This is a genomic window from Leyella stercorea (assembly GCF_021531655.1).
This window is the reverse complement of record NZ_JADYUF010000010.1, coordinates 1-84,543: the sequence shown is the minus strand read 5'-3', so window position 1 is coordinate 84,543 and position 84,543 is coordinate 1. Positions and strand designations below refer to the sequence as shown.

Below are 84,543 nucleotides of genomic sequence, written 5' to 3'. Positions count from 1 at the left end.
TGCGTTAGTTCAGTTGGTTAGAATACATGCCTGTCACGCATGGGGTCACGAGTTCGAGTCTCGTACGCACCGCTGATTAGATGAGGAGCTTTTAATTAAGCCCCTCATTTTTTGTATATATACATTTGCCAAAGAACTTATTGGCTTATGCCGACGAGAGCCTTATCGGGTGAGCCGAAATAGCCTCCCACATCTTCATTCCTTAACGATACATTTATCTTGTTAGATTACACCAGACATTTTGCGGATTTCTGAAGGAGAATACACTTTTTCGATGATAAAAACCAACAAGAACAACACCTCATCACTCGTATAGCCCACCAATCCGAAGAGGGCGATAATCATCGTCACGATGCCTGCTACGAGGATTCCGTTGCGGAAATTCAGTTGTGAAATCGAAACTATCGCAACATTATCATAATCATATCCAAGATTGAGTCCCAACATCATTTGATATTGACATTAGACACGGCCGTCAAATATTTGGACAAAGAATTTCACACCCTCATTTTTACTTTTCATCATTATCGAGGTCAAATAGATGTAACAGATAGAAGTTGAGGCTATGACGATAAACGACAATGATATAATAAAAACACTGAACGCAAGCCGGGAGACAGGCATCAGGATGCTGCTGAGCAAGTATCAGGAGCCTCTCTACTGGCACATCCGCCGACTTGTGGTGTCGCACGATGATGCCCAGGATGCCACACAAGAGACGTTTGTAAGGATGTTCCTGTCGCTCGAACAGTTTCGTGGCGACAGCTCATTGCGCACTTGGCTATACCGCATTGCTACCAACGAAGCGTTGCGACTCATCGGTAAGCGTCGTCAGGAGACAATTTCGCTCGACTCGGTTACGACAGGTGTTGACATTATAGCTTCTGATAATTATGTTGACTATGCCGACAAGCTTGCGGTGAAGTTGCAAAAGGCGATTCTAACACTTCCACCCAAGCAGCAGCTGGCTTTCAACCTACGCTACTATGACGAACTCGGTTTTGACGAGATAGCCAAGATAGCCGACTCTACTGCTACAAGCATCAAGGCAAGCTATCATATTGCTAAAGATAAAATTATAAAGTATATGAACTCAAATGATTAAGGATATGGACAAGAATTTCGATTTCAATCAAGTGGGCAAACGCATGCCATACTCTACTCCCGACGATTTCTTCGCCAAGATGCAGAGCAACATCCTTGATGCCGTACAGGATATGCCACAGAAGAATACGAAGATTAAGACGAATCGACGTACTGTCCGCAAGTGGCTTTGGCCTGTATCGTTGTCTGCAGCAGCTGCTGTTGTAGCAATGTTTGTCATCAACATACATTTCTTAGCTCCCAATACGCCAACGGCTTCAAGCGATATTCAGGATGTAGAGCAAGCCTTCGCACAACTATCCGAGTGCGACCAGGCTTATATCGTGGATGTGTATCAGGATGATGTGTTCATCAACAATTAAGGCAAATATATATATAACATAAACTAAAAAACACTGATTATGAAAAAGATTTTCAACGTAATGATGCTGGTCATCGCAATGACGATGTTCACCGTCAATTCTTTCGCTCAGGCTCCCAACAATAAGCAGCGCCTCACACGCGAGCAACTCTCAGAAAAGCAGGCTAAGTATATTGCCAATAACCTTGCTCTTGATGACGAGACTACAGCCAAGTTCATTAACACCTATACACAATGCCAGAAGGAGATTTGGGCTCTTGGTCCGCGTTCTTGTCGCAATGGCAATAACAATGGTCGCAATGGCAATAACAATGAGGAGCAAATTGGGCAGAATATCAAGAAGCGCTTCGAAATGAGCGAGAAGATTCTCGACATCCGACAGAAGTATTATAAGGAATACTCGAAGTTTATGACGCAGAAGCAGATTCAGCGTGTATACGAAATCGAGAAGAACATGATGAAGCGATTCGCTCAGCGTAAGGGCAAGAACGGACAACGCCTTATGCGCGGTCAACATGAACAACGCTTAATGAATAAGAACTCTACAAAATAAAAAATAGTAGGTTGGTCGTTGATTTGAAACTAATTTTGTACCTTTGCATTCGCTTACTCACGAGTAAGCATGTGCAAAGGTCCCGTAGCTTAGCTGAATAGAGCGTCAGATTCCGGTTCTGAAGGTCTTGGGTTTGAATCCCAACGGGATCACATAATATTAAGGAGAGTCACTTGTTGGCTCTCCTTTTGTGTTTAATGAGCAGCAAGATCTGGTTGAGAAAAAGTTCTGAAGGTCTTGGGTTTGAATCCCAACGGGATCACATATTAAGGTGTGGCTTTTAAAGAGCTGCACCTTTTTGCTTATAAAGAGCAGAAAGACCTGGTTGAGAAAAAGTTCTGAAGGTCTTGGGTTTGAATCCCAACGGGATCACATAATATTAAGGAGAGTCACTTGATAGCTCTCCTTTTGGGTTTAATAAGGGTTAACTGTAGGAGGCTATGGCGTCCTCGCCATGACCTGAGCAAGCAGCGATGCAAATACTAACTGCTCAGACATGGAGTCAGTGATGTTCGAAATCCAAGTATATTAATAATAAACGCCCAAGTATATTAATAATACATGCCTAAGTATATTAATGATACTTGTCCAAGTATATTAATGATACTTGTCCAAGTATATTTATATTAAAAAAAGTGGACCGGCAATCTGTTGCCAGTCCACTTTTTTAATGATATGTATTCATACCTTGAAGGGTATCATTCTGCTTTAATACCACTGCACAGCGTTGCTGTATCCCGAGCGTTTGTCATATTTGAGAGCGTCGGTCAGAGTAGCAGCGTTGCATCTGAACGAGAAGTTGTAGCTTGTGTACGGAGCGAGCACCACCGAGCACGACATGTTGAAGCAGTGCAGGTCGCGTTGCAGCGACGCTGTAGTCATTGACATCTTGTGCTGGTCGAAGTCGTAGCCAGACGAGAACGAGATGTTCCATCCGTCACTCAATCGTACGTTGCCGCTCACGTTAAGGTTTTGCGAGAACTTGTATGGATAGCGCATTGTCTTGGTATTGAATTTGCCACCGGTGTTCTCTCGCATTGTGATACCATAGCCGAACGTCAGCGACCACGGCATATTGAAGCGCATATATCCATCGGCATCAGTCTCCGCCTTGCCTACGCCACTCTTCTTTGCACCGCGCTGGCCTTCAATCATAGTGTCGTCCACATTCGATTCTATGTCGGTATCGATGCCGTCCTCGTCGTCCTTATTGCTTTTTTTCTTGTCCTCGGTATCGTCGCCACCACCAAACCATTTCTTTATCTTCTCTGGTGTAAGCGTGAATGAGAAGTTCTGCGATGTACCCTGGAATCGTCCGAACTTGCCCATTCCCCACAATGTTCGGTTGCCTACGTATGGTCTGCCGTTATTGTCCAGCTCATAGGCATACGAAGCGAATACTGCAGTCATATTGAACGTGTAGTTCTTCCACCATTTCAGTCGCACGCGCATTGTCAAGTCCGACAGCGGATGATAGTCGGTGGCAAGATTATAGCTCATGGCCAAACCGAGTTCGTCGATGATTGAGAGTTTCTTGATGCCCGTGCTGTCCTTGTCGCTCTTGATTTTCATCTCGACATTGTTCGATAGGTCGAACGATATATTGCCCGTCTTGCCCTTGCCCGGCACTCCGTACAGCTGACCCTGATAGGGCGAATACTCTACGAGTTCAACCGAACCGTCGGCATTGGTCTTCTGATAGGTCTTGTAATAGCCGTACCTTCCCTGTCCGAAGTCGGGCGCATAGCTGAAGCTTACGCTTGGAGTGATGACGTGACGAATGGCCTGTATCTTGTCGCCGAATATCTTGCGGTTCGGAGTGAAGAATCCGTAGAGCTTGGTCGACGCACTGATAGACATGTTATAGTTGTACACGTTGTTGAATCCGTATATCGTGTCGCACGCCTCTTTTTGTGCGGTCTCGTCCCACGAGCGCATAATCTTGTGCGTGTACATGCGGTCCTGGAAGTTGAACGAGGGCGAGATGTTGATATAGTTGAACAGTGTGAAGTTGCCGCTAATAGGAATAGAGTGGTTCCAACCGTTGCGCCAGTCCTTTATGAGGTTCGACTTGAGGAATCGCTCCTCCTTGGTGTTGATGCTGTTCGAAATCTGTCCGGTGTACGACATTGAAATCTTCTCATACCAGCGTTCGTTGCCCACGACGTGCTTGCGCTTGAACGGATAGAAGCGCGAGAGCGAGATGTTGAGGTCGGGCAGCGTCACCGACATTGAAGAGTCGCGCATGTTCTGCGAGAGGTTGGCTGTAGAGCTGAGCGACAGACCTATGCTTGAGAACGTAGTGCTCCACGACACAGACGATGTACGTGTCGACTGCGACAGCGTCTGAGGATTGTACAGCGAGTTGAGGTTGTTGCGTTCGTAGCTCGATGTAGCGAAATTGACGCTCGCCGAGAGCGAACTGTATGGATTTGCTTTTGAATCCTGGCGATGACTCCACTGCACTTTGAACGATTTCTGCTCCGAATAGTCGGGCATGTTCTTGTCGCCGGTCTTGGTATTCTGATAACTCAGGAAGAAGCTGCCCGAATAGCGGTAGCGCTTGTTGTAGTTGCTGGCTGCCGACAGTCCCCATGAGCCTTTGGTGTATATCTCGCCGAGGAGCTTGAGGTCCCACTTGTCGTTGATGGCAAAGTAGTATCCGCCGTCGCGCAGATAGAATCCGCGGTCGTTCTCGTCGCCGTATGTAGGCATGATGAATCCCGACGAATAGCTCTTGGTGAACGGGAAGAAGCCGTAAGGAATAGCCAGTGGCAATGGCACATCAGCCACAACGAGATAAGCCGGACCGAAGGTTACGTCCTTGCCCGGGCGCACCTTGCCTCGCGACAGCGCTATGTAGAAGTCGGGATGTTTCTTGTCGCACGTGGTGTAGCGTCCGTGTTGCAGATAGATGTCGCCGTTGTCGTTGCGCTTGGATATTTCGCTTTGCAGGAAACCGTCTTCCTGCTGGGTGTATACTTTTGAGATAAGGCCCTTCTTGGTCTTGAAGTTGAACGCCATAGTGTCGCTCTCATACTTGTCCTGACCCATGCTGAACACAGGCGTGCCCATAAGCGTCTGTCCCGTTGAGTCGGTAGTGTCGCGTGTTCCGGTGGCGTGTACGAGCGACGAGTCGATGCTCATGTATATCTTCTCGGCAGCGAGATCCATGTTCTCGTATTTCACAGTCGACTGTCCGTAGAGTTTCGCCGTCTTTGTCTTGGCGTCGTACACGAGCGAGTCGGAAGCCGAATAGTTTACGGGCGAGTTGATGCCATTGGCTCGTTGTCGGTTGATTGAGTCGAGACGAATGGAGTCGTCGATAGCGCGGTTGTGGTGATATATTGCAAGTTGCAGTGAGTCCATCTTTGTTGTGTCCACAATCTCGCGTCCCAGCGAGTCGCGCAGTATGGTGGCAATGCTGTCCTTAATGGAGTCGGCAGCCACGGCAGTGGTGTCGGCAGGTGCAGTCTTGCGCACTTTCTTGCGTTGCGAGTAGGGCATATCGGCTGCTGCCATCACGAAAATGACGGCACACAAAAGAAGGGCTATGACGGTCTTGGTTCTCAATTTTGCTGTTTATTATTATGTATGATTACAAATTCGGCTCAAACAAACGTTTCATATCGCGGAAGCGGGCGAGAGTTTCGCCTCCGAATTTGCTTAGACTTTTCTCTGCCTGCTCTATGGTTTTCTCGCGGTCGAGATGTGTCTTCGAGAAGAACTTGTCGGCATAGCAGATGAGTTTCTCCTCGATAGTCTCTGGCTGGAGGTCGTGATGTGGCAGAGGGAGGTTTTGCGACACGATGTCATTGAGCGTCAGTCCGGCTCCGGTGTGTCTCTCGCACACACGTGCATAGCTTTCTGGCAGACCTTCGGCGCGCAGCATTTCGGCTCCGCACACGCCGTGTCGTATATACGGTTCGGTGCCATGGCACTCGATACCGGGTGCGTCGACACGTACTATTCCTATGTCGTGCAACATGGCTGCGTTGCGAACAAAGTCGGTGTCGATGTTTAGTTCGGGGTGCATAGCAGCTATCCGTAGCGCACGTTGCGCTACAGACTGGCTATGAGTAAGGAGGATGTGGCGCAGCGCACCGCATCCTCCATAGTATTTGTCAATAATCTGTTGGTACATATTACGATTTTACTCGTGCTCGCGCTCGATGTAAGCGATGACGTCGCCCTTCGAAACCTTAGAGCCACGCTTGGCGTTTATCTCTACGATCTTGCCGCCCAAGGCTGCCGGAACCTCAACGAATTCGCCCCAAGGAGCCTGGATGTAGCAGAGTACGTCGCCCTCATTGTATTCCTTACCGATGAAAGGCTCGACTGTAGGAGCGCACTCGCCTTCGCCGGAGAATTCCCAGTAGATGTCGCCCTTGACCGGAGCAACGATGGCATCGGCCTTGGCGTGCTTGTAGGCGCTAAGCTGTTCGGGTGAGAGGTTGGCACCGAGCTTGGCATCCTTGAGCTTCTGCAGGTCGGCAAGGAAGTTCTTCTTGGCCTGTCCGCTCTTGAAGTTGCGATACTGTTCGGGGTGCATTGCAAGCTCGAACAGCTCCTCGTCGTCCTGACCATACTCCCATCCGTTCTCGTCCATTTCCTTGCGGAAGTCGTCGAGGGCGTCGGTGAGGAGTGTGTGGGCGTCAACATCGGTGAATTCGCGGCCCTGCTTCTTTGCAAGCTCAACGAGTTCAGGATCGATAGTGCCAGGAATCTTGCCCGACTTGCCGAGAATCATACCCCACATCGACTCGTCCATCATCACGAAGCGGCCCTTGCCCTGCTCGATAGTGAGAAGGTTCATCAGCGCAATGTTCTTGACATACTGCGAGAATGGTGTCACCAGTGGAGGATAGCCTACGCGCGGCCATACATACTCCACCTCGTCGAAGAGCTTGATGAGCAGGTCGTCCATGGAGAGTTCGTCCTCGCCCTTCTTCTTGCGTACGTTGTTGATAGTGGTGCGCATGCCGCCGAGGTCGGCCATCATCGATCCCATCATACCGCCAGGGAGTCCGCAACCGAGCAGAAGCGACGACATAATCTTGTTGCCGGGGTTGATGAAGTAGCCCAACCAGTCGTCGATGAACTCCTGGGTGAGTGCACGGGCCTTCATATATGCCGACATATTGATTTCGGGAACCTCGAAGCCTTCGTTCTTCAACATGCTTATTACAGAGATTACGTCCGGATGAACCTTACCCCATGACAACGGCTCGATGGCAGTATCGATGATGTCGGCACCGTTGTTGCATACCTCAAGGATTGAAGCCATTGACAGACCCGGACCTGAGTGGCCGTGATACTGTATGATGATTTCGGGATACTTGTCCTTTATCATCTTGGTCAGCTTGCCGAGGAATGCGGGCTGGCCGATACCAGCCATATCCTTCAAGCAGATTTCCTCTGCACCGGCAGCGATAACCTGATCGGCTATGTTCATGTAATACTCCAAAGTGTGAACCGGAGAGTTTGTGATACACAGCGCACACTGCGGTGTCATGCCACCTTCCTTAGCCCACTTGATGCTGGGGATGATATTGCGAACGTCGTTCAGTCCGTCGAAGATACGTGTGATGTTGGTACCCTGCTTTGCCTTAACCTTATACATAAGGGCGCGAACGTCGTCGGGCACAGGATACATACGCAAAGCGTTGAGACCACGGTCGAGCATGTGGGTCTTGATGCCTGCCTCGTTGAAGGGCTTGCAGAAGGCGCGCACAGCATCGTTAGGATTCTCGCCGGCGAGAAGGTTTACCTGCTCAAAGGCACCGCCGTTGGTTTCAACACGGGCGAAGCAACCCATCTCGATGATAACGGGAGCGATGCGCTCCAACTGGTCTTTGCGTGGCTGGAACTTGCCAGAAGACTGCCACATATCTCGATAGACGAGACTGAACTGGATTTTCTTTTTCATATCTATTATTTGTATTATTATAGATTTTTCGTTGATTACCTTATTCTATATGCTAAAGCCATGCCCTGACAGGCGCACGATAAACGGCTGTGCTACATAGGCATAATCTTTCAAATGTGCAAAATTAGGGAAAAAAATCCAAATCATAGGTATTACGGGGCAATTTTTAGTAATGTTAAGGGTTAAATGTTAGCAGCGTGATAATTGAGAGGTGGGGAGAGACTGAGGGAATGGGATAAGTAATAGTTCAGTTATCTTTATATATATGGAAGGAAGTCAAAATTCATATCTCAAAAAAAGGAGTCCTTTTGCACTTCAAAAGGGGTCCTTTTAGGAGGCCAAAGGAGTCCTTTTGGGAGGCAAAAGGGCTACATTTGCAATGCAAAAGGACTCCTTTTTTTGCAGGACTTTGTAAATGTCTGATTTTCAAGGGTGTTTTATTGGAAATCAGCTCATCTCGGCTCACTTACTTAGTATTTAACAAACCGAAACTGTTCGAACGATATTAGTAAACATCATTTGTTAAAATATTTCTTTAAATTAGGTTTGCTTATGTGTGGAAAAATAGGTGTTATTGTTGCATTGTGTTATGATTTCTTCATAAAACTTTAATTATTGATATTCTTATTGTTCGATTTGTAAGGTGTATTTATACAAAATACGTATTTTTTGCATTTTGTTAAACATTTGCTTGTTTCGTATTTACATTATCACTATATTTGCGAAATAAAATCGAAATATTTGTAAATCAATCCTAAATACTTACATATACTAACTGAATCCTCATTATTAATACTAATTTATAGAGAGAGAGCTTATGGAAAAAAGATTAGCATTTTTAATTCTTTGCTTCGCCAGCTTATTGTTTGGGGGGGGTAAAGCGATGGCTCAATCCGTTATTACGGGTACAGTACTTTCAATTGAAGACGAGACTCCTGTCGTAGGTGCGTCTGTTAAAGTTCAAGGCACCAATGATGGGGCTGTTACCGACATGTATGGTCGGTTCAGTCTTAAGAATGTTAAGTCAGGTACAAAACTTGTAATTTCATACATCGGTATGAAGTCAAGAACTGTTATGGCTCGCCAGAACATGCGTGTAATACTTGAAAATGACTCTAAGGCTCTTGATGAAGTGTTGGTGCAGGTGGCATATGGTGCTGCCAAGAAGTCGACACTTACCGGTGCCGTTTCGCAGGTAGACAGCAAGCAGATTGAGGTTCGACCAGTGTCGAGCGTTACTTCTGCTCTTGAGGGTTCTACTTCGGGTGTGCAGATTAACAGTACATACGGTCAGCCAGGTTCAGAGGCTACAATCCGTATTCGTGGATTTGGTACCGTCAACGGTTCTTCAAGTCCTCTCTATGTGCTCGACGGTGTACCTTTCGGTGGTAACATTTCCGACCTTAACTCAAGTGATATTGAGAGTATCACAGTGTTGAAGGACGCTGCTTCGTGCGCCCTCTACGGCAACCGTGCTTCTAACGGTGTTATTCTTATCACCTCTAAGCGTGGTAAGGGCGACCGTATGAGCTTCAACCTGAAGATTAATCAGGGTACATACTCACGTGGTATCAAGGAGTATGACTTGCTCAATGCCAACGAATTTATGGAGACCAACTGGCTGAATATGCGCAATGCACGTATTACTGCTGGCGACGATATGGCTACAGCTAATGCTTATGCCACTAACAACCTTATCAAGGAAAGACTTTATCTCAACATCTACAACAAGGCTAACGACCAATTGTTCGATGCCAATGGTAAGCTTGTTTCTGATGCACGCATACTTGACGGCTATGCCGAAGATCTTGATTGGTATGACGAGGCTGTGCGCAGTGGCTATCGTCAGGAGTACAGCTTCAGTGGAAGCCATGCCTCTTCTAAGAGCGACTATTACTTCTCTGTAGGCTATCTTGACGAGAAGGGTTATGTAACCAATTCTGACTTCAACCGTCTTACAGGTCGTGCTGCTTTGAATTTCCGTCCGAGAAATTGGTTCAATACAGGCTTTACAATTTCGGGTAGCCACCAGAAGACAAATTCTACAAGTGGTGATGATGCAAATTCTTTCACCAACGTATTTATGTATTGCCGCAATATTTCGCCTATCTATCCTGTACACTTGCACAATGCTGACGGTACTTATCGTCTGGACGCATCGGGCAACCGTCAGTTTGACCCCGGACAGTACACAGCTGAGGACGGCTCTGTAATACAGACACGTAACCAGTATGCCGACCGCCATGTGATTTGGGAGAACCTCTTGAACAAGAGCCGTACATTCCGCAACACTCTTCAGAGTTCAGCATACATGGACTTCAAGTTCCTCAACGACTTCACATTTACTGTTAAGGGCGAGGTGAACGTGCGCAATCAGGAGTATCGCTCATACGACAATGCCATTATCGGTAACGGTAAGGGTAACAATGGTCGTTCGTCACGAAGCATTTATCGCTACAAGAACTGGACTTTCCAGCAGCAGCTCAACTGGAACCACAAGTTTGGCGACCACAACGTAAGCGTATTGCTCGGTCATGAGAACTACAGCTACTTCTATGACTATACATATATTTATAAGACCAATCAGACATTTGAGGGTAAGGACAACCTGAGCAATTTCAACAACCTGACATCGGGCGACGGCTACAGCGACCGTTATCGCACAGAGAGCTATCTGGGTCGTGTACGCTATGACTATAAGGAGAAGTACAATCTTGAGGCTTCGTTCCGTCGCGACGGTTCGTCACGCTTCCATAAGGACAGCCGCTGGGGTAACTTCGGCAGTATCGGTGCCAACTGGGTTATTTCTAAGGAGGAATTCATGAAGCCAATAGAATGGGTCGACAACTTGAAGATACGTGCCGACTACGGTTTGGTAGGTAATGACGCAGGTGCTGGCTACTACTCTTATTTGGCACTCTATGCAGCCGATCAGAACCACAACAGCGGTGCATATTATCTTACACAGCTTGCTAATTCCGAACTTAAGTGGGAGACTGGACAGTCGTTTGGTTTTGGTATTGATGCACGTCTTTTCAACCGTTGGAACATCAGTGTTGAATACTTCGACAAGCGCAACAAGGACCTTCTCTTCGATGTATATCTGCCTCTATCAGCAGGTGCTACATCTTCAAGTTCGGCAGAATCGACTATCACCAAGAACTTGGGCGTGATTTCTAACCGAGGAATCGAGATCAATACCGATGTAGATATTTACAAGAGTCGTGATTGGACTGTTAACTTCGCAACCAATGCTTCGTTCATCAAGAATAAGATTATAGAGTTGCCAGAGCAGAACAAGGATGGTATCATCTCTGGAGCACAGAAGATTGTTGAGGGCAAGAGCCGTTACGAGTTCTTTACTTACACATACGTAGGTGTCGACCAGATGACAGGTAACTCTCTGTACAAGGCAAACCTTGAGGACTACTGCGTTAAGGCAGCCGACGGAACAGTAATCGGCAACCCCAAAGGCAGTGACATCACCTCGAAGACCGTTCATATCGGCGATAAGTACTATGTGAACAACACTACATATGCCATTAAGGAATTCCAAGGCTCAGCCATTCCTAAGGTATACGGCAGTTTCACACCGTCTGTAAGATTCCGCGACCTTACCCTGTCGGCTATGTTCACTTATTCATTGGGTGGCAAGATATATGATGGTGTATATGCAGGACTTATGGCTACAGGTACTTCAGCCTATAACAACCACAAGGATATCCTTAACTCTTGGAATGGTGTTCCTGAAGGCATGACTGAAGATTCGCCCAACCGTATATGGTATGGTGGCATTCCGCAGGTCAACAGTACTACAAGCTCTGACAACAACGGAACATCTTCAAGATGGATTACCAGTGCCAACTATATTGTATTGAAGAACATCAATATGAGCTACTCATTGCCAAAGGCATGGGTTAAAGCTCTTACCCTTGAGTCGGTACGCTTCAACTTCGCTTGCGAGAATGCTTTCACCAGCACCAAGCGTAGAGGTCTCAATCCGCAGCAGGGATTCAGCGGTTTCCAGTACAACTATCTTGTGACACCACGCGTGTTCACAGTAGGTCTGGATGTTAAGTTCTAATTTTTTTCACTGACATTAAAATCTTGCAACAATGAAAAAAGCATTATATATATTATCGGCTTGTGCATTGATGTTCACAGCTTCATGTAGTAGCGATTATCTTGAACTACAGCCGAACTCATCAGCCAGTACGGGTACTATCTTCGAAACTACCGACAATGTAAAGTTGGCTGTCAATGGTCTGTCAAAGCTTATGACCAAACAGTATCTGGGCCAGCAGGGATGTAATGGTGAGGGTACAATACGTACATGGTATGGCAACTATCCTGGCAACGACTACCAGAAGAGCAATCTTACAGGATGGTCGTCTATCATCAATAGCCTGTTTCTGGAGCGTTCAACTTCTTTGTACGACTATTATCCTTGGTTCTATTATTACAAGGTGATTGGCAATGCCAATTCTGTAATCTGTCGTACTGACGATGCTGCTGGCACTGACGCAGAGAAAGCATTCTTGAAGGCTCAGGCACTTACTTTCCGTGCCTATTGTTATTCGCAGTTGCTGCAGCTGTACTCTAAGCGATGGATGGACAGCAACAATGGCAGTTCGCGTGGTGTAATATTGCGTATTGACGAGTCGAAGGATGAGATGCCTGCATCTACTCAGGCTCAGTGCTATGAGCAGATATATAAGGATCTTGACGAAGCGATAAAGTACTTCAACGAATGCGGAATAAAACGCGGTAAGGACGAGAAGCATCTGCCTGATGTTAATGCAGCCTATGCTGTGTATGCTTATGCAGCCCTCCATCGTGAGGATTGGCCTACTGCAGCCAAGTATGCCAAGATGGCGCGCGAGGGTCATCCGCTCTTATCTGGTAAAGATTATCCTGAAAGCGGATTCAGTGCTGACAACGACGAGTGGATATGGAATGTGTATAGCAATGAGGAGGAGACTCTTTATTTCTACCAGTTCTTTGCTTTTGAGTCGTCTAACTCAAGTGCCAATATTTGCCGTAACTATCCGGTAGCAATCAGCAAGGAATTGTACGATCAGATTCCAGAAACTGATGTTCGTCGCGGTATGTTCCTCGCTCCTAAGGATGGTGAAAGCTACGATCCTGCTACTGGATTGGCAGGTACAGCTATGGCTAAACGTGCAAGAAAGGATTTTGCAGGCAAGTTGTATGGTACAACTAAGGTATTTGCCTATATGTCGTTCAAGCATCTTGTACAGGCACAGCCTGGTGTAGGCGAGTTTGCTCTTTTCCGCGCTTCCGAAATGTATCTTATTGAGGCTGAGGCTTACTGCCATATGCCTGGTAAGGAAAGCGAAGCACAGGGATTGTTGTGTAACCTCAACCACGATTCGGGTCGTGATCCAAATTATGTTTGTACAAAGACTGGTCAGGACTTGCTCGACGAGGTACGTCTCTATTACCGTATAGAGATGTTCGGCGAGGGTCGCGACTGGTTCAACTACAAGCGTTGGGGATTGCCTATCGTGCGCCACGATGCGTCTCATGGTGGTAGCTTCCATAAACAGTTTGCTGTTACCATCAATCCTCAGGACAGCAATGGTTGGACATGGGTGATTCCTAACAAGGAGATTGACTATAATACAGCTATCTCAAGCCCGTTGGAGTAATGGGCAATTGGTGAATTTATAATTTAATTAGAACCCGTGGGGGCGTGTCGTGGTGGCACTCCCCCTTTTCTCGTAAATAATAACTAATGATAACATGAAAAGAAAATTGTTGACTCTTGGCCTGTGTCTGGCTACTTGCTTAATGGCATATGCCCAAAAAAAGCCGTTGGACCATACGGTGTACGACGGATGGAAAAGTATTGCCAACACACAGATGACTTCCGACGGACGATACCTTCTGTACGAAGTGAATCCGCAGGAGGGCAACGGTCAGCTGGTGGTGCGACGACTGAGCGATGGAAGCGAGCTCCTGTTGCCACGTGGCTATAAGGCCAACATCGCTACAAACAACCGCACTGCGTGCGTACTGATAAAGGCTCCATATGCCGAGATACGCAATGCCAGAAAACGCAAGGTGAAGAAGGACAAGATGCCGAAGGATTCGCTCGCCATAATCAATTTCGACGAGTGGACCATCAGCAAGTACGAGCGCATCAAGTCGTACAAGACGGGCATTGACAACAATGATGTGGTGGCTTACATCCATTCGCGCAAGCCCAATAAGAACAAGAAGAAGGCTGCGCGCGAACGCCTCGACGGTGATGTGCTTGTTGTGGTGAATACACTCACTGGCAAGCAGACCGAGGTGAAGAATGTGTCGGAATATGCTATCAATGCCGACGCAAGCAGCATGACGGTACTGGTGAATCCCGACAAGAAGAACAAGAAACTCAAGTCGTCGGCAACTGTCTACGACTTGCCTACAATGACCATGTCGGTGCTCTCGCAGGGAAAGAAGTACTACGGCGGTGCTCGATACAGCGTTGACGGCAGTAAGATAGTGTTCCTTGCTTCTACCGACACCATTACGACTGGCAACAAGCATTGCTCGCTCTTTTATGTGAGCAACGGGCTGTCGAGCGAGATTATACCGCAAGGCTACAGTCGTAATCTGCCAAGCGGATGGGGACTCAACGAGAACAGTGCTCCCGAGTTCTCGCAAGACGGACGTCGTGTGTTTATAGGTGTGGCACCATATATCGCGCCAAATGATTCGAGTATCATTGATGTTGAGACTGCGCAGGTGGACATTTGGAACTATAAGGACTATCAGATACAGCCGCAGCAGAAGGTGAATGTAGCCAATGCCAAGCGCAAGACTTATCTTAGCGTAATCAATCTGTCGGATCCCAATCAAATTGTTCCGCTCACAACAGCCATGTGGGACAGAGTGACTGTGATGAATCAAGGCAATTCGGAGTGGGCATTGTCGCAAGACAAGACCAAATACTACATACAGTCGCAGTGGGACGACGATGAGTTCAAGGACATCTCGTTGGTGAATGTCAACACTGGCAAGCGCATCAGTATTGCTGAGAAGGTTAATGCAATGGCTATGTCGTCGCCCGATGGCAAGTATGTCCTTTGGTACAACTTGAGCGATTCGGCTTATTACTGCTATAATGTGACAAGTGGAAAGACGGTGAATCTGACTCGTCAGACAGGCGTAAACTTCTACGACGAGACCGACGACCATCCTAACTTCCCGCCACCGTATGATACCGACCCCTTATGGACCAATGCCGACCAGAGCGTGCTTATCAGCGACCGCTACGATGTGTGGAAATTCAATCCTGATGGCAATGGATTCCAGAACCTTACCAATGGCAATGGACGCAAGTCGAACATCCAGCTTCGCCATCGTGTATACGACCGCCATGCTCCACGACTCTCAAAGTTGTGGACCGATAAGAATGTTGTCGACGAGAATGCACTGCTCTACATGACAGCCTTCGACGAGACTACGAAGAAGAACGGATTTGCCACGGTGCGTGTCAACGACAACAACTCATACCGTCTGAATGTGCTTGACACCTTCAGTTACGTAAACGTGTATAAGGCAGGGGCTGCCGATGTGGTGGCTTATCAGAAAGGCAACTTCAGCAATGCCTATAACATGCACGTGAGCGATGCCGCTTTTGCATATGAGAAGTGTGTGAGCGATATCAATCCGCAGATGAAGCAATACTTATGGGGTCATGCCCAGCTGGTACACTGGAAGGCTTACGACGGAACTCCGCTCGACGGACTGCTCTATGTGCCCGAAGGCATTGAGCCGGGAACCAAGTTACCAATGATGATTTACTTCTACGAGAAACGTTCGGAGACGCTTTACAATCATATCGACCCGCGTCCGAGTCGCTCAACGGTCAACCTTGCCTTCTATTGCAGTCGCGGGTACGTAGTGTTCGTTCCGGACATAGTATATAAGGTGGGTCATCCGGGCGAGAGTGCATACAACTGTATCGTGTCGGGTGCCAAGGCTATGTGCAGCCAGTTCAACTTCATCGACAGCACACGAATGGCTATTCAGGGACAAAGCTGGGGAGGCTATCAGACTGCCTATCTCGTTACACGCACCAATATGTTTTGCGCAGCCGGAGCTGGAGCGCCCGTGAGCAATATGACATCAGCCTATGGCGGTATACGTTGGGGTTCGGGTGTGTGTCGACAGATGCAGTACGAGCACGGACAGAGCCGCATTGGAGCAACCCTTTGGGACAAGGGCGGACTCGACCTGTATCTTGAAAACTCACCGCTGTTCGGTGCCAACCGTGTGGAGACACCGTTGCTCATCATGCACAACGACAACGACGGTGCCGTGCCATGGTATCAGGGCATTGAGTACTTCATGGCGTTGCGTCGATTGGGCAAGCCTGTGTGGATGTTGCAGTACAACCGCGAGGAGCACAATCTTGTGGAGCGTCGCAACTGCAAGGACTTGAGCATACGTTTGCAGCAGTTCTTCGACTACTATATGAAGGGTGCGCCCGAGCCAGCATGGATGAAGTATGGAGTGCCGGCTACACGCAAGGGACAGTATCTTGGCACCGAACTCACCGAATAAAACGGCAAGTTGACGTTTGAAATAAGTTTTTTTGTGTACCTTTGCCTATACATATACACATAAAACAGAAGACATATGAAGACAATAAACACACGTCTCAGCATACGCCGTTATGCCGACCGACCCGTAGACGACCAACTGTTGCGCCGATTGCTGGCTGAGGCTGAGCGCACGCAGACCATGGGCAACCTGCAGTTCTACAGTGTTGTGGTGACTCGCAGCGACGAGATGAAGCGCCGTCTGGCTCCTGCTCATTTCAATCAGCCTATGGTCACCGAGGCACCTGTAGTGTTGACGTTCTGCGCCGACACTCGCCGCACCACCGTATGGTGTGAAAACCGCGATGCACAGCCGGGTTATGACAATATGCTTTCGTATCAGAATGCAGCCACCGATGCTCTGCTCTTCTGCCAGACATTCTGCAATCTGGTTGAGGAGGAGGGATTGGGATGCTGCTTCCTTGGCACTACGGTCTACATGCCGCAGATGATTATCGACACATTGCAGCTGCCCGAGCTCGTGGTGCCGGTTGCAACGATTACGTTGGGATGGCCCGACGAGCAACCCGAACTGACCGACCGCCTTCCGCTTGACGCTATCATGCACAGCGAGACCTATCACGACTATACGCCCGAGAGCATCAACCGGTTCTATGCCGAGAAGGAAGCGCTTGAGGAGAGCAAAGAGTTCTGTCGCATCAACAACAAGCAGACGCTCGCCCAGGTGTTTACCGATTGTCGCTACACCAAGAAGGACAATGAGGCTATGTCGGCAGGACTGATGGACGTGTTGCGCCGTCAGGGATTTCTGAAGTAATGATAACAACTATCGAATGACTAAGACATTATCCCTATACGAACTCAACTCTATCGTGGCTTCGGTCATTGACATCGACATGCAGGGCGATTATTGGGTGGTGGCAGAGATTTCCGAACTGCGGGAGGTGCGTGGCCATTGCTACATGGAGCTTGTCGAGAAGGACGAACTCTCAAATACGCCCATTGCAAAAGCCTCTGCCAAGTGCTGGGCTTCACGATGGTGCATGCTCCGACCTATGTTCGAGCGCATCACCGGACAACGCCTGCATGCCGGAATGAAGGTGATGCTGAGCGTGCATGCGCAGTTTCATGCTGCCTACGGGTTCTCATGGATAGTCAGCGACATCAATCCCGAATATACAATGGGCGACCTTGCCCGTCGTCGTCAGCAGATAGTGGCGCAGCTCAAGGCCGAAGGAGTGTTCGACCTTCAGCGTGAGCTCACTCTTCCATTGTTCGCCCAGCGCATTGCAGTGGTGTCGAGCGATGGGGCTGCAGGCTATGGCGACTTCTGCCGTCAGCTACACGACAATAGCGCACATTATATATATAAGGTGGAATTGTTTGCTGCCACAATGCAGGGCGAGGCTGTTGAGCATAGCGTTATAGCCGCTCTCAATCGCATTTACAGCCGTCACGACAGTTTCGACGTTGTGGTGATAATACGTGGTGGTGGCGCTACGAGCGACCTTTCGGGTTTCGACACGCTCGCATTGGCTGAGAATGTGGCCAACTTTCCGCTTCCCGTCATAACGGGCATCGGACACGACCGCGACGAGAGCATTCTCGACATGGTGGCGCATACACGTGTCAAGACTCCTACAGCGGCTGCACAGTTGCTCGTCGACAACCTTGTTCGCACCGAATCTATGATTGATGCGGCACGCCAGAGCATCGTCGACAGCACGCAGCGACGCATGCAGCGCGAGCGTGTCAGGGTGGAGTCGCTGTCGGCTCGCATCCCCATGATGTTCTCGTTGGTGAAGACCAAGGAGGAAGCTCGTGTCGATATGTTGGCGCGACGCATTGAGACTGCCACACAGCGACGCATTGCTACGGCATTGATGCAGATAGACAGCTTGCAGGCGAAGCTTCAGTCGGCTGTCAACAGGCAACTTGTAGATGCCCGTCATCGTCTGCAACTTATAGAGCAGCGTGTTGAGGCTGTCAATCCTGAGCGACTTCTGCAGCGCGGCTACAGCATCACTACATACAACGGACGTGCCGTGCGCAATGCCACGGAACTGCCCGAAGGGGCTGTTGTGGAAACGCGTGTGGAAAAAGGAAAATTCACTTCGGTAGTAACCAAAAACAAATGATTATGGCAAGAGAAATGAAATACGAAACGGCAATGAACCAATTGCAGTCCATTGCCGATAAGATGGAGAACGGTGAGCTTGACATTGACTCGCTCTGCGAGCAACTGAAGACTGCGCAGAAACTTATAAAGCTGTGCAAGGACAAGCTCACTAAGACCGATGCCGAGATAAAGGCTGTGCTTGAGGAGAAATAATCATCGGCTCATCCGACATTTCTCACAATAATTCGTGACAAAGACCACGCAATCGTTTTGTCACGAATTACCATAAATTATTCACGAATTATGGATGTCATATATTAATGTATCACTTGATTTCATTGCGAATTCATGATAATTTGTGACAAAGACCACGCAATTGTTTTGTCACGAATTACCATAAATTATTCACGAATTAAGGATGTCATATATTAATGTATCACTTGAATTCATGGTGAATTCATGATAATTCGTGACAAAGACCATGCAATCGTTTTGTCACGAATTATTGTGAGAGATGTTAAGTGTTGAATGTTAATTGTTTGATTCGAAATTGAATAATTCACAATCGCAGGCGTAGCCGAGAACAATTCAAAACTCAAAACTCAAAATTCAAAACTCCTAAACACGCCAAAGCTTCTCGCCACGTATTGTGAGTGGCATCTCAATGTTGTCGGTGAATAGCATACCGGTGCCCAATCCTTGTGGCATACTGATGTTGGGCCCATATACGTCGGCTGCCAATTGTGCCACGGCGTTGAGTCCGACATTGCTCTCAAGCGCACTCGTTATCCACGAGCCGATGCCACGTTGGTGCGCCATGTCTATCCATTCGCGTGTGCCGCTTATTCCGCCGTGCAGCGACGGTTTAAGTATTATGTATTGCGGACGAATGGTGTCTAGCAGTTCCTTCTTCATTCCGGGCATGTTCACGCCTATAAGTTCCTCGTCGAGGGCAATGGGTATCGGCGACGAAGCACACAGTTGAGCCATACGCGCCCATTGATGCTGGCGTATGGGTTGTTCAATGGAGTGTATGTCGTAGCGAGCCAGTTGTTCGAGTCGGCTCGGAGCGTCCTCGAATGTGAATCCGCCGTTGGCGTCGACACGCAATTCTATCTGTTCCTTTGTGAAAGCCTGGCGTATGTGACGTATCAGGTCGAGCTCGCTATCGAATTCGATAGCACCGATTTTCAGCTTCACACAGTGGAATCCTGCTTCCATTTTCGATTCCAGTCGGGCAAGCATCTCGTCATGACTGCCCATCCATACCAGTCCGTTTATTGTTATACCTTCCTCGCCACGTGTGAATGGAGTGTCGAAGAGCATGCCCTTTCCGCCGTTCTGCAGGTCGGTCATGGCTGTCTCTATACCAAAAAGTATGGAAGGATAGGGGCGCAGCATGTCGTAGTTGACGTTGCCAGTCAGTTCTATCATACGGCAGATTGACTCCAGAGTCTTCTCGTATTCGGGGCGCGCGTCGCAACTGAGGTCGGGCAGAGGAGCACATTCGCCCACGCCCTTGCATCCCGGACGCTCGCTGTCCTCAATCTCTACAAACCACGACTTGCGTGTATTGTACACTCCGCGCGATGTTCCGGCAGGTTGCTTGAAGTGCAGCGTGCGCGGCGTGATGCTTATCTTGTATCTCATTGTTATTATAGTTGGTTGATGAGTGGGGCGTGTCAGTCTTCAGTTCTTCCAATAGTCATAATGCTTATCGTCACATCCTCAAGCTTCGCTATTTCCGTTGCGCATGCTGTCAGCGTCGCGCCGGTAGTGATGATGTCGTCGATGAGCAGTATGTGCATACCGCTTGGATGCTGTCCTTGTTTCAGTGCGAAGGCACCGCTTACGTTAGTTGAGCGTGATGTAGCTTTGGTCTGCGTCTGGCTTTGGGTGTAACGCACGCGCTCAACGATGTCCTCACGCACTGGTATATGAGTCAGTTCGCTTATGCCGCGTGCCACCTCACAGCTCTGGTTGTATCCACGTTCGCGTCGGCGCTTTTTGTGTAGCGGCATAGGCACAATTGCATCAATGCCGTCGAAGAATCCCGACGGCATATAGTCGGCAGCCATCATTCGTCCTATTTCCTCACCAATGTCTTCGCGTCCGCCATACTTCAGTCGGTAGATGAGGGTTGCGAAGGGTGTGTGAGGATGATATTTCACGAACGATGCACACCGCTCCACCGGCACAAGTCCCCACAACCGCCGTGCAGTGTGGTTGTCGTAGGGCGACGAGGCGTCGTCGGTGCGTGGCAGCAGAGCGTTGCATGTGGTGCAGATGAGCCTCTCGTTGATGCCAAGTCGGGTGCCGCACATCTCGCAAGCACGTGGTGCTATCAGGTCGATGAGGCTGCGCCATAGCGTGAGCAGCCGCTTCGTTATAGCTGTCTTGCTTTTCATTAAGGCAGTTTGGGATACTTGCTGAAGTCGGGCTTGCGCTTTTCGAGGAATGCCTTGCCTCCTTCTTGAGCCTCGTCGAGCATATAGTAGAGCATGGTAGCGTCGCCTGCCAGCTCCTGTATGCCCGCCTGACCGTCGAGTTCGGCGTTGAGTCCTGCCTTAATCATGCGCAGTGCCAACGGCGAACGTTCCATCATGATCTGTGCCCATTCTACGCAAGTGTCCTCAAGCTGGTCGAACGGCACCACCTTGTTGACCATTCCCATACGCTCGGCTTCAATGGCTGAGTACTGACGGCACAAGAACCATATCTCGCGAGCCTTCTTCTGACCCACGATACGAGCCAGATAGCTGGCACCAAAACCAGCGTCGAACGAACCAACCTTAGGTCCTGTCTGTCCGAAGATGGCGTTGTCGCTGGCAATAGTGAGGTCGCACATGAGGTGAAGCACGTGTCCGCCACCGATGGCGTATCCGTTTACCATTGCTATTACGGGCTTTGGCAGTGATCGTATCTGCTTCTGCACATCGAGAACGTTGAGGCGTGGCACACCGTCATCGCCTACATATCCGCCACGACCCTTAACGTGCATGTCGCCACCCGAGCAGAATGCCTTGTCGCCGGCACCCGTAAGGATGACCACACTGATGTGCTGAGCCTCGCGACACCATGCAAATGCCTGCGACATCTCCCACGTTGTGCGAGGTGTGAAGGCGTTGCGATAGCGCGGACGGTTAATTGTTATCTTGGCGATACCGTTGTATTCGTCAAACAATATTTCTTTGAAGTCGAAGCCTTCGATCTTCTTCCATTCTCTATTTTCCATTGTTCTTATTTGGGTTTATTGAATATTTACATTACAATCCTTTACAGCTTGAAGTATTTTTCAAGCGCCTTTACGTCGTCGTTGCTGTCGGTGAACACTTCGAGCAGCATCGGTCGTTCGCTCTCGCGTGTAAGCAATGTCACGATGCCAATCTGCATTTCGTCCATGTTTTTTGCCGACATGTAGCCTATATCGTTTTGGGTGCAGATGCCTTGAGCCGTGTTTTCGTGACTCGCCATGACCAGATCGTCGGCAGCCGGACTGTCGCTGAGTCCTGGCAGTTGTCTGAATATGCCGCCACCGCGATTGTTGAGCAGTATGATACGAAGATTGCCGCGCAGGTTGGAGTTCCAAAGGGCGTTCTGGTCGTAGAAGAAGCTCAGGTCGCCTATCACACAAACAGTCATGTCGTGCGTTGCGAGCGAGAATCCGGCAGCCGTCGACAGCGAACCTTCAATGCCGTTGACGCCACGGTTGCACCATACATAATGCTGTGCGTAGATGCACGCCAAGCGTACGGCTGAGCTGTTGGCGTAGTGAACGCATATATCTATGTCGAGGTCGGCAAGCTGCTCTTCAAAGTATTTTACAGTTGCCATCTGCGAGTATTCGGGTGCGTAGGCATCGGCATGGGCTGCACATGCGTCGAGGAACGACTGCCAGCGGTCGTGGAATCGGCATCGTTCGTCGGTGTCGGGAGTCTCGCACAGACTTGCAAGCAATGCGTTAATACTGTCGGTGTCGCATTCTACGATGTCGGTCAGCGTCATAAGCGGGTCGTGAATGTCTGCCGCATCGGGTGTGATGAGGCACGACGGAGCCTTTGCATTGCGCAGAAAGCGGCGTGCGGGTTTGCTTACGAGCGTGTCGCCTACGTAGATGACGTAGTCTGGATAGTATGCCGTCTTGTCGTCTTCGTCGTCGTTGATGCTACTGTTGTCGCTGACTATATATCTGATGGCTTCGTCGAAGTGAATTGTCATGTACGAAGGGTTTGACAGCGGTTCGCTCATTACCACATACCTCTCGCTCAGCGAGCGTATTGTTTCGTGCGAGATGGTGCCGTGAGCCAGTTGTCCAATCACAATCATGGGGCGCTTTGCCTCATGGAAAGCGTCGGGCATATCCATCGAAGCGTCCTTGATTACAGCACGCTTGATGTTGTTGAAGCGGCTGAGTTGGGGCAGTTGCTCGGTGCTGAATTCAAACAGCGGTTCGCTGATGGGCACGTTGATGTGTACGGGTGCATCCTGTCGGCACGTAGCAAGGTGCATGGCTTCGTTGACAAGTCGACGGCACAGCCATCGTTCTTCGTCGTTATGAGGTTCGGGCAGTTGCACAGCCTTGCGCACAAAGCGCCCGAGAGCGTCTGATTGTGGAATGGTCTGACCGTCGAGCTGGTCAATCCATTGCTGCGGACGGTCGGCAGAAATGACTACAAGCGGAACATGCTGATAGGCTGCTTCAGCCACAGCCGGCATCACGTTGAGCAATGCTGAGCCTGACGTTACGCACACTACGGTAGGGCGTCGGGTGGCTATAGCCAGTCCGAGAGCGTAGAAAGCCGCCGAACGTTCGTCGGTAACGGGTCGGCAGCGTATTGCCTCACACACGCTGAGGTTGTGCACGATGGGTGCGTTGCGGCTGCCTGGGCACACCACAGCGTCGCTGACACCATATTCAAGGAGCAGCGAAGTGAGTATGTTGACGTTTTCCTTATTGCTGTACATAGTCGAATAGTTTTCTTATAGTATTCATCTTGGCTTCAGTCTCGTTCCATTCGTCCTGCTCGGTGCTGTCTGCCAGCAGTCCGCCTCCGGCAAAGAGCCGGTACACGGCAGAGTCTTCCGCCTCGCTCTCGATGTGCATACATCTGAGCGTTACGAACAGGTGGGTGTCGCCATTCGGATTGAATGGTCCGGCAAAACCGCTGTAGTAGCCACGCGGTTGCGACTCGTTGTCGATGATGAAGCGTCGTGTCGCGTCCTTCGGAATGCCGCATACGGCAGGTGTAGGATGCAGAGCGTCCACCACATTGCCTATGAGCGCAGTGTCGTTCATGCTGAAACGTATGTCGGAGCGCAGGTGTTGCAGGTCGGCAGCATACGTAGTGTATGGTCCTTCGACGTTGATGTCGTCCGAGAATTGCCTTACACATTCGGTGATATACGTTTCTACATATTTCTGTTCACGCTTGTTCTTGTCGCTCCATTCGCCCGTTCCAGGTCGCATAGTGCCCGCCAGAGCCATGGTGTGCATCTGTCCGCAATGTCCGCCAATCAGAGTCTCGGGCGTAGCGACAAGCCATGTGCCGCTGCGCTTGGTTGAATAGAGTGCTATGAACATGCGCGGATAGAGCTGGCAGGCTCGTGCGAACAGTGTCAGTGCGCTTATGCGTGCTGTAGCTGTGAGACGGGTGCTGCGTGCCAATACGATTTTGGCGAAGCGTCCTGCCATCAGTTCGGCGTGAAAGCGGTTGAAGTCGGCGTTGTATTGCGTGCGTTCGGCAGTGCTGTCGCAGCTGTTCAGCGTGGTCGACATTTGTGTGTTGCCAGTGGCTGAGACAAGAGTGTGCAGCTGCGATGGCTCAATCGTTTCCCATTGGGTTGGTACAAGCAGTATGGGCATGTCGGTCGACGGAGCGAAAGGTGCAATGACAAATCCGCTTCGTCCGTTCAGTTCGGCTGCCGTTGACAATTCTTCAGGCTCGTCGTTCAGTTTGTTGTGAACGACGAGTGTGGTGTTGGGCAGTCGGAAATATACAAAACTCATATTGTCTTATTGTGGGTGCTATTCTTTTTGGGGCTTGCCCACATCCTTGCCTTTCATTACAAAGTTGGTGATCTCTACCGACGATATGAGTTCGCCGGCTCCGTTACATATTTCGATGTGCCACTGGTGCAGGGTTTTCCCCTTGTGCAGTATGCGTGCTGTGGCTGTGACGGTGTCGCCTTCGCGCACCGCCTTGACGTGGCTTCCGCTGACGTTGATGCCCACGCAGATGTTGTTGGGGCACAAAGTCATTGAGCCTACACCTGCCAGATTCTCTGCTAGCGCCAGTGTGGCGCCACCGCTGAGAAATCCGAATACCTGACGGTTGCGGCTGTCAACCTTCATTCGTGCCTGACAGGTGTCGGGGTCGGGTGTCGACAGAAACTCCATGCCGAGCGTGTTCGACAGTCCGTCTTGTTTCAGTCGTATCTCTTTAATTCTTTCTATGTCCATATCTTGTTTTTTATAATTGATGCTCTATCCTTCGCGGAAGAAGTCGAGAGCCTCCTTTATTTCTTCTTCGTTAGCAGTCTGGTTGATGCGTATGTCGCCGACATTGCCCAGAAGTGTGAAGTTGATGATGCCCGACGTGTTCTTCTTGTCGTGGCGCATCAGTTCGATGAGTGTCGGGTAGTCGTCGCATGTGATGTTGAATGTGCCGTAGTTTTCGCGTATGAAGCGTACGGTCTGGTGCATGCGGTCGGTGGGGAAAGCCGTCTTGCGTGCGCTCATATACAGTTCGCTGATGAGTCCGTACGCCACTGCGTATCCGTGCAGTATCGGTGTGCCGCGTCGCATGGCAAACGATTCGAAGGCATGTCCCATAGTATGGCCCAGGTTCAGTGCCTTGCGTATGCCGTGCTCGTGTGGGTCGGCTTCGACGATGCGCTCTTTCACCTTGATGGATTCTGCCACCATGTGTTGCAGCTGGCTGAGGTCGGGTGTGTCAAGATCGAATGTCACCAGTTCTGCCCATGTGTGTTCGTCGGAGATGAGTCCGTGCTTGAGCATCTCGGCATAGCCCGAGCAGATGTTGTCGTGGTCGAGTGTGTCAAGGAATTGTGTGTTGATGATGACGAAGCGGCTGTCGGAGAACACGCCGATTTCGTTCTTCAGTCCGCCGAAGTTGATGCCTGTCTTGCCTCCCACTGAAGCGTCGACCATTGCCAGGAGCGTTGTGGGTATGTTGATGAAGTCGATGCCTCGCTTGAATGTGCTTGCCGCAAAGCCTCCGAGGTCGGTCACCATTCCGCCGCCGAGATTTATCATCAGCGAGTGGCGTGTGGCTCCGCCGTTGCTCAGCGCCTGCCACACCTGCGAGAGTGTGTCGAGGTTTTTGTGAGTGTCGGTGGCTTTGATGATTATTGGGGTGCTGTTTTTGAGTGCTTTGAAGTTCTTGATTTTGGGCCAGCACAATTGTTGTGTTGTTTCGTCGGTGAGTACGAAAATGCGGTCGTGCTCACATTCTGATATGGCGTTTACAAGGTCGCGCTCGAGGTTTCCCGAAATTACTACTTTCTGTTTCATAAGGCTCAACGTGTTTATTCTTATGCTGTTTATTCACCTACAAATTTAACTAAAAATCCGCAAATTGCACTCATATCATCATCAAATATAATGGGGTATAAAAAAAAGTAGCCCTTTTGACTTGCAAAAGGACTACTTTTACTATCCAAAAGGACTCCTTTTGCCTGTCAAAAGGGCTCCTTTTGCAACTCAAAAGGACTCCTTTTCGAGAGGGTTGGAATCTCTTGGTGAAATTGGTTGTTATTACATCATCGGTCTGCCCATGCGCATCATCGGCATGCGTCCGCCACCCATTGGTGGGCGTCCATATCCTGGTCGGCGGTTGCTTGGTCCGTATTGTCCGCCGCGTCGTGCTTGCTTGCCTCCGAAGAGATTGAGTCGGTAGATGACGTGCAGCATTGCGTAGCTGTTGATGGAGTTGTACTCTACGTCGCTGCGGCTTGTTGCCGACACAGTACGCGAGAAGTTGCTCTGATTCTTGAGTATGTCGTAGAACTGGAGTGATATTGTCAATGCACGTCCGCGCATAAAACCTTGCGACAGCTGTGCGTTCCAAATCAGCTCGTTGGTGTTCATCGACTTGTCGGAATAGCCTCGGCGTGAGTTCTGGTGTATGTCGGTCGATAGGCTTGTACCCCACGGTGCGGTGAGGTTGATGGTTCCGCCGTAGGCAAACTGCCATGTGTCGAGATTGCTCTGCGGCTGCAGGTTGTTGCGGGCGTGCATATAGTCCATCGAGCCGTCAAGCTCTACCTCAAGCCATGAGTTGCGGAAGCTCATAGCGAGGCGTTCGCTTACGCTTGTCGACTTTGTCACGTTGCGCTGCGAGTCGGCGTTGCGGTTGAGCGACAGATAGCCCACACGGTTCTGGTAGTCGACGTTGGTGAATGTGTTGATGTTCCAGTAGCCCGTGGTGTCGATGGCCATATTGAATATGAACATGCCCGAAGCGTTCCAGTTGCCGTTGATGTTCTCTGGTCGGCTTATGCGTCCGCCGGTCTTCTCGTCGTACGTCACCTTGTAGCCGATGGAGTTGCGCGTGTTGGAGTAGTTGACGCTTGTCATTATCGACATCTGGTGTTTCTCGATGTAGTTGTTGTATTCGGCGCGCAGATTGTTGGTGAACGATGGCTTCAATCCGGGATTACCCTTGCTGATGTTGAGCGGATCGCTGTCGTCGGTGATGTCGAGCAGGTCGGTCATTGAGGGTTGCGACGTTGAGCCTCGATAGTTGATGCGCAGCTGGCTCACCTTCGAGAAGCGGTAGCGTAAGTCGAGTGTCGGCGTGATGTTGGTCACGGTGCGCACGGTGTCGACGTATTTGCCCTGATAGTCCTGTATGAACTTGGATGTCTGCGGCTGTACTTTCACACCGAAGTTGAGCTGATACTTCTGTCGGAGCATGCGGAACATCAGGTCGATGTCGTGCGTATAGTTCTTATATTCAGAGTAGCGGCTCAGCGACTTGTCCTCATATTCGGTGTAGGGCTTGTCGAGCAGACTGAGATAGCTGTCCCATTGGCGGTATTGCGGAGTGAGAGTGCCGAAGAAGTCTTCGCCCAGATTGGAGAAATTGTATGTGGCACGGTCGCTCTTGCTGTACGAATACTTGAACTGATAGCTCATCTGCAGGAACGTAGCCTTCCACAACGGCTCGCTGTATGTAGTCTGTACGCTGTAGCTGTACGTCTTGGTCGGCGTCACGTTGTAGCGGTTTGTCTGGTAGGTAGAGTCGGCGAGAGGATTGTCCTTCATCTTTATCTGATACAGATGGACGTTGTTGGTGGATAACGATTTGCTGTCGCCGTCCTTATAGTTGAAGTCGCCGCGCAGTGTGACGTTGCGTCCGCGGTTGCCAAGCTTGCGGTTTAATTGCAGCATTCCGCCAAACTGTTTGCTGTCGCTGTAGCTTATCGAGTTTGACTTCGAGGTGTTCACCATCTTGTCGGCTTCTGCCATTGTGCTGATGCCTTTGTCCGACAGCGGGTCGTCGGTGTACGAGTAGGGGTCGTCGTTGAACTGTGCAGAGGTGGAAGCCGAGCGTCCGTCGCTTGACGACAGGCTCATCGACGGGCGGAACATGATGTTGGTCATCGTGTCGGGTTTCCACTCGAATCGCATCTGGGCATTCCATGAGTTGCTGCGTGTGAACTGTTTGTTGAGCGAATTGGCAAACGATTTCGACGAACTCACGAAGTTCTCGGATGACGACTTCGACTGTGTGTTGCCGTTACTATGATTCCATCTCACCGAACCGTCCCACGAAAATGTCTTGCCATTGTCGTAGTTGAAGTTGGTGCCCACCATCTTTGATGTGTTCAGACCGTTGCGTCCGCCTCCGAACGAGCCGCGTCCGAATCCCATGTCGTTGGTATTGTTGAGCGAGCCGAATCCCATTACGCGTATCTTCGAGTTGAAGTAGGCACCCATAAGGCGTTCGGCAAATCGGTCGTGTGTTCCGTATGCAAGGTCGGCGTTGGAGAACATACCCTTGTTCATGCCCGGTTTCAGTCCGAAGTCGAGCACGGTCTGCTCGTTTCCGTCGTCAATGCCGGTGACACGTGAGAGGTCGCTCTTCTCATCGTAAGCCTTGATACGGTTTACGATGTTGGTAGGCAGGTTCTTCATGGCAGTCTTGGTGTCGCCCACCATGAATTCCTTTCCGTCCACCTTAATCTTCTTCACCTCCTTGCCGTTGATGGTAATCTTGCCGTCGTCGCCCACTTGCGCACCCGGCAGACGCTTCACCAGTTCCTCAATGGTAGAACCTTCTGGAGTGCGGAAAGCAGTAGCATTGTATATGAAGGTGTCCTTCTTGAGCGTCACCTTGGCAGCATTGGCTGTCACGGTGGTTCCCTTCAGGGCTATAGCCGACGATGCGAATACGATGTTTCCAACGTTCACGTTGTTGTCGTTGCTTACATTCACGTTGCGGTAGAGGGTCTTGTATCCCACGTTGGAGAACTTCAGTATGTACTTTCCGTTGTTTGGAGCGGTGATGCTGAATGCTCCATTGGCATCGGTCACGCTGCCTTTGACATACGAACTGTCCTGACGCAGCAGTTGTACGGCTGCCTGCTCCATACGCTCGTGAGTGTCTTTGTCGGTCAGCGTACCCGTGATTTTGCGGTCTTGGGCTGCCGCTCCCAATGCGCAGAGCATAAGTAGGAGCAAGAAGACGATCTTTTTCATTCTGTTGTTATTTTCTTGTTTGTGTATTTGTTATTTTCTTATTTATGTATTCTTTGTTTTCTTGTCAATAAAAAGGCAAATGCCAATTTACGTTTTTTATGACGTTTGTATGGCTTTGTGGTTTAATTATATAGAAACAAAAAAATGTAGAAAGTAAAAACGGAAGAAACAAAAAACAGCAAAAACAACATTGTTATACATAAATGATGATGCATATCAATGTTGTTTTTGCTGTTATATCCTTGTTTGTAGGAGTTTGCTTTATTTGTAGAGATATCGCTTGATACTCTTCTTAGGTGTCTTCTCAAACTCTTCCTTCACAATCTCTATTGCCGACAGACGGCAGTAGGGTGGTTGTACGGCGTTGAGTTCCTGACGGTTCTGCTCCATTATCTTCTCAAGATCGGCATCGTTGAGGCGCATAGTGTCGGCTTCGTCGAAGTCGGGATATACAAGACCGACGAGTTTCTCGCCGCGCTGCACTACAACCGACTCGTTCACCATAGCCAATGAGTTGAGTTTGTCCTCGATTTCCTCCGGATATATGTTCTGACCCGAAGCTCCGAGCAGCATATTCTTCGAACGTCCCTTGATGAATACGTTGCCGTCAGCGTCCATAAGTCCGAGGTCGCCGGTGTGATACCATCCCTCTGCATCGAGAGTTGAGGCTGTTGCTTCCTCGTTTTTGTAGTAGCCCAGCATGACGTTGAGTCCGCGTGCCAGGATTTCTCCGGGTACATTGGCTGGATCAGGACTGTCAATCTTCACCTCCATGTGTACTACTGGCTTGCCGCATGAACCTTGTACAAAGTCGTTGTGGTCGGCATAGCAGATTATAGGGGCACACTCAGTAGCGCCGTAGCCTACGGTGTAGGGGAATCCGATGCGCTTGAGGAACTGCTCTACTTCCTGATTGAAGGCTGCACCGCCTACAATGATTTCGTAGAAGTTGCCACCGAATGCCTTGACAACCTGCTCCTTTATCTTCTCGTTCACCTTCTTGCTCACGATAGGCATGTTCAGCAGGATGCGCATGCGGTTGTTCTGTATCTTGGGGAATACCTTCTTGCGGATGATCTTCTCGATAATGAGAGGCACAGCGATGATGATAGCAGGCTTCACCTCGGCAAATGCGGCTGCGATGATGGCTGGCGACGGTATGCGTGTGAGGTAGAACACGTGGCATCCGAACAAGAATTCAAATAAGAACTCAAATGCCATGCCGTACATGTGTGCCATAGGCAGGATGCTGATGATGTTGTCCCCCTTCTTGATAATCTTGCCCAAAACCGAGATAGCGAAGTCGTAGTTGCTCCACAAAGCACGATATGGAATCATAACGCCCTTCGAGAAGCCGGTGGTTCCACTGGTGTAGTTGATGAGAGCCAGCTCGTCAGGACTCTGCTCCTTGTAGTAGTGTACGTGTTCCTTGCGGAAATACTTAGGATATTTCTTTCCGAACATCTCGTTGAGGTGTTCGCGTGCATAGGTGAGTTTGTCGGTGCGCGACACTACGAGCGAGTAGTCGGGTATGTAGATGATGCCTTCGAGGTCGGGCATCTTTGTCTGGTCGATGATTGTAGCCACATAGTCGCCTACGAAGAGCAGCTTGGCTTCGCTGTGATTGACGATGTTGTGAATCTGGTCAGCAGTAAATTCGTGCAATATAGGTACTGCAACGGCTCCGTAGGTGAGTGTAGCAAGGAATGCAACAGCCCAGTTTGAACTGTTACGTCCGCATAAAGCGATCTTGTCGCCTTTAACTACACCACTGCTTTCGAACATGATGTGCAGTTTCTCTATTTTGCGTGCCACGTCGTGATATTGCAGAGTGGCCCCCTTAAAGTCGGTCAGGGCATCCTTGTCCCAATTGGTAATGATGCTCTGTTCGATAAGAGCGTTAAAACTCGGTATTTCCATTTTTTGTTTGTTTATCATTGTGAGGTGTTTTAGGATTTATTTGTAGAGGTATCGCTTGATGCTCTTTTTGGCAGTTTTCTGGAATTCCTCTTTCTGTATTTCTATTGCCGCTATCTTGCAGAAAGGCGGCAGCTGGTTGTTGAGGGTCTTAAGGTTTTCGTCCATTATTCCCTTTATGTCGTCGTCGTCGAAATCCATTGCTTCCTTGTCTTCCAATTCCGGATGTACGAGAGCAACGAGTTTGGTGTCGCGCTGTATTATTATGCTTTCGCCGACGAGCGGCATATTATTGAGCTTGTCCTCGATTTCCTCCGGATAGACGTTCTGTCCGTTGGCTCCGAGGAGCATGTTCTTGATACGTCCTTTGATATATATGTGTCCGCTTGGTTCCATTGTGGCGAGATCTCCGGTGTGAAACCATCCGTCTTTGTCAATAACTGCGTTTGTGGCTTCCTCGTTTTTGTAGTAGCCGAGCATCACGTTCATGCCCTTGGCGATGAGTTCGCCAGGCACGTTGGCTGGATCCGGGCTTACAACCTTCGCCTCCATGTGGTCAACAACTGGTCCGCACGACGCTATTTTGTATTTGTCGTAGTTGGCAAAGGTGATGAGCGGTGCGGTCTCGGTGGTGCCGTAGCCGATGGTGACGGGCACTCCCACGCTGTTGAGGAATTCCTCGATGCCCTGATTGAGCGGTGCTCCACCTACGATTATTTCGAATGCGTTGCCTCCGAAGGCCTCCATTATGCGGTCGCGGATGTGCTGCTTTATCTTTTTATTGATAACGGGCATGTTCAAGAGTAGCTTCATGCGGTTGGTCTGCACCTCTGCCAGCACCTTGCGACGTATGATTTTCTCTATTACGAGTGGCACAGCCACGATGAGTCGGGGCTTCACCTCGGCAAATGCTTCGGCTATAAGCGACGGCGACGGCATTCGGTTGAGGAAGTACAGGTGGCATCCGTTGATGAATCCGAAGAGGAATTCTACTGCCAGTCCGTACATGTGTGCCATTGGCAGAATGCTTACGAGATTAGAACCGGGCTTTACGTTGGGTGCAAGACACTTCAACACGTAGTCGATATTGCCCCACAGTGCGCGGTAAGGCAGCATTACGCCCTTTGAGAATCCCGTAGTGCCGCTGGTGTAGTTGATCATAGCCAGTTCTTCGGGGCTTTGCTCCTTATAGTAACTGATGTGTTCCTTGCGGAAGTATTTCGGATATCGCTTGCCGAATATCTCGTTCAGGTGTTCGCGTGCAAACGTAAGTTGCTCGCTGCGTGATATGACGATGGAGAAGTCGGGCAGGTATACGATGCCTTCGAGAGCCGGCATCATGTCTGGGTTGACTTGTGTGCACACCACGTCGCCTACAAACAGGAGTTTCGACTCGCTGTGATTGACTATGTTGTGTATCTGTTCGGGTGTGAACTCGTTTTGCACCGGTACGGCAATAGCGCCGTATGTCAGTGTGGCGAGGAATGCCACAGCCCAGTGGCTGCTGTTGCGTCCGCACAGGGCTATCTTGTCGCCGCGCTTCACACCGCTGTTTTCGAACATGATGTGGAGTTTTTCGATTTTCCGTGCTACATCGTGGAATTGCAGTGTTGCGCCTTTGTAGTCGGTGAATGCGTCCTTATCCCAAAACTTTATTACGCTGTCCTCTATATATTGGTTAAAACTTGGTATTTGCTCCATTGCACAATCTTCAAAATTTTGTGCAAAGGTACGTCATTATTTGCACATTCCCAAAACTTTTGTGCTGTAATTGGTGTTTGATAGTAATAATTGTATTCAAAAACGCCTCCTTACCTTATTATATAGTAAGGAGGCGTATATTTTGTTTATTCGTATCGCATTGATTTTGCAGGATGTATGTGCGAGACAAGATAGCTGGGTGCTATGAGCACGAATAGTGCTATGAGCATGGTGGCTATATTGAGCGCTACGATGAGCGTCCAGTCCAGTTCTACCGGTACCACGTCGACATAGTAGGTCTGAGGGTCGAGTTTGGCAAATCCGGTGAGTTTCTGTAGCAGTATGAGAACCAGTGCCAGCGCGTCGCCGATGAGCAGTCCCTTGCCTATGATGAATGCTGCAAACCACAGGAACGTGTGCCTTACTGTAGAATTGCGTGCGCCCAATGCCTTGAGCACTCCAATCATCGTGGTGCGTTCGAGAATGATGATGAGCAGTCCGCTTATCATTGTCACCACAGCCACGGCAGTCATTATGGCGAGTATTATCCACACGTTGAGGTCGAGAAGGTCGAGCCATGAGAATATCTGCGGGCTCAGCTCGCGTATGGTTTTCGACGAGAACGTGTTGCCATACTGGTCTTGTGTGCGGTTGACACGATTGATGATGTCGTTGGCGGTGGTGCCGAGTTGCTTGAAGTCGTTCACGGTCAGTTCGGCACCTGTCACCATATCGTCTGTCCAAGCGTTCAGTTTGCGTGCCGTGTATAGGTCGCAGAAGCACGTGGTCTTGTCGTATTGAGCCAGATTGGTCTGATAGACGCCGCTGATTGTGAAGCGTCGGGTGCGCACTCCGCCCTCGCCTATGAAGTAGGCGAATATCCGGTCGCCCGCCTTGACGCGCAGTTTGCTTGCCATATCCTTCGATATGAGTATGCGGTTGGTGCTCTGCTGGTCGGAGAAGTGGGGGATGCTGCCCTCCACCATACTCTTGTGTATGAAGGTGGAGTCGAATTCTGGTCCCACGCCCTTGAACATCACGCCCAGGAAGTCGTTGTCGGTCTTCAGTATGCCTTGCTTCATGGCGAAGCGTTGCACGTGCTTCACGCCGTCAGTTCTTTTCAGTACGTTCATCATCGAGTCGCCTATGGCTATAGGCTGGTCGATGGCTGACGACTGCAGGGTGTAGAAGTTGGCCACTTGTATATGGCTTCCGAACCCTACTACTTTATCGCGTATGGTGTGCTTGAATCCCAGCACCACGCACACGCTTATTATCATCACCGCCAGTCCGATAGCCACGCCAGCCACGGCAATGCGTATTGCTGGTTTCGACACCTTCTGTTGGTCGCCTATATGGTCGGAGTATATGCGGCGGGCAATAAAAAGAGGAAAGTTCATTACTTTAGTGTTTAATTATTAATGATTAATGTTTAGTTGGTGTTTAAGTATAAATGTTTAATGTTTAATTAGCGTTTGTCTTATTCATTAAACCTTACTCATTAAACATCAAACATTAATAATTAAACACTAAACATTACTCATTAGCAACAACTCTTCCCGGATAAGCCTCCAGAGCCTTGCGCAGCACGATGAGTGCGCGTCCCAGATCCTCCTTCTTCAGCACGTAGGCTATGCGCACCTCGTCGCGTCCTACGCCGGGAGTGGTGTAGAATCCGGCTGCAGGAGCCATCATCACGGTCTCGCCTTCGTAGTCGAACTCCTCCAGACACCAGCGGCAGAACTTCTCGGAGTCGTCAACGGGCAGCTTTGCCACCGTGTAGAATGCGCCCATAGGTATCGGCGAGTAGACTCCAGGGATGCGGTTGAGTCCGTCGATGAGGCATTTGCGGCGCTCGACATACTCCTCGTACACGTCGCGGTAGTAGTCTTCGGGTGCGTCGAGCGAAGCCTCGGCTACAATCTGACCCAGCAGAGGAGGCGAGAGTCGTGCCTGGCACAGCTTCATTACGGCAGCGCGCACCTCAGCGTTCTTGGTTATGAGTGCGCCGATGCGAATGCCGCACTCCGAATAGCGCTTCGATACGGAGTCGATGAGTATGACGTTCTGCTCGATGCCCTCCAGATGGCATGCCGAGATGTAAGGCGAGCCGGTGTAGATATATTCGCGGTAGACCTCGTCGGAGAAGAGGTACAGGTCGTACTTCTTCACCAAGTCGCGTATCTGGTTCATCTCGCGTCGTGTGTACAGATAGCCTGTAGGGTTGTTGGGGTTGCAGATGAGTATGGCACGTGTGTGCTCGTTGATGAGTTCCTCAAACTTCTCCACCTTAGGCAGCGAGAATCCCTCCTCAATGGTAGTGGCTATGGTGCGTATCTTGGCACCAGCCGAGATGGCGAACGCCATATAGTTGGCGTAGGCAGGTTCGGGGATGATGATTTCGTCGCCCGGATTGAGGCACGACATGAATGCGAAGAGCACGGCTTCGGAGCCTCCCGACGTGATGATGATGTCGTCGGCGGTGACGTTGATGTTAAACCGCTTGTAGTATCCTGTGAGTTTCTGGCGATACGAGAGGTATCCTGCCGAAGGCGAATACTCCAGGACTTTGCGGTCGATGTGCTTCAGGGCATCAAGTCCAACTTGCGGTGTGGGCAGGTCGGGTTGGCCGATATTGAGGTGGTAGACTTTAACACCGCGCTCTTTGGCAGATGCAGCCAATGGGGCCAATTTGCGTATTGGCGATTCGGGCATTTCAAGTCCGCGTACTGAGATTTCTGGCATTTCTGTACTCTTATTTAATGATTAAGTTTTAAGCGCATTCTTATGCGCCTTGTTAAATGCAAAGTTACGATAAATTTCGATAAATAACAGCTTTTCCTTATTATCTTTTTGATAATTGTGTAATATTATCCAATAATGTAGGTTTATTGTATGTCATATTGTTAGTATTTGCAGGTCGATAAAACGGTATTATAACCGGTGCTTTTCAAAAGGACTCCTTTTGCCCTCCAAAAGGACTCGTTTTGCTCATCAAAAGGACTCCTTTTGCACCTCAAAAGGACTCGTTTTGCAAGCCAAAAGGACTCCTTTTGAAAATCCGATGGATTTGCTTCATCTGGCATTTGGGGTGACCATATTTGAAGTTCAAGTTTCATAGTGGATTGGCAATGCAAATAGTAGGAGGCTATGGCGTCCCCGCCGTAGCCTGAGCAGACTGCCGACACTTTCTTATTGTTGATTTTTCACATAGCTGCTTGCTCAGGTTATGGCGAGGACGCCATAACCTCCTACAGTCAGGTCTTCATTGAAAACAGTCGTAACACTCCATATTTCGGATGAATCTTAATTATAGAAATATGGCGAATGATTTCGTATGGTTTTGTCAATATATATAATATAATAAGGTGTAGAGCCTATACGAGCTTGCAGACTGAAAGATTTATACATCTTTTTATGTGAATTTAATAGAATAACGTATAAGTTATGTTATATTGTGTAATTAATTTTGTAATTTTGAACGTGTCAAACCTCTGATTCTATTATTTCAAATTATTAATGCGATTTATGTCAAGTTATTAATGATAGCCAATCAGATTATTGTTTGAAAACTCTTTGAATACGAACCATAAACGATTTCTTGCCTATGAACGACAAAGTATTGATGTGTATCGTGGCGTCTTTGTTGGCTGCACCGGTTGGTGTTTCGGCTAATAAAGTGGCAAACGATGAGCTCGCTGTGCAGAAAGCGCAACAGACGATTTACCAAATCAAGGGTATGGTGACTGATAGTAATGGCGACCCGTTGCCGGGCGTTACAGTGTCGGTGAAGTCGATTGACAGAATATGCCTTACCGACATCAACGGCAGATATGCGCTGCCCGTACCCAAAAACGGAGTGTACGAACTGGAATTCCGCATGATTGGTATGCGTATGGTGTCGTATCGTATCACCGTTCATGGCTCTACGCAGATGAAGACCATACAGCTCGACGACGACATCTCGGAACTTAACGAAGTTGTTGTGACCGGTTATGGCAACATCAAGAAGGGTGCCTACACGGGTTCGGCATCGGTAATGAGTGTCGAGAAGCAGAAAGACCTGCCCGTAATCTCGCTTGCGCAGATGATGGAAGGCAACCTCTCGGGCGTTGCCATCAGCACAGGCAACGGAACGCCGGGCGCCAATTCTACCATGCGCATACGCGGTATAGGTTCGCTCTCGGCTTCCAACGAGCCGCTTTATGTGCTCGACGGCGTGCCCATCATGTCGGGCAACTTCTCGTCGAACGGCATGAACTCGGGCGGCTTCGGCATACTCAGCACCCTCAATCCGTCGGACATAGAGAACGTGACAATCCTTAAGGATGCAGCTTCAGCCTCGCTCTACGGTGCACGTGGCGCCAACGGCGTTGTGCTCATCACCACCAAGAAGGCCGCGCAGGGCAAGACCACATACAATCTCAAGGCAAGCTTCGGCATAAGCGACATGGCTTATCGCTACCGCCCGACAATGGGAGGCGAGGAGCGACGCAACCTGGTGCTCGAGGGTTTTGTCAATGCCAATATCGATGCGGGTCAGACTGTGGAGTGGGCTGAGGAACATGCCGAGGAGATAATCGACAATTACGCCCCGCGTCCGGCTGGAGGCTATGCCGACTGGCAGAAGGCTCTGTTCAGAAAAGCGTTGCAGCAGAACTACGACTTCTCCGTAATGAGCGGCCGCGAGAACACACGTTTCGCCGCATCGGTCAACTATACCAATCAGGAGAGTGTGGCACGCAACTCGGGTTTTGAACGATACAGCGGCCATCTCAACGTCAACAACAAATACAAGAACTTCGACCTCGCTCTGAGCGGCATCTTCTCGCTCACCAAGGAGAAGCCGCTGCCCGGAGCACAGTACTACAGCAACCCTATGCATGCGCTCAAGTTTGCGCTCACGCCGTCGGTGCCCATATACAACGAGGACGGATCGTACAACAAAAGCGTCAAGGAACTCAACTACATGAACCTTGTTGAAGAGAACGAGATAAATACCCACCGCAGCCGAATAGCACGCACCTTCGCATCGGCTGAGGCTGGCTACACCATATTGAAGGGTTTGCGACTGTCTACAGTATTCAATGTGGACTATATCAACACCAACGAGTTCCGCTACTTCTCGCCCGAAAGTTCCGACGGCAGAAGCCCCAACGGACAGGGCGACTTCTATCGTGTGGAGAACCTTACCTACAACAGCAACACCCGACTCAACTACGCCGCCAAGTTCGGTGAGCACTCTGTCGACGTGCTTGCAGCCTACGAAATACACAGCTGGGACAAGGACTACGCCTTTGCCGAGGCAAAGAACTACGCCACCGACAAGAAGAATGTGCTCAACGTGGCATCTACGCCGGTAGAGATTGGCAACTACATTTCGGGCGACGCTATGCTCTCGTATGTGTTCCGTGCCAATTACGACTACAAGACACGCTACTATCTCTCGGCAAGTTTCCGTCGCGACGGTTCGTCACGTCTGCATCCCGACAACCGATGGGAGAACTTCTGGGCTATATCTGGCTCATGGCGCTTCTCGCATGAGAAGTTCCTCAAGTCGTGCGAGAACTGGCTCACCGACGGCAAGATACGACTCAGCTACGGCGTCAACGGCAATATCCCGTCGTCGCTCTATTCGTACAACGGAATGTATGACGTAACCTACAAGTACAACGACCTTCCGGCTATGGTGGAAAGCACGCTCAGCAACGACAAGCTCAGCTGGGAAAAGAACTACGCACTCAACGTTGGTCTCGACCTCACATTGTTCCGCCGGCTCAACATCACATTCGACTGGTATACCCGCGACACCCGCGACCTGCTCATGAGCAAGATGGTCGACCCGATAACAGGCTTCGGCTCTATCATGGACAACATCGGACGCATGCGCAATACGGGATTCGAGCTTGAGGTACGCTCTACCAATATCGACAACAAGGACTTCACATGGACCTCGACGTTCATGATGACGCACAACAAGAACAAGGTGCTCAAGCTCGCCGATGTGCCGCAATACTTCACCGGCAACTACTACGTCGTGAAGGAAGGCTACTCGCTCGGCACCATCTGTCTGCGCGAATATGCCGGCGTTGACCCCGAAAACGGTCTGCCTATGTACTATTCCAATGTCGAGAAGGACGGAGTGCGCTCGCGCGAAAAGGTGTACGACCCCAACGATGCGGTAATGGTGCCGCTGGAGAACATCTATCCCACCGTAAGCGGAAGCATCGGCAACACGTTCCGCTACAAGTATTTCGACCTTATGTTCAATCTAACCTATTCGCTCGGAGGCCACAGCTACGACGACGCAATGTGGGCACTTCAGGACGACGGCAAGTCCGCCACAGCGCCAAAGAGTATCGAGCTGCGCCGCCGCTGGCAGAAGCCGGGCGACCAGACCGACATTCCGCGCTATGTCTACGGACAGAACTACGGCGGATGGTGGCACTCGTCGCGTGGCATACACAGCACCGACCATCTGCGACTGAAGAGCCTCGTACTCGGAGTCAACGCTCCCGACTCGTGGATAAAGAAGCTCGGACTGAGCCGTGCACGCGTATACTTCTCGGGCAGCAACCTCCTTACATGGGCCAAGTACACACAGTACGACCCCGAACTCATGGGTACTGTGGGATTTGAAATCCCGCCTCTCAAGACATTCTCATTCGGTTTGGAAATTGGACTTTAAAAACGCAACACTATGAAGAAAAAAATATTTGCCGCATTGCTGGTGGCTCTGTTTATGTCATCATGCACAGGCGACTTCCTCGATAAGTCACCGTCTGACCAGGTAACAACCAAGGAGGCTATAACAACGTTGTCTGACGTGAAGAACGCCGTCAACGGATTGTACTCGCTCATGGCGTCGGTCTACTACTACGATTTGTCGATGTTCCTCTATGGCGACATCAAGGGCGACTGCATGCAGCCCACATCGTGGTCGGGAGGACGTCAGGGCTACTCCTTCTACTTCTTCGATCACACGGCTTCGGTGCCCAACAACGGCGGACTGTGGGGCCGTCCATACTACATCGTGCGCAACGCCTTCAACGTCATCAAGGCCATCGATGACGGCAAGGTGAACGCTACGCAAGCCGAACTTGCCAACTATCGTGGCGAGGCGCTTGCCGCAATAGCCCTCTGCTATTTCGACCTTACGCGACTGTATGGCTATCCTTATGCCAAGGACAACGGCGCTTCGCCCGGCGTGCCGTTGCTCGATCACGCCATAGGCTATGGCGAAACGTCGACTCGCAGCAGCGTGGCAGAGTGCTACGAATATATCATCAACAAGCTGAAGGAGGCGATTCCGCTGCTCTCAAATTCACGCAACGACGGACATCTCAATTCCTATGCAGCACGCGCATTGCTCGCCCGCACCTATCTGTATTGCGGAATGAACAAGGAAGCGTTCGGCACTGCCGACATGCTCATCAACGACTTGAAGTCGACGGGATTGTACTATCTTGTTGACAACGCCCACTATGCCGACATGTATGCATGGGGCAACAAGTTCGGAGCAGAGGCTTTGTTCCAGGTTTCTAACACTGCAACATCCAATCCAGGTCGCGACGGACTGTCGTATATGCTGCACTGGTGGGGATATGCAGCCGTTGTGCTGACCGACGATTTCGCACAGAAACTCAAGAGCGACCCTGCCGACGTGCGCAACCAGCTCGTTGCAACATATCAGGACGGTGGCGACCACCAGTACTATAATCTACTGCTGAAGTATCCGGGCGAGAACGGCTACAACTCTCCGTCGTTCGACAACAACTATACTGTAATACGTCTGTCGGAGGTGTACCTCATTGCTGCCGAGGCAGGACTGAAGGCAGGTGGCGAACTGCGCCAGCCGGCACTCGATTACCTCAACGATATAGTGCGAAGAGCCAATCCTGACGCTTCCGTAAGCGACGCTGAGTTCACGCTCGACCGTGTTCTCGACGAGCGCGCCAAGGAACTCGTTGGCGAGGGACATCGCTATTTCGACCTTCTGCGCAATGGCAAGAAGATAGTACGCCGAGGCGGTAAGCACCTGCCCAACGCTCCCGAAGAAATCGACTGGAACTACTATAAGTGCGTATTGCCTATAAGTCGTGATGAGTTTACGTTCAATCCTGACATGGAGCAGAACGAAGGTTACACTAAAGAATAAGTAAGGTTATGGAAAAGACAAGATTCAAGAGCTTGTGCTCGTACGTGTGGCTGGTGGTGATGCTGGCGTGTGTGGCGAGCTGTTCGGACGACGACGGGCTGCAACCGCAGCAAACCGACTTCGTGACGTATAAGATAAAGGGCTACGAAAATGCCAAGACTACAATCGATGCCGCTACGCATACCATTACCGTCAGGCTGTCCGACGACGTGACGGACGGCTCGGCGCTTGTGCCGGAGTTTACCGTCTCGGACGGTGCGCAGGCTTCTATCAACCGCGTCGTGCAGCAAAGCGGTGCCAATACGTTGAACTTCAACGACATGGTATTGTACACCGTGTCTAATGCCGACTATACGGTCAAGACACGTTGGCACGTTGTGGTGACCAACAACGACTACACAGCCCGGTATGGTATGGGCAATTTTCTGAGCTATTGGTGGTCGAACAACGGCACTTCCGACCAAGGCTATTATCTGCAACAGCAGCATACAGGACCTTATTCCGACGTGAATTGCGGTCCGGCATGCGCAACGATGGCGATGAAGTGGCGCAATCCGCAATTTACGGGCACCGTAGAGGACACTCGCAACAGTGCCGTGCATAGCGAAATAGACGGTGGCACGTGGTGGTATCCGCGCGATATTGTCAATTACTTGCAGCGTAATGGCGTTGACGCATACTACTGGAACTTCGATGGAGCTACCACTGAAGGCTTTATAAATAAGGTGCGCCAGCTCCTGGAGCAGAACAATCTGTGCATAGTATGCCTCAACAGCGCCAACCTCAGCGTTCAGACAGCCGTGTCGAAGGAGTATCACACACATAAATATTATAGTGACGGCTCGGGCCATTTCCTCCTTATCAAGGGCTATCGTGTAGTGAACGGCAAGACATGGTTTGAGATTCACGACCCGTGGGGACTCGACAAGAAGTATTCGGATGGCACCTACTGCGGAGCCAACCGCTACTATGCCGGCGAAGAAGTGGCAACATGTATCAAGTGGAACATTTGGACTGTCGTGGTGCCATACTCTTGATAAAGACAATCAGTGTAAAAAAATAGGAGGCTACGGCGTCCTCGTCGTAGCCTGAGCAGTTGGTTGGCATTTCAAATGTTAGGATGTTACTCCCTCATTTGGTTTGCGCTGTTTTATTGCTCAGGCTACGACGAGGACGCCGTAGCCTCCTATTTTTTTACACTGATTGTCTTTATCAAGAGTATGGCACCACGACAGTCCAAATGTTCCACTTGATACATGTTGCCACTTCTTCGCCGGCATAGTAGCGGTTGGCTCCGCAGTAGGTGCCATCCGAATACTTCTTGTCGAGTCCCCACGGGTCGTGAATCTCAAACCATGTCTTGCCGTTCACTACACGATAGCCCTTGATAAGGAGGAAATGGCCCGAGCCGTCACTATAATATTTATGTGTGTGATACTCCTTCGACACGGCTGTCTGAACGCTGAGGTTGGCGCTGTTGAGGCATACTATGCACAGATTGTTCTGCTCCAGGAGCTGGCGCACCTTATTTATAAAGCCTTCAGTGGTAGCTCCATCGAAGTTCCAGTAGTATGCGTCAACGCCATTACGCTGCAAGTAATTGACAATATCGCGCGGATACCACCACGTGCCACCGTCTATTTCGCTATGCACGGCACTGTTGCGAGTGTCCTCTACGGTGCCCGTAAATTGCGGATTGCGCCACTTCATCGCCATCGTTGCGCATGCCGGACCGCAATTCACGTCGGAATAAGGTCCTGTATGCTGCTGTTGCAGATAATAGCCTTGGTCGGAAGTGCCGTTGTTCGACCACCAATAGCTCAGAAAATTGCCCATACCATACCGGGCTGTGTAGTCGTTGTTGGTCACCACAACGTGCCAACGTGTCTTGACCGTATAGTCGGCATTAGACACGGTGTACAATACCATGTCGTTGAAGTTCAACGTATTGGCACCGCTTTGCTGCACGACGCGGTTGATAGAAGCCTGCGCACCGTCCGAGACGGTAAACTCCGGCACAAGCGCCGAGCCGTCCGTCACGTCGTCGGACAGCCTGACGGTAATGGTATGCGTAGCGGCATCGATTGTAGTCTTGGCATTTTCGTAGCCCTTTATCTTATACGTCACGAAGTCGGTTTGCTGCGGTTGCAGCCCGTCGTCGTCCGAACAGCTCGCCACACACGCCAGCATCACCACCAGCCACACGTACGAGCACAAGCTCTTGAATCTTGTCTTTTCCATAACCTTACTTATTCTTTAGTGTAACCTTCGTTCTGCTCCATGTCAGGATTGAACGTAAACTCATCACGACTTATAGGCAATACGCACTTATAGTAGTTCCAGTCGATTTCTTCGGGAGCGTTGGGCAGGTGCTTACCGCCTCGGCGTACTATCTTCTTGCCATTGCGCAGAAGGTCGAAATAGCGATGTCCCTCGCCAACGAGTTCCTTGGCGCGCTCGTCGAGAACACGGTCGAGCGTGAACTCAGCGTCGCTTACGGAAGCGTCAGGATTGGCTCTTCGCACTATATCGTTGAGGTAATCGAGTGCCGGCTGGCGCAGTTCGCCACCTGCCTTCAGTCCTGCCTCGGCAGCAATGAGGTACACCTCCGACAGACGTATTACAGTATAGTTGTTGTCGAACGACGGAGAGTTGTAGCCGTTCTCGCCCGGATACTTCAGCAGTAGATTATAGTACTGGTGGTCGCCACCGTCCTGATATGTTGCAACGAGCTGGTTGCGCACGTCGGCAGGGTCGCTCTTGAGTTTCTGTGCGAAATCGTCGGTCAGCACAACGGCTGCATATCCCCACCAGTGCAGCATATACGACAGTCCGTCGCGACCTGGATTGGATGTTGCAGTGTTAGAAACCTGGAACAAAGCCTCTGCTCCGAACTTGTTGCCCCATGCATACATGTCGGCATAGTGGGCGTTGTCAACAAGATAGTACAATCCCGTCGACTTCAAGTCGTTGATGAGCATGTCGGCAGTGCCGAACGCTTCCTTGTTCATTCCGCAATACAGATAGGTGCGGGCGAGCAATGCGCGTGCTGCATAGGAATTGAGATGTCCGTCGTTGCGTGAATTTGAGAGCAGCGGAATCGCCTCCTTCAGCTTGTTGATGATATATTCGTAGCACTCTGCCACGCTGCTGCGAGTCGACGTTTCGCCATAGCCTATGGCGTGATCGAGCAACGGCACGCCGGGCGAAGCGCCGTTGTCCTTGGCATAAGGATAGCCATACAGTCGCGTAAGGTCGAAATAGCAGAGGGCTATTGCGGCAAGCGCCTCGCCACGATAGTTGGCAAGTTCGGCTTGCGTAGCGTTCACCTTGCCGTCATCGATGGCCTTGATGACGTTGAAGGCGTTGCGCACGATGTAGTATGGACGGCCCCACAGTCCGCCGTTGTTGGGCACCGAAGCCGTGTGATCGAAGAAGTAGAAGGAGTAGCCCTGACGTCCTCCCGACCACGATGTGGGCTGCATGCAGTCGCCCTTGATGTCGCCATAGAGGAACATCGACAAATCGTAGTAGTAGACCGACGCCATGAGCGAGTACAATCCGTTGACGGCGTTCTTCACGTCAGACAACGTTGTTATAGCCTCCTTGGTTGTTACCTGGTCAGACGGTGACTTATCGAGGAAGTCGCCTGTGCATGATGACATAAACAGAGCCACCAGCAATGCGGCAAATATTTTTTTCTTCATAGTGTTGCGTTTTTAAAGTCCAATTTCCAAACCGAATGAGAATGTCTTGAGAGGCGGGATTTCAAATCCCACAGTACCCATGAGTTCGGGGTCGTACTGTGTGTACTTGGCCCATGTAAGGAGGTTGCTGCCCGAGAAGTATACGCGTGCACGGCTCAGTCCGAGCTTCTTTATCCACGAGTCGGGAGCGTTGACTCCGAGTACGAGGCTCTTCAGTCGCAGATGGTCGGTGCTGTGTATGCCACGCGACGAGTGCCACCATCCGCCGTAGTTCTGTCCGTAGACATAGCGCGGAATGTCGGTCTGGTCGCCCGGCTTCTGCCAGCGGCGGCGCAGCTCGATACTCTTTGGCGCTGTGGCGGACTTGCCGTCGTCCTGAAGTGCCCACATTGCGTCGTCGTAGCTGTGGCCTCCGAGCGAATAGGTTAGATTGAACATAAGGTCGAAATACTTGTAGCGGAACGTGTTGCCGATGCTTCCGCTTACGGTGGGATAGATGTTCTCCAGCGGCACCATTACCGCATCGTTGGGGTCGTACACCTTTTCGCGCGAGCGCACTCCGTCCTTCTCGACATTGGAATAGTACATAGGCAGACCGTTTTCGGGGTCAACGCCGGCATATTCGCGCAGACAGATGGTGCCGAGCGAGTAGCCTTCCTTCACGACGTAGTAGTTGCCGGTGAAGTATTGCGGCACATCGGCGAGCTTGAGCACCTTGTTCTTGTTGTGCGTCATCATGAACGTCGAGGTCCATGTGAAGTCCTTGTTGTCGATATTGGTAGAGCGTACCTCAAGCTCGAATCCCGTATTGCGCATGCGTCCGATGTTGTCCATGATAGAGCCGAAGCCTGTTATCGGGTCGACCATCTTGCTCATGAGCAGGTCGCGGGTGTCGCGGGTATACCAGTCGAATGTGATGTTGAGCCGGCGGAACAATGTGAGGTCGAGACCAACGTTGAGTGCGTAGTTCTTTTCCCAGCTGAGCTTGTCGTTGCTGAGCGTGCTTTCCACCATAGCCGGAAGGTCGTTGTACTTGTAGGTTACGTCATACATTCCGTTGTACGAATAGAGCGACGACGGGATATTGCCGTTGACGCCGTAGCTGAGTCGTATCTTGCCGTCGGTGAGCCAGTTCTCGCACGACTTGAGGAACTTCTCATGCGAGAAGCGCCATGAGCCAGATATAGCCCAGAAGTTCTCCCATCGGTTGTCGGGATGCAGACGTGACGAACCGTCGCGACGGAAACTTGCCGAGAGATAGTAGCGTGTCTTGTAGTCGTAATTGGCACGGAACACATACGAGAGCATAGCGTCGCCCGAAATGTAGTTGCCAATCTCTACCGGCGTAGATGCCACGTTGAGCACATTCTTCTTGTCGGTGGCGTAGTTCTTTGCCTCGGCAAAGGCGTAGTCCTTGTCCCAGCTGTGTATTTCGTAGGCTGCAAGCACGTCGACAGAGTGCTCACCGAACTTGGCGGCGTAGTTGAGTCGGGTGTTGCTGTTGTAGGTAAGGTTCTCCACACGATAGAAGTCGCCCTGTCCGTTGGGGCTTCTGCCGTCGGAACTTTCGGGCGAGAAGTAGCGGAACTCGTTGGTGTTGATATAGTCCACATTGAATACTGTAGACAGTCGCAAACCCTTCAATATGGTGTAGCCAGCCTCAGCCGATGCGAAGGTGCGTGCTATTCGGCTGCGGTGGGTATTTATCTCGTTCTCTTCAACAAGGTTCATGTAGTTGAGTTCCTTGACGCTTTTGTTGTACGATCCGTCCTCGTTGTATATGGGCACCGACGGCGTGAGCGCAAACTTGAGCGCATGCATAGGGTTGCTGTAGTACTGTGCTCCGGGCAGCGGCTTCTCCTTGGTGAGCGAGAAGATGCCGCTCAGAGCGAGGTCGAAGTTCTTGTATTTGTTGTTGACGTTGAGATGGCCGCTGTATCGTTCAAAACCCGAGTTGCGTGCCACACTCTCCTGATTGGTATAGTTGACCGATGCGGCGAAACGTGTGTTCTCGCGGCCGCTCATTACGGAGAAGTCGTAGTTCTGCTGCAACGCTTTTCTGAACAGAGCCTTCTGCCAGTCGGCATAGCCTCCAGCCGGACGCGGGGCGTAATTGTCGATTATCTCCTCGGCATGTTCCTCAGCCCACTCCACAGTCTGACCCGCATCGATATTGGCATTGACAAAACCCTCGAGCACCAGGTTGCGTCGCTCCTCGCCTCCCATTGTCGGGCGGTAGCGATAAGCCATGTCGCTTATGCCGAAGCTTGCCTTGAGATTGTATGTGGTCTTGCCCTGCGCGGCCTTCTTGGTGGTGATGAGCACAACGCCGTTGGCGCCACGTGCACCGTAGAGCGAGGCTGAAGCTGCATCCTTAAGGATTGTCACGTTCTCTATGTCCGACGGATTGAGGGTGCTGAGTATGCCGAAGCCGCCCGAGTTCATGCCGTTCGACGAGAAGTTGCCCGACATGATGGGCACGCCGTCGAGCACATAAAGCGGCTCGTTGGAAGCCGAGAGCGAACCTATACCGCGTATGCGCATGGTAGAATTGGCGCCCGGCGTTCCGTTGCCTGTGCTGATGGCAACGCCCGAGAGGTTGCCTTCCATCATCTGCGCAAGCGAGATTACGGGCAGGTCTTTCTGCTTCTCGACACTCATTACCGATGCCGAACCCGTGTAGGCACCCTTCTTGATGTTGCCATAACCGGTCACAACAACTTCGTTAAGTTCCGAGATGTCGTCGTCGAGCTGTATGGTCTTCATCTGCGTAGAGCCATGAACGGTGATACGATACGACACCATACGCATACCAATCATGCGGAATTCCAGTTCGTACACTCCGTTTTTGGGTACGGGCAGCGCATATCTGCCGTTGATGTCGGTAAGGCATATTCTGTCAATCGACTTCACCGACACTGTAACGCCCGGCAACGGGTCGCCATTACTATCAGTCACCATACCCTTGATTTGGTAAATCGTCTGTTGCGCTTTCTGCACAGCGAGCTCATCGTTTGCCACTTTATTAGCCGAAACACCAACCGGTGCAGCCAACAAAGACGCCACGATACACATCAATACTTTGTCGTTCATAGGCAAGAAATCGTTTATGGTTCGTATTCAAAGAGTTTTCAAACAATAATCTGATTGGCTATCATTAATAACTTGACATAAATCGCATTAATAATTTGAAATAATAGAATCAGAGGTTTGACACGTTCAAAATTACAAAATTAATTACACAATATAACATAACTTATACGTTATTCTATTAAATTCACATAAAAAGATGTATAAATCTTTCAGTCTGCAAGCTCGTATAGGCTCTACACCTTATTATATTATATATATTGACAAAACCATACGAAATCATTCGCCATATTTCTATAATTAAGATTCATCCGAAATATGGAGTGTTACGACTGTTTTCAATGAAGACCTGACTGTAGGAGGTTATGGCGTCCTCGCCATAACCTGAGCAAGCAGCTATGTGAAAAATCAACAATAAGAAAGTGTCGGCAGTCTGCTCAGGCTACGGCGGGGACGCCATAGCCTCCTACTATTTGCATTGCCAATCCACTATGAAACTTGAACTTCAAATATGGTCACCCCAAATGCCAGATGAAGCAAATCCATCGGATTTTCAAAAGGAGTCCTTTTGGCTTGCAAAACGAGTCCTTTTGAGGTGCAAAAGGAGTCCTTTTGATGAGCAAAACGAGTCCTTTTGGAGGGCAAAAGGAGTCCTTTTGAAAAGCACCGGTTATAATACCGTTTTATCGACCTGCAAATACTAACAATATGACATACAATAAACCTACATTATTGGATAATATTACACAATTATCAAAAAGATAATAAGGAAAAGCTGTTATTTATCGAAATTTATCGTAACTTTGCATTTAACAAGGCGCATAAGAATGCGCTTAAAACTTAATCATTAAATAAGAGTACAGAAATGCCAGAAATCTCAGTACGCGGACTTGAAATGCCCGAATCGCCAATACGCAAATTGGCCCCATTGGCTGCATCTGCCAAAGAGCGCGGTGTTAAAGTCTACCACCTCAATATCGGCCAACCCGACCTGCCCACACCGCAAGTTGGACTTGATGCCCTGAAGCACATCGACCGCAAAGTCCTGGAGTATTCGCCTTCGGCAGGATACCTCTCGTATCGCCAGAAACTCACAGGATACTACAAGCGGTTTAACATCAACGTCACCGCCGACGACATCATCATCACGTCGGGAGGCTCCGAAGCCGTGCTCTTCGCATTCATGTCGTGCCTCAATCCGGGCGACGAAATCATCATCCCCGAACCTGCCTACGCCAACTATATGGCGTTCGCCATCTCGGCTGGTGCCAAGATACGCACCATAGCCACTACCATTGAGGAGGGATTCTCGCTGCCTAAGGTGGAGAAGTTTGAGGAACTCATCAACGAGCACACACGTGCCATACTCATCTGCAACCCCAACAACCCTACAGGCTATCTGTACACACGACGCGAGATGAACCAGATACGCGACTTGGTGAAGAAGTACGACCTGTACCTCTTCTCCGACGAGGTCTACCGCGAATATATCTACACCGGCTCGCCTTACATCTCGGCATGCCATCTGGAGGGCATCGAGCAGAACGTCATACTCATCGACTCCGTATCGAAGCGCTATTCGGAGTGCGGCATTCGCATCGGCGCACTCATAACCAAGAACGCTGAGGTGCGCGCTGCCGTAATGAAGCTGTGCCAGGCACGACTCTCGCCTCCTCTGCTGGGTCAGATTGTAGCCGAGGCTTCGCTCGACGCACCCGAAGACTACTACCGCGACGTGTACGAGGAGTATGTCGAGCGCCGCAAATGCCTCATCGACGGACTCAACCGCATCCCTGGAGTCTACTCGCCGATACCTATGGGCGCATTCTACACGGTGGCAAAGCTGCCCGTTGACGACTCCGAGAAGTTCTGCCGCTGGTGTCTGGAGGAGTTCGACTACGAAGGCGAGACCGTGATGATGGCTCCTGCAGCCGGATTCTACACCACTCCCGGCGTAGGACGCGACGAGGTGCGCATAGCCTACGTGCTGAAGAAGGAGGATCTGGGACGCGCACTCATCGTGCTGCGCAAGGCTCTGGAGGCTTATCCGGGAAGAGTTGTTGCTAATGAGTAATGTTTAGTGTTTAATTATTAATGTTTGATGTTTAATGAGTAAGGTTTAATGAATAAGACAAACGCTAATTAAACATTAAACATTTATACTTAAACACCAACTAAACATTAATCATTAATAATTAAACACTAAAGTAATGAACTTTCCTCTTTTTATTGCCCGCCGCATATACTCCGACCATATAGGCGACCAACAGAAGGTGTCGAAACCAGCAATACGCATTGCCGTGGCTGGCGTGGCTATCGGACTGGCGGTGATGATAATAAGCGTGTGCGTGGTGCTGGGATTCAAGCACACCATACGCGATAAAGTAGTAGGGTTCGGAAGCCATATACAAGTGGCCAACTTCTACACCCTGCAGTCGTCAGCCATCGACCAGCCTATAGCCATAGGCGACTCGATGATGAACGTACTGAAAAGAACTGACGGCGTGAAGCACGTGCAACGCTTCGCCATGAAGCAAGGCATACTGAAGACCGACAACGACTTCCTGGGCGTGATGTTCAAGGGCGTGGGACCAGAATTCGACTCCACCTTCATACACAAGAGTATGGTGGAGGGCAGCATCCCCCACTTCTCCGACCAGCAGAGCACCAACCGCATACTCATATCGAAGGATATGGCAAGCAAACTGCGCGTCAAGGCGGGCGACCGGATATTCGCCTACTTCATAGGCGAGGGCGGAGTGCGCACCCGACGCTTCACAATCAGCGGCGTCTATCAGACCAATCTGGCTCAATACGACAAGACCACGTGCTTCTGCGACCTATACACGGCACGCAAACTGAACGCTTGGACAGACGATATGGTGACAGGTGCCGAACTGACCGTGAACGACTTCAAGCAACTCGGCACCACCGCCAACGACATCATCAATCGTGTCAACCGCACACAAGACCAGTATGGCAACACGTTCTCGTCGAAAACCATACGCGAGCTGAGCCCGCAGATATTCTCATGGCTCGACCTTCTCGACCTCAACGTGTGGATAATACTCGCCATAATGACTGCCGTGGCTGTGGTGACAATGATAAGCGGACTGCTCATCATCATTCTCGAACGCACCACGATGATTGGAGTGCTCAAGGCATTGGGCGCACGCAATTCTACAGTAAGGCACACGTTCCTGTGGTTTGCAGCATTCATCATAGGCAAGGGACTGCTCATCGGCGACGCGCTGGCACTGGTTCTCATACTGCTACAGAAACTCACCGGATTTGCCAAACTCGACCCTCAGACCTACTATGTCGACGTGGTACCGGTAGAACTGGACTGGACGCTCATCGTAGCGCTCAATATAGCCACCATGCTCATAGCACTATTCGTGCTCATAGCACCCAGCTATCTTGTCTCGCACATACATCCTGCAAAATCAATGCGATACGAATAAACAAAATATACGCCTCCTTACTATATAATAAGGTAAGGAGGCGTTTTTGAATACAATTATTACTATCAAACACCAATTACAGCACAAAAGTTTTGGGAATGTGCAAATAATGACGTACCTTTGCACAAAATTTTGAAGATTGTGCAATGGAGCAAATACCAAGTTTTAACCAATATATAGAGGACAGCGTAATAAAGTTTTGGGATAAGGACGCATTCACCGACTACAAAGGCGCAACACTGCAATTCCACGATGTAGCACGGAAAATCGAAAAACTCCACATCATGTTCGAAAACAGCGGTGTGAAGCGCGGCGACAAGATAGCCCTGTGCGGACGCAACAGCAGCCACTGGGCTGTGGCATTCCTCGCCACACTGACATACGGCGCTATTGCCGTACCGGTGCAAAACGAGTTCACACCCGAACAGATACACAACATAGTCAATCACAGCGAGTCGAAACTCCTGTTTGTAGGCGACGTGGTGTGCACACAAGTCAACCCAGACATGATGCCGGCTCTCGAAGGCATCGTATACCTGCCCGACTTCTCCATCGTCATATCACGCAGCGAGCAACTTACGTTTGCACGCGAACACCTGAACGAGATATTCGGCAAGCGATATCCGAAATACTTCCGCAAGGAACACATCAGTTACTATAAGGAGCAAAGCCCCGAAGAACTGGCTATGATCAACTACACCAGCGGCACTACGGGATTCTCAAAGGGCGTAATGCTGCCTTACCGCGCACTGTGGGGCAATATCGACTACGTGTTGAAGTGTCTTGCACCCAACGTAAAGCCCGGTTCTAATCTCGTAAGCATTCTGCCAATGGCACACATGTACGGACTGGCAGTAGAATTCCTCTTCGGATTCATCAACGGATGCCACCTGTACTTCCTCAACCGAATGCCGTCGCCGTCGCTTATAGCCGAAGCATTTGCCGAGGTGAAGCCCCGACTCATCGTGGCTGTGCCACTCGTAATAGAGAAAATCATACGTCGCAAGGTGCTGGCAGAGGTGCAGACCAACCGCATGAAGCTACTCTTGAACATGCCCGTTATCAATAAAAAGATAAAGCAGCACATCCGCGACCGCATAATGGAGGCCTTCGGAGGCAACGCATTCGAAATAATCGTAGGTGGAGCACCGCTCAATCAGGGCATCGAGGAATTCCTCAACAGCGTGGGAGTGCCCGTCACCATCGGCTACGGCACCACCGAGACCGCACCGCTCATCACCTTTGCCAACTACGACAAATACAAAATAGCGTCGTGCGGACCAGTTGTTGACCACATGGAGGCGAAGGTTGTAAGCCCGGATCCAGCCAACGTGCCTGGCGAACTCATCGCCAAGGGCATGAACGTGATGCTCGGCTACTACAAAAACGAGGAAGCCACAAACGCAGTTATTGACAAAGACGGATGGTTTCACACCGGAGATCTCGCCACAATGGAACCAAGCGGACACATATATATCAAAGGACGTATCAAGAACATGCTCCTCGGAGCCAACGGACAGAACGTCTATCCGGAGGAAATCGAGGACAAGCTCAATAATATGCCGCTCGTCGGCGAAAGCATAATAATACAGCGCGACACCAAACTCGTTGCTCTCGTACATCCGGAATTGGAAGACAAGGAAGCAATGGATTTCGACGACGACGACATAAAGGGAATAATGGACGAAAACCTTAAGACCCTCAACAACCAGCTGCCGCCTTTCTGCAAGATAGCGGCAATAGAAATACAGAAAGAGGAATTCCAGAAAACTGCCAAAAAGAGCATCAAGCGATACCTCTACAAATAAATCCTAAAACACCTCACAATGATAAACAAACAAAAAATGGAAATACCGAGTTTTAACGCTCTTATCGAACAGAGCATCATTACCAATTGGGACAAGGATGCCCTGACCGACTTTAAGGGGGCCACTCTGCAATATCACGACGTGGCACGCAAAATAGAGAAACTGCACATCATGTTCGAAAGCAGTGGTGTAGTTAAAGGCGACAAGATCGCTTTATGCGGACGTAACAGTTCAAACTGGGCTGTTGCATTCCTTGCTACACTCACCTACGGAGCCGTTGCAGTACCTATATTGCACGAATTTACTGCTGACCAGATTCACAACATCGTCAATCACAGCGAAGCCAAGCTGCTCTTCGTAGGCGACTATGTGGCTACAATCATCGACCAGACAAAGATGCCCGACCTCGAAGGCATCATCTACATACCCGACTACTCGCTCGTAGTGTCGCGCACCGACAAACTCACCTATGCACGCGAACACCTCAACGAGATGTTCGGAAAGAAATATCCTAAGTATTTCCGCAAGGAACACGTACACTACTACAAGGAGCAGAGTCCTGACGAGCTGGCTCTCATCAACTACACCAGTGGAACCACCGGCTTCTCGAAGGGCGTTATGATTCCATATCGTGCTTTGTGGAGCAACTACGACTTCGCTATCTCGGTTTTGGGCAAGATTATCAAGAAGGGGGACAACATCATCAGCATCCTGCCTATGGCACACATGTACGGCATGGCATTTGAGTTCTTATTTGAATTCTTGTTCGGATGCCACGTGTTCTACCTCACACGCATACCGTCGCCAGCCATCATCGCAGCCGCATTTGCCGAGGTGAAGCCTGCTATCATCATCGCTGTGCCTCTCATTATCGAGAAGATCATCCGCAAGAAGGTATTCCCCAAGATACAGAACAACCGCATGCGCATCCTGCTGAACATGCCTATCGTGAGCAAGAAGGTGAACGAGAAGATAAAGGAGCAGGTTGTCAAGGCATTCGGTGGCAACTTCTACGAAATCATTGTAGGCGGTGCAGCCTTCAATCAGGAAGTAGAGCAGTTCCTCAAGCGCATCGGATTCCCCTACACCGTAGGCTACGGCGCTACTGAGTGTGCCCCTATAATCTGCTATGCCGACCACAACGACTTTGTACAAGGTTCATGCGGCAAGCCAGTAGTACACATGGAGGTGAAGATTGACAGTCCTGATCCAGCCAATGTACCCGGAGAAATCCTGGCACGCGGACTCAACGTCATGCTGGGCTACTACAAAAACGAGGAAGCAACAGCCTCAACTCTCGATGCAGAGGGATGGTATCACACCGGCGACCTCGGACTTATGGACGCTGACGGCAACGTATTCATCAAGGGACGTTCGAAGAATATGCTGCTCGGAGCTTCGGGTCAGAACATATATCCGGAGGAAATCGAGGACAAACTCAACTCATTGGCTATGGTGAACGAGTCGGTTGTAGTGCAGCGCGGCGAGAAACTCGTCGGTCTTGTATATCCCGACTTCGACGAAGCCGACACTATGCGCCTCAACGATGCCGATCTTGAGAAGATAATGGAGCAGAACCGTCAGGAACTCAACGCCGTACAACCACCCTACTGCCGTCTGTCGGCAATAGAGATTGTGAAGGAAGAGTTTGAGAAGACACCTAAGAAGAGTATCAAGCGATATCTCTACAAATAAAGCAAACTCCTACAAACAAGGATATAACAGCAAAAACAACATTGATATGCATCATCATTTATGTATAACAATGTTGTTTTTGCTGTTTTTTGTTTCTTCCGTTTTTACTTTCTACATTTTTTTGTTTCTATATAATTAAACCACAAAGCCATACAAACGTCATAAAAAACGTAAATTGGCATTTGCCTTTTTATTGACAAGAAAACAAAGAATACATAAATAAGAAAATAACAAATACACAAACAAGAAAATAACAACAGAATGAAAAAGATCGTCTTCTTGCTCCTACTTATGCTCTGCGCATTGGGAGCGGCAGCCCAAGACCGCAAAATCACGGGTACGCTGACCGACAAAGACACTCACGAGCGTATGGAGCAGGCAGCCGTACAACTGCTGCGTCAGGACAGTTCGTATGTCAAAGGCAGCGTGACCGATGCCAATGGAGCATTCAGCATCACCGCTCCAAACAACGGAAAGTACATACTGAAGTTCTCCAACGTGGGATACAAGACCCTCTACCGCAACGTGAATGTAAGCAACGACAACAACGTGAACGTTGGAAACATCGTATTCGCATCGTCGGCTATAGCCCTGAAGGGAACCACCGTGACAGCCAATGCTGCCAAGGTGACGCTCAAGAAGGACACCTTCATATACAATGCTACTGCTTTCCGCACTCCAGAAGGTTCTACCATTGAGGAACTGGTGAAGCGTCTGCCGGGTGCGCAAGTGGGCGACGACGGCAAGATTACCATCAACGGCAAGGAGGTGAAGAAGATTAAGGTGGACGGAAAGGAATTCATGGTGGGCGACACCAAGACTGCCATGAAGAACCTGCCTACCAACATCGTAAACCGTATCAAGGCTTACGATGAGAAGAGCGACCTCTCACGTGTCACCGGCATTGACGACGGAAACGAGCAGACCGTGCTCGACTTCGGACTGAAACCGGGCATGAACAAGGGTATGTTCTCCAACGCCGACCTTGCATACGGAACACACGACCGATTTGCCGAACGCCTTATGGGTGCCTACTTCAACTCGAAGATACGCGTAATGGGATTCGGCTCGCTCAACAATACCAACGACATGGGATTCGGACGCGGCTCGTTCGGAGGCGGACGCAACGGTCTGAACACATCAAAGATGGTGGGCACCAACTTCAACTACGACAATGGCAAGACATTTTCGTGGGACGGTTCGGTGAGATGGAATCATAGTAACGGCAACACACAGTCGAAGTCGTCATCCGAGAACTTCGTGAGTTCGTCGAAATCGTTTGCCAATTCGCTCAACAAACAGTTCACACGCAGCAACTCATGGAATGCCCAGATGCGATTCGAGTGGAAACCCGACACGATGACCAACATCATGTTCCGCCCGTCGATGAGCCTGTCGTCAAGCGACGGACGCTCGGCTTCCACCTCTGCACAGTTCAACGACGACCCCTACTCGTACACCGACGACCCGCTGTCGGACAAAGGCATCAGCACAATGGCAGAAGCCGACAAGATGGTGAACACCTCGAAGTCAAACTCGATAAGCTACAGCGACAGCAAACAGTTTGGCGGAATGCTGCAATTAAACCGCAAGCTTGGCAACCGCGGACGCAACGTCACACTGCGCGGCGACTTCAACTATAAGGACGGCGACAGCAAATCGTTATCCACCAACAACGTCCATCTGTATCAGATAAAGATGAAGGACAATCCTCTCGCCGACTCTACCTACCAGACAAACCGCTACAACGTGACGCCGACCAAGACGTACAGCTACAGCGTACAGACTACATACAGCGAGCCGTTGTGGAAGGCTACGTTCCTGCAGATGAGCTATCAGTTCAAGTATTCGTACAGCAAGAGCGACCGTGCCACATACAATTTCTCCAATCTGGGCGAAGACTTCTTCGGCACTCTCACTCCGCAATACCGCCAATGGGACAGCTATCTCAGTCTGCTCGACAAGCCCTACACCGAATATGAGGACAAGTCGCTGAGCCGCTACTCTGAATATAAGAACTATACGCACGACATCGACCTGATGTTCCGCATGCTCCGACAGAAGTATCAGCTCAACTTCGGTGTGAAAGTACAGCCGCAGACATCCAAGTTCATACAGGACTATCAGGGCAAATACGTCGACACCGTGCGCACCGTGACCAACATCACGCCGACACTCGACTTACGCTACCGCTTCTCGAAGGTGAGCCAGCTGCGCATCAACTATCGAGGCTCAACGTCGCAACCCTCAATGACCGACCTGCTCGACATCACCGACGACAGCGATCCGCTCAACATCAGCAAGGGTAATCCCGGATTGAAGCCATCGTTCACCAACAATCTGCGCGCCGAATACAACAACTACATCGAGAAACACCAGATGTCGATAATGACAAGCGTCAACTACTCCAACACGCGCAACTCCATCGGCTACAAGGTGACGTACGACGAGAAGACCGGCGGACGCATAAGCCGACCAGAGAACATCAACGGCAACTGGAACGCTTCGGGCATGTTCATATTCAATATGGCCATCGACACCACGGGCTACTGGAACATCAACACATTCACCAACGTCGACTACCAGAACCGTGTGGGCTATCTGTCGCTCAACCGCAACGCCGACTCGCAGCGCAACGTGACAAAGTCGACAAGCGTAAGCGAACGCCTCGCTATGAGCTTCCGCAACTCATGGCTTGAGGTAGAGCTTGACGGCTCGATGGACTATATGCACGCCCGCAACAACCTGCAGCCGCAGAGCAATCTCGACACATGGCAGTTTGCCTACGGCGGAACCATCAACCTCACCGCACCGTGGGGTACAAGCCTATCGACCGACATACACCAGAACTCACGCCGAGGCTATTCCGACAAGTCGATGAACACCAACGAGCTGATTTGGAACGCACAGCTGTCGCAAGGTTTTATGCGCGGACGTGCATTGACAATATCACTCCAGTTCTACGACATACTCAAGAATCAGAGCAACTTCTCGCGTACTGTGTCGGCAACAAGCCGCAGCGACGTAGAGTACAACTCCATCAACAGCTACGCAATGCTGCACGTCATCTACCGACTCAATCTCTTCGGAGGCAAGCAAGCACGACGCGGCGGACAATACGGACCAAGCAACCGCCGACCAGGATATGGACGCCCACCAATGGGTGGCGGACGCATGCCGATGATGCGCATGGGCAGACCGATGATGTAATAACAACCAATTTCACCAAGAGATTCCAACCCTCTCGAAAAGGAGTCCTTTTGAGTTGCAAAAGGAGCCCTTTTGACAGGCAAAAGGAGTCCTTTTGGATAGTAAAAGTAGTCCTTTTGCAAGTCAAAAGGGCTACTTTTTTTTATACCCCATTATATTTGATGATGATATGAGTGCAATTTGCGGATTTTTAGTTAAATTTGTAGGTGAATAAACAGCATAAGAATAAACACGTTGAGCCTTATGAAACAGAAAGTAGTAATTTCGGGAAACCTCGAGCGCGACCTTGTAAACGCCATATCAGAATGTGAGCACGACCGCATTTTCGTACTCACCGACGAAACAACACAACAATTGTGCTGGCCCAAAATCAAGAACTTCAAAGCACTCAAAAACAGCACCCCAATAATCATCAAAGCCACCGACACTCACAAAAACCTCGACACACTCTCGCAGGTGTGGCAGGCGCTGAGCAACGGCGGAGCCACACGCCACTCGCTGATGATAAATCTCGGCGGCGGAATGGTGACCGACCTCGGAGGCTTTGCGGCAAGCACATTCAAGCGAGGCATCGACTTCATCAACATACCCACAACGCTCCTGGCAATGGTCGACGCTTCAGTGGGAGGCAAGACAGGCATCAACTTCGGCGGACTGAAGAACGAAATCGGCGTGTTCTCCGACAGCCGCTTCGTCATCATCAACACACAATTCCTTGACACACTCGACCACGACAACATCTGCTCGGGCTATGCCGAGATGCTCAAGCACGGACTCATCTCCGACGAACACACATGGGCAGAACTGGTGACATTCGATCTTGACACACCCGACCTCAGCCAGCTGCAACACATGGTGGCAGAATCCATCAAGGTGAAAGAGCGCATCGTCGAAGCCGACCCACACGAGCACGGCATACGCAAGGCACTGAACCTGGGCCATACTATGGGACATGCCTTCGAATCGTTTGCCATGCGACGCGGCACACCGATACTGCACGGATACGCAGTGGCGTACGGACTCATCAGCGAACTGTATATGAGCGCACGCAAGACGGCTTTCCCCACCGACCGCATGCACCAGACCGTACGCTTCATACGCGAAAACTACGGCACATTCAACATCACATGCGACGACTACCCGACACTCATCGAACTGATGCGCCACGACAAGAAGAACACGTCGGGCATCATCAACTTCACACTTCTGGGCAATGTCGGCGACATACGCATCAACCAGACTGCTAACGAAGAAGAAATAAAGGAGGCTCTCGACTTCTTCCGCGAAGGATAGAGCATCAATTATAAAAAACAAGATATGGACATAGAAAGAATTAAAGAGATACGACTGAAACAAGACGGACTGTCGAACACGCTCGGCATGGAGTTTCTGTCGACACCCGACCCCGACACCTGTCAGGCACGAATGAAGGTTGACAGCCGCAACCGTCAGGTATTCGGATTTCTCAGCGGTGGCGCCACACTGGCGCTAGCAGAGAATCTGGCAGGTGTAGGCTCAATGACTTTGTGCCCCAACAACATCTGCGTGGGCATCAACGTCAGCGGAAGCCACGTCAAGGCGGTGCGCGAAGGCGACACCGTCACAGCCACAGCACGCATACTGCACAAGGGGAAAACCCTGCACCAGTGGCACATCGAAATATGTAACGGAGCCGGCGAACTCATATCGTCGGTAGAGATCACCAACTTTGTAATGAAAGGCAAGGATGTGGGCAAGCCCCAAAAAGAATAGCACCCACAATAAGACAATATGAGTTTTGTATATTTCCGACTGCCCAACACCACACTCGTCGTTCACAACAAACTGAACGACGAGCCTGAAGAATTGTCAACGGCAGCCGAACTGAACGGACGAAGCGGATTTGTCATTGCACCTTTCGCTCCGTCGACCGACATGCCCATACTGCTTGTACCAACCCAATGGGAAACGATTGAGCCATCGCAGCTGCACACTCTTGTCTCAGCCACTGGCAACACACAAATGTCGACCACGCTGAACAGCTGCGACAGCACTGCCGAACGCACGCAATACAACGCCGACTTCAACCGCTTTCACGCCGAACTGATGGCAGGACGCTTCGCCAAAATCGTATTGGCACGCAGCACCCGTCTCACAGCTACAGCACGCATAAGCGCACTGACACTGTTCGCACGAGCCTGCCAGCTCTATCCGCGCATGTTCATAGCACTCTATTCAACCAAGCGCAGCGGCACATGGCTTGTCGCTACGCCCGAGACTCTGATTGGCGGACATTGCGGACAGATGCACACCATGGCTCTGGCGGGCACTATGCGACCTGGAACGGGCGAATGGAGCGACAAGAACAAGCGTGAACAGAAATATGTAGAAACGTATATCACCGAATGTGTAAGGCAATTCTCGGACGACATCAACGTCGAAGGACCATACACTACGTATGCTGCCGACCTGCAACACCTGCGCTCCGACATACGTTTCAGCATGAACGACACTGCGCTCATAGGCAATGTGGTGGACGCTCTGCATCCTACACCTGCCGTATGCGGCATTCCGAAGGACGCGACACGACGCTTCATCATCGACAACGAGTCGCAACCGCGTGGCTACTACAGCGGTTTTGCCGGACCATTCAATCCGAATGGCGACACCCACCTGTTCGTAACGCTCAGATGTATGCACATCGAGAGCGAGGCGGAAGACTCTGCCGTGTACCGGCTCTTTGCCGGAGGCGGACTGCTGGCAGACAGCACCGAGCAGGACGAATGGAACGAGACTGAAGCCAAGATGAATACTATAAGAAAACTATTCGACTATGTACAGCAATAAGGAAAACGTCAACATACTCACTTCGCTGCTCCTTGAATATGGTGTCAGCGACGCTGTGGTGTGCCCAGGCAGCCGCAACGCACCCATCGTGCACAACCTCAGCGTGTGTGAGGCAATACGCTGCCGACCCGTTACCGACGAACGTTCGGCGGCTTTCTACGCTCTCGGACTGGCTATAGCCACCCGACGCCCTACCGTAGTGTGCGTAACGTCAGGCTCAGCATTGCTCAACGTGATGCCGGCTGTGGCTGAAGCAGCCTATCAGCATGTTCCGCTTGTAGTCATTTCTGCCGACCGTCCGCAGCAATGGATTGACCAGCTCGACGGTCAGACCATTCCACAATCAGACGCTCTCGGGCGCTTTGTGCGCAAGGCTGTGCAACTGCCCGAACCTCATAACGACGAAGAACGATGGCTGTGCCGTCGACTTGTCAACGAAGCCATGCACCTTGCTACGTGCCGACAGGATGCACCCGTACACATCAACGTGCCCATCAGCGAACCGCTGTTTGAATTCAGCACCGAGCAACTGCCCCAACTCAGCCGCTTCAACAACATCAAGCGTGCTGTAATCAAGGACGCTTCGATGGATATGCCCGACGCTTTCCATGAGGCAAAGCGCCCCATGATTGTGATTGGACAACTGGCTCACGGCACCATCTCGCACGAAACAATACGCTCGCTGAGCGAGAGGTATGTGGTAATGAGCGAACCGCTGTCAAACCCTTCGTACATGACAATTCACTTCGACGAAGCCATCAGATATATAGTCAGCGACAACAGTAGCATCAACGACGACGAAGACGACAAGACGGCATACTATCCAGACTACGTCATCTACGTAGGCGACACGCTCGTAAGCAAACCCGCACGCCGCTTTCTGCGCAATGCAAAGGCTCCGTCGTGCCTCATCACACCCGATGCGGCAGACATTCACGACCCGCTTATGACGCTGACCGACATCGTAGAATGCGACACCGACAGTATTAACGCATTGCTTGCAAGTCTGTGCGAGACTCCCGACACCGACGAACGATGCCGATTCCACGACCGCTGGCAGTCGTTCCTCGACGCATGTGCAGCCCATGCCGATGCCTACGCACCCGAATACTCGCAGATGGCAACTGTAAAATACTTTGAAGAGCAGCTTGCCGACCTCGACATAGATATATGCGTTCACTACGCCAACAGCTCAGCCGTACGCTTGGCGTGCATCTACGCACAGCATTATGTATGGTGCAACCGTGGCGTCAACGGCATTGAAGGTTCGCTGTCGACGGCTGCCGGATTCTCGCTCGCAACGCACGACATGACTGTTTGTGTGATAGGCGACCTGAGCTTCTTCTACGACCAGAACGCCCTTTGGAACTCCAACCTGCGCGGCAATCTTCGTATCATACTGCTCAACAATCGCGGTGGCGGCATATTCAGACAACTGCCAGGACTCAGCGACAGTCCGGCTGCCGACGATCTGGTCATGGCGAGTCACGAAAACACGGCTCAAGGCATCTGCACCCAAAACGATATAGGCTACATGTCGGCAAAAAACATGGACGAAATGCAGATTGGCATCGTGACATTGCTTACACGCGAGAGCGAACGACCGATGCTGCTCGAAGTGTTCACCGACAGCAACGACGACGTAAAGGCGCTTGAAAAATACTTCAAGCTGTAAAGGATTGTAATGTAAATATTCAATAAACCCAAATAAGAACAATGGAAAATAGAGAATGGAAGAAGATCGAAGGCTTCGACTTCAAAGAAATATTGTTTGACGAATACAACGGTATCGCCAAGATAACAATTAACCGTCCGCGCTATCGCAACGCCTTCACACCTCGCACAACGTGGGAGATGTCGCAGGCATTTGCATGGTGTCGCGAGGCTCAGCACATCAGTGTGGTCATCCTTACGGGTGCCGGCGACAAGGCATTCTGCTCGGGTGGCGACATGCACGTTAAGGGTCGTGGCGGATATGTAGGCGATGACGGTGTGCCACGCCTCAACGTTCTCGATGTGCAGAAGCAGATACGATCACTGCCAAAGCCCGTAATAGCAATGGTAAACGGATACGCCATCGGTGGCGGACACGTGCTTCACCTCATGTGCGACCTCACTATTGCCAGCGACAACGCCATCTTCGGACAGACAGGACCTAAGGTTGGTTCGTTCGACGCTGGTTTTGGTGCCAGCTATCTGGCTCGTATCGTGGGTCAGAAGAAGGCTCGCGAGATATGGTTCTTGTGCCGTCAGTACTCAGCCATTGAAGCCGAGCGTATGGGAATGGTCAACAAGGTGGTGCCGTTCGACCAGCTTGAGGACACTTGCGTAGAATGGGCACAGATCATGATGGAACGTTCGCCGTTGGCACTGCGCATGATTAAGGCAGGACTCAACGCCGAACTCGACGGTCAGGCGGGCATACAGGAGCTGGCAGGCGACGCTACCATGCTCTACTATATGCTCGACGAGGCTCAAGAAGGAGGCAAGGCATTCCTCGAAAAGCGCAAGCCCGACTTCAGCAAGTATCCCAAACTGCCTTAATGAAAAGCAAGACAGCTATAACGAAGCGGCTGCTCACGCTATGGCGCAGCCTCATCGACCTGATAGCACCACGTGCTTGCGAGATGTGCGGCACCCGACTTGGCATCAACGAGAGGCTCATCTGCACCACATGCAACGCTCTGCTGCCACGCACCGACGACGCCTCGTCGCCCTACGACAACCACACTGCACGGCGGTTGTGGGGACTTGTGCCGGTGGAGCGGTGTGCATCGTTCGTGAAATATCATCCTCACACACCCTTCGCAACCCTCATCTACCGACTGAAGTATGGCGGACGCGAAGACATTGGTGAGGAAATAGGACGAATGATGGCTGCCGACTATATGCCGTCGGGATTCTTCGACGGCATTGATGCAATTGTGCCTATGCCGCTACACAAAAAGCGCCGACGCGAACGTGGATACAACCAGAGCTGTGAGGTGGCACGCGGCATAAGCGAACTGACTCATATACCAGTGCGTGAGGACATCGTTGAGCGCGTGCGTTACACCCAAAGCCAGACGCAGACCAAAGCTACATCACGCTCAACTAACGTAAGCGGTGCCTTCGCACTGAAACAAGGACAGCATCCAAGCGGTATGCACATACTGCTCATCGACGACATCATCACTACCGGCGCGACGCTGACAGCATGCGCAACGGAAATAGCGAAGCTTGAGGATGTGACGATAAGCATTATGACTATTGGAAGAACTGAAGACTGACACGCCCCACTCATCAACCAACTATAATAACAATGAGATACAAGATAAGCATCACGCCGCGCACGCTGCACTTCAAGCAACCTGCCGGAACATCGCGCGGAGTGTACAATACACGCAAGTCGTGGTTTGTAGAGATTGAGGACAGCGAGCGTCCGGGATGCAAGGGCGTGGGCGAATGTGCTCCTCTGCCCGACCTCAGTTGCGACGCGCGCCCCGAATACGAGAAGACTCTGGAGTCAATCTGCCGTATGATAGAACTGACTGGCAACGTCAACTACGACATGCTGCGCCCCTATCCTTCCATACTTTTTGGTATAGAGACAGCCATGACCGACCTGCAGAACGGCGGAAAGGGCATGCTCTTCGACACTCCATTCACACGTGGCGAGGAAGGTATAACAATAAACGGACTGGTATGGATGGGCAGTCATGACGAGATGCTTGCCCGACTGGAATCGAAAATGGAAGCAGGATTCCACTGTGTGAAGCTGAAAATCGGTGCTATCGAATTCGATAGCGAGCTCGACCTGATACGTCACATACGCCAGGCTTTCACAAAGGAACAGATAGAATTGCGTGTCGACGCCAACGGCGGATTCACATTCGAGGACGCTCCGAGCCGACTCGAACAACTGGCTCGCTACGACATACACTCCATTGAACAACCCATACGCCAGCATCAATGGGCGCGTATGGCTCAACTGTGTGCTTCGTCGCCGATACCCATTGCCCTCGACGAGGAACTTATAGGCGTGAACATGCCCGGAATGAAGAAGGAACTGCTAGACACCATTCGTCCGCAATACATAATACTTAAACCGTCGCTGCACGGCGGAATAAGCGGCACACGCGAATGGATAGACATGGCGCACCAACGTGGCATCGGCTCGTGGATAACGAGTGCGCTTGAGAGCAATGTCGGACTCAACGCCGTGGCACAATTGGCAGCCGACGTATATGGGCCCAACATCAGTATGCCACAAGGATTGGGCACCGGTATGCTATTCACCGACAACATTGAGATGCCACTCACAATACGTGGCGAGAAGCTTTGGCGTGTTTAGGAGTTTTGAATTTTGAGTTTTGAGTTTTGAATTGTTCTCGGCTACGCCTGCGATTGTGAATTATTCAATTTCGAATCAAACAATTAACATTCAACACTTAACATCTCTCACAATAATTCGTGACAAAACGATTGCATGGTCTTTGTCACGAATTATCATGAATTCACCATGAATTCAAGTGATACATTAATATATGACATCCTTAATTCGTGAATAATTTATGGTAATTCGTGACAAAACAATTGCGTGGTCTTTGTCACAAATTATCATGAATTCGCAATGAAATCAAGTGATACATTAATATATGACATCCATAATTCGTGAATAATTTATGGTAATTCGTGACAAAACGATTGCGTGGTCTTTGTCACGAATTATTGTGAGAAATGTCGGATGAGCCGATGATTATTTCTCCTCAAGCACAGCCTTTATCTCGGCATCGGTCTTAGTGAGCTTGTCCTTGCACAGCTTTATAAGTTTCTGCGCAGTCTTCAGTTGCTCGCAGAGCGAGTCAATGTCAAGCTCACCGTTCTCCATCTTATCGGCAATGGACTGCAATTGGTTCATTGCCGTTTCGTATTTCATTTCTCTTGCCATAATCATTTGTTTTTGGTTACTACCGAAGTGAATTTTCCTTTTTCCACACGCGTTTCCACAACAGCCCCTTCGGGCAGTTCCGTGGCATTGCGCACGGCACGTCCGTTGTATGTAGTGATGCTGTAGCCGCGCTGCAGAAGTCGCTCAGGATTGACAGCCTCAACACGCTGCTCTATAAGTTGCAGACGATGACGGGCATCTACAAGTTGCCTGTTGACAGCCGACTGAAGCTTCGCCTGCAAGCTGTCTATCTGCATCAATGCCGTAGCAATGCGTCGCTGTGTGGCAGTCTCAATGCGTCGCGCCAACATATCGACACGAGCTTCCTCCTTGGTCTTCACCAACGAGAACATCATGGGGATGCGAGCCGACAGCGACTCCACCCTGACACGCTCGCGCTGCATGCGTCGCTGCGTGCTGTCGACGATGCTCTGGCGTGCCGCATCAATCATAGATTCGGTGCGAACAAGGTTGTCGACGAGCAACTGTGCAGCCGCTGTAGGAGTCTTGACACGTGTATGCGCCACCATGTCGAGAATGCTCTCGTCGCGGTCGTGTCCGATGCCCGTTATGACGGGAAGCGGAAAGTTGGCCACATTCTCAGCCAATGCGAGCGTGTCGAAACCCGAAAGGTCGCTCGTAGCGCCACCACCACGTATTATCACCACAACGTCGAAACTGTCGTGACGGCTGTAAATGCGATTGAGAGCGGCTATAACGCTATGCTCAACAGCCTCGCCCTGCATTGTGGCAGCAAACAATTCCACCTTATATATATAATGTGCGCTATTGTCGTGTAGCTGACGGCAGAAGTCGCCATAGCCTGCAGCCCCATCGCTCGACACCACTGCAATGCGCTGGGCGAACAATGGAAGAGTGAGCTCACGCTGAAGGTCGAACACTCCTTCGGCCTTGAGCTGCGCCACTATCTGCTGACGACGACGGGCAAGGTCGCCCATTGTATATTCGGGATTGATGTCGCTGACTATCCATGAGAACCCGTAGGCAGCATGAAACTGCGCATGCACGCTCAGCATCACCTTCATTCCGGCATGCAGGCGTTGTCCGGTGATGCGCTCGAACATAGGTCGGAGCATGCACCATCGTGAAGCCCAGCACTTGGCAGAGGCTTTTGCAATGGGCGTATTTGAGAGTTCGTCCTTCTCGACAAGCTCCATGTAGCAATGGCCACGCACCTCCCGCAGTTCGGAAATCTCTGCCACCACCCAATAATCGCCCTGCATGTCGATGTCAATGACCGAAGCCACGATAGAGTTGAGTTCGTATAGGGATAATGTCTTAGTCATTCGATAGTTGTTATCATTACTTCAGAAATCCCTGACGGCGCAACACGTCCATCAGTCCTGCCGACATAGCCTCATTGTCCTTCTTGGTGTAGCGACAATCGGTAAACACCTGGGCGAGCGTCTGCTTGTTGTTGATGCGACAGAACTCTTTGCTCTCCTCAAGCGCTTCCTTCTCGGCATAGAACCGGTTGATGCTCTCGGGCGTATAGTCGTGATAGGTCTCGCTGTGCATGATAGCGTCAAGCGGAAGGCGGTCGGTCAGTTCGGGTTGCTCGTCGGGCCATCCCAACGTAATCGTTGCAACCGGCACCACGAGCTCGGGCAGCTGCAATGTGTCGATAATCATCTGCGGCATGTAGACCGTAGTGCCAAGGAAGCAGCATCCCAATCCCTCCTCCTCAACCAGATTGCAGAATGTCTGGCAGAAGAGCAGAGCATCGGTGGCTGCATTCTGATACGAAAGCATATTGTCATAACCCGGCTGTGCATCGCGGTTTTCACACCATACGGTGGTGCGGCGAGTGTCGGCGCAGAACGTCAACACTACAGGTGCCTCGGTGACCATAGGCTGATTGAAATGAGCAGGAGCCAGACGGCGCTTCATCTCGTCGCTGCGAGTCACCACAACACTGTAGAACTGCAGGTTGCCCATGGTCTGCGTGCGCTCAGCCTCAGCCAGCAATCGGCGCAACAGTTGGTCGTCTACGGGTCGGTCGGCATAACGGCGTATGCTGAGACGTGTGTTTATTGTCTTCATATGTCTTCTGTTTTATGTGTATATGTATAGGCAAAGGTACACAAAAAAACTTATTTCAAACGTCAACTTGCCGTTTTATTCGGTGAGTTCGGTGCCAAGATACTGTCCCTTGCGTGTAGCCGGCACTCCATACTTCATCCATGCTGGCTCGGGCGCACCCTTCATATAGTAGTCGAAGAACTGCTGCAAACGTATGCTCAAGTCCTTGCAGTTGCGACGCTCCACAAGATTGTGCTCCTCGCGGTTGTACTGCAACATCCACACAGGCTTGCCCAATCGACGCAACGCCATGAAGTACTCAATGCCCTGATACCATGGCACGGCACCGTCGTTGTCGTTGTGCATGATGAGCAACGGTGTCTCCACACGGTTGGCACCGAACAGCGGTGAGTTTTCAAGATACAGGTCGAGTCCGCCCTTGTCCCAAAGGGTTGCTCCAATGCGGCTCTGTCCGTGCTCGTACTGCATCTGTCGACACACACCCGAACCCCAACGTATACCGCCATAGGCTGATGTCATATTGCTCACGGGCGCTCCAGCTCCGGCTGCGCAAAACATATTGGTGCGTGTAACGAGATAGGCAGTCTGATAGCCTCCCCAGCTTTGTCCCTGAATAGCCATTCGTGTGCTGTCGATGAAGTTGAACTGGCTGCACATAGCCTTGGCACCCGACACGATACAGTTGTATGCACTCTCGCCCGGATGACCCACCTTATATACTATGTCCGGAACGAACACTACGTACCCGCGACTGCAATAGAAGGCAAGGTTGACCGTTGAGCGACTCGGACGCGGGTCGATATGATTGTAAAGCGTCTCCGAACGTTTCTCGTAGAAGTAAATCATCATTGGTAACTTGGTTCCCGGCTCAATGCCTTCGGGCACATAGAGCAGTCCGTCGAGCGGAGTTCCGTCGTAAGCCTTCCAGTGTACCAGCTGGGCATGACCCCATAAGTATTGCTTCATCTGCGGATTGATATCGCTCACACACTTCTCATATGCAAAAGCGGCATCGCTCACGTGCATGTTATAGGCATTGCTGAAGTTGCCTTTCTGATAAGCCACCACATCGGCAGCCCCTGCCTTATACACGTTTACGTAACTGAAGGTGTCAAGCACATTCAGACGGTATGAGTTGTTGTCGTTGACACGCACCGTGGCAAATCCGTTCTTCTTCGTAGTCTCGTCGAAGGCTGTCATGTAGAGCAGTGCATTCTCGTCGACAACATTCTTATCGGTCCACAACTTTGAGAGTCGTGGAGCATGGCGGTCGTATACACGATGGCGAAGCTGGATGTTCGACTTGCGTCCATTGCCATTGGTAAGGTTCTGGAATCCATTGCCATCAGGATTGAATTTCCACACATCGTAGCGGTCGCTGATAAGCACGCTCTGGTCGGCATTGGTCCATAAGGGGTCGGTATCATACGGTGGCGGGAAGTTAGGATGGTCGTCGGTCTCGTCGTAGAAGTTTACGCCTGTCTGACGAGTCAGATTCACCGTCTTTCCACTTGTCACATTATAGCAGTAATAAGCCGAATCGCTCAAGTTGTACCAAAGGACATACTTGCCATCGGGCGACGACATAGCCATTGCATTAACCTTCTCAGCAATACTGATGCGCTTGCCAGTGTTGACATTCACCAACGAGATGTCCTTGAACTCATCGTCGTCCCACTGCGACTGTATGTAGTATTTGGTCTTGTCTTGCGACAATGCCCACTCCGAATTGCCTTGATTCATCACAGTCACTCTGTCCCACATGGCTGTTGTGAGCGGAACAATTTGATTGGGATCCGACAGATTGATTACGCTAAGATAAGTCTTGCGCTTGGCATTGGCTACATTCACCTTCTGCTGCGGCTGTATCTGATAGTCCTTATAGTTCCAAATGTCCACCTGCGCAGTCTCAACATCAATGATACTCGAATCATTTGGCGCGATATATGGTGCCACACCTATAAACACACGACGTCCGTCTTGCGAGAACTCGGGAGCACTGTTCTCGTTGAGTCCCCATCCGCTTGGCAGATTACGACTGTAGCCTTGCGGTATAATCTCGCTCGACAGCCCGTTGCTCACATAAAAGAGCGAGCAATGCTTGTTGCCAGTCGTAATGGTGTCGGTAGAAGCAAGGAACACTATCTTACTGCCGTCAACGCTGTATCGAGCACCGCCGTAGTACTTCTTTCCCTGCGAGAGCACCGACATGGTCATTGTAGGCAAGTCGTAGACAGTTGCCGACGACTTGAGTTTCTTGTTCTTCTTGTCGGGATTCACCAGTACCGTCATGCTGCTTGCGTCGGCATTGATAGCATATTCCGACACATTCTTCACCTCGGTCTGCTTGCCAGTGAGTGTATTCACCACAACAAGCACATCACCGTCGAGGCGTTCGCGCGCAGCCTTCTTCTTGTTCTTATTGGGCTTGCGCGAATGGATGTAAGCCACCACATCATTGTTGTCAATGCCCGTCTTGTACGACTTGATGCGCTCGTACTTGCTGATGGTCCACTCGTCGAAATTGATTATGGCGAGCGAATCCTTCGGCATCTTGTCCTTCTTCACCTTGCGTTTTCTGGCATTGCGTATCTCGGCATATGGAGCCTTTATCAGTACGCACGCAGTGCGGTTGTTTGTAGCGATGTTGGCCTTATAGCCACGTGGCAACAGGAGCTCGCTTCCATCGCTCAGTCGTCGCACCACCAGCTGACCGTTGCCCTCCTGCGGATTCACTTCGTACAGAAGGTATCGTCCGTCGGAAGTCATCTGTGTGTTGGCAATACTTTTCCATCCGTCGTACACCGTATGGTCCAACGGCTTTTTTTGGGCATATGCCATTAAGCAAGTAGCCAGACACAGGCCAAGAGTCAACAATTTTCTTTTCATGTTATCATTAGTTATTATTTACGAGAAAAGGGGGAGTGCCACCACGACACGCCCCCACGGGTTCTAATTAAATTATAAATTCACCAATTGCCCATTACTCCAACGGGCTTGAGATAGCTGTATTATAGTCAATCTCCTTGTTAGGAATCACCCATGTCCAACCATTGCTGTCCTGAGGATTGATGGTAACAGCAAACTGTTTATGGAAGCTACCACCATGAGACGCATCGTGGCGCACGATAGGCAATCCCCAACGCTTGTAGTTGAACCAGTCGCGACCCTCGCCGAACATCTCTATACGGTAATAGAGACGTACCTCGTCGAGCAAGTCCTGACCAGTCTTTGTACAAACATAATTTGGATCACGACCCGAATCGTGGTTGAGGTTACACAACAATCCCTGTGCTTCGCTTTCCTTACCAGGCATATGGCAGTAAGCCTCAGCCTCAATAAGATACATTTCGGAAGCGCGGAAAAGAGCAAACTCGCCTACACCAGGCTGTGCCTGTACAAGATGCTTGAACGACATATAGGCAAATACCTTAGTTGTACCATACAACTTGCCTGCAAAATCCTTTCTTGCACGTTTAGCCATAGCTGTACCTGCCAATCCAGTAGCAGGATCGTAGCTTTCACCATCCTTAGGAGCGAGGAACATACCGCGACGAACATCAGTTTCTGGAATCTGATCGTACAATTCCTTGCTGATTGCTACCGGATAGTTACGGCAAATATTGGCACTTGAGTTAGACGACTCAAAAGCAAAGAACTGGTAGAAATAAAGAGTCTCCTCCTCATTGCTATACACATTCCATATCCACTCGTCGTTGTCAGCACTGAATCCGCTTTCAGGATAATCTTTACCAGATAAGAGCGGATGACCCTCGCGCGCCATCTTGGCATACTTGGCTGCAGTAGGCCAATCCTCACGATGGAGGGCTGCATAAGCATACACAGCATAGGCTGCATTAACATCAGGCAGATGCTTCTCGTCCTTACCGCGTTTTATTCCGCATTCGTTGAAGTACTTTATCGCTTCGTCAAGATCCTTATATATCTGCTCATAGCACTGAGCCTGAGTAGATGCAGGCATCTCATCCTTCGACTCGTCAATACGCAATATTACACCACGCGAACTGCCATTGTTGCTGTCCATCCATCGCTTAGAGTACAGCTGCAGCAACTGCGAATAACAATAGGCACGGAAAGTAAGTGCCTGAGCCTTCAAGAATGCTTTCTCTGCGTCAGTGCCAGCAGCATCGTCAGTACGACAGATTACAGAATTGGCATTGCCAATCACCTTGTAATAATAGAACCAAGGATAATAGTCGTACAAAGAAGTTGAACGCTCCAGAAACAGGCTATTGATGATAGACGACCATCCTGTAAGATTGCTCTTCTGGTAGTCGTTGCCAGGATAGTTGCCATACCATGTACGTATTGTACCCTCACCATTACATCCCTGCTGGCCCAGATACTGTTTGGTCATAAGCTTTGACAGACCATTGACAGCCAACTTTACATTGTCGGTAGTTTCGAAGATAGTACCCGTACTGGCTGATGAGTTCGGCTGTAGTTCAAGATAATCGCTACTACATGAAGCTGTGAACATCAATGCACAAGCCGATAATATATATAATGCTTTTTTCATTGTTGCAAGATTTTAATGTCAGTGAAAAAAATTAGAACTTAACATCCAGACCTACTGTGAACACGCGTGGTGTCACAAGATAGTTGTACTGGAAACCGCTGAATCCCTGCTGCGGATTGAGACCTCTACGCTTGGTGCTGGTGAAAGCATTCTCGCAAGCGAAGTTGAAGCGTACCGACTCAAGGGTAAGAGCTTTAACCCATGCCTTTGGCAATGAGTAGCTCATATTGATGTTCTTCAATACAATATAGTTGGCACTGGTAATCCATCTTGAAGATGTTCCGTTGTTGTCAGAGCTTGTAGTACTGTTGACCTGCGGAATGCCACCATACCATATACGGTTGGGCGAATCTTCAGTCATGCCTTCAGGAACACCATTCCAAGAGTTAAGGATATCCTTGTGGTTGTTATAGGCTGAAGTACCTGTAGCCATAAGTCCTGCATATACACCATCATATATCTTGCCACCCAATGAATAAGTGAACATAGCCGACAGGGTAAGGTCGCGGAATCTTACAGACGGTGTGAAACTGCCGTATACCTTAGGAATGGCTGAGCCTTGGAATTCCTTAATGGCATATGTAGTGTTGTTCACATAGTACTTATCGCCGATATGAACGGTCTTCGAGGTGATGTCACTGCCTTTGGGGTTGCCGATTACTGTTCCGTCGGCTGCCTTAACGCAGTAGTCCTCAAGGTTTGCCTTGTACAGAGAGTTACCTGTCATCTGGTCGACACCTACGTATGTGTAAGTAAAGAACTCGTAACGGCTCTTGCCCTCAACAATCTTCTGTGCTCCAGAGATGATACCATCCTTGTTCTGCTCTGGCAACTCTATAATCTTATTCTTGATGAACGAAGCATTGGTTGCGAAGTTAACAGTCCAATCACGACTCTTGTAAATATCTACATCGGTATTGATCTCGATTCCTCGGTTAGAAATCACGCCCAAGTTCTTGGTGATAGTCGATTCTGCCGAACTTGAAGATGTAGCACCTGCTGATAGAGGCAGATATACATCGAAGAGAAGGTCCTTGTTGCGCTTGTCGAAGTATTCAACACTGATGTTCCAACGGTTGAAAAGACGTGCATCAATACCAAAACCAAACGACTGTCCAGTCTCCCACTTAAGTTCGGAATTAGCAAGCTGTGTAAGATAATATGCACCGCTGTTGTGGTTCTGATCGGCTGCATAGAGTGCCAAATAAGAGTAGTAGCCAGCACCTGCGTCATTACCTACCAAACCGTAGTCGGCACGTATCTTCAAGTTGTCGACCCATTCTATTGGCTTCATGAATTCCTCCTTAGAAATAACCCAGTTGGCACCGATACTGCCGAAGTTACCCCAGCGGCTGTCCTTATGGAAGCGTGACGAACCGTCGCGACGGAACGAAGCCTCAAGATTGTACTTCTCCTTATAGTCATAGCGTACACGACCCAGATAGCTCTCTGTGCGATAACGGTCGCTGTAGCCGTCGCCCGATGTCAGGTTGTTGAAATTGCTCAGGTTGTCCTTACCCTCAAATGTCTGATTGGTCTTATAAATATATGTATAGTCATAGAAGTAGCTGTAGTTCTCATGACCGAGCAATACGCTTACGTTGTGGTCGCCAAACTTGTGGTTCCAGTTGAGCTGCTGCTGGAAAGTCCAGTTCTTGTAGCGATAAATGCTTCGTGACGAACGACCATTGTTACCCTTACCGTTACCGATAATGGCATTGTCGTATGAGCGATACTCCTGATTGCGCACGTTCACCTCGCCCTTAACAGTAAATGTGAAGTCGTTGAGGAACTTGAAGTCCATGTATGCTGAACTCTGAAGAGTGTTGCGGAATGTACGGCTCTTGTTCAAGAGGTTCTCCCAAATCACATGGCGGTCGGCATACTGGTTACGTGTCTGTATTACAGAGCCGTCCTCAGCTGTGTACTGTCCGGGGTCAAACTGACGGTTGCCCGATGCGTCCAGACGATAAGTACCGTCAGCATTGTGCAAGTGTACAGGATAGATAGGCGAAATATTGCGGCAATACATAAATACGTTGGTGAAAGAATTTGCATCATCACCACTTGTAGAATTTGTCTTCTGGTGGCTACCCGAAATTGTAAAGCCTGTATTGAACCAATTTCTCGGACGGAAATTCAAAGCAGCACGACCTGTAAGACGGTTGAAGTCAGAATTGGTTACATAACCCTTCTCGTCAAGATAGCCTACAGAGAAGTAATAGTCGCTCTTAGAAGAGGCATGGCTTCCACTGAAGCTGTACTCCTGACGATAGCCACTGCGCACAGCCTCGTCATACCAATCAAGATCTTCGGCATAGCCGTCAAGTATGCGTGCATCAGAAACAAGCTTACCATTGGCATCGAACAATTGGTCGTTAGCCTTGTTGTAGATGTTGAGATAAAGTCTTTCCTTGATAAGGTTGTTAGTGGCATAAGCATTAGCTGTAGCCATATCGTCGCCAGCAGTAATACGTGCATTGCGCATATTCAGCCAGTTGGTCTCCATAAATTCGTTGGCATTGAGCAAGTCATACTCCTTGATACCACGTGAGTATGTACCCTGATTAATCTTCAGGTTGAAGCTCATACGGTCGCCCTTACCACGCTTAGAGGTGATAAGAATAACACCGTTAGAAGCACGGTTGCCGTAGAGGGCGCACGAAGCAGCGTCCTTCAACACTGTGATACTCTCAATATCACTTGAGTTAAGGTCGGAAATGTTACCACCGAAAGGTACACCGTCGAGCACATAGAGAGGACTTGAAGAACCGTTGACGGTACCAAATCCACGAATACGGATTGTAGCCTCTGAACCTGGCTGACCGTATGTACTGTTAATCTGCACACCCGAAGTAGAACCCTCAAGAGCAGAAGTAACGCTCGACACTGGTCGAACCTCAATCTGCTTGCTGTCTACCTGCGAAACGGCACCGGTAAGTGTCGACTTCTTGGCAGCACCATATGCCACCTGCACCAACACTTCATCAAGAGCCTTAGAGTCATTTTCAAGTATTACACGCATGTTCTGGCGAGCCATAACAGTTCTTGACTTCATACCGATGTATGAAATTACAAGTTTTGTACCTGACTTAACATTCTTAAGACTGAACCGACCATACATGTCGGTAACAGCCCCATCATTGGTGCCTTGAACTTTAACAGACGCACCTACGACAGGAGTCTCGTCTTCAATTGAAAGTACTGTACCCGTAATAACGGATTGAGCCATCGCTTTACCCCCCCCAAACAATAAGCTGGCGAAGCAAAGAATTAAAAATGCTAATCTTTTTTCCATAAGCTCTCTCTCTATAAATTAGTATTAATAATGAGGATTCAGTTAGTATATGTAAGTATTTAGGATTGATTTACAAATATTTCGATTTTATTTCGCAAATATAGTGATAATGTAAATACGAAACAAGCAAATGTTTAACAAAATGCAAAAAATACGTATTTTGTATAAATACACCTTACAAATCGAACAATAAGAATATCAATAATTAAAGTTTTATGAAGAAATCATAACACAATGCAACAATAACACCTATTTTTCCACACATAAGCAAACCTAATTTAAAGAAATATTTTAACAAATGATGTTTACTAATATCGTTCGAACAGTTTCGGTTTGTTAAATACTAAGTAAGTGAGCCGAGATGAGCTGATTTCCAATAAAACACCCTTGAAAATCAGACATTTACAAAGTCCTGCAAAAAAAGGAGTCCTTTTGCATTGCAAATGTAGCCCTTTTGCCTCCCAAAAGGACTCCTTTGGCCTCCTAAAAGGACCCCTTTTGAAGTGCAAAAGGACTCCTTTTTTTGAGATATGAATTTTGACTTCCTTCCATATATATAAAGATAACTGAACTATTACTTATCCCATTCCCTCAGTCTCTCCCCACCTCTCAATTATCACGCTGCTAACATTTAACCCTTAACATTACTAAAAATTGCCCCGTAATACCTATGATTTGGATTTTTTTCCCTAATTTTGCACATTTGAAAGATTATGCCTATGTAGCACAGCCGTTTATCGTGCGCCTGTCAGGGCATGGCTTTAGCATATAGAATAAGGTAATCAACGAAAAATCTATAATAATACAAATAATAGATATGAAAAAGAAAATCCAGTTCAGTCTCGTCTATCGAGATATGTGGCAGTCTTCTGGCAAGTTCCAGCCACGCAAAGACCAGTTGGAGCGCATCGCTCCCGTTATCATCGAGATGGGTTGCTTCGCCCGTGTTGAAACCAACGGCGGTGCCTTTGAGCAGGTAAACCTTCTCGCCGGCGAGAATCCTAACGATGCTGTGCGCGCCTTCTGCAAGCCCTTCAACGAGGCAGGCATCAAGACCCACATGCTCGACCGTGGTCTCAACGCTTTGCGTATGTATCCTGTGCCCGACGACGTTCGCGCCCTTATGTATAAGGTTAAGGCAAAGCAGGGTACCAACATCACACGTATCTTCGACGGACTGAACGACGTTCGCAATATCATCCCCAGCATCAAGTGGGCTAAGGAAGGTGGCATGACACCGCAGTGTGCGCTGTGTATCACAAACTCTCCGGTTCACACTTTGGAGTATTACATGAACATAGCCGATCAGGTTATCGCTGCCGGTGCAGAGGAAATCTGCTTGAAGGATATGGCTGGTATCGGCCAGCCCGCATTCCTCGGCAAGCTGACCAAGATGATAAAGGACAAGTATCCCGAAATCATCATACAGTATCACGGCCACTCAGGTCCGGGTCTGTCAATGGCTTCAATCCTTGAGGTATGCAACAACGGTGCCGACATCATCGATACTGCCATCGAGCCGTTGTCATGGGGTAAGGTTCATCCGGACGTAATCTCTGTAATAAGCATGTTGAAGAACGAAGGCTTCGAGGTTCCCGAAATCAATATGTCGGCATATATGAAGGCCCGTGCACTCACCCAGGAGTTCATCGACGACTGGTTGGGCTACTTCATCAACCCCGGCAACAAGATTATGTCGTCGCTTCTGCTCGGTTGCGGACTCCCTGGCGGTATGATGGGATCGATGATGGCCGACCTCGGCGGCATGCGCACCACTATCAACAACGTACGCAAGAAGAAGGGCGAGGACGAACTCTCCATGGACGACCTGCTCATCAAGCTCTTCGACGAGGTGGAGTATGTATGGCCGCGCGTAGGCTATCCTCCACTGGTGACACCATTCTCGCAGTATGTCAAGAACATTGCGCTGATGAACCTTCTCACTATCGAGCAGGGCAAGGGCCGCTTCGTGATGATGGACGAGTCGATGTGGGGTATGATTCTCGGCAAGTCGGGCAAGATTCCTGGCACTATCGATCCTGAACTCGTTGAGCTTGCAAAGAAGCAGGGCCGCGAATTCACCGATGTTGACGCCCACACACTCCTCACCGACGCCCTCGACGACTTCCGCAAGGAAATGGACGAGAACGGATGGGAGTATGGTCAGGACGACGAGGAGCTGTTCGAGCTTGCAATGCACCCCGAACAGTATCGCAACTTCAAGAGCGGACAGGCCAAGAAGAACTTCCTTGCCGACCTGCAGAAGCTCAAGGATGCCAAGCTCGGTGCCAACCTCTCACCCGAACAGCTTAGCGCCTACAAGCACGCCAAGGCCGATGCCATCGTTGCTCCGGTCAAGGGCGACATCTACTGGGAATTCTCCGGCGAAGGCGAGTGCGCTCCTACAGTCGAGCCTTTCATCGGTAAGGAATACAATGAGGGCGACGTACTCTGCTACATCCAGGCTCCTTGGGGCGAATTCGTTGAGGTTCCGGCAGCCTTGGGCGGCAAGATCGTAGAGATAAACGCCAAGCGTGGCTCTAAGGTTTCGAAGGGCGACGTCATCGCTTACATCGAGCGCGAGCACGAGTAAAATCGTAATATGTACCAACAGATTATTGACAAATACTATGGAGGATGCGGTGCGCTGCGCCACATCCTCCTTACTCATAGCCAGTCTGTAGCGCAACGTGCGCTACGGATAGCTGCTATGCACCCCGAACTAAACATCGACACCGACTTTGTTCGCAACGCAGCCATGTTGCACGACATAGGAATAGTACGTGTCGACGCACCCGGTATCGAGTGCCATGGCACCGAACCGTATATACGACACGGCGTGTGCGGAGCCGAAATGCTGCGCGCCGAAGGTCTGCCAGAAAGCTATGCACGTGTGTGCGAGAGACACACCGGAGCCGGACTGACGCTCAATGACATCGTGTCGCAAAACCTCCCTCTGCCACATCACGACCTCCAGCCAGAGACTATCGAGGAGAAACTCATCTGCTATGCCGACAAGTTCTTCTCGAAGACACATCTCGACCGCGAGAAAACCATAGAGCAGGCAGAGAAAAGTCTAAGCAAATTCGGAGGCGAAACTCTCGCCCGCTTCCGCGATATGAAACGTTTGTTTGAGCCGAATTTGTAATCATACATAATAATAAACAGCAAAATTGAGAACCAAGACCGTCATAGCCCTTCTTTTGTGTGCCGTCATTTTCGTGATGGCAGCAGCCGATATGCCCTACTCGCAACGCAAGAAAGTGCGCAAGACTGCACCTGCCGACACCACTGCCGTGGCTGCCGACTCCATTAAGGACAGCATTGCCACCATACTGCGCGACTCGCTGGGACGCGAGATTGTGGACACAACAAAGATGGACTCACTGCAACTTGCAATATATCACCACAACCGCGCTATCGACGACTCCATTCGTCTCGACTCAATCAACCGACAACGAGCCAATGGCATCAACTCGCCCGTAAACTATTCGGCTTCCGACTCGCTCGTGTACGACGCCAAGACAAAGACGGCGAAACTCTACGGACAGTCGACTGTGAAATACGAGAACATGGATCTCGCTGCCGAGAAGATATACATGAGCATCGACTCGTCGCTCGTACACGCCACCGGAACACGCGACACTACCGACTCAACGGGACAGACGCTTATGGGCACGCCTGTGTTCAGCATGGGTCAGGACAAGTATGAGAGCGACACTATGGCGTTCAACTTCAAGACCAAGAAGGGCCTTATCTCAAAAGTATACACCCAGCAGGAAGACGGTTTCCTGCAAAGCGAAATATCCAAGCGCAACGACAACGGCGACATCTATCTGCAACACGGACGCTACACCACGTGCGACAAGAAACATCCCGACTTCTACATAGCGCTGTCGCGAGGCAAGGTGCGCCCGGGCAAGGACGTAACCTTCGGTCCGGCTTATCTCGTTGTGGCTGATGTGCCATTGCCACTGGCTATTCCTTACGGCTTCTTCCCGTTCACCAAGAGCTATTCGTCGGGATTCATCATGCCTACATACGGCGACGAGAACGACCGCGGATTCTATCTGCGCGACGGCGGATACTACTTTGCCATCAACGACAAGTGGGACCTCAAGCTCCTCGGCGAGATATACACCAAAGGCTCATGGGGACTGTCGGCAGCCAGCAACTACAACAAGCGCTACCGCTATTCGGGCAGCTTCTTCCTGAGTTATCAGAATACCAAGACCGGCGACAAGAACATGCCCGACTATTCGGAGCAGAAATCGTTCAAAGTGCAGTGGAGTCATCGCCAGGATTCAAAAGCAAATCCATACAGTTCGCTCTCGGCGAGCGTCAATTTCGCTACATCGAGCTACGAACGCAACAACCTCAACTCGCTGTACAATCCTCAGACGCTGTCGCAGTCGACACGTACATCGTCTGTGTCGTGGAGCACTACGTTCTCAAGCATAGGTCTGTCGCTCAGCTCTACAGCCAACCTCTCGCAGAACATGCGCGACTCTTCAATGTCGGTGACGCTGCCCGACCTCAACATCTCGCTCTCGCGCTTCTATCCGTTCAAGCGCAAGCACGTCGTGGGCAACGAACGCTGGTATGAGAAGATTTCAATGTCGTACACCGGACAGATTTCGAACAGCATCAACACCAAGGAGGAGCGATTCCTCAAGTCGAACCTCATAAAGGACTGGCGCAACGGTTGGAACCACTCTATTCCTATTAGCGGCAACTTCACACTGTTCAACTATATCAACATCTCGCCCTCGTTCAACTTCCAGGACCGCATGTACACGCACAAGATTATGCGCTCGTGGGACGAGACCGCACAAAAAGAGGCGTGCGACACGATATACGGATTCAACAACGTGTACAACTATAACATGTCTATCAGTGCGTCGACCAAGCTCTACGGATTCTTCACTCCGAACCGCAAGATATTCGGCGACAAGATACAGGCCATTCGTCACGTCATCACTCCAAGCGTAAGCTTCAGCTATGCGCCCGACTTCGGACAGGGAAGGTACGGCTATTACAAGACCTATCAGAAGACCAATGCCGACGGTTCGGTTGAACTCGTAGAGTATTCGCCCTATCAGGGTCAGCTGTACGGAGTGCCGGGCAAGGGCAAGACGGGCAATATATCGTTCGACCTATCGAACAATGTCGAGATGAAAATCAAGAGCGACAAGGACAGCACGGGCATCAAGAAACTCTCAATCATCGACGAACTCGGTTTGGCCATGAGCTATAATCTTGCCACCGACTATCATCCGCTGTCGGACTTGACAATGCGCGTGCGACTGAAATGGTGGAAGAACTACACGTTCAATATGACTGCAGTATTCGCTTCGTATGCCTATGAGCTGGACAATAACGGCAGACCATACGTAGGCAACCGAACATTGTGGGGAATGGGCAAGTTCGGACGATTCCAGGGTACATCGCAGAACTTCTCATTCACGCTTACACCAGAGAAGATAAAGAAATGGTTTGGTGGTGGCGACGATACCGAGGACAAGAAAAAAAGCAATAAGGACGACGAGGACGGCATCGATACCGACATAGAATCGAATGTGGACGACACTATGATTGAAGGCCAGCGCGGTGCAAAGAAGAGTGGCGTAGGCAAGGCGGAGACTGATGCCGATGGATATATGCGCTTCAATATGCCGTGGTCGCTGACGTTCGGCTATGGTATCACAATGCGAGAGAACACCGGTGGCAAATTCAATACCAAGACAATGCGCTATCCATACAAGTTCTCGCAAAACCTTAACGTGAGCGGCAACGTACGATTGAGTGACGGATGGAACATCTCGTTCTCGTCTGGCTACGACTTCGACCAGCACAAGATGTCAATGACTACAGCGTCGCTGCAACGCGACCTGCACTGCTTCAACATGTCGTGCTCGGTGGTGCTCGCTCCGTACACAAGCTACAACTTCTCGTTCAGATGCAACGCTGCTACTCTGACCGACGCTCTCAAATATGACAAACGCTCGGGATACAGCAACGCTGTGCAGTGGTATTAAAGCAGAATGATACCCTTCAAGGTATGAATACATATCATTAAAAAAGTGGACTGGCAACAGATTGCCGGTCCACTTTTTTTAATATAAATATACTTGGACAAGTATCATTAATATACTTGGACAAGTATCATTAATATACTTAGGCATGTATTATTAATATACTTGGGCGTTTATTATTAATATACTTGGATTTCGAACATCACTGACTCCATGTCTGAGCAGTTAGTATTTGCATCGCTGCTTGCTCAGGTCATGGCGAGGACGCCATAGCCTCCTACAGTTAACCCTTATTAAACCCAAAAGGAGAGCTATCAAGTGACTCTCCTTAATATTATGTGATCCCGTTGGGATTCAAACCCAAGACCTTCAGAACTTTTTCTCAACCAGGTCTTTCTGCTCTTTATAAGCAAAAAGGTGCAGCTCTTTAAAAGCCACACCTTAATATGTGATCCCGTTGGGATTCAAACCCAAGACCTTCAGAACTTTTTCTCAACCAGATCTTGCTGCTCATTAAACACAAAAGGAGAGCCAACAAGTGACTCTCCTTAATATTATGTGATCCCGTTGGGATTCAAACCCAAGACCTTCAGAACCGGAATCTGACGCTCTATTCAGCTAAGCTACGGGACCTTTGCACATGCTTACTCGTGAGTAAGCGAATGCAAAGGTACAAAATTAGTTTCAAATCAACGACCAACCTACTATTTTTTATTTTGTAGAGTTCTTATTCATTAAGCGTTGTTCATGTTGACCGCGCATAAGGCGTTGTCCGTTCTTGCCCTTACGCTGAGCGAATCGCTTCATCATGTTCTTCTCGATTTCGTATACACGCTGAATCTGCTTCTGCGTCATAAACTTCGAGTATTCCTTATAATACTTCTGTCGGATGTCGAGAATCTTCTCGCTCATTTCGAAGCGCTTCTTGATATTCTGCCCAATTTGCTCCTCATTGTTATTGCCATTGCGACCATTGTTATTGCCATTGCGACAAGAACGCGGACCAAGAGCCCAAATCTCCTTCTGGCATTGTGTATAGGTGTTAATGAACTTGGCTGTAGTCTCGTCATCAAGAGCAAGGTTATTGGCAATATACTTAGCCTGCTTTTCTGAGAGTTGCTCGCGTGTGAGGCGCTGCTTATTGTTGGGAGCCTGAGCGAAAGAATTGACGGTGAACATCGTCATTGCGATGACCAGCATCATTACGTTGAAAATCTTTTTCATAATCAGTGTTTTTTAGTTTATGTTATATATATATTTGCCTTAATTGTTGATGAACACATCATCCTGATACACATCCACGATATAAGCCTGGTCGCACTCGGATAGTTGTGCGAAGGCTTGCTCTACATCCTGAATATCGCTTGAAGCCGTTGGCGTATTGGGAGCTAAGAAATGTATGTTGATGACAAACATTGCTACAACAGCAGCTGCTGCAGACAACGATACAGGCCAAAGCCACTTGCGGACAGTACGTCGATTCGTCTTAATCTTCGTATTCTTCTGTGGCATATCCTGTACGGCATCAAGGATGTTGCTCTGCATCTTGGCGAAGAAATCGTCGGGAGTAGAGTATGGCATGCGTTTGCCCACTTGATTGAAATCGAAATTCTTGTCCATATCCTTAATCATTTGAGTTCATATACTTTATAATTTTATCTTTAGCAATATGATAGCTTGCCTTGATGCTTGTAGCAGTAGAGTCGGCTATCTTGGCTATCTCGTCAAAACCGAGTTCGTCATAGTAGCGTAGGTTGAAAGCCAGCTGCTGCTTGGGTGGAAGTGTTAGAATCGCCTTTTGCAACTTCACCGCAAGCTTGTCGGCATAGTCAACATAATTATCAGAAGCTATAATGTCAACACCTGTCGTAACCGAGTCGAGCGAAATTGTCTCCTGACGACGCTTACCGATGAGTCGCAACGCTTCGTTGGTAGCAATGCGGTATAGCCAAGTGCGCAATGAGCTGTCGCCACGAAACTGTTCGAGCGACAGGAACATCCTTACAAACGTCTCTTGTGTGGCATCCTGGGCATCATCGTGCGACACCACAAGTCGGCGGATGTGCCAGTAGAGAGGCTCCTGATACTTGCTCAGCAGCATCCTGATGCCTGTCTCCCGGCTTGCGTTCAGTGTTTTTATTATATCATTGTCGTTTATCGTCATAGCCTCAACTTCTATCTGTTACATCTATTTGACCTCGATAATGATGAAAAGTAAAAATGAGGGTGTGAAATTCTTTGTCCAAATATTTGACGGCCGTGTCTAATGTCAATATCAAATGATGTTGGGACTCAATCTTGGATATGATTATGATAATGTTGCGATAGTTTCGATTTCACAACTGAATTTCCGCAACGGAATCCTCGTAGCAGGCATCGTGACGATGATTATCGCCCTCTTCGGATTGGTGGGCTATACGAGTGATGAGGTGTTGTTCTTGTTGGTTTTTATCATCGAAAAAGTGTATTCTCCTTCAGAAATCCGCAAAATGTCTGGTGTAATCTAACAAGATAAATGTATCGTTAAGGAATGAAGATGTGGGAGGCTATTTCGGCTCACCCGATAAGGCTCTCGTCGGCATAAGCCAATAAGTTCTTTGGCAAATGTATATATACAAAAAATGAGGGGCTTAATTAAAAGCTCCTCATCTAATCAGCGGTGCGTACGAGACTCGAACTCGTGACCCCATGCGTGACAGGCATGTATTCTAACCAACTGAACTAACGCA

56 protein-coding genes and 4 tRNA genes are annotated in these 84,543 nt (G+C 50.0%); 30 read left to right on the top strand and 30 right to left on the bottom strand.

The window, feature by feature from the left end; all coding sequences use genetic code 11:
* Positions 1–72 (top strand) — tRNA-Asp (locus I6E49_RS04610).
* A gap of 150 nt (positions 73–222) precedes the next feature.
* Here I6E49_RS04610 and I6E49_RS04605 read toward each other — a convergent pair.
* Complete coding sequence (locus tag I6E49_RS04605; RefSeq protein WP_235400664.1) at positions 223–450, bottom strand: hypothetical protein; 228 nt, start codon at positions 448–450, stop codon at positions 223–225.
* 115 nt (positions 451–565) lie between these two features.
* Here I6E49_RS04605 and I6E49_RS04600 point away from each other — a divergent pair, with 115 nt between their 5' ends.
* From I6E49_RS04600 to I6E49_RS04585, 4 genes are all read left to right on the top strand, one after another.
* Positions 566–1,105, top strand: a complete 540-nt coding sequence (locus I6E49_RS04600; protein WP_235400665.1) for an RNA polymerase sigma factor — start codon at positions 566–568, stop codon at positions 1,103–1,105.
* 4 nt (positions 1,106–1,109) lie between these two features.
* Positions 1,110–1,466 carry a hypothetical protein gene (locus I6E49_RS04595; RefSeq protein ID WP_235400666.1) on the top strand — a complete coding sequence of 119 codons (357 nt, stop codon included), beginning with the start codon at positions 1,110–1,112 and terminating at the stop codon, positions 1,464–1,466.
* Between the two features lie 39 nt (positions 1,467–1,505).
* Positions 1,506–2,018, top strand: coding sequence for a hypothetical protein (locus tag I6E49_RS04590; RefSeq protein WP_235400667.1), 513 nt, complete (start codon positions 1,506–1,508; stop codon positions 2,016–2,018).
* 78 nt (positions 2,019–2,096) lie between these two features.
* A tRNA-Arg gene (locus I6E49_RS04585) sits at positions 2,097–2,170 on the top strand.
* A 556-nt stretch (positions 2,171–2,726) separates the two neighbouring features.
* Here I6E49_RS04585 and I6E49_RS04580 read toward each other — a convergent pair.
* The 3 genes from I6E49_RS04580 to I6E49_RS04570 all read right to left on the bottom strand — a co-directional run bounded on the left by I6E49_RS04580 (position 2,727) and on the right by I6E49_RS04570 (position 7,947).
* On the bottom strand, positions 2,727–5,540 hold the full coding sequence (locus I6E49_RS04580; protein WP_235400700.1) for a putative LPS assembly protein LptD: 2,814 nt from the start codon (positions 5,538–5,540) through the stop codon (positions 2,727–2,729).
* Between the two features lie 76 nt (positions 5,541–5,616).
* A complete protein-coding gene (locus tag I6E49_RS04575; protein ID WP_235400669.1) occupies positions 5,617–6,162 on the bottom strand; it encodes an HDIG domain-containing metalloprotein in 546 nt (181 codons plus the stop codon).
* 9 nt (positions 6,163–6,171) lie between these two features.
* Positions 6,172–7,947: a biotin/lipoyl-binding protein gene (locus tag I6E49_RS04570; RefSeq protein WP_235400670.1), complete on the bottom strand. Its 1,776-nt coding sequence runs from the start codon at positions 7,945–7,947 to the stop codon at positions 6,172–6,174.
* A gap of 883 nt (positions 7,948–8,830) precedes the next feature.
* Between I6E49_RS04570 and I6E49_RS04565 the strand changes: the two genes are divergently transcribed.
* From I6E49_RS04565 to xseB (I6E49_RS04540), 6 genes are all read left to right on the top strand, one after another.
* Positions 8,831–12,031 carry a SusC/RagA family TonB-linked outer membrane protein gene (locus I6E49_RS04565; protein WP_302216425.1) on the top strand — a complete coding sequence of 1,067 codons (3,201 nt, stop codon included), beginning with the start codon at positions 8,831–8,833 and terminating at the stop codon, positions 12,029–12,031.
* A 31-nt stretch (positions 12,032–12,062) separates the two neighbouring features.
* A complete protein-coding gene (locus tag I6E49_RS04560; protein WP_235400672.1) occupies positions 12,063–13,619 on the top strand; it encodes a RagB/SusD family nutrient uptake outer membrane protein in 1,557 nt (518 codons plus the stop codon).
* Positions 13,620–13,713: 94 nt separating this feature from the next.
* Positions 13,714–16,527, top strand: coding sequence for a S9 family peptidase (locus I6E49_RS04555; protein WP_235400673.1), 2,814 nt, complete (start codon positions 13,714–13,716; stop codon positions 16,525–16,527).
* Positions 16,528–16,602: 75 nt separating this feature from the next.
* Entirely contained in the window at positions 16,603–17,343 is a 741-nt protein-coding gene (locus tag I6E49_RS04550; RefSeq protein ID WP_235400675.1) for a nitroreductase family protein, read from the top strand.
* 16 nt (positions 17,344–17,359) lie between these two features.
* The gene (gene xseA / locus I6E49_RS04545; RefSeq protein ID WP_235400677.1) at positions 17,360–18,664 is read left to right on the top strand and encodes an exodeoxyribonuclease VII large subunit; all 1,305 of its coding nucleotides are present in this window, start codon (positions 17,360–17,362) and stop codon (positions 18,662–18,664) included.
* A gap of 2 nt (positions 18,665–18,666) precedes the next feature.
* The gene (gene xseB / locus I6E49_RS04540) at positions 18,667–18,858 is read left to right on the top strand and encodes an exodeoxyribonuclease VII small subunit (RefSeq protein WP_235400679.1); all 192 of its coding nucleotides are present in this window, start codon (positions 18,667–18,669) and stop codon (positions 18,856–18,858) included.
* A 405-nt stretch (positions 18,859–19,263) separates the two neighbouring features.
* On the opposite strand, the gene menC (I6E49_RS04535) is transcribed toward xseB (I6E49_RS04540), so the two are convergent.
* The 12 genes from menC (I6E49_RS04535) to I6E49_RS04480 form a co-directional block, all read right to left on the bottom strand.
* Positions 19,264–20,295, bottom strand: a complete 1,032-nt coding sequence (gene menC, locus I6E49_RS04535; protein ID WP_235400680.1) for an o-succinylbenzoate synthase — start codon at positions 20,293–20,295, stop codon at positions 19,264–19,266.
* A gap of 32 nt (positions 20,296–20,327) precedes the next feature.
* Positions 20,328–21,053, bottom strand: coding sequence for a ComF family protein (locus I6E49_RS04530; protein ID WP_235400681.1), 726 nt, complete (start codon positions 21,051–21,053; stop codon positions 20,328–20,330).
* Complete coding sequence (gene menB / locus I6E49_RS04525) at positions 21,053–21,880, bottom strand: 1,4-dihydroxy-2-naphthoyl-CoA synthase (RefSeq protein ID WP_235400682.1); 828 nt, start codon at positions 21,878–21,880, stop codon at positions 21,053–21,055. The genes I6E49_RS04530 and menB (I6E49_RS04525) overlap by 1 nt, the downstream gene beginning before the upstream one ends.
* 41 nt (positions 21,881–21,921) lie before the next feature.
* Positions 21,922–23,610, bottom strand: a complete 1,689-nt coding sequence (menD, locus tag I6E49_RS04520) for a 2-succinyl-5-enolpyruvyl-6-hydroxy-3-cyclohexene-1-carboxylic-acid synthase (protein ID WP_235400683.1) — start codon at positions 23,608–23,610, stop codon at positions 21,922–21,924.
* On the bottom strand, positions 23,597–24,652 hold the full coding sequence (locus I6E49_RS04515) for a chorismate-binding protein (RefSeq protein ID WP_235400684.1): 1,056 nt from the start codon (positions 24,650–24,652) through the stop codon (positions 23,597–23,599). The genes menD (I6E49_RS04520) and I6E49_RS04515 overlap by 14 nt, the downstream gene beginning before the upstream one ends.
* A gap of 18 nt (positions 24,653–24,670) precedes the next feature.
* A complete protein-coding gene (locus I6E49_RS04510) occupies positions 24,671–25,105 on the bottom strand; it encodes a PaaI family thioesterase (protein WP_235392180.1) in 435 nt (144 codons plus the stop codon).
* A 24-nt stretch (positions 25,106–25,129) separates the two neighbouring features.
* Positions 25,130–26,179, bottom strand: coding sequence for a 3-dehydroquinate synthase (gene aroB, locus I6E49_RS04505; RefSeq protein ID WP_235400686.1), 1,050 nt, complete (start codon positions 26,177–26,179; stop codon positions 25,130–25,132).
* Between the two features lie 243 nt (positions 26,180–26,422).
* On the bottom strand, positions 26,423–29,371 hold the full coding sequence (locus I6E49_RS04500; protein WP_235400687.1) for an outer membrane beta-barrel protein: 2,949 nt from the start codon (positions 29,369–29,371) through the stop codon (positions 26,423–26,425).
* A 261-nt stretch (positions 29,372–29,632) separates the two neighbouring features.
* Entirely contained in the window at positions 29,633–31,309 is a 1,677-nt protein-coding gene (locus I6E49_RS04495; protein ID WP_374685162.1) for an AMP-binding protein, read from the bottom strand.
* A gap of 18 nt (positions 31,310–31,327) precedes the next feature.
* Positions 31,328–32,989, bottom strand: a complete 1,662-nt coding sequence (locus tag I6E49_RS04490) for an AMP-binding protein (RefSeq protein ID WP_235400689.1) — start codon at positions 32,987–32,989, stop codon at positions 31,328–31,330.
* Positions 32,990–33,135: 146 nt separating this feature from the next.
* On the bottom strand, positions 33,136–34,389 hold the full coding sequence (locus I6E49_RS04485; RefSeq protein ID WP_235400691.1) for an ABC transporter permease: 1,254 nt from the start codon (positions 34,387–34,389) through the stop codon (positions 33,136–33,138).
* A 136-nt stretch (positions 34,390–34,525) separates the two neighbouring features.
* On the bottom strand, positions 34,526–35,734 hold the full coding sequence (locus tag I6E49_RS04480; protein WP_235400693.1) for a pyridoxal phosphate-dependent aminotransferase: 1,209 nt from the start codon (positions 35,732–35,734) through the stop codon (positions 34,526–34,528).
* An 862-nt stretch (positions 35,735–36,596) separates the two neighbouring features.
* Here I6E49_RS04480 and I6E49_RS04475 point away from each other — a divergent pair.
* The 3 genes from I6E49_RS04475 to I6E49_RS04465 are packed head-to-tail and all read left to right on the top strand — an operon-like array spanning position 36,597 to position 42,184.
* Positions 36,597–39,677 carry a SusC/RagA family TonB-linked outer membrane protein gene (locus I6E49_RS04475; protein WP_235400695.1) on the top strand — a complete coding sequence of 1,027 codons (3,081 nt, stop codon included), beginning with the start codon at positions 36,597–36,599 and terminating at the stop codon, positions 39,675–39,677.
* A 12-nt stretch (positions 39,678–39,689) separates the two neighbouring features.
* Positions 39,690–41,147, top strand: a complete 1,458-nt coding sequence (locus tag I6E49_RS04470) for a RagB/SusD family nutrient uptake outer membrane protein (RefSeq protein ID WP_235400697.1) — start codon at positions 39,690–39,692, stop codon at positions 41,145–41,147.
* Between the two features lie 8 nt (positions 41,148–41,155).
* The gene (locus I6E49_RS04465; protein ID WP_235400699.1) at positions 41,156–42,184 is read left to right on the top strand and encodes a C39 family peptidase; all 1,029 of its coding nucleotides are present in this window, start codon (positions 41,156–41,158) and stop codon (positions 42,182–42,184) included.
* Between the two features lie 175 nt (positions 42,185–42,359).
* On the opposite strand, the gene I6E49_RS04460 is transcribed toward I6E49_RS04465, so the two are convergent.
* Genes I6E49_RS04460 through I6E49_RS04450 form a run of 3 tightly spaced genes read right to left on the bottom strand, consistent with a single transcriptional unit; the run spans position 42,360 to position 47,947 of the window.
* Positions 42,360–43,388: a C39 family peptidase gene (locus tag I6E49_RS04460; protein WP_235400699.1), complete on the bottom strand. Its 1,029-nt coding sequence runs from the start codon at positions 43,386–43,388 to the stop codon at positions 42,360–42,362.
* Between the two features lie 8 nt (positions 43,389–43,396).
* Positions 43,397–44,854: a RagB/SusD family nutrient uptake outer membrane protein gene (locus tag I6E49_RS04455; protein WP_235400697.1), complete on the bottom strand. Its 1,458-nt coding sequence runs from the start codon at positions 44,852–44,854 to the stop codon at positions 43,397–43,399.
* 12 nt (positions 44,855–44,866) lie between these two features.
* A complete protein-coding gene (locus tag I6E49_RS04450) occupies positions 44,867–47,947 on the bottom strand; it encodes a SusC/RagA family TonB-linked outer membrane protein (RefSeq protein WP_235400695.1) in 3,081 nt (1,026 codons plus the stop codon).
* 862 nt (positions 47,948–48,809) lie between these two features.
* Here I6E49_RS04450 and I6E49_RS04445 point away from each other — a divergent pair.
* From I6E49_RS04445 to menC (I6E49_RS04390), 12 genes are all read left to right on the top strand, one after another.
* The gene (locus I6E49_RS04445) at positions 48,810–50,018 is read left to right on the top strand and encodes a pyridoxal phosphate-dependent aminotransferase (RefSeq protein WP_235400693.1); all 1,209 of its coding nucleotides are present in this window, start codon (positions 48,810–48,812) and stop codon (positions 50,016–50,018) included.
* Positions 50,019–50,154: 136 nt separating this feature from the next.
* Complete coding sequence (locus tag I6E49_RS04440) at positions 50,155–51,408, top strand: ABC transporter permease (protein WP_235400691.1); 1,254 nt, start codon at positions 50,155–50,157, stop codon at positions 51,406–51,408.
* 146 nt (positions 51,409–51,554) lie between these two features.
* A complete protein-coding gene (locus I6E49_RS04435) occupies positions 51,555–53,216 on the top strand; it encodes an AMP-binding protein (RefSeq protein ID WP_235400689.1) in 1,662 nt (553 codons plus the stop codon).
* An 18-nt stretch (positions 53,217–53,234) separates the two neighbouring features.
* Positions 53,235–54,911, top strand: coding sequence for an AMP-binding protein (locus tag I6E49_RS04430; RefSeq protein WP_374685162.1), 1,677 nt, complete (start codon positions 53,235–53,237; stop codon positions 54,909–54,911).
* A gap of 261 nt (positions 54,912–55,172) precedes the next feature.
* The gene (locus I6E49_RS04425) at positions 55,173–58,121 is read left to right on the top strand and encodes an outer membrane beta-barrel protein (RefSeq protein ID WP_235400687.1); all 2,949 of its coding nucleotides are present in this window, start codon (positions 55,173–55,175) and stop codon (positions 58,119–58,121) included.
* Positions 58,122–58,364: 243 nt separating this feature from the next.
* Positions 58,365–59,414: a 3-dehydroquinate synthase gene (gene aroB / locus I6E49_RS04420; RefSeq protein ID WP_235400686.1), complete on the top strand. Its 1,050-nt coding sequence runs from the start codon at positions 58,365–58,367 to the stop codon at positions 59,412–59,414.
* 24 nt (positions 59,415–59,438) lie between these two features.
* On the top strand, positions 59,439–59,873 hold the full coding sequence (locus I6E49_RS04415) for a PaaI family thioesterase (RefSeq protein ID WP_235392180.1): 435 nt from the start codon (positions 59,439–59,441) through the stop codon (positions 59,871–59,873).
* An 18-nt stretch (positions 59,874–59,891) separates the two neighbouring features.
* Complete coding sequence (locus I6E49_RS04410; RefSeq protein ID WP_235400684.1) at positions 59,892–60,947, top strand: chorismate-binding protein; 1,056 nt, start codon at positions 59,892–59,894, stop codon at positions 60,945–60,947.
* Positions 60,934–62,622, top strand: coding sequence for a 2-succinyl-5-enolpyruvyl-6-hydroxy-3-cyclohexene-1-carboxylic-acid synthase (gene menD, locus I6E49_RS04405; RefSeq protein WP_235400683.1), 1,689 nt, complete (start codon positions 60,934–60,936; stop codon positions 62,620–62,622). The genes I6E49_RS04410 and menD (I6E49_RS04405) overlap by 14 nt, the downstream gene beginning before the upstream one ends.
* Positions 62,623–62,663: 41 nt before the next feature.
* Positions 62,664–63,491 carry a 1,4-dihydroxy-2-naphthoyl-CoA synthase gene (menB, locus tag I6E49_RS04400; RefSeq protein ID WP_235400682.1) on the top strand — a complete coding sequence of 276 codons (828 nt, stop codon included), beginning with the start codon at positions 62,664–62,666 and terminating at the stop codon, positions 63,489–63,491.
* Complete coding sequence (locus tag I6E49_RS04395) at positions 63,491–64,216, top strand: ComF family protein (RefSeq protein ID WP_235400681.1); 726 nt, start codon at positions 63,491–63,493, stop codon at positions 64,214–64,216. Before menB (I6E49_RS04400) ends, I6E49_RS04395 begins: the two co-directional genes overlap by 1 nt.
* A 32-nt stretch (positions 64,217–64,248) precedes the next feature.
* Positions 64,249–65,280, top strand: coding sequence for an o-succinylbenzoate synthase (gene menC / locus I6E49_RS04390; RefSeq protein ID WP_235400680.1), 1,032 nt, complete (start codon positions 64,249–64,251; stop codon positions 65,278–65,280).
* Positions 65,281–65,685: 405 nt separating this feature from the next.
* Here menC (I6E49_RS04390) and xseB (I6E49_RS04385) read toward each other — a convergent pair whose 3' ends face one another.
* The 6 genes from xseB (I6E49_RS04385) to I6E49_RS04360 all read right to left on the bottom strand — a co-directional run bounded on the left by xseB (I6E49_RS04385) (position 65,686) and on the right by I6E49_RS04360 (position 75,713).
* Positions 65,686–65,877, bottom strand: a complete 192-nt coding sequence (xseB, locus tag I6E49_RS04385) for an exodeoxyribonuclease VII small subunit (RefSeq protein WP_235400679.1) — start codon at positions 65,875–65,877, stop codon at positions 65,686–65,688.
* 2 nt (positions 65,878–65,879) lie between these two features.
* The gene (gene xseA / locus I6E49_RS04380) at positions 65,880–67,184 is read right to left on the bottom strand and encodes an exodeoxyribonuclease VII large subunit (RefSeq protein WP_235400677.1); all 1,305 of its coding nucleotides are present in this window, start codon (positions 67,182–67,184) and stop codon (positions 65,880–65,882) included.
* A 16-nt stretch (positions 67,185–67,200) separates the two neighbouring features.
* Positions 67,201–67,941, bottom strand: coding sequence for a nitroreductase family protein (locus tag I6E49_RS04375; RefSeq protein WP_235400675.1), 741 nt, complete (start codon positions 67,939–67,941; stop codon positions 67,201–67,203).
* Between the two features lie 75 nt (positions 67,942–68,016).
* Positions 68,017–70,830: a S9 family peptidase gene (locus I6E49_RS04370; RefSeq protein ID WP_235400673.1), complete on the bottom strand. Its 2,814-nt coding sequence runs from the start codon at positions 70,828–70,830 to the stop codon at positions 68,017–68,019.
* A 94-nt stretch (positions 70,831–70,924) separates the two neighbouring features.
* A complete protein-coding gene (locus I6E49_RS04365) occupies positions 70,925–72,481 on the bottom strand; it encodes a RagB/SusD family nutrient uptake outer membrane protein (protein ID WP_235400672.1) in 1,557 nt (518 codons plus the stop codon).
* A 31-nt stretch (positions 72,482–72,512) separates the two neighbouring features.
* On the bottom strand, positions 72,513–75,713 hold the full coding sequence (locus tag I6E49_RS04360; RefSeq protein WP_302216425.1) for a SusC/RagA family TonB-linked outer membrane protein: 3,201 nt from the start codon (positions 75,711–75,713) through the stop codon (positions 72,513–72,515).
* A gap of 883 nt (positions 75,714–76,596) precedes the next feature.
* Between I6E49_RS04360 and I6E49_RS04355 the strand changes: the two genes are divergently transcribed.
* From I6E49_RS04355 to I6E49_RS04345, 3 genes are all read left to right on the top strand, one after another.
* A complete protein-coding gene (locus tag I6E49_RS04355; RefSeq protein ID WP_235400670.1) occupies positions 76,597–78,372 on the top strand; it encodes a biotin/lipoyl-binding protein in 1,776 nt (591 codons plus the stop codon).
* A gap of 9 nt (positions 78,373–78,381) precedes the next feature.
* The gene (locus tag I6E49_RS04350; RefSeq protein WP_235400669.1) at positions 78,382–78,927 is read left to right on the top strand and encodes an HDIG domain-containing metalloprotein; all 546 of its coding nucleotides are present in this window, start codon (positions 78,382–78,384) and stop codon (positions 78,925–78,927) included.
* Positions 78,928–79,003: 76 nt separating this feature from the next.
* A complete protein-coding gene (locus I6E49_RS04345; RefSeq protein WP_235400700.1) occupies positions 79,004–81,817 on the top strand; it encodes a putative LPS assembly protein LptD in 2,814 nt (937 codons plus the stop codon).
* Between the two features lie 556 nt (positions 81,818–82,373).
* Here I6E49_RS04345 and I6E49_RS04340 read toward each other — a convergent pair.
* From I6E49_RS04340 to I6E49_RS04325, 4 genes are all read right to left on the bottom strand, one after another.
* Positions 82,374–82,447 (bottom strand) — tRNA-Arg (locus tag I6E49_RS04340).
* Between the two features lie 78 nt (positions 82,448–82,525).
* Positions 82,526–83,038 carry a hypothetical protein gene (locus I6E49_RS04335; RefSeq protein WP_235400667.1) on the bottom strand — a complete coding sequence of 171 codons (513 nt, stop codon included), beginning with the start codon at positions 83,036–83,038 and terminating at the stop codon, positions 82,526–82,528.
* Positions 83,039–83,077: 39 nt separating this feature from the next.
* On the bottom strand, positions 83,078–83,434 hold the full coding sequence (locus I6E49_RS04330; RefSeq protein ID WP_235400666.1) for a hypothetical protein: 357 nt from the start codon (positions 83,432–83,434) through the stop codon (positions 83,078–83,080).
* Positions 83,435–83,438: 4 nt separating this feature from the next.
* A complete protein-coding gene (locus I6E49_RS04325; RefSeq protein WP_235400665.1) occupies positions 83,439–83,978 on the bottom strand; it encodes an RNA polymerase sigma factor in 540 nt (179 codons plus the stop codon).
* A gap of 115 nt (positions 83,979–84,093) precedes the next feature.
* On the opposite strand from I6E49_RS04325, the gene I6E49_RS04320 reads away from it, so the two are divergent.
* Entirely contained in the window at positions 84,094–84,321 is a 228-nt protein-coding gene (locus I6E49_RS04320) for a hypothetical protein (RefSeq protein ID WP_235400664.1), read from the top strand.
* A 150-nt stretch (positions 84,322–84,471) separates the two neighbouring features.
* Here the strand turns inward: I6E49_RS04320 and I6E49_RS04315 are convergent.
* Positions 84,472–84,543, bottom strand: a tRNA-Asp gene (locus I6E49_RS04315).

Coding starts and splice junctions, on each gene's coding strand:
- I6E49_RS04605 (WP_235400664.1), bottom strand. CDS start 450: ATGATGTTGGGACTCAATCTTGGATATGATTATGATAATGTTGCGATA.
- I6E49_RS04600 (WP_235400665.1), top strand. CDS start 566: ATGACGATAAACGACAATGATATAATAAAAACACTGAACGCAAGCCGG.
- I6E49_RS04595 (WP_235400666.1), top strand. CDS start 1,110: ATGGACAAGAATTTCGATTTCAATCAAGTGGGCAAACGCATGCCATAC.
- I6E49_RS04590 (WP_235400667.1), top strand. CDS start 1,506: ATGAAAAAGATTTTCAACGTAATGATGCTGGTCATCGCAATGACGATG.
- I6E49_RS04580 (WP_235400700.1), bottom strand. CDS start 5,540: ATGGCAGCAGCCGATATGCCCTACTCGCAACGCAAGAAAGTGCGCAAG.
- I6E49_RS04575 (WP_235400669.1), bottom strand. CDS start 6,162: ATGTACCAACAGATTATTGACAAATACTATGGAGGATGCGGTGCGCTG.
- I6E49_RS04570 (WP_235400670.1), bottom strand. CDS start 7,947: ATGAAAAAGAAAATCCAGTTCAGTCTCGTCTATCGAGATATGTGGCAG.
- I6E49_RS04565 (WP_302216425.1), top strand. CDS start 8,831: ATGGCTCAATCCGTTATTACGGGTACAGTACTTTCAATTGAAGACGAG.
- I6E49_RS04560 (WP_235400672.1), top strand. CDS start 12,063: ATGAAAAAAGCATTATATATATTATCGGCTTGTGCATTGATGTTCACA.
- I6E49_RS04555 (WP_235400673.1), top strand. CDS start 13,714: ATGAAAAGAAAATTGTTGACTCTTGGCCTGTGTCTGGCTACTTGCTTA.
- I6E49_RS04550 (WP_235400675.1), top strand. CDS start 16,603: ATGAAGACAATAAACACACGTCTCAGCATACGCCGTTATGCCGACCGA.
- xseA (WP_235400677.1), top strand. CDS start 17,360: ATGACTAAGACATTATCCCTATACGAACTCAACTCTATCGTGGCTTCG.
- xseB (WP_235400679.1), top strand. CDS start 18,667: ATGGCAAGAGAAATGAAATACGAAACGGCAATGAACCAATTGCAGTCC.
- menC (WP_235400680.1), bottom strand. CDS start 20,295: ATGAGATACAAGATAAGCATCACGCCGCGCACGCTGCACTTCAAGCAA.
- I6E49_RS04530 (WP_235400681.1), bottom strand. CDS start 21,053: ATGAAAAGCAAGACAGCTATAACGAAGCGGCTGCTCACGCTATGGCGC.
- menB (WP_235400682.1), bottom strand. CDS start 21,880: ATGGAAAATAGAGAATGGAAGAAGATCGAAGGCTTCGACTTCAAAGAA.
- menD (WP_235400683.1), bottom strand. CDS start 23,610: ATGTACAGCAATAAGGAAAACGTCAACATACTCACTTCGCTGCTCCTT.
- I6E49_RS04515 (WP_235400684.1), bottom strand. CDS start 24,652: ATGAGTTTTGTATATTTCCGACTGCCCAACACCACACTCGTCGTTCAC.
- I6E49_RS04510 (WP_235392180.1), bottom strand. CDS start 25,105: ATGGACATAGAAAGAATTAAAGAGATACGACTGAAACAAGACGGACTG.
- aroB (WP_235400686.1), bottom strand. CDS start 26,179: ATGAAACAGAAAGTAGTAATTTCGGGAAACCTCGAGCGCGACCTTGTA.
- I6E49_RS04500 (WP_235400687.1), bottom strand. CDS start 29,371: ATGAAAAAGATCGTCTTCTTGCTCCTACTTATGCTCTGCGCATTGGGA.
- I6E49_RS04495 (WP_374685162.1), bottom strand. CDS start 31,309: ATGATAAACAAACAAAAAATGGAAATACCGAGTTTTAACGCTCTTATC.
- I6E49_RS04490 (WP_235400689.1), bottom strand. CDS start 32,989: ATGGAGCAAATACCAAGTTTTAACCAATATATAGAGGACAGCGTAATA.
- I6E49_RS04485 (WP_235400691.1), bottom strand. CDS start 34,389: ATGAACTTTCCTCTTTTTATTGCCCGCCGCATATACTCCGACCATATA.
- I6E49_RS04480 (WP_235400693.1), bottom strand. CDS start 35,734: ATGCCAGAAATCTCAGTACGCGGACTTGAAATGCCCGAATCGCCAATA.
- I6E49_RS04475 (WP_235400695.1), top strand. CDS start 36,597: ATGAACGACAAAGTATTGATGTGTATCGTGGCGTCTTTGTTGGCTGCA.
- I6E49_RS04470 (WP_235400697.1), top strand. CDS start 39,690: ATGAAGAAAAAAATATTTGCCGCATTGCTGGTGGCTCTGTTTATGTCA.
- I6E49_RS04465 (WP_235400699.1), top strand. CDS start 41,156: ATGGAAAAGACAAGATTCAAGAGCTTGTGCTCGTACGTGTGGCTGGTG.
- I6E49_RS04460 (WP_235400699.1), bottom strand. CDS start 43,388: ATGGAAAAGACAAGATTCAAGAGCTTGTGCTCGTACGTGTGGCTGGTG.
- I6E49_RS04455 (WP_235400697.1), bottom strand. CDS start 44,854: ATGAAGAAAAAAATATTTGCCGCATTGCTGGTGGCTCTGTTTATGTCA.
- I6E49_RS04450 (WP_235400695.1), bottom strand. CDS start 47,947: ATGAACGACAAAGTATTGATGTGTATCGTGGCGTCTTTGTTGGCTGCA.
- I6E49_RS04445 (WP_235400693.1), top strand. CDS start 48,810: ATGCCAGAAATCTCAGTACGCGGACTTGAAATGCCCGAATCGCCAATA.
- I6E49_RS04440 (WP_235400691.1), top strand. CDS start 50,155: ATGAACTTTCCTCTTTTTATTGCCCGCCGCATATACTCCGACCATATA.
- I6E49_RS04435 (WP_235400689.1), top strand. CDS start 51,555: ATGGAGCAAATACCAAGTTTTAACCAATATATAGAGGACAGCGTAATA.
- I6E49_RS04430 (WP_374685162.1), top strand. CDS start 53,235: ATGATAAACAAACAAAAAATGGAAATACCGAGTTTTAACGCTCTTATC.
- I6E49_RS04425 (WP_235400687.1), top strand. CDS start 55,173: ATGAAAAAGATCGTCTTCTTGCTCCTACTTATGCTCTGCGCATTGGGA.
- aroB (WP_235400686.1), top strand. CDS start 58,365: ATGAAACAGAAAGTAGTAATTTCGGGAAACCTCGAGCGCGACCTTGTA.
- I6E49_RS04415 (WP_235392180.1), top strand. CDS start 59,439: ATGGACATAGAAAGAATTAAAGAGATACGACTGAAACAAGACGGACTG.
- I6E49_RS04410 (WP_235400684.1), top strand. CDS start 59,892: ATGAGTTTTGTATATTTCCGACTGCCCAACACCACACTCGTCGTTCAC.
- menD (WP_235400683.1), top strand. CDS start 60,934: ATGTACAGCAATAAGGAAAACGTCAACATACTCACTTCGCTGCTCCTT.
- menB (WP_235400682.1), top strand. CDS start 62,664: ATGGAAAATAGAGAATGGAAGAAGATCGAAGGCTTCGACTTCAAAGAA.
- I6E49_RS04395 (WP_235400681.1), top strand. CDS start 63,491: ATGAAAAGCAAGACAGCTATAACGAAGCGGCTGCTCACGCTATGGCGC.
- menC (WP_235400680.1), top strand. CDS start 64,249: ATGAGATACAAGATAAGCATCACGCCGCGCACGCTGCACTTCAAGCAA.
- xseB (WP_235400679.1), bottom strand. CDS start 65,877: ATGGCAAGAGAAATGAAATACGAAACGGCAATGAACCAATTGCAGTCC.
- xseA (WP_235400677.1), bottom strand. CDS start 67,184: ATGACTAAGACATTATCCCTATACGAACTCAACTCTATCGTGGCTTCG.
- I6E49_RS04375 (WP_235400675.1), bottom strand. CDS start 67,941: ATGAAGACAATAAACACACGTCTCAGCATACGCCGTTATGCCGACCGA.
- I6E49_RS04370 (WP_235400673.1), bottom strand. CDS start 70,830: ATGAAAAGAAAATTGTTGACTCTTGGCCTGTGTCTGGCTACTTGCTTA.
- I6E49_RS04365 (WP_235400672.1), bottom strand. CDS start 72,481: ATGAAAAAAGCATTATATATATTATCGGCTTGTGCATTGATGTTCACA.
- I6E49_RS04360 (WP_302216425.1), bottom strand. CDS start 75,713: ATGGCTCAATCCGTTATTACGGGTACAGTACTTTCAATTGAAGACGAG.
- I6E49_RS04355 (WP_235400670.1), top strand. CDS start 76,597: ATGAAAAAGAAAATCCAGTTCAGTCTCGTCTATCGAGATATGTGGCAG.
- I6E49_RS04350 (WP_235400669.1), top strand. CDS start 78,382: ATGTACCAACAGATTATTGACAAATACTATGGAGGATGCGGTGCGCTG.
- I6E49_RS04345 (WP_235400700.1), top strand. CDS start 79,004: ATGGCAGCAGCCGATATGCCCTACTCGCAACGCAAGAAAGTGCGCAAG.
- I6E49_RS04335 (WP_235400667.1), bottom strand. CDS start 83,038: ATGAAAAAGATTTTCAACGTAATGATGCTGGTCATCGCAATGACGATG.
- I6E49_RS04330 (WP_235400666.1), bottom strand. CDS start 83,434: ATGGACAAGAATTTCGATTTCAATCAAGTGGGCAAACGCATGCCATAC.
- I6E49_RS04325 (WP_235400665.1), bottom strand. CDS start 83,978: ATGACGATAAACGACAATGATATAATAAAAACACTGAACGCAAGCCGG.
- I6E49_RS04320 (WP_235400664.1), top strand. CDS start 84,094: ATGATGTTGGGACTCAATCTTGGATATGATTATGATAATGTTGCGATA.